Below are 114889 nucleotides of genomic sequence, written 5' to 3'. Positions count from 1 at the left end.
TAGCCGTCACCTTCCTGCGTGGCCGCCTGCAACTCGGTATCTTCGTTCACCGTGGCGCCCTCGAGCTGGGAACTGGCGTCCGAACTTTTCTGCATGTTGTCGTCGGGCCCCATCATCTGCTGCTCGACGATCACGAACTCCTCGCGATCCTCGGACTCGCACTGCTCGAGTGCGCGCTGTTTGGCGTTTTCGAGCGCTTCGTCCTGGTCGTCTCCGAGGCCGGTCACGACATAGTCGGTACTGTCCTTCTCCACCGAGCTGCTGTCACTGGCGCAGCCGGCCAGCGTGCCTAGCGTGATTACCCCGGCGAGGGCCATCCATAGGGCGGTTTGTGGACGCTTGTGGGTCATGTCACTGTCTCCTTGTGTCATTCTCTTGCAGGCAAGTCTCCGGGCTCGCCGACTTTTCGCACACCGCCTAGTCTAGAACACCGATCTGGACGCGCAAGTAATTGGATCGCAAGAAGAAGTTGTCGTTCGCCGATGGCGATTCGCTGGCAACACGCATCAACCCGTGGCCAACACCGGCGTCAGCCAGTTATCGCTGACCGAGATCAGGTGATCGGTCAGTGCGTCGAGCAGTTCCCCCCCGTGGCGCCAGTAGTGCCAATACAGCGACACGTCCAGCGGATATTGCGGATCCAGGTCGACCAACTGGCCTGCCTCCAGCGCCTGCAAACCCAGACTCTCGGGTATCAGCCCGTAGCCGATGCCAGCAAGCGCCATGTGCAGAACGCCCTCGGAAGAGGGGCAGACATGATGGGGGAAAGAGCCCTTGAAGCCGCGAATGGCGAAATAGCGCTGATGTAGACCTTCATTGGGACCGTAGAGAATGGCCGGGGCGTGGGCCAGCGCCTGCGCGGTTATCCCGTCCGTGAAATAGTGTTTAGTAAACGCCGGACTCGCCATCACGCGGTAACGCATGTTCCCCAACTGGCGGGCCCGGGCGCCTTGCACCGGACGTTCGGCGACGCAGATGCAGCCGGTGACTTCACCATCGCGCATGCGCTTCAGGGCACCTTCCCGCTCATCCACGACCATGTCGAGCAGCACGCCGTGGAGGTGACAGAAATCGCCGACGGTTGGCGCCCACCAAGAGGCAAGGCTGTCGGCATTGATCGCCAGCCGTAGTCGTTGTGTGCCTTCTCCGAGCGCCGGGATCTGGTCGAGCAAGTCGTGCTCGAGCAGTTGTACCTGCTGCGCATGGTTGAGCAGGCGCTGGCCCAATGGTGTGGGCATCAGGCGAGGCGTGCGGACCAGAACCGGCTGGCCCAGGCGGGCCTCCAGCAGCTTGATGCGCTGAGACACGGCGGACTGGGTCAGGTTGAGTTGCTGCGCGCCACGCTCGAAGCCGCCCTGATCGACGATCGCCGCTAGTGCTTCCAGAAGCTTGTAATCCAGCATCAACACCGCCTCTAATGCCTTATGAGATACATTAATTTTTGATTAACGATCATATCATCCTATCCGGCGAAGCCGCTTAAAGCGGGATAACATCTGAGGTTTTTTGTCGTTCAGGGTTCATGGGCTGGCGTGGGTCCGAACATCGCCGGCCGACTTGAGATAAAGGCCTAGCCGATCTGGATCTCGCCCTTGGCATAACGGACTCCACGGGCCCGGCGGGTGGCGAGGAAATACCCCACCGAGAGCGGTCCGACGCGACCGAGCAACATGGTCAGCCCGAGCAACAACTGGCCAGGTAGGGAAATATCCTCGGTGATGCCACGTGAAAGGCCGACGGTGCCGAAAGCGGAAACGGTTTCGAAGGCCAGATCGAGGAAGGACTGGTCACGATCGGTGATGGTCAGGCCGAACAGCGTCAGGAACACGAGCAGGACTCCGGCCAGTGCCACCGTAATCGCCTTGATCACCGTCTCCTGAGAGATCGAGCGACCGAAAACGGTAGGATGCTCGGTGTTGCGATAGAACGCCCGTGCGGTTAGCAGCAGCACGACGAAGGTACCGATCTTGATTCCGCTCGCCGTCGAGCTGGAGCCGGCACCGATGAACATCAGCAGCATGGTCAGCAGCGTCGAGGCATCGGTGAGCGAGGCCGTATCCAAGGTATTGAACCCCGCCGTTCGCGGCGTGACGGCCTGGAACCAGGCGGCCTGAAGGCGCGCAAAGAGATCGCTCATGCCGCCCAGCGTATGCGGGTTCGACCACTCGAGGCCCAGCAGCAGCGCGGTGGCGATCAAATTCAGCCAAAACGTCGCCAGCAGGACCACCTTGGTCTGCATGGCCAGACGTGACCAGCGGCGTTGCCGATAAATGTCGCTGACCACCACGAACCCCAGACCACCGACGATGAACAGCAGCGTGACGACGGCGTTGACCAGCGGATCGTTCACTTCCTGGGTCAGGCTGTCCGGCCAGGTCGAGAAGCCGGCGTTATTGAAGGCCGACACGGCATGGAAGACGCTGTGCCATAGGCCCATCGGCCAGCCGTACTCGGGGACCCAGCGCATGGCCAGCAACGCCGTGCCGAAGCTTTCGACGAGCAGGGCGAAGACAATCACCAGCTTGATCAATTTGCGAATGTCGCTGAAGGCGATCTCACCGAGTGCCGCACGCACCAGATTCTGTTGTTGGAGCGGCAAGCGTGCGCCGAGCAGCAGCACCGTGAGCGCGGCGAAGGTCATGAATCCCAGCCCGCCGACCTGGATCAGCAACATCACTATCAGTTGCCCGCCGAAGGTCAGATCGCTGCCGACATCGATCACCGAAAGCCCGGTCACCGTCACCGCCGAGGTTGCCGTGAACAACGCCTCCGGCCATGACAACGGACGTGTCGCGCTGCCCGGCAGCCACAGCATCAGCGCGCCGGCGGCGCATAGCAGGGCAAAACCCAGCAGCAGGACTTCCGGCGGGGAGAGACGAATGATGCTGCCGTGGGGCGCGCGACGGAAGGGGTGTCTGAGTCGTTGCCAGCGCCTCATGGGTACACTCCGCGCCAAGCCTGGGCGTGCGAACCGCCGGATCGTGAAGCCGGACACATCATAGGTGCTTGCCGATTTCGCGCAGGGCCTGCAGGTCGCCCATCAGTATCAGATGGTCGCCGGCATCGAGTGGTGTGTCGTCGGCGGGGTTACGGATCACTTGCTGGCCGCGCTTGATCGCGACCAGGAAGATCGCCTCGCGATCGATGGGCAGATCGGCGACACTGGTGTACTTCTCGACCAGCTGCCCGGTGGTTTCCACTTCGATGATGAACTGGTGTTCGCCGAGGCGGATGAAATCGACCATGGCGTGGTAGTTGAGGCTCTCGGCGACGCGGACGCCGACGTCATATTCGGGATAGACCACCCGATCGGCGCCGAGGCGCTCCAGTAGCTTGTAGTGCGAATCGCTGTGCGCCTTGGCCCAGATCTCCTTGGCCCCGAGCTCCTTGGCGTGGAGCATGCAGATCATGCTCGTTTCCAGGTTGTCGTCGACATCGATGACGACGGCGTCATAGGCCTCGAGGAAGAGCTCGGCGAGGGCCTTGTCGTCGGTGAGATCGGCGATCACCGCATGGTCGAGTACGTCCGCCACGGCCTCCACCCGGGCTTTATCGCGATCGACACCGAGGACCTGGTTCTGATGGCGCTTCAGTTCGCGGGCCACGGTAGTGCCGAAGTAGCCAAGGCCGAGAATGGCAAATTGTCGGGACATCGGAAACTCCTCGTATCGCTTGCCGCCGCGCGGGCCTTTTCCGCTCAAGCTTTGCATAGGCCAGCCCAACCCTCCAGCGGTGCCACTCCCCGCGGGTCGCATGCCGGGCAGGCCGAAGGTACAATCCCGCCGCATTCACGCTTGCCCGGGCGGTTCGGCACGACCGTCCCGACCGGGCTTGACTTCGCTTTTGTCGCCTGCCGTCAGGCGGCTTTCGTGTTCGAGGAATCATGACCGCAATTGCACGACCCAAGGCTCTTTGGCTCGGTCGCTGGGGCTTCGTCCTGGCCGCCACCGGCTCGTCGGTGGGCCTCGGCAATATCTGGAAATTCCCCTACATGACCGGCGAATACGGCGGTGGCGCCTTCGTCCTGGTCTATCTGCTGTGCATCGCCGCCATCGGCATTCCCGTGATGATGAGCGAAATCGCGCTCGGGCGCCGCGGACGCGGCAGTCCGGTCGACGCCATTCGTCGCGTCGCGCGGGAATCCGGCCGTAGCGGGCTGTGGGCGACGCTGGGCTGGATGGCGATGCTGTGCGGTTTCATGGTCCTGTCGTTTTACGTGGTGGTCGCCGGCTGGTCGGTTTCGTACCTGTGGAAGGCGCTCAGCGGCGGGCTCGCTGCCGATAGCGTCGAGGGCATGGCGGCGATCTTCACCGCCAACAATGCCAACCCCTGGAATCTGGGCTTCTGGAGCACCCTGGTGACCGTGGCGACGATGGCGATCGTCGGCAAGGGCGTGCAGGCCGGCATCGAGCGCAGCGTACGCTGGATGATGCCCGGGCTGGTCATCATGCTGGTGATCATGATCGTCTACGCGCTGTTCAGCGGCGGCTTCAAGGCGGGCTTCCTGTTCCTGTTCGCCTTCGATCCCGGCAAGCTGACCGGCGCAGCGGTACTGGCGGCGATGGGGCATGCCTTCTTCACGCTGTCGCTCGCCTCGGGTGCGATCCTGACCTATGGCGCCTATCTGCCGGCGGATCAATCGATCGGGCGTACCACGCTGACGGTGGCGATCTGCGACACCCTGGTGGCGCTGATGGCGGGACTGGCGATCTTTCCGGTGATCTTCGCCAATGGCATGGACCCGGCGTCCGGGCCCGGCCTGATCTTCATGAGCCTGCCGCTGGCGTTCCAGCAGATGCCGCTGGGCGGCGTGATCGAGGTCGTGTTCTTCCTGATGCTGGCGGTGGCGGCCCTGACCTCCGCCATCTCGATGATCGAGGCGACCGTCGCCTGGTTGAACGAGAGCCATGGCGTATCACGCCGCCGCGCGGCCTGGGGTGTCGGCATCGTGCTGTGGATCGTCAGCACGCTGGCGATGCTGTCGTTCAACGTCGGCGCGGACTGGAAACTGGCCGGTCGCCACTTCTTCGACTGGCTCGATTTCCTGACTTCGCGTCTGATGATGCCGCTGGGCGGCCTGGGCATGGCGATCCTGGCCGGATTCGTGATGCATCGCCAGGCGATCCGAGACGAGCTGGGCCTGCCGCCGTGGCTCCATGTGCTATGGCAGTTCGTCATTCGTTACGTCAGTCCGCTGGCGATCCTGGTGGTGTTCCTGGATGCCCTCGGCTGGCTGGGAGCCGGCTTCGACTGGCGCTGGATCGCCGCGATTCTCGCCCTGGCGCTGGTGGGAGAGGCTGTCATCAGTCGTCGATCTCCCACACCACGCTGACGCCGGCGTCGATGCTGATCTCGCCACTGCGATATTTCGGCGCGGCGTCGCTTTCCGACTTGGCCATGGCACGCATCATCTGCGGTTGGTAACGCGGCGCGGTGGTCTCCTCGATGCTGACGACGTCGCCGAGGTCGACGTTCAGCGTCTCGGCCATCATCTCGGCCTTTTGGCGGGCACGCTCGAGGGCCTTCTTCAACGCCTGGTCGTCGGCGGCGTTGCTGTCCTGCAGTCCATAGCTGACGCCGTCGAGAGAATCGACGCCGGCGGCGGTCAGGGCATCGAGCACGCGGGGCAACTGGTCGAGGTCGTTCAGGGTCAGCGAGACCGAGCGTTCGACCTGGGTACGAACCTGCGGCGGCGTGTCGTCGTCGCCATTGCGCGGCGCCTGGATGTAATCGGGACGCACGCTCAGCGAGCCGGCGCGAATGTCGCCGCTCTCCACGCCGGCGTTTTCCAGCGTGCGAATCAGCTCGCCGGTGCGCGATTCCAGGCGATCGCGCGCTTCCTTGATCGCATCGCTGTCGCCGCTGGATTCCTGGCCCTGAACCTGCGCGGGGGTACGCTCCCACAGGCGCGCGTCGAGTGTCGCCATGTCGGGGGCGACGTCCAGTGTCGCGTCGGCCTGAACGTGAATCTGGCGCGGGGTCTTGTCGGCAAGCGCCGGCGTGGCGAAGACCATGGCGGCGAGCAGGCCGGCGAGGCCCAGACCTTGGGCCAGTGACAAGGGGCGCGTTAGAGGGCGGTTGGCGAGAGACATGGCGTTTCCTCTGTCGATAAAGGACATACTGCATCGGGAACGAGCACTGCAGCGAGTATCGTTCGGTTCCCATGCTATGCTCGGCCGTTCGTTTTTCCCAAGTGACCACACGAAGATGCGCCGTCTTTCCCTACTGTCGCGACTCCTGAAGCCTGCCTTCCTTTCAATGGCGTCGGCGTTACTGATGGCGCCGGGTTGTTTTCCGGCTCGGCCGGCCTGGGCCGATATCCGTGTCGTCGACGATGCGGGCAAAGCGATCGTGCTGACGCAGCCGGCCGAACGGATCGTCGCCCTGGCGCCGCATCTGGTGGAGATGAGCTACGCGGTGGATGCCGGTCGGCAACTGGTCGGTGTGATCGATGGCAGCGATTACCCGCCCGCGGCGCGCCGGCTCGACCGCATCGGCAGCTATCGCGGCATTCCGCTGGAGCTGGTGCTGTCCAAACGGCCGGACCTGGTGCTGGCATGGGGCAGCGGCACGCCGGCGGCACTGGTCGAACAGCTCGAACGATTGGATATTCCCGTCTATCGCAGCGAGCCGCGCCGGCTCGGGCAAATCGCCGACGATCTGCGCGACATCGGGCGCCTCAGCGGTCATCCCGAGGCCGGCGAGCGGGCGGCCGTGCGCTTCGAGCACGGGTTGGCGACCACCGCCCAGACCTTGTCGCCGCCGCCTCGGGTTTTCTATCAACTGGGCCAGTCACCCTTGACCACCTTGGCCGGCGGCCAGATCGTGACCCAGGTGATCCGCCACTGCGGTGGCGAGCCGCTGTTCTCCGACGCGCCGGTATTGGTACCCCAGATCGGTTGGGAGTCGCTGATCGAGGCGCAGCCGCAGGTGATTCTGGCTGCCGGCAACGACGATCGCTGGCGGGATTTCTGGCGCGATCACGACGAACTGCCGGCGGTGCGCGAAGATGCGCTCTACACGCTCGACCCGGACGCCATCAGCCGCCCGGGACCGCGCATGCTCGATGCCGTGCGGCAGGTGTGCCGCGCCCTTGGGCGAAATCAGTAGTCGATGCCGCGGCGCGCCTGTATTCCCGCATCGAAGGCGTGTTTGACGTCGTTCATCTCGGTGACGGTATCCGCCATGTCGATCAAGGCGCGATGGGCGTTGCGGCCGGTGACGATGACGCTCTGCTCGGGTGGTCGCTCGGCGATGGCGCGTTGCACGCTGTCGATGTCGAGATAGCCGAACTTGAGCATGTAGGTGATCTCGTCGAGCACCACCAGGTAGACCTCGGGATCGGCGAGCAGGCGCTCGGCTTCCCGCCATACCTCGAGACAGGCGGCGGTGTCGCTCGCGCGATTCTGGGTCTCCCAGGTGAACCCGGTCGCCATCACATGCACTTCGAGATTGGGGTCCTCGATCAGCCGCTCGCGCTCGCCGCACTCCCACAATCCCTTGATGAACTGGATCACGCCGACCCGGTAGCCGTAGCCCAGCGCGCGGGTGACCGTGCCCCAGGCGGCGGTGGTCTTGCCCTTGCCGTTGCCGGTGAAGACCAGTATCAGCCCGCGCTGTTCGGTGGCGGCGGCCACCTTCTCGTCGACATGGGTTTTGAGCTTCTGCATGGCGCGTTGGTGGCGCTGCTGGCGATCACTCACGATAGACTCCGGTCAAGGCGGTGGCGGATAACCGAGGGTGCGGGCGAGCTCTTCGGCATGGCGGGCCACCCAGTCCGGCGCGATCGGGCCCCAGTCGCGGATCACATAGCGACCGATCCGATGGCGCTCGCCTGCGGCCTGCTCGAATTCGCAGCGGATATCGAGCTCGGCCAGCGCCGCCAGGGTGTCCTGCGCGGTGCGCCGGGGCATGCCGGTAGCCTCGACGATCGCCGGCACGCTGCTGGCACGGCCGCCATCGATCAAGTGGGCGACATAGAGTCGGCGATAGAAGCTGGTGCGGGTCTTGCTGATCGACATGAACGGACTCGTCGGGTGGCCGGTGACGTCATCCTACGCCATGCCGGCCATTCCGACGAGACTCGCGGCCGGTGCCCGGGTTCTCAAGCGGCCATCGCATCGAGCAGCAGACCGCGATAGTCCAGCAGCCAGGCGACGAAACGTTCGATGCCCCTTTCCAGCGGGACCCGCGGGGTGTAATCGATCGCCGAGCGCAGCTTGCCGGTATCGGCCCAGGTCCGCTCGATGTCGCCGGGCTGCATCTGCTTGAAGTGCCTGATGGCCGGGATGTCGAGGGCGCGCTCCAGGGTCTCCACGAAGTCGAGCAGGGCGACCGGTTCGCCGCGGCCCAGGTTGTAGATATCGTGCGGCGTGCCACCGCGCCCGTCCGGGGCAAGCGGCAGCAGGCGCACGATGCACTCCACCACGTCGTCGATATAGGTGAAATCGCGCGCCATGCGGCCGTGGTTGAACACATCGATCGGCTCGCCCCGCAGCAGGCTGGCGGCAAACAGACACGGTGCCATGTCGGGGCGCCCCCAAGGGCCGTAAACGGTGAAAAAGCGCATGCCGGTGGCCGGCAGCCGATGTAGATCGGCATAGCTATAGGCCATCAACTCGTTGGCGCGCTTGGTGGCGGCGTAAATCGAGGCGGGCCGGTCGCACGGGTCCGTCTCGCGGAAGGGCAGCGTCTCCTGGCGGCCATAGACGGAGCTCGACGAAGCGTAGAGCAGATGCTCGATCCGGTAACGTCGACAGAGGTCCAGCAGGTTGAGAAAGCCGGTGAGATTGCTGTGGCCGTACTGATGGGGATGTTCGACCGAATGGCGCACGCCGGCCTGGGCCGCGAGGTGCACGACGTGGCTGAAGCGCTCCCGGGCGAACAGCTTCTCCAGTGCCGGCAGATCGGCGATGTCGACGGCATGAAAGGGCACGCCGGATAACTGCTCGAGACGTGCCTGCTTCAGTGACACGGCGTAATAGTCGTTGAGATTGTCCAGCGCGACGATGTCGTGCCCATCCCGGGCGAGGCGGTCGGCAAGATGAAAGCCGATGAATCCGGCCGCGCCGGTAACGAGTATTTTCATGATATTTCCTGAATGGTGACCCAAGAGCGATGAGTTTCGTTTCCCTGTTAGCGGCGATCGGGACAGCCGGCCTCGTTCCCGCTCGGGAAAAGGGCGCGGATCGGCGCGATGTCGAGTTTCCCTCCGCGATATTCGAAAACGTGAACGGCGTTGTCGTTGACGATGAATGGGCGCATATCCCGGTCACGACCGACGATCCAGCCCGTGGGTGTCTGGCGACGGAACCCGCAGAGCGCGGTCGACGAGCCGTCCAGTGTCGCGAGCGGTCGCGTCAAGCGTCCGGCGAACTGGAACGTCGCTTGATAGCCGTTGCCGTCGAAGGCGACCGGCACGCCCTCGAGTTCGAGCTTGGCCAGCAGCGCACTTGGCCGGCCGACGTCGTAACGGCTCCACAGCGGGCCCAGCATCGCCTGGGTGACGATCAACACGGCGACACCCGTACCCAGGGCCAGACCGCGCGCCGCCACGCGCGGCGATGGCCAGCGCCGCCGATAGAGCAGCCAGCCCCAGGCGATCAGCGCCACCGCACCGAAGGGCGACAGCGTCGAGCGATCGAGCGCGCCGACACCGATGACCGCCAGGATCAGCCCGGCCACGCCGAGAGCGACGATGGCTAGCGCGGCAGCGCGTGCCCGGCCGGTATCTCTACCGTCCTCTTGCGCTCGACCGAGGCGATCCATGATCAGCAGGGCCAGCGCCGGCAGCAGCGGCATCAGATAGTGGACCTGCTTGCCGCTGATCAGCGAAAACGCGATCAACGGCACCACCAGCCAGATCCAGGCCAGGCGTTGATGTCGGTAGCGCGGCAGGCGGGGCCAGGCCGCCGGCCACAGCGACCAGGGGAAGGCTAACAGCGGCAGCCAGGGGAGATACCAGCCCAACGGTTGGGCATGGGCCATGGAATCGTGGAGCCGGTCGACGCTCTGACCCCAGAGCAGGTCGCGGGCATAGTCGCCGCCGCCCAGCCAGGCCGCCGGGAGCGCCCAGCACAACAGCACGACGATACCCAACAGCAGCGCCAGCCCCAGCCGCCAACGGCCATCGGCGCCCAGGCGGGTTGCGCGCCACCACGGCATGCCGAGCACAATCGGCGCCAGGGTGACGAATACCGCCGGCCCCTTGGCCAGCAGCGCCAGCCCCAGCCAGAGCCCGCTGACAACGCTTTTGCGGGTGGTCAGTTGGCCGGCGATCAACGGACTGATCGCTCCCAGCAGGCAGGCGCTGAGCAGAATGTCGAACATCAGCGCACCGCTGTAGAGGTTCCACATCAGCATCGCCATCAGCGCCATGGGCGCGAGGCGCGCACGGCTGCCGGCATAACCGAGACGACGGGCAATGCGGTAGAGATGCCCCATGGCGACCAGCGCGGCCAGCGGCGCGATCAGCCTGGGCCACCAGTCGTTGACGCCGAACAGCATCCAACCGGCATGGATCAGCCAGAACAGCAGCGGCGGCTTGTCGGCGTAGGCCTCGCCGTTCATCAGCGGCACCCAGCCGGCATGCGCCTGCCACATTTCCCAGGCGACCGAGACATAGCGGGTTTCGTCGATCGGCAACAACGGCCGTGCCAGCGCGCCGACGAGCGCCATCAACCACAGCAAGGCGATGATCAGCGTGTCGCGATGGCTCGCCTCCCAGCGCAGGGGATGCAGGTAACGCGCGGTTTTCAGAGCGGTGATCACGATAAGGCACCCAAGCTCGACTCGAGTCGTCACCCTGCGCGCCCAGCCTTAAGGAAATATTATCGACATCGGACGGCGGAACATGGCGAATGTCATCCCAGGATTGGGTGGCGATAAGAAAGCGTTAAGCTAGGTGTGCCTCAATACGCTGACCGGCTCTTTCGAGCCCGATGGCACGGTTGGAAAACGGACACGGCGATGCGCGTACTGTTGGTGGAAGACGATCCCCTGCTGGGAGACGGCATTCGGACGGCACTGATTCGGGAAGGCTATGTCGTCGACTGGTTGACCAAGGGTCGCGATGCGCTGGAAGCGGTGCGTGTCGAGCCATTCTCGCTGGTGATCCTGGATCTGGGCCTGCCGGATATCGATGGCCTCGCCGTGCTCAGGGAGATTCGGCGCCACTCTTCGCTGCCGGTGATCATTCTCACGGCCCGGGACGCCATCGAGCAGCGTGTCCAGGGACTCGATGCCGGCGCCGACGATTACGTGCTCAAACCTTTCGATCTGCATGAACTGCTCGCCCGCATGCGCGTGGTGACGCGGCGCGCGGAAGGGCGCTCGACGCAACTGCTGGCCATCGGCCGGCTGAGCATCGACGAAGCGCAGCGCGAGGTCTGTTGGGAGGGCAAGCCGATCACCCTCGGCCGGCGCGAGTTCGCGCTGTTGCTCGAGCTGGCACGGAATCGCGACAAGGTGATGTCGCGGCCCAAGCTCGAGAGCCTGCTCTATGGCTGGGGCGAAGAGGTGGGCTCCAACGCCCTCGAAGTTCACGTGCACCATTTGCGGCGCAAGCTCGACAAGCATCTGATCACCACCGTGCGTGGCATCGGCTACCGGCTGGACAGCCGCGTGGCATGACATCGATTCGTCGCTACCTCAATCTGACACTGGCTGGCGTGTTGCTGGTGGTGATGGCGCTGGCCGTGACGGCGGCCTACTACATCACGCACCATGAGATGGAAGAGATTTTCGACGCCCAACTGAGCCTGCAGGCGCGGGTCGTCTCGGCGCTGGTCGATGTCGACACCACGCCGGCGGAGTACGCGGCGATCGCCGAACGGCTCTCCCAGCCGCAGCATTTCGCGCGCTGGTATGGCCAGACCTCGACCCTCGTCGACAAAGTTGGTGACCCGAAACGTTACATCCATGAAGAGAGCATGCTGTCGCTGGGGTTCTGGGACGCCCAGCGTCAGCCGGTCCTGATGGGGCCGCGCTGGCATCGGGATGCCGAAGCCTTCCCGGCACCGGCCGAGGAGGGATATCGCTGGCAATCCTTCGACGGTCATCGCTGGCGCGTGTTCAGTATGCCGATCGAGGGCGGGCGCTGGCTGAGCGTGGGGTTGCGGGAAGCCTTCCAGGACGAACTTTCCGACAAGGTGGCGTTGGGCAACTTCATTCCGCTGCTATTTGCGTTACCGATACTGCTGTGGCTGATCGCGCGTTTGATCCGGCGCGGCCTGCGACCGATCGATCAATTGTCGCGGCAGGTCCAGACGCGCGGCGAAAGGGATCTGCGCCCGATCCGCGTAACCCTGCCGCGGGAATTGCAGGCGCTGCGCGCGGCGCTCAACGATTTCATCGGGCGCCTGGGCCAGACCCTCGAGCGCGAGCGGCGCTTCACCGTCGATGCCGCCCACGAGCTGCGTACGCCGCTGGCGGCGATGAAGATTCACCTCGACAACGCCCGCTACGGCGAACCGAGCGCGTTGGACAAGGCCTACAACGGTATCGAACGCTTGCAGCGGGTGGTCGAGCAATTGCTGTTGTTGGCGCGGCTGGATTTGCACGGCGAAGGGCCGGACTTCGAGTCGGTGGAACTCTCATCGCTGGTACTCGACCTGGCGGCCGATCTGTGGCCGCTGGCGGAAGCCCAGCGGCAGAATCTGAACGTGAAGGATGGCGAACCGATCACGGTGCGGGGCAATCCTACCGAGCTGGGGATCCTGATTCGCAACCTGCTCGACAACGCCCTGCGCTACACCCCCGAAGGGGGAGCGGTGACTGTCTCCATGGGGTGCGGGAACGCCCGGCCCTGGCTGAAGATTGTCGATACCGGCCCCGGCATTCCCGAGGCGCTGCTCGAAGCGGTCACCCAGCGTTTCCAGCGCGCCGCCGATCAACGCATCAGCGGCAGCGGGCTGGGCCTGGCGATCGCTGTGGAACTGGCCGAACGCCAGCGGGTGACGCTGACGCTGGCGAATCGGCCCGGCGGCGGCCTGGAAGTGCGCCTGGAATGGGATCAGGGAGCCGATCCTTGATACGCTCCGCGCCCTTTGTACCTGTAGCGTTTTCCTAAACCTTCGGCGCATCGCCGGATTCCTCCGGCAAGCTGGTCGGGGCGATGAACAGCGGCGCTGCCCGAGCGTCTCCCCGGCAGGCCTGCACGGCCGTCGCCGGAACCAGCCACCAGTGGTCGCCGTTCTGGATACCCAGGTCATGGATCTGGCCACGGTCGATACAGGGGTAATTCTCCGCCTGGCGTTTCATCGCCAACATCCACCGGTCGGGGTCGGCCTGAAGCCAGGCGAAGGCACGCCGGAACTGCGCTTTTGCCGGCGTCTTGTCGCCGAACTGGACGGAAGGCTGACGCGACTGCAGCAGGAACTCCTCGTCGAAGTCGGGTAGCGCCAGCCACGCCGTCGGCCCGGTAATGGCGGCGACTTCGGTCATCATGTCGCGAGGCGAGCGGGCGTGGTCCTGCAACGCATAACCCCAGGTCGACCAGCTGATCCAGAACACGACCAGCCAGCTACCCAGCGCATAGAGGCCCCGACGCGGCCGCGCCCATGCCAGCAGCCCGATGGCGATGGCACCGATGACGATCCACCAGCCCCAGGGCGAGACCGCGTGGCGCGCCGCCAGCTCGGCCAGCGCGGGCAACCCCGCCGCGCCGAGCACGCCGGCCACCAGCAGCACGCCGCCCAACAGGGCCAGCAGGCCGAAGCCGAGCCAGTGTAGCCGGCGTTTGGCCAGCAACCCCGGCAGCAGCGGCGCCAGCGCCATGACCAGCAACGGCAAGGTCGGCAGCATGTAGACGCCACGTTTTCCGGGCGATAGGGAGAAGAAGATCACGACCAGGACGACCGAACTGAGCGGGAGCCATGTTCGCGCGTCTAACCGTCGCAACCGGCGCCACCAGGCCGGAATCGCCCACGGAAACGCCAGAGTCAGCGGCATCCAGGCCCAGGGCAGCACCTTGACCAGATAGTAGTACCAGGGTTCGAGATGGGCCCAGGAATCGGCATAGCGCTGGCCGGTCTGCTTGAACAGGATATCGTCGCGATACGCCGCGAGGCCAGGATCGCCGCTGAAGGTCGCGATCAGAATCATCGGCACGCCCCAGACGGCGATGCACAGCAGCAATACGCCGACGCCCTGCAGCAGGTCCTTGAACGCGAGGCGCGAGACCTTGTCGCGATGGGCGAACCAGAGCCAGGCCGGCAGCAGCGTCAACGGCAATATGCCGACGCCCTTGGTGATGATGCCGATCCCCATCGCCGCCCAGCCGATCAGCCACCAGCGCCGGGCCGGGCCGAGCAGGGCATGGCGCAGCAGGCCGTAGCTGCCGAGGGTAGTGAAGAAGGTCAGCATCATGTCGATCTGCGCGGTCTTGGCCTGCAACACGAACTGGAATGCGCTCAGCAGGGCCACGCCCGCGAGCAGCGCGACCCGGCGACCATGCAGGCGACGACAGAGATCGACCACCAGCAGCAGCGTGCCCAGAGCGCCGAGCGCCGTCGGAATCAGAAAGCCCAACCGGACCGAGCCGGTCAGCCAAATGGCGATCGCCGAGGCCCACATGAACACCGGCGGCTTGTCGGGATAGAGCTCACCGCCGCGATGGGGAAACCAGAACTGGCCGGTCCTGAGCATCTCGAGCGCGTTGAGGGCAAAGCGGGGCTCGTCGGCGGGCCAGGGATCGCGCAGACCGATACCGATACCCAGAAGCACGATGGAGAACAGCACGAGCAGCAACCAGGCGCGCCGGTATTGCGTTTGGGTGGGATCGGTCCAGAGGCGTCGCATGAGAACCTGTCTACGATCTGCTGCGCGTCGGCCAAACATTGTTGAAAACACTTTCGGAATGCTCATTTAACCCCATGTAAACTCCGCTTTCTCAAGTGTTTTCGCCCCGACTTATCCAAAAATAGAGGCTTTAGCTCGCGAGATCGTAAACAAATTCTGAGCGAGGTTTCCGTCAGGAATGACTTTTATACGCCACGCTTGCTGGGCGCGCTGGCGTCATGGCGTTTTTCCCGTCGGATCAGCATCAGGTTGCGGACATAGATGATCAGCCCGGCTCCCTGGCCGGCGATGAACACCGGATCGCGCCGGTAGATCGCGTAGGCCAGCAGCGTGGCACCGCCGCCCAGGCTGAAGAACCAGAACGTGACCGGGACGATGCTGCGCCGGGCGCGTTCGCTCGCCAGCCACTGGATGACGAAACGGGCGGAAAACAGTGTCTGGCCGATGAAACCGATGACGATCCACAACCACTCCTGGCTCATCGCGTTGATTCTCCCTGAACGCTGGGCGTGCCCGGCTCAGTGTGAACGTCGGTCCGCGCCGGCGCGCCCTCGAACGTTGCCGGCAGCCGGCTCCGTCGGCGCAGCCACATCACGCCGAGCATGTCGACGAGACCGACCCACAGACGGTTGTTGAGTCCATAATGGGATTCGCCTGCACCACGCGGGCGGTGGTTGACCGGCAGCGATACGCAGGTGCCGCCCTGGGCCTGGATCAGCGCCGGCAGGAAGCGGTGCATGTGATCGAAGTAGGGCAGGGAGAGGAAGGCCTCGCGGCGCACCACCTTCAGCCCGCAGCCGGTGTCCGGCGTGGCGTCCTTGAGCAGCGCCGAGCGGACCCGGTTGGCGACTTTCGACGACAGCCGCTTGAGCCAGTCGTCACGGCGGTTGGTGCGATGGCCGGCGACCAGGGTCACGTCGCCGCGGCGGGCGCGCTCGAACAGGGCGGGGATATCGGCCGGGTCGTTCTGGCCATCGCCATCCAGCGTCGCCAGCCATTCTCCGTTGGCGGCCCATGCCGCTTGCCATAGCGAGGTGCTCTGCCCCGCGCTACACGCATGACGCAGGGGGCGCAGACGCCGATCCGCCGCCGCACGCCGTGTCAGCAGCGCCCAGGTATCGTCGGTCGAGGCATCGTCGACCACGATGACTTCGTGATCGACCCCCGCCAATGCATCAGCGATTTCGTCGAGCAGGGCGGGCAGGTTGCCGGCCTCGTCCTTGGCGGGGATGAGTATGGAAAGCAATGGCGAGTGCATCGAAGCTGGGTTCCTGACGATGGGCCTGGGAGCCGTCGCCGAAACGGCGGTGGCCTTGAGCCCTGCCATGGTGGCGAGACAACCTTAAAGCAATCTTAATGGGCCTCGATGCCGTTATGAAGTGTCGCTGACGGGCGTGAACCGCGCGGAATCGGCGAACTCAGACGAAAAGATCTCCCTGGGCGCGGGGAGGCCGGAAACGGCTGACGTCGAGGCCGCGATCCGGCCGGCGGTCGAGGCAGTGTTGGCGTGCCGCGCGACGAAAGCGCTGGCCGATCATGTCGACGAACAATCCCTCGCCACGCATGCGATGGCCGAAGCGGCTGTCGTTGTCATTGCCGCCTCGGGACTGCCGGATCAGGCTCATCACCTTGCCGGCCCGCTCGGGATAGTGCTCCTCGAGCCAGGCCTCGAACAGCGGTGCCACCTCCCGTGGCAACCGCAGCAGCACCCAGCCGGCGTTACCGGCGCCGGCCTCCGCGGCCCGAGCCAGAATCGTCTCGATCTCGCTGTCGTTGATCGCCGGGATGACCGGCGCGACCAGCACACCGACCGGAATGCCGCAGGCGCTCAGTTCGCGAATGACCTTCAAGCGAGCCGCCGGAGAGGCCGTGCGCGGTTCCAGCGAGCGTTTCAGTCCGTTGTCCAGCGTGGTCAGGCTGACGAACACCCGGACCAGCCGCTCGCGCGCCATCTCGGCGAGCAGCTCGCGGTCGCGCAGAATCAGCGCGCTCTTGGTCACCAGCGTGACCGGATGGCGGCACTCGAGCAGTAGCTCCAGCAGTGCGCGTGTCGTGCCGTACTCGGCCTCGATCGGCTGGTAGCAGTCGGTATTGCCGGAGAGGTTGATCGGACGGCATGCATAGTTCGGCTTGCAAAGCTCCTCGCGCAATCGCTCCACCATGCCGGTCTTGGCGATCAGCCGGGTCTCGAAATCGATACCCGGGGAGAGATCCCAGTAGGCATGGCTCGGGCGGGCGTAGCAATAGATGCAGCCATGCTCGCAGCCACGGTAGGGGTTGAGCGAACGGTCGAAGCCGACATCGGGTGACTGGTTCCACGACAGTGCCGAGCGCGGCGTTTCGAGCTGGACCTGTGTTGCCACGCGGGCGGGTAGTTCCTCCTGCCACCAGCCGTCGTCCTCGGCCACGCTGTGGGTCGGCTGGAAACGGTTGTCCGGATTGTAGGTCGCGCCGCGGCCTTTCAGGGCATGATGACGTTGCGGATCGTGTGGCATGGCGTTTCTCGGATGCTGTTTATATGTACAGTATCACTCCGCGCGGTCGGGGAGAAAGTGTTTAAGAGGGAAGAGGGAAGAGGGAAGAGGGAAGAGGGAAGAGGGAAGAGGGAAGAGGGAAGAGGGCGCCGGTTTTGGGGCTGTAAAATGCAGCTACGAGCTACGAGCGAAACCCCAAAACCGGCTGTTTTGCTGAATGGCGCGAATATCCCGACCTTCGCAGCTTAGAGGCTGAGTTTCACGCCGGCCTCGAAATAGCGGTCCTGGGTGTTGTAGCCGTCCGCCAGTTCGTAATCCTTGTCGAAAACGTTTTCCAGCTTGGCCGAGAGTTCGATCTTTGGCGTGACCTGCCAGGCCGTGCGCAGGTCGGTCACGCCGTAGCCGGCCACGCTGGTGTCTCCGTAGGGATAGGAGAACTGGGTGTCCCGACGGTCGCCGGCGGCACGCAGCGTGGCGCCGAAGGACCAGGCCGCCAGACTGTAGTCGGCGTCGAGGCGGCCGAAGGTCTTGGCACGCCGCTTGAGGCGCTCGCCGGTGTCGCGGTCCTCGGGGTCCTGGTGGGTCAGGCTGGCGCGCAGCGCGAAACCATCGCGTTGCCAGCCGCCGCTCAACTCGATGCCACGAATGCGGGACTTGTCCACGTTATACGGGATATAGGTCACCGAATCATAGCTGATCAGGTCGTCGATGCGGCTCTCGAAGGCCGTGATACGGGCATTCCAGGGCCCATGATCCAGCGCCCAGAAGGCTTCCAGGTTCTTCGAGGTTTCGGCATCGAGATCCGGGTTGGTCCCGTAGGGGCCATAGAGATCGACCAGGTTGGGTGCCTTGAACGCCGTACCGTAGCTGACGCCGATACGCTGTGCCTGGGTCAGATGATAAGCGTACCCCAGATTGCCGGTGGTTTCGTCGCCGAAGCGGGAATCGTCGTCGTAGCGCAGCGAGCCGGAGAACTCATGGGCACCGTACTGACGCTGGGCCATGGCATAGATGCCGTAGTTCTCGCGACTCTCCTTCTGGTATTGGGAACCGTAGGCATAGTCGTCGTAGTCGAGCCGTTCCTGACGATAATCGATCCCCAGTACGTCCACGCCATTGGTATGGCTGAAGCGGTGCTGTAGCCCGAGTTCGTTGCGGTGGGACTCGGTGCTGCTGTTACGGATATCGTCATAGCGCTCTTCGCGTTTTTCATCGAAATGCCCGGCGGTGATCACCATGTCCCAGTCGCTGTCGAGAGAGACATCGAGCTGGCCGCCGAAAGTCTGCAGATACCCCTTGGTCCGGCAATCCTGGGAAGCCGCGCCGGCCGGATAGCAGTCGTCGTACTCGGTGTCGACGTTTTGGCGCAGGGCGTTGAAACTCAGGCTGGTCCGATCATTGAAACGGTACGACAGGCCGATCTGGCCCCCGCTGCGCTCGAACCCGTCGCGTTCGCCACTGGTATCCGCCTGGGTGGCATTGAAGCCGTCACCGTCGCGATGGAACAGGCTGGCGTTCAAGCGGGTATCGGCATCGCCGGTGGAGACGAACAGGTTCTGTTTGCCGGTACTGTCTTCCCCGGCTCTCAGGTTAAGCGTGGCCTGGGTGCCTTCGCCGCCCCGGCGGGTGAATATCTGGATCACGCCGCCGATGGCATCGGCGCCATAAGCCGCGGCCCGGGGGCCACGCACGATCTCGATGCGCTGGATTGCCTCGACGGGCAGGAATTCGAGGCTGGCGCCGCCGCTGGTAGCCGAGTTGATGCGCACGCCATCGACCAGAATGACGCTGTGATCCGACTCGCTGCCACGCAGGAACAGGCTGGTAAGGCCGCCCGGCGCACCGGTCTGGGCGATCTCGACCCCGGCGCGCCCTTGCAGCAGCTCGATCACGCTATCGGCCTGGCTGCGCTCGATCTCGTCGCGGTCGATGATGGTGGTGCTGGCCAGCACGTCGGTCTGCGACTGCGGCAGGCGGTTGGCCGTGACCTGGACGTCATCGAGTCGATCGGCGGCCTGAACGGCCAGACTAGAGAAGGCGGTTGCCAGCGCCACACCCCGGGCGATGGAACGTTTATTGGAACGCATGTATTGGATCCCCAAGCGCGTATCGGCAACGCCGCCCACGGTGGATGGCGGCGAGCATTGCCGGTTATTCGAGTACGCGATGGGAGGACATGAGGTGACGAGGCCGCCGCCCAAGCTCGACCGAGGGGCGCAAGGCGCGTCGCCACTGGATGAGCCCTCCGCATCAGCCAGTGAGGAGAAACGCGCCGGTCTCCGGACTCTCGCGCGATGACCCTGGGTCATCCGACATTCACGCCTTCCCATGATGACGGACGTTCCCTTGAGCGTTGTCCGTCGGTCACAGTGGCTGGATGGCCTGGCGGCGCATCCCGGTGATGTCTGACGCGATTACCGTTGCGGGGGCAGTACGGGGTTCTCACCCGTTTCCCGAGGAAAACACTGCCTAAATGTCTGCGCAGTCAAATCGCTTCGCTATGACCGCCATCCCTGGCGGTCACCGAAGGCCGGCCTGCGGCCGTTCAAATTCGCTCCCGGCGAATTTGTGCGCGCTGCTGGAGCGCCAGCCCGGTCAAAATCCTCTCACCTATACCCCATAGGCTCCGGTTTCTGCGCTGCGTGCGCCTTGCGCTTTATACCGCTCGCCAATTTATTCAGCGTTTTCCGAGCACACGTCTCTCGACGCGCAGAATTGTCGCAGCTTCCCGCTTGCAAAGGAATCGCCGCGACCCCGGACAGCCACCATCCGCCTATCGGGCAGGCCCCGTGGTTTCCTGCAACACCAGTTCCACACGCCGGTTGCGTGCCCGCCCGTCGGGGGTATCGTTATTCGCCAGCGGCTCGGTGGAGGCATAGCCGATCGCGCGCAGGCGGTCGCCGTCGATGCCGGCCTGGCGCAACACGCGCACTACCGCCGAGGCGCGTGCGGCGGAGAGCTCCCAGTTCGAGGGGAAGCGGGCGGTCGAGATCGGCACGCTGTCGGTGTGGCCCTCGACGGAGATGGTGCTCTTGAACTCCTGCAGCATCGGAATCAGCTTTTCGACCAGCCGTCTTCCACTATCGCTGAGTCCGACGGCACTGCTGTCGAACAGCAGGTGATCCTGGATGCGCAGGTTGAAGCCGTGGGGAATCGCCGTGACCTCGACACCGTCGATCTGCGGCAGCGCCGCCGTCGGGGTATCCGGCAGGTCGAACAGCGGCACGTGGAACAGCATGGGGAGTGTCGCGCTGACGACGGCTTTCGGTGGCGGCGTGCTTGCGGGGGAATAGAATCCACTGTCCAGCGCTACTGGTGCCGGCTGCAACTGCCGGGGTGGCCGATAGAACTCGCCAATCGGTACGAAGGCGGGTTTGGGTGGGACGACCGTAGCGGGCGCCACCGCCGGTAGTGCGGTGATCGTTGGCGTCTCGGCGCGGTCGGGTTCCATCAACTGACCGCCGTAGAGCGCCAGCATCAGCACGAAAAAGGTGATCAGCAGCATGAGCATGTCGAGATAGCTCATCAGCCAGGAGTCGTTCTCGCTGCTGCGTCCGCTATCGTCGAACGGGCCGTCGCCGAGCAGCAGGTCGGCGAAAGGTCCGTCGGGGGCGAAGGAAGGCGATGCGCTCATGAGGCTTCGGTGGCGACCGGCTGGCGCATGTCACGCATCTCGTCGCGGTGCTCGATGCGATAGGTGTTGAGCGCCTCCTCGATGAAGGTCGGCAGGCGCCGCTTGCTGACCATCATGATGCCTTCGAGAATCAGGGTCATGGCCATCAGGCGGGCTTCGGTGCGGCGTTCCAGCTTCACCGCAATGGGCTTGAACACCAGATTGGCGAGCAGGATTCCGTAGAAGGTGGACATCAGCGCCACCGCCAGGCGCGGACCGATGACCGCGATGTCGCCGGCCTGGATCACTTCCAGCATGTTGATCAGTCCGACCAGCGTTCCCAGCATGCCGAACGCCGGCGCGTAGATCGCCATGGTGCGCAGAATATGCGCTTCGGTACGCTCCTGCGCCTTTACCCGTACCATGCGCCAACGCAGCATTTCGCGAATCTCTTCTTCCCGGCTATTGGCGATCACCATCTGCATGCCGGTGCGCAGAAAGGGATTGGTGGCGCTCTCCAGTGCGCCCTCGACGGCGCGAATATTGCCCCGGCTCCAGTGGCGCGACATCTCGATCAACTGCTCGAGATCGGCATCCAGCTCCGCGGCCTGCGCTTCGCGCCGGAACACCACGGCGATCTGGCGACACAGGCGTTGCATCTCCTGCAGCGGATAGCTGATGAAACTGGCTGCCAAGGTGCCGGTGAGCACGATCGCCAGCCCGGGCAGGTTGAAGAAGCTGCTCGGGGCCTGAGCGGTGAACAGCACCACGGTCGCCAGCAGCAGGGCGCTGGCGATCATGCCGATGAGCGTAGAGGGATTCATTGACGGCTCGCTACCTGGAAAACGGGCATGCTCGCTAGTTTACGTCCAGTGGCCCGCCGCCAAAGGTGTTATTTGGCATGACTGGCAGGCGCTTTTCGGCGCTACGCACTGGCGAAGAGACCTGCGCCTTTGCGCTGCGGCGGGACTCGCTCGAGCCGAAGGATTCAATGCCGCTTGGCGAGACGCTTGCGCCGCTTGTGGCGTGCACGGCATACCACCGCACCGAAAAGCACCGCGGCGCCCGCGGCAAGGCCGATCTCGCGGCGATGAGTGGTCATTTGCAGTTGCATGCTGCCGGCGTGCGCCTGGCGATTAAAACGCCCGCGCGCGCCTTGGTCCCCCTTGACCGGTTGCCATAGGTTGTCGGCGCGCTCGGGCATTTCGTCCTCGGATGTCTGCTGGCCGCCGACCGCGTTGCGGGCCAGGTAGCGGTCCAGCAGGCCCGGCGCAATCCTGTTGCCCCAGATCGTCAACAGCGACGAAATGCCTACATAGAGTTGACGGCGGCGATGATGCGCCGCCCAGTAGATCGCGCGGGCACCGACTTCGGGTTGATAAACCGGGGCGACGGGGCGAGCGCGCTTGGGCAGGTGATTCCTGCACCAGTCGAACTGCGGCGTGTTCAGCCCCGGCATTTCGACGATCGTCACATGCACTTGGCTGCCTTCGCTGAGCAGTTCGCAGCGCAGCCCTTCGGTATAGCCCTTGATCGCATGCTTGGCGCCGCAGTAGGCAGTCTGCAGCGGGATCGGCCGGTAAGCGAGCGCCGAGCCGACCTGAACGATGGTGCCCCGGTCACGCGGGCGCATGCGCTTGAGCGCCGCCCGCGTGCCGTTGACGTTGCCCAGATAGGTGACTTCGGTCACGCGCTGGAACTCCTCGGCGCTCATCTCGTGGAAAGGGGAGAACACCGTGGTCATGGCGTCGTTGACCCAGATATCGATCGGGCCGAGTTCGGCTTCGATGCGCTCGGCGGCCCGTTCGACCTGACCGGCATCGGCAACGTCGGCGCTGATCGCGACGGCACGGCCACCGAGGGCTTCCACCTCGCTCTTGACCGCCTCCAGCCGCGCCTGGCTGCGCGCGATCAGGCCGAGCTGCGCACCGTGCCGGGCGAACTCGCGGGCCGTGGCACGTCCGAGCCCGGCGCCGGCACCGGTGATGACGACGATTTCCTGACGCTGTTGGGATCGCATAGGGACTCCTTTCCGCTGTCGAAAACGCATGGTTGGCAGGCATTCAGCCCCGGCGGCCTCGATTCAGTTTCCATAGCAGCAGGCCGCCGGCCACCAGCGCGCCGGTCGCCAGCGCGGCCCGTTGATTGGCGCGTTTCTGCGCCGCCGCGCGGCGGTGTTCGATCTCTTGCTCCGGCGGGCCGGCGGTGACCGGTCCGTGATGCAGCGCCATGCGCAGCACTTCGGCGATGTGCAGGGCGCGCCGTGGCGTGGTCTGGGCGATCTGTTCGCGGCAACTGAAGCCGTTGGCGATGATCAATGTCTCATTGTCGGCATCGCGCACGCGGGGCAGCAGCACGCGTTCGCCGGCAGCGATCGAGACGCCGTATTTCTCGCGCTCGAAGCCGAACGAGCCGGACATGCCGCAACAGCCCGAGTCGAGCACTTCATAGTCGAGGCCCATCTTGTCGAACAGCTTCTTCTCGGCATCGAGATGCACGATCGCCTTGTGGTAGCAATGCCCGTGGATCAGTGCCTTGCGGTGAAATCGGGGCGGCTCGTAGCCTTCGGCATGGTGAATCAGAAACTCGCTGAGCATGAGGCTGTTTTCCCGGAGCCGCTGGGCGCGGTGGTCATCGGGAAACAGGTTGGTGAGTTCGTCGCGGAACACCGAGATGCACGAGGGCTCGAGGCCGATGATCGGCATGCCGCTATCGATCTGCTCGCGCAAGACGTTCATGACGTTGTGCAGGTAGGCCTTAGCGTTGTCGAGCATGCCGAAGTCGTAGAAGGGGCGACCGCAGCAGAGCCCTTCCGGTGGTGGCACCACGCGGTAGCCCGCTGCCTCGAGCACTTCGGTCGCCGCCTGGGCAGTGTCCGGGTAGAAATGGTTGTTGAAGGTATCCACCCATAGCATGACCGGCGTGCCTTGCGGGTTGACCACCGCACGCTTGGCGAACCAGGCCTTGAAGGTTTCCGGCGCGTAGATGGGGACCCGGCGTTGCTCGGGCATCGACACGGCACGCTTGGCGAGGCTGCGCAGCACGGGCGCCTGGGTGACGAAGTTGGTCAGTGCGGGTAGCTTCGAGGCCAGCCGCGACCAGCGGTCGATGAAGCCGAAGGCATAGTGGGGAATCGGCCGCAAGCGCCCCTCGTAGTAATGGGAAAGGAATTCCGCCTTGTAGGTCGCCATGTCGACGCTGACCGGGCAGTCGCCCTTGCAGCCCTTGCAGGCCAGGCATAGATCGAGGGATTCCTTGACCTCCTCCGAGCGCCAACCGTCCTTGATCACGCCACCGTCCATCATTTCGAACAGCAGCCGCGCGCGTCCTCGTGTGGTGTGCTTCTCCTCGCGGGTGACCATGTAGCTGGGGCACATGGTGCCGCCCTCGTCGCTGCGGCACCTGCCGACGCCGACGCAGCGGATCACCGCTTCCGAAAAACGCCGTGAATCGTCGGGAAAGGCAAACCCGGTCTGGGGCTCGATCGGGTGGTAATGAATCAGCCGCAGGTTGTCGTCGAGCCGGTAGGGATCGACCACCTTGCCGGGGTTCATCCGCCAGCGCGGATCCCAGATGCGCTTGAACTCACGGAAGGCATCCACCAATTGCTTGCCGTACATGCGATCGAGCAGTTCGGCGCGTGCCTGGCCATCGCCGTGCTCGCCGGACAACGAGCCGCCGTAGGAGACGACCAGCTCGGCGGCTTCCTGCATGAAGGCGCGGAATTTGGTGACGCCTTCCTCGGAGCGCAGATCGAAGTCGATGCGCGAGTGAATGCAGCCCTGCCCGAAGTGACCGTACAAGGCCCCGACATAGCCATACTTGTCGTAGAGCTTGTGCAGGTCGCGCACATAGTTGCCGACATCCTTGGGCGAGACCGCGGAATCCTCCCAGCCCGGCCAGTGCGGGTGCTTGTCCGGCGGCGGAAAGGCGGTCGCGCCGAGGCCCGCCTCGCGCACGGTCCACAGCTGGTCGGCGTGGGCCTTGTCGTCGATGATCTGATAACCGGTGGGCGCACTCCGGGTCCGCTTCATCTCCTCGATGAGATCCCTGGCCTTGTTGTCGGTTTCCTCGGCGTCGGCGCCACCGAACTCGACCAGCAGATAGGCACAGCCCTCGGGAAGATGACGCAGCACACCTTCGTGCATGTGCTGCTTGATCTCGTCGCTGAACAGCCGATGGTCGATGCCTTCCACCGCGATCGGCCGGGCCTTCATGATCTCCTCGGCATGATCGCCGGCGGCGGCGATGTCCTCGAAGCCGATCACCGCCAGGGTGCGATGCTTGACGTTCTCGGTCAGCTTGAGGGTGGCGTGCAGCACCGTCATGCAGGTGCCTTCGGTGCCGCACAAGGCGCTGGCCAGATTGAAACCGTTTTCGGGCAGCAGATCGTCGAGGTTGTAGCCCGACACGCGTCGCGGCATGTTTTCGATCCGGGGGTAATACTGGCGGATTTGCTCGGCGTACTCGTCGCGCAGTGCCTTGAGCCTGGCGAAGATCTCGCCCTGGCGCCCGCCGGCGCTGATGATCGCGTCGATCTCGTCTTCGCTGTAGCGATCCTTGAGCGTCATGCGCACGCCGTCATAGGTCAGGATGTCCAGCGAGTGGACGTTGTCGCTCGAACGTGGCCCGTGGCCGTAGAACTGGGCCTGCACCGAGTGGATGCCGCAGGAGTTGTTGCCGACATTGCCGCCCACGGTGCACCACTTGTGCGTGGATGGGTCGGGGGGGAAGACGAGTCCGTAGGGGCCGAGCGCCTGGTTGACCTTGTCGTTGATCACGCCGGGCTCGACCGTGACGAGGCGGTTTTCGGCGTCGATGTCGACGATCTTGTCGAGATACTTGGAATGGTCGATGACCACAGCGTGGTTGACCGTTTCCCCCGACAGGCTGGTGCCGGCGCCGCGCGACAGGATCGGTACGTCGTGGGCGCGGCAGATGCGATGGATGGCGATCACGTCGTCGATCGTCCTGGGGATGGTGACGCCGATCGGCGGCTGGCGGTAGTTCGAGGCGTCGTTGGCATAGAGCGCGCGACTGCCGGCATCGAAGCGGACTTCACCGTCGATCGCGGCGGCGAGTTCCCGGGCGAGATCATGTCGCTCGTCTGGCGGGGCTTTGGGACTGCCGTGTAAGGCCTCTTGAGGGGCGCTGGTCTGTAGGTCGGTCATCGCTGACTCCTTGGAAACACTGCCTAAATGTCTGCGCAGAAGAATCGCTGCGTTGCGCGGTGCTCGAAAGCTCGCCTAACCCCATGTTATGTCTCGCCTTCTGCGCTCCGTGCGCCTTGCGCTCCATCCTGCTCGTCAATTTATTCAGCGTTTCCCTTGCGATAACGTCACGCGAAAGCGAGGCCGGCGAGAAACAGGGTACGGCGAAGACCGGCGTGCTTGCGGTGGCGTGCGGTGATGTGGTGGATCATTGCCTGTAACGTTCGGCTTCCTCGCGCTTGAATGTCAGGCCCAGGCCGGGGCGTGCGAGGTTGGGCTGCAATTCGCCGTCCACCGGGCCGACGATGCCGTCGAACAGCATCGCCTCGATCCGTGCGTGGTCGTGAAAATATTCCAGGTGGCGTACTTGCTTGGCGCAGCAGCCGGGATGCATGTGCAACGCCGGTGCCGTGTGCGACGACAACGGTACGTTATAGGCATCGCACAGCGCGGCGACATCGAGAAAGCCGGTAATGCCGGCGCAGCGGGTGGCGTCCGCTTGCATCACGTCTACCGCCTCGGCTTCGAGCATGCGACGGAAGTAGGGCAGGTCGTAGCCATATTCACCGGCGGATATCTCGATGCCGCCGGGCACGCGATCGCGCAGCAGGCGAAGCCCCGCGAGGTCATCCGACGATACCGGCTCCTCGTACCAGCTCACGCCGTAGTCGCGAAAGGCGTCCGCCTTGGCCAGCGCTTGCTTGCGTGAATAGGCGCCGTTGGCGTCGACGTACAGTTCGGCCGCCGGGCCGATGGCCTCGCGTGCCGCACGGATACGCGCGAGGTCGTCCTGCGGGCGGCGGCCGATCTTCATCTTGACCCGTGGGATGCCGGCGGCGACCCAGCCGCCCAGCTGCTCGCGCAGTTGTTTCTCCGAATAGGAGGTGAAGCCGCCGCTGCCATAAACCGGCACCGAGGAACGAACGCCGCCGAGCAGCGTCACCAGGGGCAGTTCGAGCAGGCGTGCCTTGAGATCCCACAGCGCAACGTCGACGGCGGCGATGGCCATCGAGCCGATGCCGGGGCGACCGAGGTTGCGAATCGACTCGACCATCGCCAGCCAGCACTTCCGGGTCGCCATGGCGTTGCGCCCTGCGACCACGCCCGCCAGCTTGCCCTCGATCAGGGTGGCGCAGGCGGGGTGGCCGTAGGTGTAGCCGAGCCCGGTCTTGCCGCCGGCGCTGAGCTCGACCAGTACCATGCCGGTCGAGTCCCAGACGAGCGTGCCGTCGGACTCGGGCGCGTCGGTGGGAATCTCGTAGGCCGAGACCCGGACATCCTCGACCGGAACATGCGTCGTCTCCAGCATGGCGGTGCCTTCTTGAGCCTTATGAATCAGTGCTTGTGGAGCTTGGGCACGATGTCGCGGGAGAACTGCCGGAACGATGCCTTGATGATGCCCAATGCATCGGGATCGCCATGCAGCAGCGCCGACATGTAAGCCTTGGCCTGTTCACGCTTGATATGGGGCGGAATGGGCGGCACGTCGGGGTCGGTGACGACTTCCAGCACCACTGGCCGGTCGGCGTTCAGCGCACGGTCCCAGGCGCCGGCCAGTGCGTCCGGCTCGTCGACCTTGATGCCCTTCAGTCCGATGAGATTGGCGTATTCGGCGTACGGAAAATCCGGCAGATCCTGCGACCCGGCGTACTTGGGGTCGCCGACCTGGGCGCGCATTTCCCAGGTGACCTGATTGAGGTCCTGGTTGTTGAGCACCATGATCACCAGGCGCGGATCGCTCCAGCGCTGCCAGTACTTGGCGATGGTCACCAGCTCGGAATTGCCGTTCATCTGCATCGCGCCGTCGCCGACCAGGGCGAGTACCACGCGGTCGGGATGGGCGAACTTGGCAGCAATGGCGTAAGGCACGCCGTTGCCCATCGTCGCCAATCCGCCGGAAAGCGACGCCTGCATGCCCCGGCGCAACTTGAGATCGCGTGCGTACCAGTTGGCGGCCGAGCCGGAATCACTGGTGATGATGCAGTTGTCGGGCAGTTTGGGCGAGAGCTCCCAGAACACGCGTTGCGGATTGACCGGATCGGCATCGGCCAGGGCGCGCTGCTCGAGCATTTCCCACCACTGGCTGACGCTTTTCTCGATCTGTTCGCGCCATTTGCGCTCGGACTTGCGTTGCAGGTGCGGAATCAGGGCCTGCAGTGTCGCCGCGCTGTCGCCGACCAGGTTGACCTCCATCGGATAGCGCATGCTCAACATGCGGCCGTCGATGTCGATCTGCACGCCGCGCGCCTGTCCTTCCTCGGGCAAGAACTCCGAATAGGGGAACGCCGAACCGATCATCAAGAAGGTGTCGCAGTTCGCCATCAGTTCCCAGCTGGGGTTGGTGCCGAGCAGGCCGATCGAACCGGTGACGTAGGGCAGATCGTCCGGCAGCGCCGCGCGGCCGAGCAAGGCCTTGGCGACGCCGGCACCGAGAATATCGGCGACCTCCATCACTTCGTCGGTGGCCTGCAACGCGCCGGCGCCGACCAGAATCGCGACCCGCTCCCCGGCATTGAGCACCTCCGCGGCACGTTCGAGATCGTCCTCGTGCGGGATCGTGCGCGGCGCAGCGTAGCCGACACCCGAATGCACCGTGCCGTGGGCGTGCGGCGGTGTCTCGACGGCGGGCTGGGTTTGCAGGTCGTTGGGAATGACCAGCGCGGTGACCGTGCGCTCGGACAAGGCGATACGCACGCAGCGGTCGATCAGATGACGGACCTGGCCGGGCGTGGTTGCCATGTGCACGTATTCGTTGGCGACATCCTTGTACAGCGAGACCAGATCGACCTCCTGCTGATAATCACCGCCCAATGAACTGCGTGCTTGCTGGCCGACGATGGCCACCACCGGAGTGTGATCCTTCTTGGCATCGTAAAGGCCGTTGAGCAAATGGATGGCACCCGGACCGGATGTGGCGAGACAGACGCCCACTTCGCCGGTGAACTTGGCGTGGGCACAAGCCATGAACGCGGCCATTTCCTCGTGACGGACCTGAATGAAATCGAAGCGGTCGCCGGCGCGGTCGAGAGCTCCCATGATGTCGTTGATGCCATCGCCGGCGTAGCCGAAGACTCGCCGGATGTTCCACTGCGATAGACGCTTGAGAAGAAAATCGCTGACCGTTTCGCTGCTCATTCCTGGCCTCCACGCTTGAATCGGTTTGCTGAAAAGGGTGACGCCAATATCGAAAAGCATCTTTCAAGATGGTTCATCAACGCGGTTTGGGGCAAGACGAAAACTGCGTGAATCACGGCTATAATTAACAAGCGAATAAATGGAAATCGACTGACTGCGTTTGGATTGATTTGCGTTAAACGTGACGCGAATTCTTCCCATGAAGCAGAGAACGTTAACGTTGTCATGGGGAAACGACAGCCACCCAGAGGCGACGGAAAAGCGAATACGAGGAAGCGGGACATGGATGGACCGAAGAGAATCGAGGACTACGGCTTCATCGGTGATATGCGTACCGCCGCACTGATCGATCGGGAGGCCACGATCGAATGGTTATGCCTGCCGCGCTTCGATTCCGACGCCTGCTGTGCGGCGCTGTTGGGCAAGCCGGAAAACGGTTACTGGCAACTGTCGCCGGCGGCGAAGGTGATCTCCCGCTCGCGTCGTTATCGCGGTGAGACGCTGGTACTGGAAACCGTGTTCGAAACCGGGACCGGCAGCGTGGCGGTCATCGATTTCATGCCGTTGCAGCAAGACGACGAAACGACGGTCGATCTGGTGCGCATCGTGGAAGGGCGTGAAGGCGAAGTCGAGATGCGATGCGACGCGCTGTTCCGCTTCGGTTACGGGCAGGTGTCGCCCTGGGTACGCTATGACGAATCGGGGGCATTGGCGGTCTCGGGACCGGACGGCCTGCGCCTGCGGACGCCGGTGGCGCTGAGGGAGTGCGGCGGTCGCATCACGGGTAGATTCCGCGTCGCCAAGGGCGAACGCGTACCGTTCGTGCTGACCTGGTTCCGCTCTTTCTGCAAGGCACCCTCTCTCCGCGATGCCGAGCGTGAGCTCGACGAGACCGAACGTTGGTGGCAGGCATGGAGCGCCCGCTGCGATATCGACGAAGCGTTCCGCGAGCCCGTGGTGCGTTCGCTGATCACGCTGAAGGCTTTGACCGACAATCTGACTGGCGGCATGGTCGGCGCCGCCAGTTGTTCCCTGCCGGAGAGCGTCGGCGGCAGCGACAACTGGGATTACCGCTATACCTGGCTGCGCGACGCCACTTTCACGCTGTACGCGTTGCTGTCATCGGGCTACCAGGAGGAGGCATACGTCTGGCGCCAATGGCTGCTGCGCGTGGCGGCGGGCGACCCCGGCAAGCTTCAGCCTGTCTACGGCATCGCCGGCGAGCGTTGGCTGCACGAGTATGAGCTGGACTGGCTCGAAGGTTTCAATGGCTGTCGGCCAGTGCGTATCGGCAATAGCGCGTTCGAGCAGGTTCAGCTGGATATCTATGGCGAGATCATGGATGGGCTGCATTTCGGACGCGTTCACGATATGCAACCCGACGAGGATCTGTGGCGCATCCAGTGCGAGCTGGTGGAATATCTGGAAAGGCACTGGCAGGGGGTCGGCGCGAGTCTATGGGAGCTGCGCGGCGAGGGCCGGCGTTACACCTATTCCAAGGTCATGGCCTGGGTCGCCGTCGATCGAGCGATCAAGGGCGTCGAACGGTTCGGTCTGGAAGGCGATGTCGAACGTTGGCAAGCGCTGCGCCGGAAGATTCACGACGAGGTCTGCGAGAAGGGCTTCAGCCGTTCGCGCAATGCTTTCGTCCAGTACTATGGCTCCGATGCGCTCGACGCTTCGCTGCTGTTGCTGCCGCTGGTGGGTTTCCTGCCCGCCGACGACCCCCGTATCCAGGGGACCGTCGACGCGATCCAGCAGGATCTCGTTCATGACGGATTCGTCTACCGCTTCGTCACCGCCGACAAACGCAATGATCTGACCCAGGGCGAGGGCGCCTTTCTGGTCTGCTGCTTCTGGCTGGTCGATGTGCTCGTCCTGCTCGGTCGTCGGGACGAAGCTCGCACGCTGTTCGATCGACTGCTGGGCGTGAGCAACGATCTCGGGTTGCTCGCCGAGGAGTACGATCCCGTGCGCCAGCGCCTGATGGGCAATTTCCCTCAGGCCTTCTCGCACGTGGGGCTGGTCAATAGCGCGCACAACCTGCAGCGCGCCGAATCCGGGGAACGACGCAAGGGGCCGGCGGAATCGCGGCGCCGGCACTGACCGTACATCGCCTAGCGCGAAGCCGCTTCCTTGGCATGGGTCACGAAGCGGGTCGGGTCGTCGCTGATCACGCCGTCGACGCCCCAGTCCCACAGTTTCTCGAAGGTCACCGGATCGTTGGCGGTATAGCAGAATAGCTTGATCTCTTCGTCGGCGATCTCGCGGGCCCGCTTGACCTTGAGCTTGCGCCAGTCGAGATGAAGGCTATAGGCTTCGATGCGCTCGGTTTCCCGCCACCACTGCTTGGGCGCCTTGTCGTCGAGCACGCCGAGACGCAGGCGATCGGGGTCCGACTCCAGCGCCCGGGCCGCGGTCAGCGCGTGGCGGTCGAACGAGGAGACGATCAGTTTGTCCGCCGGCAGCGCCTCGAGGGTCGGCGGCAAGGCGGCCTGAACCAGCTCGATGGCGTTGCGTCCGCGACACACCTTGAGTTCCAGGTTGAGCCCGAGCCCCAGGTGCTTGATGAGTTCGAGCATCGCTTCCAGCGTGGCCATGCGTTCGCCGCGAAACTGGGCCCCGAACCAGCTGCCGGCATCCAGCTTGGCGGCGCTCCCGGCGTTGAGCTTGAGCAGTTTGCCACGACCGTTGGAGCAGCGCTTGACGCCGGCGTCGTGCCAGATCACCGGGGTGCCGTCGCCGAGTAGCTGGACATCCAGCTCGACCCACTCGCAGCCGGCATCATGGGCAGCCTGAACCGCCGCCAGGGTGTTCTCGGGGGCGCGCGCCGACAGGCCGCGATGGGCAATGTAGCGGGGCGTGTTGTCGTGGCGAGAAACGTCGCCGTGGGAGGCGTCGGAGGGGCGTTCAACGGTGCTCTGGGTCATACGATGGAGGTCTCCGGCGAGTGCCACGGCAGGCGTTCGCCACTGTCCAGGTCGAAGAGGTGCAGGCGCGAGAGAGGCAGTTTCACCGCCAGGGTCTGACCTTCGGCTAACGCGGCCCCGCCGTCAAGACGAATCACCAAGGGCAGCGACAGCCCCGACACGCGGCAGTAGGCCAGCGTATCCGCGCCCAGCGGTTCGAGCATCTCGACCCGTGCGGTCAGATCGGCTTCGCCCGCGTCGACGACGCGCAGATGTTCGGGGCGGATGCCGACCGCGATGCTGCCTTGAATATCGGCGGCGGGCGCCAGAACTGAACCGTCCCCCACGATGATCTCGCCGTCTTTCACGCGGGCCTCGAGGAAGTTCATCGCCGGCGAGCCGATGAATCCGGCAACGAAGCGCGTGCGCGGTCGGGCGTAGAGCTCCAGCGGCGTTCCGACCTGTTCGATACGGCCGCCGTTCATGATCACCAGCCGGTCGGCCAGGGTCATCGCCTCGACCTGATCGTGGGTGACGTAGACCGAGGTGATGCCGAGTCGCTTCTGCAGCCGACGGATCTCCAGCCGCATCTGCACGCGCAGCGCGGCATCGAGGTTGGAGAGCGGTTCGTCGAACAGGAACACCCGCGGCTCGCGCACGATCGCCCGGCCCATCGCCACCCGCTGACGCTGGCCGCCGGAGAGCTGTCCCGGCTTGCGCTCGAGCAGCGCCTCGAGGCCCAGCAAGCTGGCGGTCTCGGCCACGCGGCGCCGGCGTTCGGGCTTGGGCACGCCGCGATTCTTCAGCGCATAGCCCATGTTGTCGGCCACGCTCATGTGCGGGTAGAGGGCGTAGTTCTGGAACACCATGGCGATATCCCGTGCTGCCGGTTCCAACTCGTTGACGCGCTGGCCGGCGATTGCCAGCTCGCCGCTGCTGATGGTCTCCAGCCCGGCGAGGCAACGCAGCAGGGTGGACTTGCCGCAACCGGAAGGACCGACGACCACGACCATTTCGCCGTCGTCGATCTCCAGGTCGATGCCGTGCAGGGCGCGGTGACCATTGGGGTAGGTCTTTTCCAGCGCTGTCAGTTTCAGCGTCGCCATGGCGTGCTCCTGATTCCCTTCGTATTCATTTCTCGCTGTCCACCAGGCCTTTGACGAAAAAGCGTTGCAGTACCACGATCACCGCCACCGGTGGCAGCATCGCCAGCAGGGTGGTCGCCATCACCTCCTGCCATGGGATCAACTCGTCGGAGGCGGCCGAGATGCGTTTCAGGCTCACCACGGTGGTCAGGTAGTGGTCGTCGGTGGTGATCAACAGCGGCCACAGGTACTGATTCCAGCCGTAGAGGAACATGATCACGAACAGCGCCGCGATGTTGGTCTTCGACAGCGGCAACAGGATATCGCGCAAGAAGCGCCAGGGGCCGGCGCCATCGACCCGCGCGGCTTCGAGCAGTTCGTTGGGCACGGTGAGGTAGAACTGGCGAAACAGGAACGTCGCGGTGGCACTGGCGATCAACGGCAGGATCAGCCCGATATAGGAGTTGAGCAGGTTCAGATCGGCGGCGACCTTGTAGGTCGGCATGATGCGCACTTCGATAGGCAGCATCAGGGTGATGAAGATCAGCCAGAAACAGGTGCGCCGCAGCGGGAAGCGGAAGAACACGATGGCGTAGGCGGCCAGGATCGAGATCGCGATCTTGCCCACGGCGATGCCGAGCGCCATGACCGTCGAATTCCACAGCAGGCGCGCGGCGCTGGCGCCGAGGCGATCCATCGGCGCGGTCAACACGCCGATGAAGTTGCTCAAACCCTCGCCGCCGAACCACAACGGCGCGGTGCCGGTATAAAGCGCGGTCTGGGTATGGGTGGACGCGGTCAGCGCCATCCACACCGGCAGACAGAAGGCGACCACGCACAGCAGCAACAGGCCGTGACTGAGCCAGTCGAGTGCGGGGCGGCGATAGCGCATGAATGAAAACTCCTATGGCCCGTGGCCGGTGATCTATGAAAAGCGCGATCAGTACTGCACGCGCCGCTCGACGTAGCGGAACTGGATCAGCGTCAACAGGCCGACCAGCAGCATCAGAATGACCGACTGCGCGGCGCTCGAACCCAGGTCGTAACCGATCACGCCATCCTCGTAGACCTTGTAGACCAGCGTGCGCGTGGCACCGCCGGGGCCGCCGGCGGTGGTGGCATCGATGGTGCCGAAGGTCTCGAAGAAGGCGTAGACGCTGTTCATCACCAGCAGGAAGAACGTGGTCGGCGACAACAACGGAAAGGTGATGCTCCAGAAGCGGCGCCACGGGCCGGCGGCGTCGATCGCCGCGGCCTCCAGCAAGCTGCGGGGAATGGCCTGCAAGCCGGCGAGAAAGAACACGAAGTTGTAGCTCATCTGCTTCCAGATCGAGGCGATGATCACCAGTGCCAGCGCCTGGTCGCCGTGCAGATGGTGATCCCAGCGCACGCCGACGCCAGCCAGCAGATGGCTCACGATCCCGAGCCCCGGATCGAACAGGAACATCCATAGCACCCCGGCCACCGCCGGAGCGACCGCGTAGGGCCAGATCAGCAGGCTGCGGTAGACCCGCGCGCCGCGGATGACGCGATCGGCGAGTACCGCCAACAGCAGCGCCAGCGCCATGGCACCGACCGCCACGCCGACGCCGACCGCCACGGTAACGCCCAGGGCACGGTGATACTCGGGCGAGGCCAGCACCCGAGTGAAGTTATCGAACCAGACGAAGCTGCGCCCGAGGCCGAAGGGGTCCTCGACATAGAAGGCCTGTTGCAGCGCCTGGAATGCCGGCCAGAAGAAGAACACCGCAACCACCAGCAATTGCGGTGCGAGCAGTATCCAGGGGGTGACGCGGTGATTATCGAAAGTGGTCATGAACGATCATCATGGAGGAGCATGCCGTCGCCGCGCCTTCCGTACGAAGGCACGGCGTTCGCCCTGGCCTATTGTCGTGTCAGCGCTGGTTGGCCTGCTGGAAACGCGCCAGCAGTTCGTTGCCGCGCTCGACGGCACGATCGAGCGCCTGCTGCACGCTCTGTTGGCCGTTGAAGACGTTTTCCATCTCTTCGTAAATGATATTGCGGATCTGCGACATGTTGCCGAGTCGCAGCCCTTTCGAATTGGACGTCGGCTGGCTGGCGGTCAACTGCTTGATCGCGACCTCGCTTTCGGGATGCTCGTCGTAGTAACCCTGTTGCTTGGTCAGCTCATGAGCCGCTTCGGTGATCGGCAGATAGCCGCTGAATTGGTGCCAGTCGGCCTGGACTTCCGGCGAGGAGAGATACTGGAAGAACTTGGCGATGCCGTCGTAGACCTCGTCGCTCTTGCCGTTCATCACCCACAGCGAGGCACCACCGATGATGCTGTTGTGGGGCTTGTCGACCAGCTCGGCGTCGTAGGGCATCGGCGCGACCGCGAAGTCGAAATCCTTGGCGTTGCTGCGGATACCGGCAAGCGATGCCGAGGAGGCGAAGACCATGGCGCACTCGCCGCTGTAGAACAGCGGCAGGGCGTCGGAGAAGCGGCCGCCGTAGCGGAAGCGTCCATCCTTTTGCCACTCTGCCAGACGCTTCAGGTGATCGACGACGGCGGTGTGGTTGAACTGCAGGCGCGTATCGAGCCCGGCAAAGCCGTTCTCCTCGCTGGCGAAGGGAATGTCGTGCAGCGCCGAGAAGTTCTCCATCTGCGTCCAGGAGAGCCAGGTGGCGGTCATGCCGCACTGGGTGGCGCCGGAGTCGACGAGCTTGGTCAGGGCCGTGTCCATCTCCTGCCAGGTACGCGGAATCTCGTCCACGCCGGCGGCATCGAGTTCGTCGCGATTGACGTAGAGAACCGGCGTGGACGAGTTGAACGGCAGCGACAGCATGTTGCCTTCGGTATCGGTGTAATAACCGGTCACGGCGGGCAGGTAGACGCTGGGATCGAAGTCGGTGCCGTGCTCTTGCATCAACTGGTAGACCGGCACGATCGCGCCCTTGGCGCTCATCATCGTCGCCGTGCCGACCTCGAAGATCTGCACGATGTCCGGCGCCTTGCCGGCACGGTAGGCGGCGATGGCGGCGGTCATGGTGTCGCTGTAGTTACCGCGGTACTCCGGCTTGATCACGTACTCGTCTTGAGAGGCGTTGAAGTCCGCGGCGATCTCGTCGACCTTGCGTCCGAGATCCTGGTTCATTGCGTGCCACCAGGTGATTTCGGTGGCGGCCTGGACGGGCAGGACCGCGCCGGACAGGGCCAGGGTCAGGACGGTGGTGGACAGGCGGGGCATTGCGGCTCTCCGGATTGTTTTTACGGACAATGACATGTGTGTTTGGCGAGCAATCACAGGGCATCGAAGCGAGCCACAGGCTAGGGATGAATGATGGCAAATTGATGACACCGGCGAGGTACGCCGGTGGTGGAATATGCTAGGCTGCGCGCTTTTGACCGGGCGGCGTCGATCGTCGTCGCGGCAGTCATTATTAGCGTGGAAAGTCACTCTAGAAAGTCACCCTGGAGAGCCCGATGAAGGTCGTACACGTCAAGAACCCCGAGAGCCGCGAAGCCTGCCTGGCGCAGTTGTGCGCCAATGTCTACGGCCAGCAGGCCGGTCTGACGCCGTTGATTACCTTTGCCGGTACGTTGGGCGTGCTGTTCGAGCAGGAGGCGGCGCGGCTTTTCGCGTTGACCGACGATGAACGCAACGTGCTCAGTCTGGCGCTGGTGTCCACCGACGTGGACGGCAGGACCATGGAAGTGGCGATGCTGTCGACGCCGGAGGCCACGGGCGAGACCCGGCACAGCCGGGAGCTGGTCAAGACACTGGCGGGGAAAGCGCCGCTACGGGTGACCGCCAACGACGAAGCGGGCGAGACCTTTTTCCGCAGTTGCGGCATCGAGCGCTGGATCGATGCCGAAAACGGCCTGCGTGTCGGCCTGGGGCCGCTGCATCCGGCACCCAGCGATGGAAGGCTACCCAGCATGGTGCGCTTCGATGGCGAGGGAATCGTACGCACGTTCAAGCAGGAGCCCGAGACCTTCGAATCTTACAAGACCCGGTTCGTCAAAGCCCTCGAGCGTTATCCGAACGTCATATTGTGAACTCGGCACCGTTGACGACGGCATTCTTCCGACTTGACCCGCCTACGGATTGGCGCTTGGATGTCAGGCCGAGAGTCATCAGCCAATAAAGGAAACGTCATGGCCAAGCGCATTCAGATCGCCCGCCCCGGCGGGCCGGAAGTGCTCGAGTACGTCGATTTCGAACCCGCCGCGCCCAAGGCGGGTGAAGTTCGGGTCAAGAATCACGCTGTCGGGTTGAACTTCATCGATATCTATTTCCGCACCGGGCTCTATCCCGTGCCGTCGATGCCCTCGGGCCTCGGCACGGAGGGCGCCGGCGTGATCGAAGCGGTGGGAGAGGGCGTCACCCACGTCAAGGAAGGCGATCGCGTTGCCTATGCCCAGGGGCCGCTGGGTTCCTATTCGGAACTCCACGTGCTGCCGGCGGCCAAGGTGATCAAGCTGCCGGAAGACATCGCTTTCGAGACGGCGGCGGCCGGCATGCTCAAGGGGCTTACCGTCCAGTACCTGCTGCGCCAGACTTTCCCGCTCAAAGGCGGTGAAACCATCCTGTTCCATGCCGCGGCCGGCGGCGTCGGTTCGATCGCCTGCCAGTGGGCCAAGGCACTCGGAGTCAAGGTCATCGGCACGGTGGGGTCTGCCGAGAAAGCCGAACTGGCGAAGAAAAACGGTGCCTGGGCGACGATCAATTATCGCGAGGAAGACGTCGTCGAGCGGGTCAGGGAATTGACCGACGGCGCCATGGTGCCCGTGGTTTACGACTCCGTGGGCAAGGATACCTGGCTCACCTCGCTCGACTGCCTCGCACCGCGTGGCCTGATGGTCAGCTTCGGCAACTCCTCCGGCGCGGTCGAGGGCGTCAATGTCGGTATTCTCAACCAGAAAGGCTCGCTGTTCCTGACCCGGCCCAGTCTCAACGGCTATGCGGATACCCGCGAGCGCTTCGAGGAGATGTGTCTCGATCTGTTCGACATGCTCGAGAGCGGCAAGGTCAAGATCGACATCGCCCAACGCTTCAAGCTGGAAGAAGCCGCCAAGGCCCAGGAATCGCTCGCCTCGCGCCAGACCACGGGATCGACGATTCTGATTCCCTGAGCGGCTCGGTACGCACATCGCCTACGCTCTGTCTGAAAGTCGGCGGACGATTCAGACAGAGCCCGGATTTCAGTCAGAGCTTGGAATGAAGAAACCGGCGGCGCGGAGCACGGGGCCGGCTTTTCCGATGCCTGCACGGCAACGAAGCGACGAGCCGATATTGCGGATTGCCGCGGGAATCGTTTCCCCGCATGGTGGTGGCGATTCCTCTGATTTTTCTCATTTGGCCGCCATGGCGAGCCGACTATCGCTTATCATGTCGTCATCTTTGGTCATGGCGTTGTGCATGCTGGGTTAGCGAGATGAATTCCAACGTTTCCGACGATACGGGTCCTTCGCCCGGGCGCTGCGGTCTGGGCTTGCGAGCACTGTTGGCCGGCGTCGCCGCTGCCGTCCTGCTGGTGGGTTGCGCCTCGACGGACAACTCCCCGGGTCGGGATCGAACGGCGCCGGCACAGCCCACCGCCACGGCACCGGCCAAACCCGGCGTGAAGTCGAGTACCAGGCGCAAGGCTCCCGGGCCGGTCACCGGTCAGGACGAATCCGCCGCGCGCGAACCGTCCGCGCAGGCCGCCGAAGCGCCGCGGCAGCGGATAGGGGAGGCAACCTACTACGCTCCGTATTTCGAAGGTCGTTTAACCGCCAGCGGCGAGCCCTACGACAGCCAGGCGATGACCGCTGCCCACAGAACCTTGCCGTTCGGCACCAAGGTCAAGGTCACGCACCTGGATACCGGCGAGACGGCGGTGGTACGGATCAACGATCGCGGCCCGTTCGTCGACGGCCGGATCATCGATGTCTCGGAGAAGGCCGCCGAACAGTTGGGGCTGCTGCACGACGGTGCGGCCGAGGTCCAGTTGCAGGTGCTCGGACCCTAGCTCTCTACCCGTCATCGGGACCGTATCGGATCGTAAAAGCAGAGGCTCCTGCTTGATGAAAAACCTTTTTGCCAAGGCAACATATTTTGGCAAGGTAAGCTTACAACTGTCGAAACCTTACCTCTCTATCGCTCGTGATGACGAGGGGGCTTAACGCTCGCCCCCTCGTCGCTCCCCCTCTTTATAGCGTCACAAGACCGTGAAACCCTGGCCGATCAATCGCTTGCGCCTTGGGTCGGCATGCAAGGACATCCCTGTCCCGGCATGCCTCTTGCGACATCCCTGTCCCGGCATGCCTCTTGCGACATCCTTGTCGCAAGACCCTGCTTAGCGATTGTCGTCCAGCACGGTCTTGGAAGACGCTTGGGGTGGCTCTGGCAGCGCTCGGAGGCTTTGTCCGCATTCTCAGGCCCCGCTCGATGAGCGGGGCCTCTGTCGTCTGGCGGATTCAGGCTGCGGTTTCGTCAGCCTGGCGGCTGACGTTTTCGCTCGCCTGCCGCATCGCGAAGGCGTCGAAGGCGAAGTCGTCGACGGTCAGCATCTCCAGCACTTCCGCTTCGTAGGAACGCATGAACGCGGCGTCTTCTGCACTCAAGAGCCCGATCTCCAGGCCGGCGTCGATCCACTGTTCGGGATGCAACGCGGTTTCGGGGAGGGCTTTCCGGGCCCGGGCCTTGTTGAGCGTGCGATAGATCGTCTCGGCGCGCTCGGCATTGGCCAGCAGCGCGTTGTAGCGCGCCAGGGCGTTATCTTTCTGGCCTTCCTCCCACGTATCCCAGGTATTGCGCGTCAGCTTGTGGCGCAGCGCACTGTCGGTGGAGATCGCCCTGGCGATTTTGCGGGTCAGGCTGTCCTGCGGCTTGCGCCAGCGGCGGCCCAGCGGCATGGTCACGCAGGAGAGCGTGTTGGCCAGCGCGCGGCTGGGCAGGTTGTCGAACAGGTCGATCAGCGCCTGCTCGGCGCGATGCAGCAACAGGCGGCAGCTGTAGTGGAACACGGCGGCCTCGTTGTCGACGCGGTCGGTCTCGTGCCACTGCTTGAGCACCATCGACAGCAGGTAGAGATTCGACAGCACGTCGCCGAGGCGCGCCGAGAGCATCTCGCGCTGCTTGAGCCTGGAGCCCAGGCTCGCCATGGCGGCATCGGCGCACAGGCTGAACGCCGCAGAGAGACGCGCCGCGTCCTGGGCATAGGGGCGGGCGATGGCGTCGAACGGTACCGCCGGCCTGCCGATGCCCAGCGCCTGGGTGAAGGCGCGCGCGGCATTGCCGAAAATCAGACCGACATGGCGGAAGAACAGACGCTCGAAGGCATCGAAATCATCGGCATCCTTGGCGGCCAGTTCCTCGAGTACATAGGGGTGACAGCGGATCGCGCCCTGGCCGAAGACCATCAGATTGCGAGTCATGATGTTGGCGCCCTCGACGGTGATCGAGACCGGATTGGCGCTGTAGCCGATGCCGAGATAGTTGCGCGGGCCGAGGGTCACAGTGCGGCCGCCGTGGACGTCCATGGCGTCGGCGAGCATGTCGCGCTGGAATTCGGTGAGCTGGCTTTTGAGAATCGCCGACGGCACCGCCGGCTTGACGCCGTGATCGATGGTGTTGGCGGTCTGCATGACCGCGGCCTGGGAGATGTAGGCCTTGGCGGCGATGCGCGCCAACGGCTCCTGCACGCCTTCCATGTCGGCCACGGCGATATTGAACTGACGGCGAATGCGGGCGAAGCCGCCGGTCCAGCCCACCGCGTAACGACCGATCCCGGCGCCGCTGGAGGGCAGGGTAATGCAGCGCCCGACCGACAGGCACTCGACCAGCATGCGCCAGCCCTGGCCGGCCATGTCGAGGCCGCCGATCAGGTAATCGAGCGGAATGAACACGTCCTTGCCGCGGATCGGGCCGTTCATGAACGGGCTGCCGATCGGATGGTGGCGGCGGCCGATCTGCATGCCCTCGGTCTCGCGGGGAATCAGCGCGCAGCTGATGCCGATGTCGCTTTCGCCGCGGCCGAGCAGGTTGTCCGGGTCGAACATGCGGAAGGCCAGCCCGATCACGGTGGCGACCGGTGCCAGCGTGATCCAGCGCTTCTCGAAGGTGAGTTTCAGGCCGAGCACTTCCTTGCCGTCGTGCAGGCCGCGACAGACGATGCCGACATCCGGAATCGAGGTGGCGTCGCTGCCGGCACGCGGGCCGGTGAGCGCGAAGCAGGGAATCTCGCGACCGTCGGCCAGGCGCGGCAGGTAGTGGTTCTTCTGCGCTTCGGTACCGTACTTAAGCAGCAATTCCCCCGGACCCAGGGAGTTGGGCACGCCGACGGTACTCATCAGCGTCTCGTTGACGGCGAGCTTCTGCAGCACCACCGACTGCGCCTTGGCGGAGAATTCCAGGCCGCCGTACGCCTTCGGGATGATCATGCCGAAGAAGCGCTCCTTCTTCAGGTAATCCCATAACTCCTCGGGCATGTCGGCCCGTTCGCGGGCGATTTCCCAGGCGTTGCACATCCCGGCGGCGACCGAGCACTGATGATCGACGAATGCCTGCTCCTCCTCGCTCAGCCCTGCATTGTCGAAAGCGAGCAGGCGCTGCCAGTTGGGGCGGCCGCCGAACAGCTCGCCGTCCCAGGCCACGCTGCCGGCATCCAGGGCGACGCGCTCGGTTTCGGAAACGCGCGGTGCGATCTTCTTGAACAGCGCGAACAGGCGCGGCGACAGCCACAGCCGGCGGAGCGGCTTGAGCCCGCAGATGGCCACGCCGACGGCGGCGAGCAACAGCAGCACGCCGATGATTTCGGCATCCAGCACCAGGCCCAGAATGCCGAGCACGGCGAGAACCACGAGCGTCGCCGCGGCGCCGGCTTCACGGCGCATGACGACCAGACAGCCGATGACGGCGGCAACGAGAAGCAGCAGTGTGATCATGTCGGACTCCGAGGGAGAAAACCAAATTCAGACGAGCGTTTGAATTTTGGTTTTCAGCCTAGCGGATCGGGCGACGGCTGGCTAGAGCCGCCGATCTTATCCTTTGGGCTACGGATTCCTTAAGGCGATAAGCGCCGCTACGCGGCTAGAAGAGAGAAGAACGGCGCTATGCGCCTGAAGAAGGAAGAAAACTTCTTCCCTCTTCCCTCTTCCCTCTTAGTTCTTCCTTCTCGGGCTTACTCAGCCTTCCACCGGCGTCGGCAGGCGACGGGGGCGCAGGCGCCGGTGCAGCCGGTCGAGATAGAGATAGACCACCGGAGTGGTGTAGAGCGTCAGTATCTGGCTGACGACCAGCCCGCCGATGATGGTGATTCCCAGCGGCTCGCGCAGGGCGGCGTTCTCGTCGGTGCCGAGCAGCAGCGGCACGGCGCCGAGCAGCGCCGCCAGGGTGGTCATCATGATCGGGCGGAAGCGCACCAGTGCGGCGTGGCGTATGGCTTCCAGCGGGGTCATGTTCTGCTCGCGTTCGCACACCACGGCGAAGTCCACCAGCATGATGGCGTTTTTCTTGACCACGCCGATCAGCAGGATGACCCCGATCAGCGCGATCAGCGTGAACGGCGTGTCGAGCGCCATCAGCGCGAGCAGGGCGCCGATACCGGCCGAGGGCAGCGTCGACAGGATCGTCAGCGGATGGATGTAGCTCTCGTAGAGGATCCCCAGGACCAGATAGACCGCGACCAGCGCGGCCAGAATCAGCCAGGGCATCGCCTCGACGCCGCTCTGGAAGGTGCCGGCGCTGCCCTCGAAGTCGACCTGAACCGCGGTGGGCAGGTGCAGCTCGTCGACCGCCTGGCGAATGCGCTCGGTGGCCTCGCCCAGCGAGACGCCGTCCTCCAGGTTGAACGAGATCGTCGACGCGGCGAACTGGCCCTGATGATTGACGCTGACCGGCGTGGTGCTGCGCTCGACATGACTGAAGGCGGAGATCGGTACCATCTCGCCATCCGTTCCACTGACGTGGAGATCGCCGATCGCCTCGGGCGCCTGGCGGTAGGGCGCGGTGACTTCCATCACCACGTAGCGCTGCTCGTCGGCATCGTAGAGGCTGACCACCTTGCTCTGGGCGAAGGCGTTGCCCAGCGCGGTGTCGATGGTGCTCATGTCGACGCCGAGGCGCGAGGCGGTGTCGCGGTCGACCACCAGCTTGGCGGCCAGCCCCTCGCCACGATTGTCGCTGTCGACTCCGGTGATGCCGTCGACGTTTTCCATCGCCACCTGCACCTGCTTCGACCAGTCATCGAGCAACTCGAGGTCGTCGCTCTTGAGCGTGATCTCGTATTGGGAAGCGCTGCTCTGGCGGCCGCCGACGCGAATGTCCTGCATCGCGAACATGAAGGTGCTGACCCCGGTTAGCCCTTGCAGACTGGCGGTAAGACGGTTGCCGATCGCCTGGGTCGACTGCTGTCGGTCCTCGTTCAAGGTGATGAACAGCGTCGCCGACGAGCCGCCACGCCCCGGCCCCCGGCTGCCCATGAAGCCGAGCACGCCGGCGACGTCCGGGTCGGCGGTGAGGCGTTCGCGCACCTGGCGCAGCTTGTCGGATGAGGCTTCGAACGACAGCGCCTGGTCGACCCGCATGGTGCCGATCAGGCGGCCGGTGTCCTGATCGGGAACGAAGCCTTTCTCGACCGTGGCATAGAGATAGCCATTGAGGCCGATGACCGCGATCAACGACAGCAGCGTCAGACGGCGGTGCTTGAGCGCAACGTCCAGCGTTACCGCATAGGTCTCGACGAACCAGTTGCCGATGGCTGTGAGCCCGCGATCCCAGGCCGACTGGCGCTCGCGACGGACGTGCGGCTTGAGCCAGCGCGCGCAAAGCATCGGCGTCAGGGTCAGCGAGACGATCAGCGACACCAGAATGGCCAGCGACAGGGTCACGGCGAACTCATGGAACAGCCGCCCGATGAAGCCGCCGAGCAGCAATAGCGGGATGAACACCGCCACCAGCGACACGCTCATTGCGGTCACCGTGAAGCCGACCTCCCTGGCGCCCAGCAGCGCCGCCTGGAATGGCCGCTGGCCCTGCTCGATATGCCGGGCGATGTTCTCGACCACGACGATCGCATCGTCGACCAGGAAGCCGATCGACACGATCAGCGCCATCAGCGACAGCGTATCCAGCGAGAAGCCGAACACCCACATCATCGCGAAGGTGCCGACCAGCGATACCGGAATGGCCACGCTGGGGATGATGGTGGCACGGGCGTTGCGCAGGAACAGGAACACCACCAGCACGACGAGTACGATCGCCAGCAGCAGCGTCAGCTGGGTTTCGTGCAGCGAGGCCTGAATGCCGGGCGCACGATCGAGCTGGACGCGCAAATTGACGCTGCCGGGCAGCAGGCTGCGGATCTCGTCGAGGCGCTCGCGCACGCCGGCGATGGTGTCGATGATATTGGCGCCACTGGTGGTGTGAATCACCAGCAGCACCGCCGGCAGATCGTTCTCGAAGCCGACGTTGTAGCGATCCTCGACGCCATCCTGGATCTCGGCGACGTCGCCCAGGCGCATCTGCGAGCCATCGTCGCCGCGCCCGATCACGATCTGCCGATAGTCGCTGGCTTCGAGTAGCTGCGAATCGGTGTCGACTTCCCAGCGGTGTTCGACGCTCTGGACGAAGCCGGTGGGGGATTGCGTCGTCGCCGCGCGCAGGGCACCGGCCACGGCGTCCAGGGTGATCCCGGCGTGATTGAGGCGTCTTGGATCGAGCGAGATCCGTACCGCCGGCGAGGAACTGCCGCCGACGCTGACGTCGCCGACGCCGGTGACCTGGGCGATCGGGGGGGCGATCTGACTGTCGGCCAGGCGATAGAGCTCGCTGGTCGGCAAGGTATCGGAGGTGACCGAGAGGATCAGCACCGGCGCCGCCGCCGGATTCAGCTTGCGGTAGCTGGGACGGCTGGTCATCGCGCTCGGCAGCAGCGGCTGGGCGGCGTTGATCGCGGCCTGCACCTCTTGCGCGGCGACGTTGATGTCCTTGTCCAGATCGAACTGCACCACGATGCTGGTGGCGCCGTCGCTGCTCGACGAGGTCATCTCGGTAATCCCCGGAATCCGACCCAGCGAGCGCTCCAGCGGCGTGGCCACGGTGGAGGCCATGGTTTCCGGATTGGCTCCGCTCAGGCTGGCGGTGACCATGATGGTCGGGTACGAGACGTTGGGCAGCGGTGCCACCGGCAGGCGTTCGTAGGCGAGCGAGCCGAGCAGCACCACCGCCAGCGCCAACAGGATCGTCGCCACCGGCCGCCGCACGAAGGGCGACGACAGGCTCACGGCTCGACCTCTCGGGTATCGGTGCCGGATTCATGGCGCCAGCGCGCCGCGAGACGATCAAAGAACAGATAGACCACCGGCGTGGTGAACAGCGTCAGCAACTGGCTCAACAGCAGGCCGCCGACCATGGTCATGCCGAGCGGCTGGCGCAGCTCGGCGCCGTAGCCGCTGGCGAACATCAGCGGCAGCGCACCGAGCAGGGCGGCGAAGGTGGTCATCATGATCGGCCGGAAGCGCAGCAACGCGGCGGTATGAATCGCCTTGTCCGCCGACATGCCGCGCTCGCGCTGCGCCTCCAGTGCGAAGTCGATCATCATGATCGCGTTCTTCTTGACGATGCCGATCAGCAGGATGATGCCGATGATCGCCACCAGGCCCAGCGAATTGCCGCTCAGCTGTAACGCCAGCAGCGCGCCGATCGCCGCCGACGGCAGTGTCGACAGGATGGTGAGCGGATGAATGTAGCTCTCGTAGAGAATGCCCAGCACGATATACATGGTGATCAGCGCCGCCGCGATCAGCCATAGCGTATCGCTGGTGGAATCGGTGTAGGCGAGCGCCGCCCCGCGATAGTCGAGCTGGGTCTGGTCGCTCAAGCTCTCTTGCGCGGCGGCATCCACGGCGGCGAAGGCATCCGAGAGCGAATAACCATCGGCCACCGCGAACGACATCAGCGCCGAGGGAAACTGATTCTGACGCTGCAGCGACAGCGGGGTGGTGCGCTCGGTCAGCGTGACCAGGGTCGAGAGCGGCACCAGTTCGTCGTCGTCATTGGTCACGTAGAGACGCGACAGCGCTTCGGGGCCGTCGCTGTCGGTGGCATTGGCGGCGAGTACCACGCGGTACTGACTGGCCTGGGTGAAGATGGTCGAGACCAGACGCTGGCCGAAGGCGTCGTAGAGCGCGTCGTCGATGTCGGCGACGCTGATGCCGAGTTGCCCGGCGCGGGCGCGGTCGATGGTCACTTCGAGCTTGCGCCCGGCGTTCTGCACGTCGCTGCTGACGTTGGCGATCGCCGGCTCCTGGCGCAGCCTTTCGAGCATCTTGGCCGCATCGGCGTTCAGCATGTCGCGATCGCCCTGGGTCAGCGCGAACTGATAGGGGTAGCGACTGATGGTGTCTTCCAGGGTCAGGTCCTGCACCGGCTGCAGCGCCAGCGACAGGCCGGGAATGTCGGCGTCCGCCTGGCGCAGGCGGGCGAGAACGGTATCGAGATCGTCGCGCTCGTCCAGCGGCTTGAGGTTGATCGATAGCCGGCCACTGTTGAGCGTGGTGTTGGTGCCGTCGATACCGATGCTCGAGGAGAGACTTTCGACGGCGGGATCCTGCAACAGACGGTCGACCAGTTGCTGCTGGCGCGCCGACATCGCCGCGAAGGAAGTCGACTGGGTCGCCGTGGTGATACCGCGGATGACGCCGGTATCCTGCACCGGGAACAGCCCCTTGGGCGTGGTCACGAACAGCAGCGCGGTCACCGCCAGCGTGCCGAGCGCGACCATGAGCGTCAGCGTCTGGTGGCCGAGCACCCAGTCGAGGGCGTGTTCGTAGCCGCGCGTGACCCGCCCGAACAACCCCTGGCGGCCGCGTACCAGGGCTTCGTCGTCGGTTTCCCCGGCGGCCTCGGGGTGATGTTTGAGCCAGCGCGCGCAGAGCATCGGCGTCAGCGTCAGCGAGACGAAGGCCGAGATCAGAATCGAGATCGCCAGCGTCAGCGCGAATTCGCGGAACAGCACGCCGACGACGCCGCTCATGAACACCAGCGGGATCAGCACCGCCAGCAGCGAGACGGTCAGCGAGAGGATGGTGAAGCCGATCTGGCGCGAACCCTTGAGTGCCGCGTCCAGCGGTTTCTCGCCCTTCTCGATGTAGCGGGTGATGTTCTCCAGCACCACGATGGCGTCGTCGATGACGAAGCCGGTGGCGATGGTCAGCGCCATCAGCGTCAGGTTGTTGAGGCTGAAGCCGAACACATACATCGCACCGAAGGTACCGATGAGCGACAGCGGCACCGCCAGGCTCGGGATCAGCGTTGCCGGCAGGTTGCGCAGGAACAGGAAGGTGACCATCACCACCAGCGCGATCGCCAGCATCAATTCGAATTGCACGTCCTCGACGGCGGCGCGGATGGTGGTGGTGCGGTCGGTCAGCACGCGGACATCGACGGCGCCGGGCAGGGTGTTCTCCAGCCCCGGCAGGCTCTGCTTGATGGCGTCGGCCACCGCGACGACATTGGCGCCGGGCTGGCGCAACACGTCGATCAGAATCGCGCCCTCGCGATTGGCCCAGGCCGAAAGATAGGCGTTCTCGGCGCCATCCTCGACCGTGGCGACGTCGGAGAGCCGCAGTACGCTGCCGTTGTCCGCCTTCAGGATCAGATCGCGATAGCCATCCGCGGAGAGCAACTGGTCGTTGGCATCGATGGTGTAGGCGCGATAGGGGCCGTAGAGCGTGCCCTTGGCCCGGTTGACGTTGGCGGCATCGATGGCACTGCGTACCGCCGCGAGATCGAGCCCGTAGGCGGCCAACTGACGCGAATCGACGGTGACGCGCACGGCGGGCTGATGGCCGCCGGCCAGCTTGACCTGGCCGACGCCACTGATCTGGGCGATCTTCTGTGCCATGCGGGTATCGACCAGATCGTAGACATCGGTCAGCGGCAGGGTCTTGGAACTGACCGCCAGGGTCATGATCGGCGTATCCGCCGGATTGACCTTGCTGTAGCTGGGCGGACGCGGCAGGTCGTCCGGCAGCAGGGTTTCGGCCTGGCTCAGCGCCGCCTGCACCTCCTGCTCGGCGACGCCCAGGTCGGAGTCCAGCGAGAAGCGCAGGGTAATCAGCGATGCGCCGCCGGTGCTGGTCGAACTCATGTCTTCCAGCCCGGCGATCTCGCCCAGTTCGTCCTCCAGCGGCGAGGTGACGTGGGAGAGCATCACGTCCGGCCCGGCGCCCGGATAGAGCGTGGTGACCTGGATCGTGGGGAAGTCGACTTCCGGCAGCGACGAGATGGTCAGCAGACGATAGGCCAGGGCGCCGGCGATCAGGATCGCCAGCATCACCAGCGAGGTGGCGACCGGGCGCAGGATGAACAGGCGGGAGGGATTCATGAGGCGCTGCCGTCCTCGCCTCCGGTTTCATCCACTTCGTCGCTCGATTCGCCCGGCAGCGCATCGCTGACCACGCGAACCTTGGCGCCTTCGCGCAGGCTGTCGACGCCGTCGACGACCACGCGCTCGCCGGGATCGACGCCGCTGGCGATGGCGCTCTGGGTGCCCTGGGTGGTGGTCAGGGTGACGTCGCGGCGGCTGACGGTGTCGTCGTCGTTGACCACGTAGACATAGTTGCCGTCCTGGCCCGTCTGGACCGCGGGTTCGGGAACGATGACCCGGTCCTCGAGAATCTGCGATACCAGGCTGACATCGACGTAGGCGTTGGGATAGAGACCGCCCTCGGGATTGTCGAGCGTGGCCCGCAGGCGAATGGTGCCGGTGGCACTATTGATGTTGCTGTCGATGCTGGTGAGTTCGCCGCTGAAGGTCTCGCCGTCGGTGCCGGTCACGCTCACCGAGGGTTTGTCGCCGGTGGCCAGACGGGCGCGCACGGTATCCACGTAGCGACTGGGCAGCGAGAAGATCACCGAGATCGGGTCGAGCTGGGTGATGGTGACGATGGGGTCGTCGTCACCCAGTTGCACGATGTTGCCGGGATCGATGTTGCGAATGCCGACGACGCCGGTGATCGGCGCGGTGATCCGGGTATAGTCGAGCTGAACCTGAGCGCTCTGCACGCTGGCCTGGTCGCTGGCCACGGTGCCTTCGTACTGGCGTACCAGCTGGCGCTGCTGCTCCAGTTCCTGGCGCGAGACGTAGTTGGTCTGGATCAGCTTCTCGTAGCGCGCCAGGTCTTCCCGCGCCGAGGCCAGCTGGGCCTGGTCCTGGGCCAGCTGGCCCTTGGCCTGGTCGAGCTGCGCCTGATAGTCGCGTGGGTCGATTTGCGCCAGCACCTGGCCCTGCTGGACCATTTCTCCTTCCTCGAAGTTCACCTCGATCAATTCGCCCTCGACGCGCGGGCGGATCGCGATGCTCGCCAGCGGTCGCACCGTACCCAGCGCGCTCAGCCTGATCGGCAGGTCGCCCTGGCTGGCGGCAATCGCCGACACCGCCGTTGCCGGGGCGCCACCCATGCCGTTCTGATTCGCCGGCGTGTTCTTGTCGCCCGAGAAGAAGCGATAAGCGACGGCCGCGGCAATGACGACGAGGACGAAAATCACTACCCAGCGCAGGGTATGGCGGGAACGAGGAGAGGACGAAGACGGCATGGATGGCATCAATCCTGTGACGGCAAGCGTTGGCAACGGCGCGATGGAAGCCCGGGCATGAGCCAGGCAAGGCCAAGGTTCTCTCGGCCGGACGCGTGCCCCATGCTAGACAGATTCGCAGTCTAACGGAACAGTGTTCGAGAAATGCGCAAGTAGTGCGTAAAAAACAGCTGGAAGTTGGAAGAGCGGCACTTCGTGCCTGAAAGCTGGAAGATCGGCGCTGTACGCCTGAAGAGAAAGCCAGATCAAAAGCAAAAAGCAGCGACGAGACACGAGCAGCGAGCTTCGAGCAAAACCAAGGGCAAAAGCGAAGACCCGATGGGCTGCGGGCTACGAGCTGCGAGCCATGAACGACAAACCCGACTCGGGGCCGGGTTTGTGTGTCGTGATGAATCGCTAAGCTAAGGGCGTGTACGAAAAGTCGGCGAGCGCAGACAGTTTTCGTACATGACCTAAGATGCCCTGGCCGGGGCCTGGCGCGCCGGCGCGCCATTGGCCACGTAGTAGGGCACCTCGGCCGCCGGCAATGGCGCGCGCCCGCGCACCCGATCGGCCAGCTTCTCGGCAATCATGATGGTCGTGGCGTTGAGGTTGCCGGTCACGATCTGCGGCATGATCGAGGCGTCGATGACGCGCAGCCCCTGCAAGCCGTGCACGCGGCCCTCGGTGTCGACCACCGCATCCTCGCCGGTACCCATGCGACAGGTGCCGCAGGGATGATAGGCGGTCTCGGCGTGCTGGCGCACGAAGGCGTCGAGTTCTGCGTCGGACTGCACGTCCGGCCCCGGCGAGATCTCGCGGCCACGGTAGGCGTCCATTGCCGGCTGGTTGATGATCTCGCGAGTCAGCCGGATCGCGGCCCGGAACTCTTCCCAGTCACGCTGGGTGGACATGTAGTTGAACAGAATGCTCGGCGCGCTCCTGGGGTTGCCGTCGCGCAGTCGGACCCGGCCGCGGCTTGCCGAGCGCATCGAGCCGACATGGGCCTGGAAGCCGTGGGCCTGGACCGCGCTCTTGCCGTTATAGCTGATCGCGATCGGCAGGAAGTGGTACTGAAGATTGGGCCAGGCTTCGGCTTCGTCGGTGCGAATGAAGGCACCGGCTTCGAAGTGGTTGCTGGCGCCCAGGCCACGGCCCAGGAGCATCCACTCCGCGCCGATCTTCGGCTGGTTGTACCACTTCAGCGCCGGATAGAGCGAAATCGGCTGCTTGCATTCGTACTGGATGTACATCTCCAGATGATCCTGGAGATTCTCGCCGACGCCCTTGAGGTCGTGAACGACGGGAATGCCATGCTGCTTCAGTAGCTCCGGGTCGCCGATCCCGGAACGCTGCAGGATCTGCGGCGAGGCGATGGCGCCGGCGCACAGCAGCACCTCGCGCCGGGCCAGGGCCTGACGCGGTTGGCTGTTGTTGAGATGATCGTGCAGGTAATTGACGCCGATGGCACGCTGATCCTCGAACAGAATACGGTCGGTGGTGGCGTGGGTGACGATGGTCAGATTGCCACGCTGCTTGGCGATGTCGAGATAACCCCGCGCGGTGGACGAACGGCGGCCGTTCGGCGTGGTGGTACGGTCCATCGGACCGAAACCTTCCTGCTGGTAGCCGTTGAGGTCGTCAGTACGCGGATAGCCCGCCTGAACGCCGGCCTCGATAAAGGCCTGGTAGAGCGGGTTGTTGCCATCCTTGGGCGTGGTCACGCTCAGCGGGCCGTCGCCGCCATGGTAGTCGTTGGGGCCGATATCCCGGGCCTCCGCCTTCTTGTAGTAGGGCAGACAGTCGAGATAGCGCCAATCCTCCAGCCCCGGCTGCTTGGCCCAGTTATCCAGATCCAGCGCATTGCCGCGGACATAGCACATGCCGTTGATCAATGACGAACCGCCCAGGCCCTTGCCGCGACCGCACTCCATGCGACGGTTGTCCATGTGTGGTTCGGGATCGGTCTCGAAGGCCCAGTTGTAGCGCTTGCCCTGTAGCGGATAGGCCAGTGCCGCCGGCATTTGCGTGCGGAAATCGGCGCGATAGTCCGGTCCGCCCGCTTCCAGCAGCAGCACGCTGACATCGGGATCCTCGGTCAGGCGCGTTGCCAGCACGTTACCCGCCGAGCCGGCACCAATGATGATGTAGTCGAATTCGCGAGCCTGTTGCATGGACGCGCTCCTGAGAAAAGAAAGTTAAGAGACAAGAGGGAAGAAGGAAGAGGGAAGAAATAAGAAGACGTACAGAGAAGTAAACTATATGTTTTCTTCCTCCTTCAGGCGCGCAGCGCCGTACTTCTCTCTTCTAGCCGCGCAGCGGCGCTTCACTTCGTACTTCTCTCTTCTAGCCGCGCAGCGGCGCTTCACTTCGTACTTCCTTCTTCTAGCCGCGCAGCGGCGCTTCACTCTTCCTCGTCAAAACACCGAAACGAACGGCCCCATCTCGACCTGGACGGATTTGGTCTGGGTGTAGTGCGCCAGCGTCTCGACGCCGTTCTCGCGGCCGATACCGGACTGCTTGTAGCCGCCGACCGGCATTTCGGCCGGGGAGTCGCCCCAGGTGTTGATCCAGCAGATGCCGGCTTCGATACGCTGGATCACGCGGTGGGCGCGGTTGAGTCCTTCGGTGAACAGGCCGGCGGCCAGGCCGTACTCGGTGTCGTTGGCGCGCCGAATGACCTCTTCTTCGTCATCGAAGGCCAGGATCGCCATGATCGGCCCGAAGACCTCCTCGCGGACGATGCGCATGTCGTCGCTGCAGTCGGTGTAGACCGTCGGGGCGACCCAGGCGCCGTTGGCGAACTCGCCATCGGTCATGCGCTTGCCGCCGGCGAGCAGGCGCGCGCCGTCCTGCCGGGCGATCTCCAGATAGCTCGAGACTTTTTCCAGATGCTCGAAGCTGACCAGCGGACCGAAGTTGGTCTCCGGATCGAGCGGGTCACCGGCCTTCACCCGATTGACGCGTTCGACGATCCTGGCTTCGAACGCCTGCTTGACCGAGCGGTGCACGAACACCCGGGTGCCGTTGGTGCAGACCTGGCCGCTGGAGTAGAAGTTGGCCATCATCGCGGCGTCGGCGGCGCGGTCGAGATCGGCGTCGTCGAACACGATCAACGGCGATTTGCCACCCAGTTCCATGGTGACGTCCTTGAGCGTGGAGCCCGCGGCGGCGGACATCACCTTCTTGCCGGTGCCGACCTCGCCGGTGAAGCTGATCTTGGCGATGTCGGCGTGCTCGGTGAGCATCGCGCCGACGCGGCCGTCGCCGTGAACGACGTTGAAAACGCCATCGGGAAGACCGGCTTCGGTAAAGATCGCGGCCAGTTTCATCGCCGTGAGCGGGGTGACCTCGCTCGGCTTGAATACCACCGCGTTACCGGCGGCCAGGGCCGGCGCGGCCTTCCAGCAAGCGATCTGGATCGGGTAGTTCCACGCGCCGATGGCGCCGACCACGCCCAGCGGCTCGCGCCGGGTATAGACGAACGAATCTTCCCGCAACGGAATCTGCGTGCCTTCGATGGCCGGCGCCAGCCCGGCGAAGTACTCGAGAGCGTCCGCGCCGGTGACGATATCGACACTGGCGGTCTCGCTGATCGGTTTGCCGGTGTTGAGCGTCTCCAGTTCGGCCAGTTCGTCGTTGCGCTGGCGTAGCAGGGCAACCGCCTTCAACAGAATGCGCGAGCGCTCCATGCCGGTCATTGCAGCCCATCGCCGCTGGCCGCGCCGGGCGCTGGCGACGGCCTTGTCGACGTCGGCGGCGGTGGCCTGCTGAACACTGGCGATCACCTCGCCATTGGCCGGATTGATGGCATCGAAGGTTTCATCGCCGCCGGCCGGCGTGCGACGGCCGTCGATATACAGTGTTTGCGTCTCGAGTCGTGTCATGGTGGCTCTCCTTCGTATGGAGTAAGGGAAACGCTGCATAAATGCCTGCGCAGGCGAATCGCTGCGTTACGCGGTGCTCGAAGACTCGCCTAACCCCATGTTATGTCTCGCCTTCTGCGCTCCGTGCGCCTTGCGCTTCATCCTGCTCGCCGATTTATTCAGCATCTCCTAAATCTGTCGCTGACGTGCTGATGCGGTTACGGGCCGTCAGGCGTATTCGTTGGCGCGCGTCTGATAGCGTCGCGTGTCTTCGAGCTGTTCGCGCACGTAGTCGTAGGCGAGTTGTCGCGCGCGGTCGACATTCAAGCCCTCCGGTGCCAGGGCGCCGCGCAACCACAAACCGTCGATCAGCGCGGCAAGGCCGCGGGCGGCGTCCCGGGCCTGGCGCTTGGGCAGCACGCGCCGGAACTGACAGCTCAGGTTGGAGTAAAGCCGGCGATCGTTGACGCGCTGAAGACGCTGCAGCGGAGGGCGATGCATGCTGCTGGCCCAGAACGCCAGCCACGTCTTCATCACCGAGCGGCTGGTCTGGCTGCGATCGAAGTTGCCGTCGATGATCGCGTGGAGATGGGCCTGCGGCGGCGCATCCCCCAGTGCATCCCGACGTTGACGCACGGCCTTGCCCAGATCGGAAAGAATGTGCCGCATGGTGGCTTCCAGCAGGCCATCCTTGCCGGTGAAGTAGTGGCTGATGATCCCCGTCGATACACCGGCACGCTTGGCGATACGCGCGATGGTGGCATCGGCGAGGCCGACTTCGTCGATCGCTTCCTGCGTCGCCTGAATCAGTTGACTGCGCCGGATGGGCTGCATTCCGAGTTTTGGCACGACACGCTCCTGTTCTTTTATCTCTTTCGATACTGCCAAACTTTCAGTTCGGATCGATTCTGCCAGGCCTTCGGACGTGGCGCCCCATCGCGGGTCAACCTCCTCTGGCATCGGCCTCGACTCGTGAATTTCGGCGCGCAGCTTCTGATCGGATGCGCCCCTGGAAGCAACAACGAGCAACACCAGGCGAGCAAATCAAGGAGCCGTTCGTATCACGGAGCTGTTCGTTAAGGACCGCGTCCTTCGATGCCGGTGCGTTCAACGCTCAAAGCGAGGCAAGGTATCCATTCCAGGCGGGAACAATTATGAGATTTTTTTATTGAACGGTCAATCAATAAAAAATAGAGTATGTTTGTCTGGAATGGAACGCTGGCGTTTCAATAATGGGCGGTTATCCATTCCTGGCGGCAGTCGGCTGCAAAAGGGTCAAGACGAACAACGACTGATAATCAACAACGGGAGTTCAAGCGAGATGAAACGTCATTATCTGATTCTGGGAACGATCGCCGGCGCCGGGCTGGCCGCTTCGAGTCTGGCGCAGGCGCAAGAGGTGCCGGAAAGCTGCCGGAGCGTGCACTTCGCCGAGGTCGGCTGGACCGATATTCAGGCGACCACCGCCATGGCGAGCGTGGTGCTCGATGGCCTGGGGTACGAGGCGAGTTCCGACACGGTCTCGGTGCCGGTCGCCTACGCAGGCATGACACAGGGCGATTTCGATGTCTTCCTGGGCAACTGGATGCCGTCGATGAAGTCGATCAGCGATCCCTACATCGATAAAGGGCAGGTCGATCGGCCGCGCGCCAATCTCGAGGGCGCCAAGTACACGCTGGCGGTGCCGCAGTACGTGATCGACGCCGGCGTCACTTCGGTAGCGGATCTCGACGCCCACGCCGACCAGTTCGGCCACAAACTGTTCGGCATCGAAGCGGGCAACGACGGCAACATGATCATTCAACAGATGATCGACGACGATGCCTTCGGCCTGGGCGACTGGGATCTGGTCGACTCCAGCGAAGCCGGGATGCTCGCCGAAGTGAAGGCACGTACCCAGAGCGACGAATGGATGGTCTTCCTGGGATGGGCGCCGCATCCGATGAACACGAACTTCGACATCGGCTATCTATCGGGCGCCGATGACTACTTCGGACCGGATTACGGCGGGGCGACCGTCTATACCAATACTCGTGCCGGCTACATGGAAGAGTGCGGTAACGTCGGCCAGCTGCTGCAGAACCTGAGCTTCACTCTCGATATGGAGAACGAAGTCATGGGTGCCATCATGGACGACGGCGAAGACGCCCAGGATGCCGCGCGTGACTGGCTGAAAGCGCACCCGGACACGCTGGATGCCTGGCTCGAAGGCGTGAATACCGCCGATGGCGAACCGGGTCTGCCGGCGGTGAAGCAGTCTCTCGGTCTTTAATCCATCAAACCATGTCTGCAGGCTTGTGATCGAGCGAGTCCGCAGGCATAATTCGCCCCCGTTGCGCTGGCGAGATTTCCGCCAGCGCCACCTTCCTTTCGGATGGCTACGTAGCTCAGCTGGTTAGAGCACATCACTCATAATGATGGGGTCCCCTGTTCGAATCAGGGCGTAGCCACCAACCGAATTCCTTACCCAATAGCTCGAAGAGCGGTGCTGCGCACCTGGAAGGGCGGCACTTCGCACTCTTCACTCTTCGTTTGCCGCCCGTTCCCCTAGTTTGCGCATAAACCGTGCGCCTTGTTCCAGCTGTTCCTGGCTGATGAATTCGTCCGGCTGGTGGGCCTGGCCGATGCTGCCCGGCCCGCAGATGATCGCTTCGATTCCCGCTTGCTGGAACTGACCGGCTTCGGTGGCGTAGGCCACGGCCTCGGGTTGCTGGGGGCCAAGCAGACGCTCGCACAGCGCGATCGCTTCCGCGTTGCCGCTTCCTGCCAGGCCCGGCACCGTCGGTGTCAACCGGATGGTTTCGATACCGAAGCGTGAATCGCGGGCCTGCAGTTCGGCCTCGAGCCGGTTGCTGAAAGCCGTGAATCGATCGAACACCGCCTCGAAGCCATCTTCCGGCAGGTGGCGGATTTCCCACTCGAAAGTGCACTCTCGCGCCATGATATTGATCGCGGTACCGCCATGGATGCGGCCGACGTGAAGACTGGAGTGCTCGACATTGAACGCCGGGTTGCAGCAACCGGCCTGGACCAGTTCGCTCATGATCTCCTCGATCTTGCTCACCAGGCGGGCGGCCACGTGGATCGCCGAGATGCCCTGGTTGACCTGGCTCGAATGCGACTCCACGCCATGTACCACGGTCTTCAGCGAGGTGATGCCTTTTTGTTGCGTCACCGCTCGCATCATCGTCGGTTCGCCGACGATCACCGCCGCCGGGCGGGGGCAGTCCGCCACCATCCGTTCGATCATCCGCGGCGCGCCCAGGCAGCCGATCTCCTCGTCATAGGAGAAGGCCAGCCAGATCGGCCGCGAGAGCTCCCGCCCGACCCAGTCGGGGACTTCGGCCAGGGCGCAGGCGATGAACCCCTTCATGTCGCAACTGCCTCGGCCGTAGAGCTTGCCGTCACGGGCGGTAAGGGTGAACGGGTCGGTGGTCCAGGGCTGGCCGTCGACGGGCACCACGTCGGTATGGCCGGACAGCACCACGCCGCCCTCGACGTTCGGCCCGATCCTCGCCAGCAGGTTGGCCTTGCTGCCGTCGTCGTTCGCGATGCGCTGACTCTCGATGCCATATTCGGCCAGGTACTCTTCGACGAACTCGATCAGCTTCAGGTTGGAATGGCGCGACACGGTATCGAAGCCGACCAGTTTGGCCAGCATCTCGGAGGCGGTCGGCAGTTTCATGGGCATTGGGATTCCTCGCTGTCATGGGTGGCGGAGCGTGCGGCAGCGCGGCTCGTGGCCAGGGCGGTCACCTCGGCCATGTAACGCTCGCCGGCCTCCATGTGTTCGTACATCAATCGTCCGGCGCGCTCGGCATTGCGCTCCCGGAACGCCTCGATCAGTTCCAGGTGGTAGTCGTGGCCATGGTAGTTGAGGTCGACCCCGGCCAGGGCTGGGTCGAGATGTTGGGCGGCCACGACCTTGAGCAACAGCCCGTTCAGGAACTCGACCAGGAAGCGCAGCAACGGGTTGGGGGAAACGGCAGCCAGCAGGTTGTGGAAATTGAGCTCATCCTCGCGTTCCGAGACGCCGCGCCCTTCGTGACGGTAGCTGCAGCAGCGATCCGCGGTGGCGGCCAGTTGGGCCAGGGTCCGCTCGTCCAGCAATGGCGTGACCTGACGGGCCAGGGCCGGCTCCAGCAGCTTGCGCAGCGCGTAGATGTCCGGCACCGACAGATCGCGGCTGAAGCAGAAGTTCCATAACAGTTCGTTGGCCGTTGCGGCACTCACTTCGGTGATGCTGGCCCCGCCTCCGGGGCCACTTCTGACCCGCACCAACCCTTGGGTCTCAAGAGATTTCAGTGCCTCCCTCAACGTCCATCTGCTGGTTTCCAGGCGAGCGGTCAGCGTCGCCTCGTTTTCCAGCCGGGCGCCGGGGGGAAGCTCGCCCGAAAGGATGCGCTGGCGCAGCCCCTCGGCGATCTGGTCGGAACGCTTGCGGCTCATGCCGGCCCCCAGCCGATCGCGACCGCAAACGCCAGCACTCCCCAACTGAGCAGGAAGGCCTTGAGCAACAAGGGAAAGAAAAAGCGTACCCAGCAGTCGTAAGGAACGCGGGCGATGGCCAGCATTGCCAGCGTGCCGCCCGAGGTCGGTACCACCAGGTTAGTCAGGCCATCGCCGACCTGGAAGGCCAGGATCGCGGTCTGCCGGGTCATGCCGATCAGATCCGACAGCGGAATCATGATCGGCATGGTGGCCATCGCCTGTCCGCTGCCGGAGGGAATGAAGATATTGATGATCGAATGCACCAGCGTCATCGCCAGGGTCGAGATCAGTACCGGCAGGCCGGCCAGTGGTTCGGCCAGGCCATGCACGATGGTATCGCCGATGGCGCCCTGTTCGGCAGTACCTGCAGCGCCCGGGCCAGACCCACCAGCAGCGCGCCGGTGGCCACCGAGGCCGCGCCTTCGAAGAAATACTGATTGATCTTCGCCGGCGAGAGTTTCGCCACCAGGCCGATGGCGATCGACATGGCCACGAATACGCCGGAAATCTCGTTGATGTACCAGCCATGGGCGAAAACGCCATACAGCATGATGCCGAGGCCGACGACGAAAGTGCCGATGACGCGCAGATCCGAGCCCGACAGGTGGTAGTCATGTAGCGGCTTGTTCAGGGCGGCATCCTGTTCGTCCGGTTCGAGCAGCGACGCCTTGGCGTCCGCGCGCAGGCGCTTCATGTAGCGGCTGGTGTGATGGGCCAGCAGTGCCAAGGCACCGAGGCACAACACGCTTCTCAGCCCGGCGCCGGAAAACATCGGCAACTGCGCGATCTGATCCGATACGCCCACGGTATAGACGTTGATCGGCGAGGTCGCGAAGCCGATGCCGACGCCACCCAGGGCGATCGCCGTGCCGACCAGCCGGTCGCCGCCCATGGCGAGCCCGAGGAGAACCGCGATCGGTATCAGGGCGATATTGTTCTCGTAGCCGACCGCAATGCCCAGCACGCCGAACACGAAAGTCATCAACCAGATCAGTAGTGCCGGTCGCTCGTGCCCCAGCTTCTTGACCAGAGTGCCGACCAGGTTCTCCAGTGCGCCGGTCGCCTCCATCACCCGGAACAGGCCGCCGCCAATGAAGACGATGAAGATGATGCTGGCGGCACCGATCATGCCGAGCGGAATGGCATGGAATATCTCCAATACTGACGGTGCAGCTTGATCGATGAAGTGGAAAGTACTGGGTATTACCGCGCTGCGGCCATTGACCTCGTGACGTTCGTAACTGCCGGCGGGGATAATCAGCGTCAGCGCCCATACCACGCAGAGCAGGCAGAAGATCAGGATGGCGGGGTGGGGAATACGTTGGTACCACGGTTTACGAGTAGCCGTGGTAGTGGCATGCGCTGTCATGCGCACCTCCTTGTCGATGACGTTGTTGTTGTTCACGGCCGAGGGGACCGCTGGCCCGGGTCGTCCTCGGGCGCCAAGTCGCTGCAAATTGTTATAATAAATTTCACGCTAAGGCGACCGGCTGGCCGTGTCAATGCCGTTCTGCCTACGTGGAGGACAGGGTCGCCAGGGCATGCTATGGCGCGTTCTGTCGAGGTGCCGGGAGCCGTTATGCAGCGTATTGATTGTGCAGGGGAAATGCATTCGGCGGTTTTGCGGATCCGACGGGGATTCGCTCTTGACGCAAACAGTCCAGCGCGTATACTACGCCGCGTGCTGAAGGATGGTCCCCGATAGCTCAGTTGGTAGAGCAAATGACTGTTAATCATTGGGTCGCAGGTTCGAGTCCTGCTCGGGGAGCCAACATTCATCAGCCGACGGTGAAACCGATCCCCGATAGCTCAGTTGGTAGAGCAAATGACTGTTAATCATTGGGTCGCAGGTTCGAGTCCTGCTCGGGGAGCCATCACCGCCTTCCATTGCCGTTGTCATATCGTTCCCCGATAGCTCAGTTGGTAGAGCAAATGACTGTTAATCATTGGGTCGCAGGTTCGAGTCCTGCTCGGGGAGCCATCGGCGTATGCCGAAAAATTTGTGTTTCATAAGTTGCAGTCTCTACATTCATTCAATTCACGATTGGATGAAATGCAGTTACGCGTATTTCTGCAACGGTGGCGGATATAGTTTCTGAGAGCAATACCGTCAATGCGTCGATGACGGAGCCTCATGGTACTTCGCCATCAGTTCGCTCATCATCTCAATGGGACACTTGAAGTCGAAGTGCTTTCGCGGCCGCATGTTCAGCTTAAAGCGCTATTTCATCGAGTTCCTTTTGGCTGTAGACCGATAGGTCCGTTCCCTTGGCAAGTACTGCCGTATGAGCCCATTGATATTTTCGTTGGCGCCTCTCTGCCATGGGCTGTGCGGATCACAAAAGTAGCTGGCGACACCGGTATTCTGGTTAATCTTGGCGTGTTGCGCCATCTCGCGCCCTTGGTCATATGTCCATGCTCTTCCGTGCGGCCAACGGCATGCGGTTCAACGCTGCGCTAAAGCCTTCCACGGCAGAGATGGTGGTTGCTGCGCCTTGGCCGGCAAACTGTCCGGCGGTCATGGCGACGCTATTGAGCGTGTGGCACGCGGTATCGGCCATCGGGCGATCGATTGCGGCGTATCTCTCGACTCATCGTCGGCGGAGACCGCTCGAGCAGAGCCGCCACCGTCCTGAGGCTCAAGCTTTGCTCGAGGCTGATCTGGATCGTCGCACGTTCTCCGATGCAGAGTTCAGAATATGACGTGGATACAATAACTTACCGATGATTTGGTCAGGTGTTGCACTCAGAATTGGCGGCCAAGCAGTCTTGGTAGCGCAACCGATCAATGACTAGCCGAAGGCCAGAACTGACTTGGCGCCGGCCGGAAAAAAACAGATGATAGCCATCGAACTTCGGGCACCAATCCGCAAGAATTCGACGCAAGCTGCCGTCTTGAAGATCCATGATGACTTCTGGCTCCGTGACAAATGCAATACCATGCCCCGCTTTACAGGCTTCGAGACAAATATCGCTTTCACTGAAAATAAAAGAGCCGGAAACTTTTTTCACGATCTGCTCCCCATTCTTCTCGAATTCCCAATCGTAAGGCGCGGCATGGGGGCTGAAACGAAGCGCAAGACAATCATGGGCGTTGAGGTCGACGGGGTGTTCGGGAACGCCATGCTTTTTAAAGTATTCCGGTGTCGCGACGGCTGCAATGCGTAACGGTGGCCCTACCTTGACCGCGATCATGTCAGGTCCGACGAATTCTCCCAAACGTACGCCAGCATCGAAGCGATCCTCGGCCAGGTCCGAGAGGCGCCCATCGAGGTTCAACTCGATTCGTACTTCGGGATAGTCCTTGACGATTTGGGACAGTACCGGCATGAAGCTCGTTCGAGCAGCCGGCTTGCTAGCCGTCAGCCTCACGAGACCTTGAGGAGCGTCGCCGAGTAAACGCAACTCCTCGATTCGTGCTTGTATCTGGCCAAATCCGGGACGCAACGCCGCGAGCAGCTTTTCCCCCGCATCGGTGACCGTTACCCGCCGTGACGTGCGGTTCAGCAGTCGTAGGCCAACGGACACTTCCAGTCGCCGAATGATGTGACTGACTGCTGATTGTGAGATACCCAGCCGGACTGTCGCACGTGAAGTTCTTTTCCTCCGCCACCGCCACGAAGGCGGCCAAGTCTCCTAGCTCTTCCCGTTGCATCGATTATCTCCGATAGATCCATTACTGAGTTTACGCTGATACACCGGCTTTGGAATCACTTATCCATGCACTGTATTCATTAATACAATGATTCCAGACGGGTTGTTGTCTTTGACGACCGGCCTATTATTCAATCTCACCGATTGATCGATATCTGCTGGCGGAATTCAACCAGCAATCCGAATCGTCAAGAGACCACTACGACCCCAGTAAACACGATAACGGCGGGCCATATGCAGGCCAGTGCGTGGGGTGCCGTCGCGGCGATGGCGCTTCTGGGCTCTGGCCACTGCCGTCATCATGCGTCTGGTTTCTGAGGAGCGCTTAGTGCGTGCGTTGGCACTCATGTATACCGGACAAGCTACGGCCGCCGCTTTCGCTGCGTCCATCGGAAGCTGTTTGGGTGGGTCACCGGTTGACGGGGCGTATCACACAGGACGCGTCCGAGGGCATGACGCCGGTAGCCGTGCTGGATGATCACCCATTGCGGGTAGTGTGCTGGCCGTCTGGTTCGCGCAAACCCCAGCGTAGACCAGACCCCACGGGTCGCCGCATCCCAGTGGGTTAGCGCGATATCTCCCATTTAGCTATAGAATAAGAGCATTCTATGACCATTGTATCCGGTAACGTGGCGGTCGACAGGTGCCGCCAGTGGCATCGGATTAGCCGCAGCCAAGCGGCTGGCCGGTATGGGGATGCGGGTCTGCCTGCTTGACAAGGCGCCGAATGTGATCGATCTCGCTCGGCAACTGGGCGAAGGCTGCGAAGGCTTCATCATGGACATGAGTAATCCGTGGACATGAGTAATCATGCGGGCGTCGATGCGTTGGCGGAAACTATCCGTTCACGCATCGGTCCGATCTTCGTATTGATGAACAACGCCGGAATTATCGGTGGGTGCGATGCGCTGCCGAATCCTACACTCTGGGATGATGTCATCGGGGTGCGCTCTCGCGTTGGTATGCCGATTTCGCGCCAGCATTCGATGCTTTCATGCAAGGCGAAGTTCGGTGATTCGGAAATGGGGTATGTCGAAGACATGCATGAACAAAGTTCATGACTACCATTATCTCAGCCATGGTTCTCATCTTTACAGATGATATTAGTCTGTAATGACAGCGATAAGGATCACCGTGCTACCCATAAAAATTCAACGACATCGCGTACGACAGGATCTAGCTTATGAGCCCTCCCATTCGATTCGAGATGCGTCGACGAACCTTCCTGGTGGGAACCGCCAGTGCCGTCGTTGCCGCCAATATTCCCTGGCGCGCCAGCGCCCAGCCGACCTCGCTCGCGGGGCCGGACCGCTCCACCTTCACGCTCGTCGTCAACGGCGAGACGCGCGAGCTGGCGGTGGACAACCGCACCACGCTGCTCGACGCGCTGCGCGAACACCTTGAGCTGACCGGCACCAAGAAGGGCTGCGACCATGGCCAGTGTGGCGCCTGCACGGTCCACGTCAACGGCGAGCGCATCAATTCCTGCCTGAGTCTCGCGGTGATGCATCAGGGCGACGAGGTGACCACCATCGAAGGTCTCGGAACGCCCCAGCAGCTCGACCCGATGCAGCAGGCGTTCTTCGATCACGACGGCTTCCAGTGCGGCTACTGCACCCCCGGGCAGATCTGTTCGGCCAAGGCCGTGCTGCAGGAGATCCGCGACAACGTGCCAAGCCATGTGACGAAGGATTTGACGGCGCGGATCGAGGCTACCGACGAGGAGATTCGCGAGCGCATGTCGGGCAACATCTGCCGCTGCGGCGCCTATGCCAACATCCTCGAAGCGATCCACCAGGCGGCGGGGGAACAGGCATGAGAGCGTTTTCCTACGAACGGGCCAGCGAGCCGGCGCAGGCCGCCTCGCGCGCGGCCGAGATTCCCGGCGCCAAGTTCATCGCCGGTGGGACCAATCTGCTCGACCTGATGAAACTCGAGATCGAGACGCCGATGCACCTGATCGATGTCAGTGGCACGGGGCTCGACGGCATCACCGCAACCGAAGACGGGGGCCTGCGCATCGGCGCGCTGGTCAGCAATACCGATCTGGCGGCCAACGAGCGGGTACGGCGCGACTACGGCGTGCTGACGCGGGCGCTAATGTCCGGCGCCTCCGGGCAATTGCGCAACAAGGCGACCACTGCTGGCAACCTGCTGCAGCGCACCCGCTGCCCGTATTTCTACGACACCGCGATGCCGTGCAACAAGCGCTCTCCGGGGGCCGGCTGTGCAGCCTTGGGGCAGGGCGCGTTCTCGCGTCAGCTCGGCATCATCGGCACGTCGGACGCCTGCATCGCCACGCATCCTTCCGACATGGCGGTGGCGCTACGCGTGCTGGATGCCGAGGTGGAAACGATCACGCCCTCCGGTGCCTCGCGCACGATTCCGCTGGACGAGTTCTATCGGCTGCCGGGCGATACGCCGGATGTCGAGACGGTTCTGATGCCCGGCGAGTTCATTACCGCGGTGACGTTGCCGCCGCCGGTCGGCGGGCGGCAGGCGTACCACAAGGTGCGCGATCGCGCCTCCTACGCCTTCGCCCTGGTTTCGGTGGCGCTGGTGCGCCAGGCCGATGGCAGCGGGCGTGTCGCCCTGGGGGGCGTGGCACCACAGCCGTGGCGTCGGGCTGCCGCCGATGCCGCGCTGCCCGATGGGGCCAACGCGGTGATGTCGCGCCTTCTGGATGGTGCCAGCCCGACCGAAGAGAACGCTTTCAAGATCCGTCTGGCCGAGCGCACGCTCGCCGGCATGCTGGCCGAGGGGTGATCCATGGACTTCAATCAACCGGCAGACCAGAACCTTTTCGACCGTGCCACGGTCGTCGGCAAGCCGCATGCGCGGATCGACGGCCTGCTCAAGGTAACCGGCACGGCGCCCTATGCCTATGAACGGCACGATGTGATCGCGGGCCAGCTCTACGGCTATCCCGTCGGCTCGGCCATTGCGAAGGGGCGTATCGTGGCCATCGATACCGAAGCCGCACGTGGCGCGCCCGGCGTGCGTAGTGTCGTCACCACGCTGGACATAGAGCCGCTCGGCATCTGGGACTACAACGTCGCCCGGCTGTTCGGCGGCGATGTGGTCGAGCACTACCAGCAGGCGATCGCCGTGGTTGTTGCCGAGACCTTCGAACAGGCGCGCGCCGCCGCGGCGCTGATCGAGACCACCTACGAGCGCGATGACATTGATGTCGACCTCGAGGCCGGCTGGCAGCGCCTGCAAGGCACTGGTGAGCCCTCGACCCAGGTCGGCGACGTCGACGCGGCGTTCGAGAGCGCCGCTGTCACGCTCGACGAGATGTACCATACGCCATCGCAGAGTCACGCCATGATGGAGCCCCACGCCTCGATCGTCGACTGGGCCGACGGCGGTCAGATGACCGTCTGGACCTCGAACCAGATGATCGAGTGGAATCGCCAGTCGCTGGCGACCACCTTCGGCATCGAGCCCGACCGCATCCGCGTAGAAAGTCCATACATCGGCGGGGGCTTCGGCGGCAAGCTGTGGCTGCGCGCCGATGCGGTGCTCGCCGCGATCGGCTCGCGGGCCGTCGGGGCGCCGGTCAAGCTGGCGCTGCCGCGACCGTTCATGATCAACAACACCACGCACCGCTCCGCCACGATCCAGCGCATCCGGCTGGCGGCGGGTGCCGACGGCAAGCTGACGGCGATCGATCACGAGGCCGCGTCTCATACGTTGCCGGGCGGACGCGGGGAGAACGCCACCGCACAGACGCCTTACTTCTACGCCGCGCCCAACCGCCGCGTGATTCACCACCTGGTCGAGATGCATCTGCCGGAAGCCTCGGACATGCGCGCGCCAGGCGAGGCGTCGGGGCTGATGGCACTGGAGATTGCCATGGACGAGATGGCGGAGAAGCTCGAGATGGATCCGGTCGAGTTCCGTGTTCTCAATGACACCCAGGTCAATCCGAGCGATCCGTCGATCCCGTTCTCCGAACGCCACTTCGTCGAGTGTCTGCGAGAGGGGGCGGAGCGCTTTGGCTGGGCCGACCGCAACCCGACGCCGGGCGGGCGCCGCGAGGGCATGTGGCTGATCGGTCACGGCATGGCGGGCGCCTATCGCGGCCACTTGAACCTGAAGTCCGGCGCGCGAGCCACGCTCTCCAACGGTCGGGTGGTGATCGAGACCGACATGACCGACATCGGCACCGGCTCCTACACCATCCTTGCGCAGACGGCGGCGGAGACGATGGGGCTACCGTTGGGCCGAGTCGAGGTGCGCCTGGGCAACAGCGCCTGGCCGGTCTCTTCCGGCTCCGGTGGGCAGTTCGGCGCCGCCAGCTCGACCGCCGGCGTCTACGCGGCCTGCGTGGCGCTGCGCCAGCAGATCGCCGAGCGTCTGGGTGTCGAGGATCCCGAGTTCCGTGACGGCAACGTCATCGCCGGCGATGACGTCACGCCGCTCGCCGCGATCAGCGAAGAGTTGAGTGCCGAGGACTCGATCAACTTCGGTGGCTTCCAGACCGAGGAGTACCTGATGGCGACCTTCGGCGCACACTTCGTCGAGGTCGGCGTACACGTCGCCACCGGCGAGACGCGTGTGCGGCGGATGCTGGCGGTGTGCGATTCCGGGCGCATCCTCAACCCGATCACCGCGCGCAGCCAGGTGATCGGCGGCATGGTGATGGGGACCGGTGCGGCGCTGTCGGAGGAGCTGGCAGTCGATCTCGAGCACGGCTTCTTCGTCAATCACGACCTGGCCGGCTATGAGGTCGCGGTGCACGCCGATATCCCGCGCCAGGAAGTCGTCTTCCTCGATACCGTCGACGGCGTGGCGACGCCGCTCAAGGCCAAGGGCGTCGGCGAACTGGGGCTCTGCGGCGTGGCGGCGGCGATCGCCAACGCGGCCTACAACGCTACCGGCATCCGCGTGCGCGATTATCCGATCACGCTGGATCGTATGATCGATCGGCTGCCGCCAGTCTGATCCCGTCTGTCGGCAGAGCCGGCAGACACGGTAACGCGCAGGCGGGGTGAATCGCCACTGGATCCGATGGACCTCGGTAGCACAGGGGACATGTCGGAAGACATGTCCCCTGGTCGACGTTGTCGCGCGTTATCGATATCACGGACTCAAGATTCAGAGCTCGGTGCCTTGGCATCGTAACGAGCCTGTGCCGCTTCGATCTGCGCCAGGTGACGGAAGGCCCATAGACCGAGCGTCTGAATCGGTTCTGCGAGCGAATGCCCCAATTCGGTCAGTGCGTAGTCGACCCGGGGCGGGATCGACGGCGTGACCGTTCGTGTGACGAGTCCATCCCGCTCTAGGTTGCGCAGCGTGCGCGTCAGCATCCGCTGCGAAATGCCGTCGACGCCGTGCTTCAACTCGCTGAAACGCCGTGGCTGTTCCCGCAGCAGCATGACGACGAGTACGCTCCACTTCCCGGCGATGCTCGAGAGCACTCGCGAGACGCGCATGCAGTCATCCATCCGGTGAACAACGGGCTCTGTTTCTTCCATGTGACCTCGGTATCAAGATTGTGCCGTCTTGCGGCGCCTGGTGAAGGATCCATACTGTACCGAGTTACCAAGAGGAACCAAGTGCCGATGCGGAACATCGACTTGGTGCGAGCGGTCCTTGGAGTGTCGAACTTGCCTCCCGGCCAACAAGACCATGGCTTCGTTGGCCACCGGTCGCCGGCGATCTGCGCCGCCTCCAGTGAATGTCACCAAGATGAGGTCGAACATGAGCGAAATGAGCAAGGTTGCCGTGTTGGCGGGTGCGACGGGGAATCTGGGATCCTTGATCGCGCAGGCGCTGCTGGACAAGCCCGGGGTGCAACTGCGACTCCTCGTGCGCCCCCAAAGTGTTACCAAGGTCGCGGCACTGCGTGAGCGCGGCGTGGAGGTCGTGGAAATCGATCTGGATCGCCAGGATCAGGATGAACTCCTGAACGAGGCGATGCACGGTGCTTTCGTCGTAATTTCGGCGCTACAGGGCGGTCCCGACGTCATGATCGACGCGCAGCGCCGTCTTCTCGAGGCTGCTCGTCGGGCCGGCGTGCGGCGCTTCATCCCCTCTTATTTTTCCTACAACATCTTCGGTCTGGGGGAGGGCGAGAACCTCAACTCGGATATCCTGCGCACCTTCGCGCGTGTCGCCGACGAGGCCCGGGGCGACGTGGAGGTCGTCCAGATCCAGATCGGTGCCTTCCTCGATCGCAGGATCCTGTTCGGTTTTCTCGGCGCCTTCGATCTCGACGCCAGGCAGGCCTTCCTGTGGGGTGACGGCACGGCCGAGATGGATTTCACCACTTATGCTGATACCGCCCGCTTCACGGCCGAGGCGGCCGTCGACGAGGAGGCCCTGCCGAGCGTCTTGGCATTCGCCGGCGATACCCTGGACTTTCATCAACTCGTGAAGGCCTATGAGGGCGCTTCGGGGCACTCCGTGACCGTCAGCAGGATGGGCACGCTGGCCGACCTCGACGACGAGATCCAGCGACGCCGGCAGACCGAACCCGACAACCTGTTCGACTGGCTGCCGCTCATGTACTGGCGCGCGATGCTCTCGGGGAAGGCCAAGCTCCATGCGATTGCCAACGACCGGTATCCACACATCGAGCCGGTCACGGTTGCCGACTATGTTCGAAACGAGGGACTGTGACATGAGCGAGACCATTAACCTTGACAAGGCACGCTATCCGGATCTCGGCGATCGCCGCGTCGTCATCGCGGGCGGTACGGGCGATGTGGGCGAGGGCGTCGTCCGCGCCTGGCTGAAGACCGGCGCGCATGTGATCGTGCCGTCACGTACCGAAGACAAGATCGAGCGATTCCGCCAGGTGCTGTCCGACATCGGCAAACCCGAGAATCTGAGTTTCGTGACCGGCCGTTACACCGGTTTCGAAGCGGCTCGAGCCACGGCCGAGCAAATCATCGCCGAATACGGCGCGGTCACGGATGTCGTGGCCTCGATCGGTGGCTGGTGGCAAGGCGAGTCGCTGTGGGAGATCACGGAAGACGATTGGCAACGCTATTTCGTCGATATGAGTACCGCCCATGTCTCCACGGCCCGGGCCTGGGTGCCGCATCTGCCGCCACACGGCAGTTACCAGTTGATCCTTGGCGGCAGTGCGGTCGAGCCCGTGCCCGGTGCGTCGATCATCAACATGCAGCAAGCGGCGCTGCTGATGATGCGCCACGTTCTGTCGGCCGAGCTCGGCGACCGGACCCGCGTCGCCGCCCAGGTGCTGGGGCCGGTCGTTACTCGGGCACGCCGACGCTACGAGCCCGACTGGGTGTCCAATCGGGAAGTGGGGCTGGTTACGACCGGCATCGCCGCCGACCCCGCCGCGACGGACAAGGATTACGTCTCCTACGATAAGACGCAGATGCTCGAGACCTTGCAAAAGCTGGGGGTATATCCGAATTGAGCACGATGTTGAGCCAAGGGCAGACAAATCCGACGGGCCATAGGCAGTAGCCCCTGCGGTTATCAGGTGGTGGCGGACCGAATCTTCAAGGCATCCGAGCGCACGGCATCGAGGGCCGTGCAATCCGGCTATGCATTCGCCGAACATCGACAGATGTCGGAACTCATGCCGATGCTCGACAGGGTGATAATGTGGCCGCTGCGCTGGTCGCGTAGAAATGGCAGCGCCGCCTGGATGACGGAGAGCGTCCCGAAGACGTTGGTATCGAAGTTCGCCTGGGCCTCGACGAGGTCGATCTCCTCGACCGCGCTCATGTAGCCGTAGCCGGCGTTGTATAGGATCGCGTCGAGGCGGCCGAAGTGCTGGTAGACGCAAGAATCCATCGCCATCGATCGGTTGATGCACTCGACCGAGGCGCTGCGTGCGCGCAAGAGCGCCCTCTACGTCGAGATGGAGCGGATTCTGGGGGAGGCGATGGACGAGCTATGGCCGGCGCCGCAGCGATCTCGAGGCGTCATCCGTCCAACTGCCCAAGCTTGAATGGCGGGCCGATACCCGACCGTATCCGAGGACTGATCCGCGGGTAGGGTGCAGTCTCCCGACGTACCGCCAGCAACCGTCGTTACGACGGTTGCTGCGCACTCATGCGTCCGCGGCCGGATCGGTGCGGGCATCCCACCCCAGCATCGCGACCCGGGCCACATCTTCCAGCTCGGCGCGATCCGCCCCATCGCGCGCCAGGATGGACATGCCGTTCTGCACGGTCTGCACGAAGCGGGCAAGCGCATGGATATCGACCGAAGTCGGGATCTCTCCATTCGTCATGGCCTGACGCAGTCGGATCTCCAAGTGGTCCAATGTGGCGGCACGCGCTGATCGCACCTGCTCGCCCAATTCCGAATGCCCCTCGCTGCCGACTGAGGAGAGCGTCACCATGCAACCGAGAGGCATGTCGCCGAGACACCCCGTCAAGGCGGCGGCGGAGTCCATCAGCAGGGATCTGACGGCCTCGCGGGCCGTGTCCGCAGCAAAGAACTTGTCCCAGACAAGCGCCTCGTAATGCTTGCGGTAATGGTGCAACGCCTCCGCGTAGAGCGCGTCCTTGGAGCCGAAGGCCGCGTACAGACTGGGTGGACCGATCCCCATTGCCTCCGTGAGGTCGGCGATGGAGGTCGCCTCATAGCCTTTGGACCAGAACAGCTGGGTCGCCCGCGCCAGAGCCGCTTCGCGGTCAAAGGCGCGGGGACGGCCGCGGCCGCGCGCCGATGTCTTCTTGTCGACTTTTATCGGTTGCTTTGATTTCTGCATCGTTCGCTACAAAAATTATTGATCCATCTCGGAAGCATGTTAAGCTATTTATGTATCGATCGCTAATTAATAATACGATTCTGAGTGAGTGGCTCATTGGCGGTCACGCGATGTCCCCGAACATCGAACCACTGAAGGAAAAGAAATGGCAAAGACGTCGAACCGTCAGATCCTGTTGGCGGCCCGCCCCAACGGCATGGCCAAACTGAGTGATTTCGAACTGGTGGAAAAGCGAATCCCCTCGCCCAAAGACGGTGAGGTCCTGTTTCGCAACACGCTGGTCTCGGTTGATCCTTATCAGCGCAACCTGATGGGCAACGGCTCATCCGAGCTGCCGCCGATCGACGTCGGCACGCCGATGTCAGGGCCGACCGTGGCCATTGTCGAGGAGAGTCGGAATCCTGCGTTCGCGGTGGGCGACCATGTTCAGACTTGGTCGGGCTGGCAGGAGCACGCAGTGTCCGATGGGTCGGATCTGAGAAAGCTCGATCCAAATGTGGCACCGATATCGACAGCCTTGAGTGTGCTGGGACACACAGGGCTTACCGCCTGGGTCGGCATGACCAAGTTCATGAACCCGAAACCTGGCGGTACGCTGGTCGTTACCGCGGCGGCGGGGGCGGTCGGCTCGCTCGCGGCGCAGATCGGCAAGCAGCGCGGGCTGCGCGTCGTCGGGATTGCCGGCGGGCCCGACAAGGCCGCCTATCTCAAGGTCGAGCTCGGCCTCGACGCGACCGTCGACTATAAGGCCGACGATTTCGAAGAGCAGCTCAGTCGCGCTCTGCCCAACGGCATCGACGCATTCTACGACAATGTTGGTGATTACATGTTCGAGGCGGTCATGAACGCTTTCAACGAGAGGGCGCAGATCGTCATCGGCGGGACGATCGCGGGCTATAGCGACACGACCATGCCAAAACGGTCGGACCATCTGCCGCGTCTGCTCAATCTGTTCCTCTATCGGTTCCTGCAGGTCCAGGGATTTTCGGTCACCAACCATCTGGACTGCTATCCCGACTTCCTCGCCGAGGTGGCGCCGTGGGTTGCCGACGGTAAAGTCAAATACAGTGAAGAATTTGTGGACGGGTTCGAGAAGATTCCTTCGACTTTCTTCAGGCTGTTCGACGGCAGCCATCGCGGCAAGCTGATCGTCAGGCTCGGGGACGCCCACGACCAATGAGAGGCGGCTCCAGTTCTCGATACCGGGCGGCTACCGTTTGAACGCGTCCACTTCAAGGGCTGCAAGCATAGGCCAGCAGCCCTTCCAGGAACGGGGCGCCTATCCATTGGGAAGAGAGGACGCGACATGCGGATGCGAAGGCTCGGCGAGAGCGGATTGTTTGTATCGGAACTGTGCTTCGGCGCGATGACCTTCGGCGGGTCCGAGGGCATATGGGGCCAGGTCGGAAAACTCGGGCAGGACGAGGCCGATGCACTGGTGAAGGCCGCGCTCGATGCGGGCATCAACTTCATCGACACGGCGAACATCTATGCCGCCGGTCGGAGCGAGGAAATTCTCGGCCAATCGCTCAGGAATCTGGGCGTTGCGCGAGACGATGTCGTGATCGCTACCAAGGTCGCGGCACCCATGGGCGAGGATCAGAACAGGCGTGGTGCCTCGCGGCGGCATATTCTCAGTCAGTGCCGCGCCAGCATGGCGCGGCTCGGCCTGGGCTATATCGATCTCTATCAGATCCACGAATTCGATCCCGCGACGCCGATCGAGGAAACGCTGGAAGCGCTCGACACGCTCGTTCGGGCAGGCGACGTTCGCTATGTCGGCCTTTCGAACTGGGCCGCCTGGCAGATCATGAAGGCGCTTGGCATCGGGCGCGCGCGAAACCTGGCGCCGATCATCTCGCTGCAAGCCTATTACACGCTCGTGGGTCGCGATATCGAACGCGAGATCATGCCGATGCTTGCCTCCGAATGCGTCGGCCTCATGGTGTGGAGCCCGCTGGCGGGCGGCTATCTGACCGGCAAATATGCGGATGACGGCGACAGCGTTGGCGGCCGGCGGACGGAGCTGGATTTTCCGCCGATCGACCGGTCGCGCGGTTCGGTGCTGATCCCGGTCCTGAGAGACGTCGCGCAAAAGCATGGTTGCAGTCCGGCGCAGGTTTCCATCGCCTGGCTGCTGAAGCAATCGGCCGTGTCGAGCGTCATCATCGGCGCGAAGCGTGTCGAGCAGTTGGCTGAAAACGTTCGAGCGACCGAGGTGCAACTGGATGACAGTGACATGACCGAGCTCGACGCCGTCAGCCAACTGCCTATCGAATATCCGGGGTGGCTTTTGAACCGACCCAGTGATCGGAATCCTTAGGTCTTTCTTGTGTGCCCATGCAGCATCCGACATTGAAAGAGGACGCCAGATGAGCATTCAGGACAACAAGCGCATGGTCGAAACGTTCTGCGGCCACTTCGAACGATCCGCCATCGACCAGGTGCTTGCCATGATGAGCGAGGATGCCACCTGGTGGGTCAATGGCAAGCCGCACCTGTTCGCCGATGCGGGAACCCGGACCAAAACGGAAATGGCCCAGGCTTGGCATTGACCTTTACGCCTCGCTGCAAGGCGGGCTGAAGATGGAGGTCGTCGGCATGATCGCGGAAGACGATCGCGTGGCGGCTGAAATTCGCTCTTATGCCACTACCAAAACTGGAAAGATTTACGAGAACGACTATCACATGATTTTCAGGATTCGAGCTGGAAAAATCGCCGAAGTGAAGGAGTATACCGACCTCATGCATGCAACTGAAATTTTCGGTTGACTGTGTGTCCGGTACAACCAGCGGTTCTCCTCGATATTTCACAACTCATGCTGAAAATCGTGTTCAGTTACGGCCCATTGAAGAGAACAGTGGGAGGGGATGAAGCGATTGTACAGGTCTCATGATATAAGCCACTCAAGTCAAGCTTTTCAGAAACTCGACAAGTGCCGTATTGCATGATTTTGGCGCTTCTAGCTGCGGCCAATGGCCCACGCCGTCGAGTTCAGCGAAGCCGCGTAGTCCGGGTACGCTATGGCGAAGCGATTCCTCCGTCGGCTGAAGGAGAAGGTTGAGGCCGTCGGCCTTGCCCGTGAGAAAGAAGCTGGGCTGATGGATCATGGCGCCGGAAAATGCCCGGTTCGCAATCACGAAATAATCATCGATTGAGCGGTAATAGTTTAGTGGCGCGTGGAAACCAGTCTTACCGAACACGCGGATCATCTCTTCGATATAGTCGGGCGCAATACTTTCCGGCGGATTGGCGACTGGACGAAGCATGTTCTTTTCTGGATCGAATGGATCCCAGCGTTCATCCGCTGGGGCCTCGCCTGACAACCAATAGAGAGAGGCGGGAATGGTTCTTTCGGCATCGGCCCATTCGGCATCGGCTTCGGCGCGCATTTGCCCGAACATGTAGAAATCGGACTTTCCGGCGGCTCTGATCTGATCGAGAAAGCTGGCTTCCCCCAGTACGCGAAAACTGACGCTGATGGCGAAAACGGCCCCAACGCGATCCGGCCTCATCATGGCGGCGTTCCAGGCGATGCTCGCGCCGAAATCGTGTCCAACCAGGATGGTGGACTCTATGCCAAAGTAGTCGAGAACCGCGACGAGATCGCCGACGGTGTGAAAGGCCGTGTAGAGATGCGCCGCCTCGGGGGCATCGCTGTCACCATATCCGCGCATGTCGAGCGCAATCGCGCGAAATCCCGACGCAGCCGTTGCCTCCATTGCCGAGCGCCAGCTATACCAAGTCGTTGGAAAGCCGTGGCAGAACAGCACGGCAGGGCCGCTGCCCTGTTCGACGACGTGCAGGCTGATCCCTCGTGCGTCGACCTGGTGATGAGTGACTGGAGGCATCATGTGGTTATCTCGCAAAAGGGCAATACGACTGTAATTAGCGTAGATTGACATATGCGTCAATGCAGTCGTATTAAGCGTGATGCATGATTTTGATCACACAGTGCGCGTATCTCATCGAAACCGCCACGCGCGAGATCGCCTCGCCACCGTAGACTTCGATCGGTAGAGGGCCACATCACAATCTCATAGGACTTCCACCGCTCGTGTCCGGATAAACCGACTCATTCAAGCGGTCCAACAAGAGGCCTACGCTCTGTCTGAAAAATAGATCCGCAGACAGCGCTCGATGCACGCCAGCGTCACCATGGCGCGGTAACTTTTCGCCAGCTTGTCGTAGCGAGTACAGAGTCGCCGCTTTTCCTTCATCCAGCCAAACAGACGCTCTATCACATTGCGACGCCGATAACGCGGTCGTTCGAACAGGCGTGGTAGTCCTGGCTTGGGGCGGCGGTGCATCTGTCGGTGTCGGATCGTCGGTCGTATTCCGTACCGGTCGCAGTATCGACGCAATCGATCACTATCGTAACCTCGGTCGGCCAGCATATGACGGCAGCGCTTTCGTGGACGTCCCGTATGACCTGGCAAGCGGATCCCGCTCCATGACAGGAACGAGATAGCGTGAATCGGCCTGCTGACCAGGCGATAGCAGGAAGCTCAGGGGCACGCCATGGGTATCGCAAACCAGATGGATCTTGGTCTAACGGTTCCTGAGAGCCCCCTTTTTACCGCCACCAGCGGCAGAGCGAGTCGCTCGAATCGAGGTGGAATCGGCCATCCAGGTATCGAGATCCATATAGCCATCTTCCCGCAGCCTCAGGTGAAGGCGTGACAGGACACGTTCGCGGGCATATCAGGCGAAACGATATCTTCAATCAATGCCCAACCCTGATCGGAAATCTCGTAACGTCCTGCCATGACTACACCTTCAAGCCTGATGGAGGAAAGGCTAGCAAGGCATCATTTTTCAGACAAAGCGTAGCGTTAGCGGACAAGGGCGCGGATGTGGCCATCAGTTATGAGCATTCGGTCGATCGCGCAGCCGAGGTTGTCCGGGGGGATCGAGGAAAAAGGTCAGTGCGGGTTCGCCATTCAGGCCGACAGTGCCGATCCGGCGGTCATGAAGCGTTTGGCCGAGGAGGCCGCCAAAAAGCTGGGCGGCCTCGATATCCTCGTCAACAATGCTGGGATTGCTCACCATGGCGCGTTTGAGGACATGAGCCTCGCCGATATCGACGCGCTCCTGAATGTCAATGTGCGTGCGGCCATACTCGTCGCGCAGGCAGCCATCCCGTATCTCGAGCAAGGGGGGGCGTATCATCTTCATCGGTTCGTCTCTCGCCGATCGCATCGTCTCTCCGGGCGTGACGAGGTATGCAATGACCAAATCCGCGCAAGTATCCTTGACGCGAGGTCTCGCCCGCGAGCTTGGGCCTCGTGAGATCACCGTGAATCTGGTTCAGCCGGGAGCGACCGATACCGACATGAATCCCGCCAATAGCGATCACGCCAACGAACTGCGCGGCATGACGCCTCTTGGCCGCTACGGCATGCCGGAAGACGTGGCGGCCGCCGTGGCTTTTCTGGCGAGCCCAGCAGCAAGACAGATTACCGGGATCTCCGTCACGGTGGCTGGCGGCTTGAATATTTGAAGGGGACCGTCACCCCATGCGTGAAGGGAAATACTGTACAGGGACTGACGACCGGCCCTTCTGTTGCGCATAAATATGCTCTGTACCTTCGGTCGAATCCAACGAATTACGTATCGGGACGACAGCCTTGCGCGGCGATGGAAATGTTGGCCCGTGCGCTCCAGACACCGAGTCGTTCTTCAGCGCCTCTTGACCATGAGAAGTAGGTACGAATTGAGGCGCGGGCGCAGCGGCGCGAGACGCACAAGCGGATCGTGGCAGTGGGCCTGGAACTGTTCATGAGAAACGGCTTCCAAGCCACGACGCTGGATATGGTCGCGGCGTCAGTGGGAATCGCGCGCCGGGCTTTTTCTACTTCAAGTCGAAGGGCGATGTGCTGCTAGTGAGAGAGGGCGGCGGTTTTCCGCGAGTTCTTCGGCCACGATGCCGAAGGAGTCCCCGGATAAGACTCCGCTCGCCGAAGCCCAGGCGGGAACGATAAACTCGGAGTCCGCTGGTGTGTTCAAATGTTCTGTCAGCGTAGGCCGCATGGTCTCGAGACATTGCCCCCGCCGAGAAGCAACAATCTGACCGAGCGAATCAGAAAATGGCTGCCCGACGGCGTATGACTCAGCGGTTCTCCAGGGCGGACTGTCTCTTCATCGATCCAGCACCGCCAGGCACATGGGGTGCTCGTCGAGATAGGCATCGTCCCAATCGAGCGGTATGCGTTGCCAGGTCTCCTCGCGCCCGCGTTGACAAAACACCCCGTGATTATTGAGGGCATAGAACGTCCCCGGTTGCTGCGGGTCGGCGGCCAGAACCGCGATAAAGCTGTCCTCGATGGGCAAGCCGTCGCTATCTCGCTGCCAACCCTGTTCGACGTTGCAATACACGCTTGCGGACCCGAGGCGACCGTGTGCCGTGCGCGGACTGGAGGCGGCGGCCACGCGGATATCGTCGGGGTCGGCCGGATTGACGGCCAGCCCGTAGAGGTAAGGCTCCTCCTCCAGGCCCGCGCTCGTGTAATGCCAGCTATCGCCGCCATCCCGGCTGTCGCCGAACGAATAACCCTGCTCCATGTAGCCGTCTCCGCAGGCTGCGTATAGCCGCCCGGGCGCGCGCGGATGAGAGAGCAGGACATGGGCGTCCTTCGGGCTATCGGCTGTGCGATCGTGCCAGGTCGAGCCATGATCAACGCTGCGGAGCAGCGCCCCAAATTCGATCGAGACGTACAGGCAGGCGCTATCCTCCGGGCTGGAGTTTATCCAGCGCACATGGTGGGTATAAGGCCGCGGCGGAAACTGCCATTGCGCCTTGGATGGCATCGACTGGATCCCGGTCAACTCTTGCCAGTGATCGCCCCCATCGTCCGAGTGGAACAGGCGGCTGGGTTCGGTCCCCACATAGAGATCATGCCACTGCTTGCTGTTGGGTGACGGCGCAATGGCCACGCTCGTCATCTCGAGCAAAGGAATTTCCGGTCCGTTGTGCGGCTCGTGGTAGGGCAGCGGCCCGCCGATCGGACGCCAATGGTCGCCGTGGTCTTCGCTGCGCCACAACCCACGATTGTACGTCGCGCAATACAGGCGACCGGGCTTGCCGGGGTCGACCGCGATAGCTGTCGGTTGCATGCCTTCCAAGCGGCGGCTGCTAAGCCAACCCGTTTCGCTTTCGTCGGCGACGATCAGACCGCTCTGCATGCCCAGGAGAAACCGTTTCATCTGACCTCCGTTTAGTTTGACTTCGTACGTCGACCATGGCTTCAACTATGGCAGAGCCTTGCGAAACCTCAAATTCAGAGAGCCGAAGTCTTGCTCGGCACTGATCGATAGGGCGTCCTATGGTGATGTGAAGGAGAGAGCCCGACATCTGCTATGCCAACGACAAGGCGTAGCGCGGCTATTGTTGCCCAAATCTTCGAGTTGTCCCGTAACGGCGATCCGAGTCGACGGCAATGTTTGTCGAGGGTCGCCCTATTGGCGTGGGCGGATGCGAATCGTCGCGGCCCGGGTCCGCTCGCCGATCATTGCTGGCAGATAGGCGCTGTCTGCGTACTTTTGCCGGTAGGCTGCATCGATGCGATCGTTGAGACCGGCATCGTCGATCGGCTCGAACGTGACATCGTAACGATCCCCCGCCGCGACGATCTGGCCGGCACCCTGGTCACGGGCGGATCGATACCAGCGCGAGCGGGTGCCGTTGTAAGCGCGCACGTAGAGCGCACCGTCGACTTCGATCGCCCAGATCCAGGTCGGGGTGCCGGGCGTCTGACCGTCTCCACGGAAAGGCGCGACGTGAAGGTCATCGGCTTCGACGATACGTGACAGCGTATTGCGATCCCAATCGCTCATGCCGTTACTCCTCGTGCTGGATGCGAACCGACACCGGCCCGGAGCGGTCGATGGGGCCGAAGTCCGAGGTGAACCGGCCCAGCTTGATCAGTCCATTGGCATGGCTGAAGCCCTTGCGGAAGATCGCCAGATTGCCCCAAGGTGAGTAATAGGTGATGTCGCCGGCCACCGGCTTCATGCCGCTCGGGGCATCGTTCGTTGGAAGGCTAGCGGGGAGGTCGGCGATTTTCTCGACGCCGCCACCGAAGTCGCTGAGTTCGAGATCGAGCGGTAGCATCTCCGCGAAAGCACGGGCGACGGGGGTATCGTCCAGGATGGCGGTAACCCGCTGATCCTCGACTTCGAAAACGATATTCATGGATGGTGCTCCTGGAGCATGAGAAGGCTCGGCCGCCTGCGCAGCGCTGCCGAACCACAGGGCGATCAGGCCCAGCCGGACGAGGCCACGAAGGATGCCGTTCATTCGCGACGCTATCCCGGCAGATCCGTGGGTTTGTAGCCGGGCTTCCTGTAGAGATTCGGCAGCGCGGGCTCGATCTCGGGTTCATATACGCTGCGGCGCCAGTCGCCGATATCGACATCCTCGATGGCCACCGAGACCTGTGCCTCATTCGCGCCGGCTAGATCGACCAGCGCACGGGTGAAAGGCCAACTGCTGCTTGACTTGTTCGGAACGGCCCGAGGCCAGCTTCAATGTGACATGGGGCATGAGACATTCTCCTGTTTGGACGGCGTGCACATGCATGCCCGCCGGACGTGCTCGTTCAGAGCGGTTGCGCTGTCGGGCGATAGAGGATTTCGTTGATATCGATGTCATCGGGCTGCGAGATGGCGAAAAAGACCGCGCGCGCGAAAGAGTCCGCGGGAACGGCCGCCGCCTTGTAGAAACTGCCGATCGCTTGCGAGGATTCCGGATCGGTGATGTGGCTGGGCAGTTCCGTATCCACGGCGCCGGGAGAGATGATCGTCGATCTCAGATTATAGTCCTTGACCTCCTGGCGAAATCCTTCACTGATCGCGCGCACGGCATGCTTGGTCGCGCTGTAGACGGTGCCGGCCGGTGTGACCTTATGACCCGCGACCGACGAGACGTTGATCACGTGCCCGAATTTCTGCGACTTCATGTGCGGCAGCGCCGCGGCAATGCCGTAGAGCGTGCCCTTGACGTTGATGTCGATCATGCTGTCCCACTCTTCGACCTTCAACTTCTCGAGCGCTGACTGCTGCATGAGACCGGCATTGTTCAACAGCACATCGATCTTGCCATAGGTCGAGACGGCGGTATCCACCAGTGCCTGGACTTGTTCCCGATGCGTGACGTCGGTCTTGATCGCCAGTGCGGTACCGTCAGCGGTATTGATCTCATCGACGATGGCCTGCAGACGATCCAGACGACGTGCGCCGAGCACGACGATGGCACCGTGGGCGGCGAGGTGGCGCGCGGTGGCTTCGCCCAGCCCGCTGCTGCCCCCGGTGATGACGATGACCTTGCCTGCGATACTGTTGCTCATGACTGACTCCTGTGGCATGACGGGATTCGGTGAATTCTCGGCGGCGCGCGGCCTACGCTTCGAGAGCGTACGTCGAGGGTTGCCCTAGTGGGCGGTGAAGCCGCCGTCGACCGGTAGCGAATGGCCGATGACGAAGGTGGAACCCGGGCCACACAGCCAGACCACGGCGGAGGCGATCTCCTCGGGTTTGCCCAGACGGCCGATCGGCTGTTCGCGCAGAATGTCCTCCAGCGGCAGGTCGCCGCTCTCGACCATCTTCGCGACCATCGGCGTATCGATGGTGCCGGGACACACCGCGTTGACCCGGATGCCACGCGAGGCATACTCCAGCGCCGTGCTCTTGGTCATGCCAACCACGCCATGCTTGGTGCCGTGATAGATCGAGCGGCCGGGCAACCCGACCAGTCCGCCGAGCGAAGAACAATTGACGATGGCGCCGCTGCCTTGCTTGCGCATCTGGGCGAGCTCGTACTTCATGCAGCACCACACGCCGAACAGGTTGATCGAGTTGACGCGGGCGAACTCCTCGCTGGTGGCATCGGCGGTCTCGGCGGCGTCGCTCTGCACGCCGGCATTGTTGAAGGCTGCGTCCAGGCGGCCGTAGGTGGCGACGGTCCGTTCGACGAGATTGGCGACCTGTTCTTCCTTGGCTACGTCGCAGAGAATGCCGGTCACGTCGTGACCTTCGTTCTTGAGCGTCCGCACCGCCTCGTCGAGTGCCTTCTGGCTGATGTCGGAGAGCACGACCTTGGCACCTTCCTCGGCGAACGCCCTGGCTGTGGCGAAGCCCATGCCCATGGCCGCGCCAGTGACCAGGGCGACCTTGTCGAAAAAGTAGGTTTCCATGTTCATTGCCTCCTTTGGATGAACCGACAAGGCTAGACCTGAGGTATTGTTTTGATAAGGCCGCCAAGGCAATAGGACTTAGTAGTTGGCTTCATGAATGATAATCCGCTCTCATAGACGGGAGAATGAACATGTTTATCCGTCGATAACCCATATGAAATGCCGGTGCGATGTCTCACTCATATCCCCTTGCGAATGATCGATAATGACCACCGCTCGAAGATCAAGCAGCCATTTCAATAATGGGATTCTCGATCGATATGAGGCTTTCGAACGACGCCTCTCAGCTTTCCAAGCCCCGGGACTCGAAGACCGATTTGAATACTGGCAGCGCGGAGAAGACCTTCGGCCATCCTGCATAGAACGCCAATTGCGTGAGGGTTTCTGACGCCTCTTCCTTGGTCAGACCGTTGTCCATGGCACGATTGAGGTGGAAAGTCACCTGTTCGGGTTGGCCGGCGGCAACGAGCGCGCTGACGGTGACCAGACTGCGATCCCGTGGCGCCAGACCGGGACGCAGCCAGAGATCGCGGAACAGCGCATCGGTGGTGTACTGGACCACGCCGGGGGAGACATCGCCGAAGCGCTCGTCGACCAGCGCTTTGCGTGTCGCCTCGGCTTCCTCGTTCAGGGGGAGGCGCTGCGTCGGCTCGGAAGGCAACGACGAATTGTCGATGCCGCGCTCCTCGAAGACATCGTTCAGGATTGCAACGGCCGTCGTCCCATTGCCCCAACCCGTGTAGAAGGCCAGGTGAGTGATGATTTCCGACAGCTCGTTGGGGGTGACGCCGTTATCGAGTGCCAGGTTGAAGTGATAGGGCAACTCGGCGACCTGCTGTTGCGTAATGAGCGCCGACAGCGTGACGATGCTGCGGTCCCTCGGGCTCAACCCGGCGCGATGCCAGAGATCGCCGATGACCATGTCGTCGCTGTAGTGAGCGAAAGCCGGCGAGACGCGCTTCATCTCCGTGGCATCCGGCGCGGGTGTGTAATCTCTCACCGATTGGGACTCGGGAAGCTGGCTGCAGGCCGTTAGCAGACCCATAAGCGGGAATACATAGAGACTTTTCGAGCGCATGACGTCGATCCTCTGGGGAAACCGTGGCTGGGGAGAACGACGGAGAACGATCACGACATCCGGCCCATCGTTCGTGGGTCGGATGTCGGAGGGAGCGGTATTTCCGATCAGTCTTGGTACTGATCGTCGCTGACCGGCTCCATCCACTCCACATTGTTGCCATCGACTTCTTCCTGGATGGCGATGTGGGTCATGGAGTTGTCAGCCGATGCCCCATGCCAGTGCTTGACGCCGGGCGGTATCCAGATCACGTCTCCCGACTTGATCTCACGTTTCTCGCCACCCTCATCCTGAATCCAGCCGGAGCCGGAGGTCACGATCAAGGTCTGACCCGCGGGATGGGTGTGCCAGTTGGAGCGCGCGCCGGGAGAGAAGGTGACTTCTCCAGCCGTTGCCCGTGTATGTTCGGTACTTCCGAACAGCGGATTGATCAGAGCATGCCCGACGAACAGATCGGAACATCCCACGACGGTCTGACGCTCCTCGTTATGCGTGATCTCCATGTTTTGAGCGTGTGCCATGCCTGCCATTATCGTCAGGCCTAATGCCGCTATCAGCTTGCTGGTTTTCATGAGGTTAACCTCCACCTGTCAGTGACTCATTGAAGTTTCAAATGTTGAAGAAGTTGAAGATCTTAAGAAAAACTTAAATAAAATAATCATCTAAAAGAACCCTGGAGAACCTTCGCATAGCTCTCCAGGGGCGGCCACATTGAATTCATGAAAACACTCATGAGGAGATTTCATGAATTCAGGCAGTTCCAGTGCACTGAAAAGTCGATGACCTCGATCGCTCGTTGACGGGAGGCGGAAGGTTATGACGGGAAGACGTCGTCTCCGAATGCAAGGTTCAATCCACGCATAGTGCCTTGATCAGTATCGAGAAGGCGGGAGAAGACTGTCTTCGATGAGGATAGTAGAGAAAATAGCCGGTGAATGGAGGAGACCACTCCTCGAGTACGGCTTCGAGTTCCCCTCGGGCAATGGAATCCGCCGCCAGGCCATCGGGCACGTAGCCGATCCCATAGCCGTCGACGGCCGCTCGCAGAACGGGGTCGATCGTGTTGAACGTGAGTTGTCCTTGAACCTTGACCTTGATCTCCCGACCGTCTTTTTCGAACTCCCACGCGTATAAACCGCCATGCGTGGGCAATCTTAGATTGATGCAGTTGTGTTTTGTGAGTTCCTGTGGCGTCTGGGGTTTGCCACGCTCCTGAAAGTAGCTGGGCGCGCCTACGGCACGCATGGCGAAATCGGGTCCGATGCGCACCGCGATCATCCCTTCGCTGACTTGTTCTCCAAGGCGAATGCCTGCGTCGAACTGTGATTCGACGATATCCGTGAGTTGGTAATCCGTGATCACCTCGACACTGATATCCGGATACTGCTTCAACACGGGGCGAAGTTTCGGCCAGATGAGCGTATCGGCCGCGTAGTCGGTCGTCGTGATGCGGAAATGACCCATCGGTTTTTCCCGCGTATCGATCACCGACCAGAGCTCATCCTCGAGTTCGTCGAGCATCGGCACCACGCGTTCCAGCAGCCGTTGGCCCTCGACGGTAGGGGCGACCTTGCGCGTGGTCCGGGCCAGGACACGAACGCCCAATCTCTCTTCGAGATCGCGAACGGTATGGCTGAGCGCCGATTGGGAAACGCCCAACTGCGCCGCCGCCTTGGTAAACGTGCCCGCCCTGGCAACCGTGGCGAATGCCACCAATCCCGTCATGTTCTCTCTGAGCATTTATGAGCTCCTTTCATAGGTGCTGCCGAGGTTCGTCCATTATCACTCGAGAACGGGCTGCTAAGATGGACGATGCTATCACTATGAATCGACACTTCATCCACTGTGTTCAGGAGGAGATTATGAAAATCAACCGAGTAGGGACACAACCCTCCGTGCCGGGGCCGGAAGACTATTTTACCGGTACGGTGCGCATCGATCCGCTATTCAGTGCCGAGGAGCCTGGCCGGACCGGCGGTGCGGCGGTGACGTTCGAGCCTGGCGCGCGTACTGCCTGGCACACTCATCCCGCCGGGCAGACATTGATCGTGACGGCTGGTTTCGGCAGGGTGCAGCGCGAGGGCGGCCCTATCGAAGAGATCCGCCCCGGCGACGTGGTGTGGTTCCCGGCCGGCGAGAAACACTGGCATGGCGCCGCGCCGGATGTCGCGATGACTCATATCGCCATTCAGGAGTCCATCGACGGGAGCCCGGTCACTTGGCTGGAAAAGGTCAAGGACGACGAGTACGAAGGCAAAGCGTAAGAACCCGCGCCGCGTCGATTTGACGCATAGAGAGCGTGTTGGAGGAGATGGTGGGTTCGGCCCAAGGGCATCTCTCACACGATCATGTCGCTGGGTGGCTGGCTGCTTGGAAGGAGGCGCCTGGTCCATGGGGCGGTACATGATCGATTTCATCTGTCTCTACAAGGGATGCAAGAGGACGCCTGATGTCATCTCCTTCACACACCCCGCACTGGCTGGGTTTCTGGGCGGCGTCGTTATCGCTCATTGTGGTTTTCGCCGCCTCGGCGACGCCCATTCCATTGTATGCGATCTATCGCGCTGCCGAGGGGTTGTCCTATTTCGACCTCTCGTTGACCGCCGTCTTCTATTTCGCAAGCGCGATCACGGCACTCTTGATTTTCGGCCGCTTGTCGAACTATATCGGCCGGCGTCCGGTCGTGTTGCTCTCTGTCGTTCTGGGCACGCTGGCATGCGTGGTGTTCTTGAACGTCTCCAGCGTGACGCCGTTGATCGTCGGCCGGGTTCTACAAGGATTATCCTGCGGCCTGGCGTCCAGTGCCGCTGCGGCCTTCGTCACCGATAACGCCCCGCATAAGCCGGCCTGGCTCGCGCCCGCCGTGACCGGCACCGGCACCATGATCGGCCTGACGATCGGTGCCATCATCTCCGGCGCGCTGTTCGAATATGCGCCGCTGAGAACGGTCGTGCCTTATCTGACGATCATGGCCGGCCTGGCGATCTGCGCCGTCTTGGTGCTGCTGAGTCGTGAGACATCGCCTCGCCATGCGGGTGCGTTCGCCTCCCTGCGGCCCCGATTCGCGCTGCCGCACGCGAGTTGGAAGCTGTTTCCCGTCGCCAGTTGCATCTTCGTCGCTACCTGGGCGCTGGGCGGATTCTTCCAGGCGTTCGGTCCATCGTTGGCGACGGACCAACTCGGCACGTCGAGCGCTCTGATCGCCGCCATCGTCTTCTCCTCCTACATGGCACCCAGCGCGTTGGGCGGTCCCTTGAGCAGCAGGCTATCTCCCGCCGGGGCGCAACGCATCGGGACCGTGGCCTTTGCCGTCTGCGTGGGCGGGCTGCTGGCATCGTTGATGTCGAGCCTGGTCGTCCCGTTCCTCGTCGCCAGCGCCTGTGCCGGCGTGGCGCAGGGAGCGGTGCTGTCGGGGAGCATCCGGGGCTTGCTCGCCAACGCCGAGCCCCACGAACGCGCGGGCGTCTTCTCGGTGATTTTCACCACCTGCTACTGCGGCGCGGCGATTCCCTCGCTGGTGGCGGGGCAGTTCGCGCGCTTCTTGAGCCTGCCGCAGGTGCTGAGCGGCTACTGGGCGCTGGCGATCATCGCCTGCGTCGTCACGCTGATCGCGGCCAGGAACCCGGCCTCCGAGTATCGTGAGGTGCCACGGCAAGCTGCATGAACGAGAGATGTGCTGGGCACACGCCTTGAGATGAGACCACAAGTCCACTCGTTGGATAAGGAGGAGATGTCTTGAAGATTGGCATTCTGGGATGCGGTCGAATGGGCGGGAAACTGGGTGTACTGTTCGCCCACGCGGGACACGAGGTCATTTTCAGCTATTCCCGCCGCCAAGCGAAACTGGATGATCTGACCCATCAGGCAGGGGCGAGGGCAAGTACCGGTACGCCGGCGGAAGCGGCGAACGGGGCCGATGCGATATTGCTCGCGGTATACTGGTCCCAACTGGAAGATGTATTGCGTCAAGCTGGGGATCTGTCCGGCAAGGTCGTCCTGACCTGCTGCGTGCCGTTGGACCCCTCCGACACGCAACTCGTCATAGCGCACATGCAGTCGGGCGCGGAGGCACTGGCGCGGCGCATTCCTCAGGCGAAGGTAGTGGCCGCGTTTCAGACCGTTCCCAGCGAGGCATTCTTCGACGTCTTCGCGGCTCGGGGTCGGCCCGAGCGTCCGAATGTCGTCTATTGTAGTAATGATGCCGAGGCGAGAGCCGTGGCTGCGAGCCTGATCGGCGATGTAGGATTCGATCCCGTGGATGCCGGACCGCTCCATGTGGCCCGTTACATCGAGCCATTCGCCATGCTCACCGCCCAGCTAGCCTATGCCCCCGGCGTCAATCCGAAACTGACTTATCGCTTCGAGCGCTATGGATAGGCTTGATCATTTCGGCCCGGGGGCGAATCGCGAGCGCGGCCTGCCGCAGCTCTGCGCTGCTACGTCGCAGAATGAAGCATTCCGGGCCCGGAAAAGTATCGTTCCCGAGTCCTGCAGAAGGAGACGTCACCATGACTGATCACCCCATCCGCGTTGGCTTCATTGGTCTCAATCCGGACAGCCATTGGGCGGCGACCGCGCATATTCCCGCGCTCAGGGCGCTGTCCGACACCTTCACCGTGGTCGGCGTCGCCAACAGCACGCCGGAGAGCGGTCGCCATACCGCCGAGGCGCTTGGCCTGCCGCATGCCTTTGCCAGTGCCAAGGATCTGGTCGCCTCACCGGAGGTCGATCTCGTCGTCGTGACCGTCAAGGTCCCTCATCATCTGGAACTGGTGACGGCTGCGCTGGAAGCCGGTAAGCACGTCTACTGTGAATGGCCGCTCGGCAATGGACTGGTCGAGGCTCGAAAGCTTGCCCAGCTCGCGCAGGAAAGGGGCGTGGTCGCGGTCGCCGGCACCCAGGCGCGTACGGCGCTCGAGGTCGAGCATGTGCGTAAGCTGATCGCCGATGGCTACGTGGGAGAGGTTCTGTCGACGACGTTGGTCGGATCGGGGGGCAACTGGGCCGGCGAGACCACTGCCGACTATTACTACCTGTTCGACAAGAAAAACGGCGCGACCATGCAATCGATTCCGCTGGCGCATACGTTGGCGGCCATGCGTGACGTGCTGGGTGATTTCGGGGCGCTCTCCGCCCGCTTCGCCAGCCGTTTCGATACCGTCCGGGTCACCGACACCGGCGAGACGCGCCCCAAAACCGCACCCGACCAGATCATGGCGCATGGCACCCTGGCGAGCGGCGCCGCGGTTTCCATCCACTATCGCGGCGGTGTCTGCCGCGGCACCAACCTGCTCTGGGAAATCAACGGCACCGAGGGCGACATCCAGGTGACGGCGGGGCTGGGTCATGCGCAAATGGTGCCATTGACCGTGCGTGGCGCGCGCGGCGAGGACAAGACACTGGCGCCGCTGATGCCGCCCGAGTCGGCCTATGCGAACTGGCCGAAGCAAGCCGCGGCGCGCAACGTGGCGCGCATTTATGCGCGCCTGGCCGACGACATCCGCCACGGTACGCGCACGGCGCCGACCTTCCAGGATGCGGTTGCCCTGCACGAGTGGGTGGACGCGATCGAGCAGTCCGCCGAAGTACCGGGCTGATCCTGCCGGTCGCTTCATCTGTCCAAATGGTTTTATTCATCCGAATGGTTTCGATCTCAGCCACTGGGCCGTTTCCATGACGATCTTTTCGGCGGCGATGAGTTTTTCATCCGCCATCTGATGCTCGGCATCGGAGATCGCCGTGGCTTCGGTCTTGATGTCCAGCGCTACCGGCGAGTGGGTCGAAGAACAGAGCATCACGCTCTTGATATTGGCCCGTGCGTCATGGTGATCCAATTCGTTTGAACGAGAATCACGAAGTGATTCACCGTTTCAGCATAGCTGCCTGTCTCAATATCTCACAGAAGTGGCGTGCCGGTTCGTTGAGCGTTTCGTTCTTACGCGTCAGCAGGCCGAAAGGCGCCAGTGTCTGGCCGATCGAGACCGACAGCGGCGTCAGAATATCGAAAGCCAGATAGTCGCGAAGCACGGACTCCGACATGACCAGGATGGCGTCGCTGCGCTGGACGAGTTGCAGCGCGGCGAAGATCGACCCGCATTCGACGACATCGCGGGGGGAGACCAGGCCGTGGAGCTCGAGCTCCTTTTCCAGCAGTTGACGCGCCGGTGTCGCCAGGGGCTGCAGAATCCAGGGCCAGGCTTCGAGCAGTGGTTCGAGTGAAAGATCGCGATCACCCGCCAGCGGATGTTCACGCCGCACGACCGCCATCATCGTCTCGTTACCCAGTGGCTCGAAGTCGAACAGGTTGTGCTCCATTGCCGTGGCGAAACGCGCGATGGCGAGGTCGATACGATTGTGTGCCAGTAGCGATACCAACTGATCGCTGGTCTCGCCCATCAGGCGTAGACGCAGACGCGGCCTGTCGCGCTTCATCGCGATGACGGCATCCGCCACCAGATCCGGTGCGGCACCCATGATGGCACCGACGACGAGCTGTCCGTGATCGCCGCTACGGTGGCGATGCAACTCCTCCGCGAAGCGATCCAGCCGGGTGAGGGCATTGTCGGCGAAGCCGATGAGGACTTCGCCCAGCGGCGTCGGCGTCAAACCGCGAGGAGTGCGCTCGAACAGTTGGCATTCGAAGGTGGTCTCGATCTCGCGCAGCATGCGCGTGGCCGCCGGTTGGGACATGTTCAGTGCGCCTGCCGCCTGATGCAGGTTCCGATGACGATCCAGCAGCGAGATCATCGACAGATGCTTGTAGCGCAGCCGGTTGATCAGCGCTGCGTAGTGATCCATGTCCTCCATGGCCTGCCTCGTGACGCGAAGGTATGGCGATAACCTAAAGACATTACTGCTACTGCCCATCAGACATTGGTCGAATACGCCATAGACCACGCTCAGCCTGTCCAAACCGCCAAACGCCACGGCGCCTGACATGGCGTAGTCCTGATACCTTTTAGGTATCAGAACGTCCGCACTCCGTATTAGTTATCGCTTCTTGCTGGTGATACATCTCCCTACACGCCAGTCGGTGGTGGTTACGCCGCCAGCCCGAGCGAGCCTAATTCACGCTCTCGACAGGAGAATCACGTCTAATGAAGACCACCATCAAGCAGGTCCGCGCCTATACCGTCCGCGGTGGCGGTGCCGACTATCACGACCAGGGCGACGGTCACTGGATCGATACCCAGATTTCGACGCCGATGAGCAAGTACCCCGAGTACCGTGCCACCCGCAAGAGCTTCGGGCTCGATGTGCTGGGCACGCTGGTCGTCGAGATCGAGGCCAGTGATGGCACGGTGGGGTTCGCGGTAACCACCGCCGGTGACATCGGTGCCTTCATCGTCGAAAGGCACCTGGCGCGCTTCCTCGAAGGGCAGCGGGTCACCGACCTCGAGAAAATCTGGGACCAGATGTACAACGCCACCCTGTTCTATGGCCGCAAGGGCGTGGTGCTCAACACCCTCTCCGGTGTCGACCTGGCGCTTTGGGATCTGCTTGGCAAGCTCCGCGACGAACCCGTTCACGCCATGCTCGGTGGCCCGGTACGCGACGAGCTTACGTTCTATGCCACCGGTGCGCGGCCCGATCTAGCAAAAAACATGGGCTTCATCGGTGGCAAGATGCCGCTGAAGCACAGCCCCAGCGAGGGCGAGGAAGGGCTCAAACGGAATCTGGCGCGCTTGGCCGACATGCGAGAGAAAGTCGGTGACGACTTCTGGCTGATGTACGACTGCTGGATGAGCCTCGACATCAACTATGCGACGCGTCTCGCCCACGCCGCTCGGGAGTTCGGCCTCAAATGGATCGAGGAAGCACTGCCGCCCGATGATTACTGGGGCTATGCGGAACTCAAACGGAATGTACCAGCCGGCATGTTGGTCAACACCGGCGAACACGAAGCCACGCGCTGGGGATTCCGGTTGTTGATGGAGATGGATTGCTGCGACGTGATCCAGCCGGACGTCAACTGGTGCGGCGGGATGACCGAATTGATCAAGATCTCGGCGCTGGCCGACGCCCACCACAAGCTGGTGGTGCCGCACGGCTCTTCCGTCTACAGCTATCACTTCGTGATCACGCGTCACAACAGCCCTTTCGCGGAATTCCTGATGATGGCGCCACAGGCCGACGAAGTGGTGCCGATGTTCACGCCACTGTTGCTCGACGAGCCGGTACCCGAAAGCGGTCGACTGCGCGCCTCCGCCCTCGATGCTCCCGGCTTCGGCGTGCGCCTGAATCCGGAAAGCGATCTGGCCCGGCCTTACACGCACTGAATTCGGGGCGCAACTCTACTAGGGCGGGCGTCAGAGCGTCCGCCTCTGCACAGGAGCCGAGACCATGCCTATACGTGCGTTTCGCATGAATCTGCATCCCGGTCAGGCCGAGGAGTATCGGCGCCGGCATGATGCCATCTGGCCGGAACTGACCGATGCCCTGCACGCAGCGGGTATCGAGGAGTATCGGATCTTTCTCGATCCCGATAGCCACCATCTGTTCGCGATCATGACGCTCGCCGACGACCACCGCGTCGAGGAACTGCCGGCGTTACCGATCATGCGGCGCTGGTGGCATCACATGGCCGGGATCATGGAGACCCGCGACGACGATGCCCCGGTCGAAGTCGCGCTGGAAGAAATGTTCGCGCTCGGCGGGGAGACAAAGACATGCAGGTAATCGATGCCCACGTTCACTTCTGGGAAATCGCCCAGAACAACCAGCCGTGGCTCGCACACCCCGAACCCAATCTACTTGGCGACTACTCGCCGATGGCGAAAGATTTCGGCCCGCGAGAGCTGCTGGCCGGCTGCGGCGATATCGATATCCTCGGTGCCGTGCATATCGAGGCCGATGCCGTCGATCCGCTCAAGGAGACACGCTGGTTGTCGCAAGTCGTCGGCCATACCGATTTACCGTTAGCGCTCGTCATCGGCGCCGATCTTTCACGGCCGGACGCTGCCGAGACGTTGGAACGCCAGCTCGCCTTGAGCGACCGGGTGCGCGGTGTGCGCCAGATCCTCAATGTCCACGCCGATCCGCTCTACGACTATGTCGGGCGCCACTTCATGCAGGAATCGCGCTGGCGCCAGAACTTCGGCCTGCTGGCGCAGCACGGACTCTCTTTCGATCTGCAGCTTTATCCCTCGCAGATGGCGCAAGCGGCCCGGCTGGCAGCCGAACATGCCGAGACGCTGTTTCTGCTCAACCATGCCGGCATGTATGTCGATCGCCACGGCGTCGAGGGCTGGCGCGAATGGCGGGATGGTCTGCGCTTACTGGCAGCACGCGACAACGTCTGCCTGAAACTCAGCGGTTTCGGCATGCTCGATCACTGCTGGACCGAGGACAGCCTGCGCCCGTTGATTCTCGAGGGTATCGATGCCTTCGGCGTGGCGCGCTGTCTGTTCGCCTCCAACTTCCCCGTGGATGGTCTGTATACCGATTATGGCCGCTTGTGGCGAACCTACGCCTCAATCGTCGGCGACGCTTCGGTCGATGAACGCCGGGCGCTGTTCGTTGACAACGCCAGACGGCTCTATCGACTGTAGCGAGGACTCGCGAAAACCCATAACCAAAACGATCGAGAACGCCACTGATGGAAATCATATTGCTCGGAGTCTTCCTGCACTTCATTGGCGGCTTCGCCTCGGGAAGCTTTTATATTCCATTCAAGAAGGTCCGCGACTGGTCCTGGGAAAGCTACTGGATCGTCGGTGGGTTGTTTTCCTGGCTGTTCGTGCCCTGGATCGCCGCCTGGCTGACCGTGCCCGGCTTTCTCGACATTCTCGGCGAGGCCAGCGTCTCAACGCTGGGCTGGACCTATCTCTTCGGCGTGCTGTGGGGCATCGGCGGGCTGACCTTCGGGCTTACCATGCGTTATCTCGGGCTGTCGCTGGGGATGTCGGTGATCATGGGCTTGACCTCGGCCTTCGGCTCGCTGATCCCGCCGATCTATCGCGACCTGTTTACCAATGCCACCGAGGGCACGCTGAGCGAGATGCTGGGCAGTGCCGGGGGGCATTGGGTGTTGATCGGGGTTGCCGTCTCGCTCGTCGGCATCGCCATCTGCGGCCGTGCCGGGATGATGAAAGAGCGCGAGGTGCCCGACGAGACCAAGTACCAGAGCGTGGCCGAGTTCTCGCTGTCGAAGGGGATTACCGTCGCATTGATCTCCGGCGTGCTGAGCGCCTGCTTCAGCTATGGTATCGCTGCCGGCCGCCCGCTCGCCGATGCCGCCGTGGCCGCCGGGGCCAACGACCTGTTCCAGAACAACGTCACGTTCATGGTGATCATGTGGGGCGGGCTTACCACCAACGCGATCTGGTGCTTCCTGCTCAACGCCAAGAATCGCAGTTTCGCCAACTATATCGACCGCGCCACACCGCTGGCCCGCAACTATCTGCTCTCGGCCAGTGCCGGCACCATCTGGTTTCTGCAGTTCTTCTTCTATGGCATGGGCGAGAGTCGCCTTGGCAACGACGCCAGCTCCTGGGTGCTGCACATGTCGTTCATCATCATCGTTTCCAACCTGTGGGGGCTGTTCTTCCGCGAATGGCAGGGAACCGGCCGACGCAATCGGCAAGTTTTGGTCGCCGGCATCGCCACCATTCTGATCTCGGTCTGCATGGTCGGCTACGGTAACTATTTACAGTAGCCATCTACGGTCGCCACCTACAGTGAGTAGCGTCCCTGCAGTGAATGCTTTTGTTCTTTTCGCCCATTTTATCTTCCATCCATGAGGAGTCCGTCATGTTGCTCGAGAACAAGTCCGTCATCATCACCGGTGCCTCACGCGGTATCGGTGCCGCCGCCGCGCTCGAATGTGCCCGCCAGGGGGCCAATGTCGTCATCGGTTACAGTGGCAGCGAGTCCAGCCGGCCGCTGGTCAAGGATCTGATCGCCGAGATCGAGTCACTTGGCCGAAAAGCGGTCGAGGTCGGCGCGCCGGCCGGTGATCCGGATACCGGCGACAAGCTGGTCAAAGCCGCCGTCGATGCCTTCGGCGGTGTCGATGTGTTCGTCAATAACGCCGGTATCTGCCCGTTCCACAGCTTCCTAGACATGCCGCGCGAGACCTATCTTGAGACGGTCAACACCAACTTGAATGGCGCCTACTTTGCCGTTCAGGCAGCCGCCAACCGCATGAAGGATCAAGGTCGCGGAGGTGCCATCATCGCGGTGAGTTCCATCAGTGCGCTGGTCGGCGGCGGTATGCAGACCCACTATACGCCGACCAAGGCAGGGCTACTGTCGTTGATGCAGTCATGCGCCATCGCGCTGGGTCCGTATGGCATTCGCTGTAACGCCGTGCTGCCGGGAACGATCGAGACCGACATCAACAAGGAGGATCTGGCCGACCAGGAGAAGCGCGATTACATGATCGGCCGCACCCCGCTCGGGCGCCTGGGGCGACCGGAAGACATGGGCGGCCCGATCGTGTTTCTGGCGTCGGACATGGCGCAGTACGTGACCGGTGCCTCGTTGCTGGTGGACGGAGGCATGTTCGTCAACCTTCAATAAAGTTGTATCGACGACAATCCAGTCATAGGAATCGCCAGTCATGCAATTACCCCGCAACTCCTTCAAGGCCTTGTTGACCGGAGAGCCCCGTTACGGCTGTTGGACCGGTTTCGGCACCGGCTACGCCGCCGAGATTCTCGCCAGCACCGGCTTCGACTGGTTATTGATCGACGGTGAACACGCGCCCAACACCGTGCCCTCGATCCTGGCCCAGTTGCAGGCCGTGGCGCCGTATCCCAGCGCGCCAGTGGTGCGTGCCGTCAACCACGACCCAGCGCTGATCAAACGCCTGCTCGACATCGGCGCGCAGACATTGATGATTCCGATGGTCGACAGTGCCGAGCAGGCGGCCAAACTGGTCGCCGCCACGCGCTATCCGCCGCACGGTTTTCGCGGTGTTGGCGGCGGTCTGACCCGTGCCACGCGCTGGGATGGCGTCGCGGACTACATGGCACGCGCTCACGAGGAGCTGTGCCTGATCGTGCAGGTGGAATCCCGCGCCGGGGTCGACAATGCCGCAGCGATTGCCGCCACGCCGGGAGTGGATGCGATCTTCGTCGGTCCGGTCGATCTCTCGACCGGCGTTGGCCATGTCGGTAATCCCAATCACCCCGACGTGCAAGCCATGATTCGGCATACGCTCGACGCCACCCGAGCGGCGGGCAAGGCGGCCGGCATTCTGGCGCCGGCCGAAGCGGATGCCCGACGATACGCAGAATGGGGGTTCGATTTCATCGCCGTGGGTATCGATATCAGCCTGTTGCGTCAGGCGGCGGTCGATACCGTCGCCCGCTACAAGGGCGAAAAGCCGGTGTCGGGTTCATCCAGCGGCTATTGAGCCGACTAGGGCCCGTCCCTTCGGGTTGCGCGTCAAATACGCCCAGGCTTCGTTGCGTGACTGGATAAGGAAGCCACCCTTAATCGGCGTCCCGCGCCTTGCCTGAACGCATTTGACGCAGCAACGCGGCTCGCGGCGCATAGTGTGAACAGGCCCTAGCGCCATCGACTGTCATCAACAGGAGTAAAATGCGATGACCAGTAACGTGAAAATCTACCAGAACTATATTGGCGGTCGCTTCGAAGCCGCTTCGCAGATGCTCGACGTACGCAATCCCGCCAACGGCGAGGTGCTGTCGAGGGTGCCGGAGTCGTCGCCCGACGATGTCCAGCGCGCACTTCAAGCGGCCCACGGGGCGCAGAAGGATTGGGCGCGTAAGCCGGCGGTCGAGCGTGCGGCATACTTGCATACGCTGGCCGACAAGATCCGTGGCGAGGCCAAGGCCTTGGCTCGTGTCATCACGCTGGAGCAGGGCAAGATCGGTGGCCTGGCCGAAACCGAGGTCAACTTCACCGCCGACTATCTCGATTACATGGCCGAGTGGGCGCGGCGCATCGAGGGCGAGATCATCGAGAGCGACCGGCCCCGGGAATCGATCTTTCTGTTTCGCAAGCCGCTCGGGGTCGTCGCCGGTATCCTGCCGTGGAACTTTCCGTTCTTCCTGATCGCGCGCAAGATGGCGCCAGCGCTGGTGACCGGCAATACCGTAGTGATCAAGCCCAGCGAGGAAACGCCCAACAACTGCTTCGAATATACTCGTCTGCTCGACCAGATCGGTCTACCGGCCGGGGTCTTCAACGTGGTCAGCGGCGGCGGCGCCAGCACCGGCAGCGCACTGACAGCGAGCCCGCTGGTCGACATGATCAGTTTTACCGGCAGCGTCGCCACCGGTTCGCACATCATGCGCAACGCCGCCGACAACATCACCAAGGTCAATCTGGAACTGGGTGGGAAGGCCCCGGCCATCGTGCTCGATGACGCCGACATCGATCTGGCGGTAAAAGCCATTCGCGCCTCGCGTATCATCAACAGTGGCCAGGTCTGCAACTGCGCCGAACGGGTCTATGTCGAGCGCAAGGTTGCCGATGAATTCAGCGACAAGATCGCCAAGGCGATGGCGGCGACGACCTATGGCGATCCCACGGCCCAGCCTGACGTGGAGATGGGGCCGCTGATCAACCGCGAGGGACTCGACAAGGTCTCCCAAATGGTCACGCGGGCGATCCGGGACGGGGCCGAATTGATGACCGGAGGCCAGGTCGCCGATCTCGGTGCCGGTTTTCACTATCAGCCGACGGTGCTTGGGAATTGTCGTGCCGACATGCGGATCATGCGTGACGAGATATTCGGCCCGGTGTTGCCGATCCAGGTCGTCGACGATCTCGACGAGGCGATTGCGCTGGCCAACGACTCCGAGTATGGCCTCACTTCCTCGGTCTATACACGCAGCCTGAACCGCGCCATGCACGCGATTCGCGAGATCGACTACGGCGAGACCTATGTCAACCGGGAAAACTTCGAAGCCATGCAAGGCTTCCACGCCGGTACGCGCAAATCCGGCATCGGTGGCGCCGATGGCAAGCATGGGCTCTATGAATACACGCGCACGCAGGTCGCCTACATCGAAACCGAGTGACGCACGTTTGCATAGGCACGTTTGCATAGGCACGTTTGATAGGCACGTTCCGCCCGTTCTCGCCTCGAGCGCTACCGCTCGGGGCAAGAATGGGTGATTGTCCGCGTGTTTGTCGGGGCTCCAGGTGCAACTCACGTTGGAAAACCACCGCACGGTCCCACCCGCTCAAAGCTTCGCGCGGCGCAGACGCAGCGCGTTGGCAATGACCGAGACCGAAGAGAGACTCATCGCCGCCGCCGCGATCATCGGTGAGAGCAGGGTGCCGGTCAGCGGATACAGCACGCCGGCCGCGATGGGGATTCCCGCCGAGTTGTAGGCGAAGGCGAAGAACAGGTTCTGCTTGATGTTGCGCAGCGTGGCCTCGGCCAGGCGGCGGGCACGCACGACCCCGTTCAGGTCGCCGCCCAACAGGGTCAGACCGGCGCTCTCCATGGCCACGTCGGCGCCGGTGCCCATGGCGATGCCGATGTCCGCCGCGGCCAGCGCGGGCGCATCGTTCACGCCGTCACCGGCCATCGCGACCACGGATTTCCGTGCCTTCAGTTCCTCGACGAGTGCCTTCTTGTCCTCGGGCAGCACGCCCGCCCGGACGTCGTCGATATTCAACGTCGCGGCGACCGCCTCGGCGGTGCGCTGGCTGTCCCCCGTCGCCATGATGATGCGAAGGCCGAGCGCGTGCAGGGCGGAGATCGCCTCGGCGGTAGTCTCCTTGACCGGGTCGGCCACCGCGACGATACCCGCCACCTTGCCGTCGAGGGCGATGAACATCGCCGTCTTGCCCTCGGCGCGCAGCGACTCGGCGGCCGATTCGGCTTCCGCTCCGACGTCGTTCAGCATCGTGGCATTGCCGAGTGCGACGTCCTGCCCTTGAATCCGGCCCTTGACCCCTTTGCCGGTGACGGCCTCGAACGTCTCGGCCGAGCGGCGTGGTGCACCGCGCTCGCGCGCGCCGTCGATGATCGCTTCGGCCAGGGGATGCTCGGAGCCGGTCTCCAGGGCGGCGGCGAAGGATAAAAGCTCGCTTTCCGATACGTCCGCGAGTGCCCTGACATCGGTCAGCTTCGGTTTGCCCTCGGTCAAGGTGCCGGTCTTGTCGACGACCAGGACATCGACCACCGCCATTCGTTCCAGGGCCTCTGCATCGCGGATCAGAACGCCGGCCTGCGCGCCGCGCCCGGCGGCGGTGGTGATCGAGATCGGCGTCGCCAGCCCCAGCGCACAAGGGCAGGCGATGATCAGCACCGAGACGGCGGCGGCGATGGCCGAGATCAGCGAGGGTTGAGGCCCCCAGACCAGCCAGCCGATAAAGGCCAGGAGGGCGACACCTACCACCGTGGGAACGAAGATCGCCGAAGCGCGATCCGCGAGCCCCTGGATCGGCGCGCGCGAACGCCGCGCCGAGGCGACCATCGCCACGATCTGCGACAGGACTGTGTCGGCCCCCACGCGACGCGCGGCGATCACCAGCGAACCGTTGGCATTGAGCGTACCGCCGGTGACGCTGTCACCGGGGCCCTTGCCGACCGGAACAGCCTCGCCGGTGATCATGCTTTCGTCGATCGAGGAGCGGCCTTCGATGACCTCGCCATCGACCGGCACGGCATCGCCGGGACGGACGCGCAGCCGATCCCCCTCCACGATGTTCTCAAGTGGTGCGTCGTATTCACTGCCATCCTCCAGCACCCGGCGGGCGGTCTTCGGTGCGAGATCCAGCAATGCGCGGATCGCATCGCCGGTGCGTTCGCGTGCTCGCAGCTCCAGTACCTGGCCGACGAAGACCAGGGCAACGATGACCGCCGAGGCCTCGAAATAGGTGCCGACCGCGCCGTTCGTCCGGTAATGCTCGGGGAATAGGCCCGGTAGCAGTGTGGCGAGGATCGAGTAGAGATAGGCCGATCCCACGCCCAGCGAGATCAGTGTCCACATGTTGGGCGAGCGATTGACGATCGATTCCCAACCCCGCCGAAAGAACGGCAACGCGGCCCACAGGACGACGGGGCTGGCCAGGACGAATTCGACCCAGTTGGCTGGGCCATGTCCGATCCAGTCGCGAAAGGGCAGACCAATCATGCCGCCCATTGTCAGGATCAGCAGCGGTACCGAGCAGGCGACGCTGACCCATAGACGGCGAGTGAAATCGGCGAGTTCGGGATTTTCCCCTTCGGTGGGAATCACCGGCTCCAGCGCCATGCCGCAGATCGGGCATGAACCGGGGGCTTCGCGCACGATCTGAGGATGCATCGGGCAGGTCCACTGCGTGCCCTCGGGCGTCGCTGCCTCATGATCTTGCGCATGTCCCGAGGCATAGAAGTAAGGGTCGCTATCGAAACGCTGCCGACATTTGTCCGAGCAGAAATGAAAGGTCCGTCCCTGGAATTCGGCATGCCGGGTATCGGGGCCGACCGTGACGTTCATCCCGCACACGGGGTCCGTTGCGGTCGAGGTGCCTTCGGCGGTCTCGTGCATGTGAGGGTCGTGGTGTGTCATCTGGCATTCCTGTAACAGCTAATGTGGGATGCATGAATGCGCCTTGCGCCGATCGTGAACGGGTTCCTAGGCGGAAGTGACCTCGAATTCCGTCATCATTCCCGTCTCGAGATGTGGCATATGGTGACAGTGAAGCATCCATCTGGCCGCCTCGCCGGCATCGAGCGCGATCTTGACCGTCGCCATGGGCGGCACATGTACGGTATCGCGACGCGCGCCGGCGATGCGTCGGCCATTCAACTCGACCACCTGGAAGGTATGTCCATGCAGATGCATTGGATGGCCCATCATCGAGGCATTACGAAAACTCAGCTCCACGCGCTCCCCGGAACGGGCCGGGACGGGCACATGGTGACTCCAGATCGCATTGTCGATCGTCCAGCGATAGGGTTGCATACCGCCCCCCAGCACCAGTGTCTGATGACGCTGAACCGCGCGCTCCGGCAGCGGGTCCTGCGCGACGAGCCGCGCTTCCTGCGCCAGATCGGTATCGAAGGGTGGCGCGTTGTCGTTGCCCAGGGAATCGACCTTCGTTATCGCGGCACCGGATGTGGCCAATATCAAGCCCGTACGTTCGCGCGCGCCTTCACGCAAGGCCAGAATTGGCCAGGCGCCCTCTCCATTGGGCAGGTCGATCTCCAGATCGAGACGCTGGGCCATTGCCACCCCGAAACGGCGACCGGTCAGCGGCTGCACGGCGTGGCCGTCCACCGCCACCAAGCGTGCCGGCACCTCTCCGGTGTCGATCCAGAATACCGTGGCCGCCGAGGCATTGACGATCCGCAGCCGGATGCGTCCGCCACGCTCCACCCGGACGATGTCGGGGTCGGACAGAGTCCGGTCGTTGGCCAGGTAGGCATCCCAATCGTAGTCGTTCAGATCCATCGCCATGCCGTTCATGCCGGCCTGGTCGTTCATGGCCATATTGCCGTGGCGCATGTTCGAGATCATCGAGTGATCCATATCCGACATCATGGAGTGATCCATGCCCGACATGCCGCCGGCATGCATCTCACCATGAGTGTCATTCCCCCCTTGTACATGTCCCGCCATGATCTCCATCATCACTTCCTCGGGAGACTTGAACGAGAAGTCGTGCAGGAACATCGCCACATCCTGGCGATCGGCGGCGAGATCCTCATGGCTGCGAACGATCAGCGGGGCCGCCAGGAGATGCATCTCTTGTAGGGGCACATGAGAGTGCATCCAGTAAGTTCCGGGGTTTGGCGCATAGTCATAGCCGCGGGTCTCGCCTGGTTTCAGCATCGGCATGGGCAGATCGGGAACGCCATCCTGCACGTTCGGGGGAATCTGCCCATGCCAGTGAATGATCGTCGATTCATCGAGGTCGTTGGTCAGAGCCACCCGAAAGTGTTCGCCCGGGTTCAGCCATAACCCTTGGCCGGACGGACCTTGCAACCCGTAAACGGTAGCCGCCCGTCCATCGATATCGAGCACCCGGGAGGTGGCCTTGAGCGGGATTGCCGGTGAGTCGGCGAAGAGCACGCGCGGTAGCGCGGTGACTGCAAGCGCAGCGGAACTGGCGGCGAGAAAAGCGCGCCGGGAAATCGGGGTCATGTCCGTCTCCAGAAGAAGGGCCCATTTGGGCTCGGTTAGGCTCCGGTAGAATGCCGGGCGTAAGCTTCAGAGGAGACGCAATTTGGGAGGTCGATCGATTCCTTGAGGGATGGGATCTTCGGGCACCAGTGCGGTGGAAGGAACGGGTGAGGAGCGTTCTATCATGATGGCCATGACGCCCTGCGCCGGCAGTGAGAATCCGACCATGCCTGCGCAGGCTCTGGCGCAATTGGCTGCCGCATGCGAGTTGCAGGCGATCGTCGAATGACACTGATCGGTGTCGGCAGCATGCTGCGATTCGTGGTCGCAGGAAACGGACATGTGCGACATCGCCCGCACCCCGGCTGATGTCATGCCCAGCGCATGGGCCGAACTCACGAAGGGCGCAGCATTCAACACCAGTATCGTCAACAGCAACACGATCGATCGCATCATGGCATGACGATACTCTCGTTGACCCGATAAATCCAAGCTTGTCATGCTCTCCTTGGTGCAGGGGGGGAATGGCCCACTCCGAGAGCTGGGGACGATTGAGCGGGTTGAGGTGCAATGCATCGCTGCTGACTTTGTATCGGCTACTCGCTTTGTCGAAGCTTGGACAATGCCGCCTGTGACGCATTCTGCACATGGATACGACTCATCTCCTCCGCGTGTGCAGCTTCCCGTTTCTTTAAACAGGCAACCAACTTTGATAATTCGTCCAAGGAGTCCGCCGGACGCATTCCGACGATCAAGGCTAACTACCTCATGTTGAAGAACATCGAGGTCAGCGGCGTACAGGTGAGCGACTACCGCAAACGTTGTCCCCAGATCATGCAGCGTGCTTTCCGGGAGATTCTTAACCTGGCTACCAAGGGGGAGATCGTGCCGGGGCCGTGCAAGCGCTATGCGCTGGAAGACTTCGCCATCGCGCTCAATGATTTGCTCGAGCGGCGGGTGAAAGGGCGCGTGCTGCTGATACCGAATGGCCAATCAGGACAATGAATACGGTGGAAACTCCTAACCAGGGCAGTATCGGCCAGCGCTTCTGGATATTCTCGGCGGTATCGGTCTAGTGGTAGGCCAGCTGGGATCGCTGTGGGCGAAGATGACTTGCACTTTCGAGATCGCGAACACCAGCCGTTGCGACATGGATACGGACTTCATCGCCATGCCATTTGCCATAGATATGACGGATTATTGCCCATGGTATCGCGCGAGACTCGACCATGGTGACCTGCCCTCCAGCTTTCTAATCCATCGCGATCTTGGTTCGCTTGAAGTCTTGTTGCGCGCCGATCATTGGTCAGCGCGCGATCCTCGTCATTTCGGCTCATCTCGAACCTCTCCAGACTGATGCAATACGGATGCGGGATTCGCGCCATATTGTTTTGCCGATCCTAATTGTATACGCTTGCACTCAATAGTATTCGGGTTGGCGAGAGACTATGGATCGAAAGGATTACAAGACGGGAGACGCGCTGTTTTCCGATGTGCTGGTGATCGGAGGCGGCAACGCGGCGTTGTGTGCGGCGATTTCCGCGGCGGATGCCGGGTGCAACGTGCTCATGGTCGAGCATGCTCCGAAATCGCTTCGTGGCGGCAACAGCCAGCACACGCGTAACTTCCGCTGCATGCACGAAGGGCCGAAAGGCATCCTCGCTGGCGACTATACGGAAGAGGAGTATTTCGAGGACCTGATGCGAGTCACCGCCGGCAAGACCGATCCGGAGCTGGCGCGGATGACGATTCGGAGGTCCTACGACGCCTACGACTGGATGACAGCCAACGGTGTCCGGTTTCAGCCGTCCCTGGGCGGGACGCTCAGTCTGTCCCGCACCAACGCCTTCTTTCTTGGCGGCGGCAAGGCGCTGGTCAATGCCTATTACAACACCGCCGAGCGCAAGGGCGTACGGATCGTCTATGACGCCCAGGCGATCGAGCTCGATATTGAAGCGGGGGAGTTCAAGTCCGCCGTGGTGCTCTGCAAGGGGATACGTCACGAGGTCCACGCCAAGCGGCTGGTCGTGGCCTCGGGCGGGTTCGAGTCGAACCTGGAGTGGTTGGAGGAAGCCTGGGGGCCGAGCGCGCGCAATTTCCTCATCCGGGGCACGCAATTCAACCAGGGCCTGATGATCAAGGAGTTCATGCGTCATCGCGCCAGCATCATCGGGGAACCCGACCAGTGCCATGCCGTCGCCATCGACGGACGAGCGCCGAAGTATGACGGCGGTATCGTCACGCGTCTGGACTGCGTCTCCTTCGGCATCGTGGTCGACAAGTATTGCCGCCGATTCTACGACGAAGGAGAGGATTTCTGGCCGAAACGGTACGCGATCTGGGGGCGGCTCATCGCCCAGCAGCCCGATCAGGTGGGTTACGTGATCATCGACTCCAAGGCGATCAATGACTTCATGCCGTCGGTCTTCCCGCCGCTGGAGGCAGATTCCGTGGAAGAGCTGGCGACAAAGCTCAAGCTGGACCCCTCGGCACTGAAACAAACGATCACGACATTCAATGCCGCTATCGGTGACACCCCGTTCGACAAGGACGTACTGGATGGTTGCGGAACCACGGGGCTGGACGTCGACAAGACGAACTGGGCGCGCAGGATCGATACACCACCTTATTACGGCTACACGTTGGCGCCCGGTATCACCTTTACCTACATGGGCGTGAAGGTCACCGACAAGGCACAGGTCATCTTCGAAGAGACGGGACCCTCGAATACGATATTTGCCGCGGGAGAGATCATGGCAGGAAATATCCTGGGCCAGGGCTATCTGGCTGGATTCGGAATGGCGATAGGAACCGTGTTCGGTATCACCGCAGGGCAGGAGGCGGCAAATGGAATCCATTAGTATTCTGGACGTAACGCAGGACGCGCGCCGCAATATCGAGATATGCAACTCGTGTCGCTACTGTGAAGGTTTCTGTGCCGTGTTCCCGGCGATCGAAAGCCGGCGCAGTTTCGACCGGGAAACCATCCAGTACCTCTCCAATCTCTGCCATAACTGCACGGGCTGCTATCACGCCTGCCAGTACACGACACCTCATGTCTTCGACATGAACGTGCCGCAAGCGCTGACCAAGGTCAGGCAGGAAAGCTACGAGGAGTATGTCTGGCCGAAGGCGCTCGGAAAGGTATTTCGCAAGAACGGCACCGTGATCTCGATGATCACCGCGCTGGCGTTCTCGCTGGTCATGCTTTGCGGGCTGCTCTATGCCGACGCCGGCAGCCTGTTCAGCGTTCAGCAAGGGCCAGGGGCGTTCTACCGTATCATTCCCCACGGAATCATGGCTGGCATCGCCGGTATCATCTTCCTGTTCGATATTCTCGCCATCGGCCTGGGGGTGCGGAACTTCTGGAGAGCCATCGGCGGGCGGGTTTCCTATCTTACCAATCGTGACGCGATGCGCAGCGCGCTGCACGACGCCATGACACTCAAGCACCTGGGAAGCGATGGCAGCGGTTGCAACGATGAAGACAGCACCTTCAGCAACCGTCGACGCCGCTATCATCATCTGATGATGTACGGTTTCCTGCTCTGCTTTGCCGCCACTTCGGTCGCGACGATCTACGACTACGTGTTCGGCTGGGTCGCCCCCTATGCGCTGACCAGCCTGCCCGTCATTCTAGGGACGGCCGGCGGCGTGGGTATCATCATCGGTACGGCGGGGCTGAGCTGGGTCAAGCTACGCATGCACGATGGCCCGAGCTGGAAGGCCGTACTGGGCATGGATTACGCCTTCCTGAGCTTGCTTTTCTGGGTCAGTCTGACGGGGTTGGTCCTGCTCGGGCTGCGTGATACGTCGGCGATGGGCGTGCTGTTGATCGTACATCTCGGCGTGGTCGCGGCGCTATTCGCCGTGCTGCCATTCAGCAAGTTCATTCATATCTTCTTCAGGTTGGGCGCATTGCTCAAATACCACAACGAGAAATGACGAACGGGGCTGGAAAGGGCACGCAGAGAGGGAATAAAGCGTGGTCCTTTTCGGCCTGGCTATTATCGATCGTTCATGGTCGAGCAGTCATTGCTGATAGTCGTCCAGCTCATCGCCCATGAGCTGGATCCTTGCTTTCTGCGCCTCACGAATATGCAGCGCTGCCATCTCCTGCGCCTTCTCGACATCCCGATTGGCGATGGATTCATGGATGGCCCGGTGCTCTTTCACCACGGCATCGGCGCGGCCGGGAACCTCGTAAGTCGTCTTGCCCAGCAGTGCCATGGAGTCGCGCAGGGAATTGAGCGATTTCAACAAGTAGCGGTTGTGGGCGGCATGATAGATGCCGTTATGGAAGAGGCGATTATGACGCGCCTGTTCGGCGGGAGAGCTGGCGGCCTCGTATTTGCCCATGATCTCGTTCAGCGAATAGATCTCCGCATCACTGGCGTGTCGGGCAGCCAGGCCGGCAGCGGAACTCTCCAGCACCTCACGCATGTAGTAGAGCTCCATGACTTCCTGATAGCCCAGCTTGGCTATCTGCATGCCGCTATAAGGCGCAACGACCAGCAGCCCGGAGGCTTCGAGCCGTTTCAAGGCTTCTCTCACCGGCGTACGACTGAAACTCAGCCAGTCCGCAATATCGGATTCCTTGATTCGGCTTCCCGGTTTCAAGGTGCCTTCCCGGATGCCTTCCAGAATCTTTTGGTAAGCCTGCTCGCTGCGCGAGAAATTTTCCGCCATGTCTTCCCCCCCGATGGTGCGCTATGCCTCCCGCTTCTTAGCCCAAAGTCTAGAGAGACAAAGCGGTTCAGTAAATCTAATTCCCTGATTTTAAGGAACTTGTACGAATGAGTGAATGTTTGATGTATTCACATGTATACGCTAGCATTCTTTCAGATCGATCCCATGATTATTCAATTGTTCATAAGAAAAACAGGAGCGAGCATGCTTTCCAGAACGAGAAAGTCAGCGTATGCCATCGCCGCATTGACCGTGATGCTGTCGGGAGCCGCGACGGCCCAGGATGCCGACATCACCGGGACCGTGGATTGCATAGCGCCAGCAGGGCCAGGCGGCGGTTGGGATTTCACCTGCCGTAGCCTGGGGCAGATCATCGGTGGGGCAACCGACCATCAGGTAAACGTGCAGACGAAGAACATGCCGGGCGCGGGAGGCGGCGTCGGCTACGCGCACATCATTACCAAGCGAGGTAACGATCCCAAGGTCATCGCCGCTGCCAGCACGGCCACCACTGCGCGGCTCGCCCAAGGGCAGTTCCCCGGCATGACGGCTGACATGGTGCGCTGGGTGGGCGCCATCGGGGCCGATCCGGGGATCATCGCCGTCAAGAAGGATTCTCCCTATACATCGCTGGATCAGTTGCTTGCGGCACTGAAGGAAGATCCCGCGTCGGTTACCTTCGCCGGTGCCAGTGCGGTGGGGGGATGGGATCACCTCAAGATCCTGATGACGGCGCACGAGGCCGGCGTCAAGAATCTGAACAAGATCAAGTATCTCTCTTACAACAACGGCGGTTCGGCGGTGACGCAGGTCATCGGTGGGCATATCGATGCGCTGGTCGGCGTGGTGTCGTCCTCTCAAGGCTTCATCGAATCCGGCGATCTACGGCCGTTGGCCGTGCTGAATGATAAGCGGCTAGCACCGCCACTGGACGAGATTCCGACCTCAACCGAGCTGGGGCTGGATGTCGAAGCATCCAACTGGCGCGGTTTCTATATGCCCAAGGGCGTCAGCGATGCCGAGTACGAGTGGTGGGTGTCTACCCTGCGCCAGGCCAGCGAGACGGAAGAGTGGCGCCAGATCATGAAGCAGAATGGCCTGGTGCCGTTCGAACGCTTTGGCAAGGACTTCGATACCTTCGTGAACGATCAGGTCGCGAAACTCAACCAGGTTTCCCGCGAAGTCGGGCTGATCCAGGAGTAACGACGCCGCTAGCCGCCAATGAGACGTTGTACTTGACGCGGGGCGCTGTTCGACCCCGCGCTTCAAGACGCACTTACGGCTATAGGCCGACGTGGTTCCCGATGTCACCCGACATTCCTCAAGCATCGACTCCCGAATGAGATCGAGCGCCATAAAATACCCAAAGCGTGTCTTAAGGAAACATTAAGATACCGTTCCCCGTTGAACCTTTCTTCTATTCCTTGGCTCTAAAAACCGGTTGCGACGTCGGCCCCGGATTATTGAATTCGTTGGGCTTTGGCTATTGTGTATCCACTGGGATAGAGACAAGAGACATGGACCCGTCAAAGACTTCCGGGCGTCCGCCGATGCTGCGTGATGCCGAAACGTTTACGGACAAGCTGTTCAAGGCGTTGTCGATCATTGCGCTGCTGGTGATCGTTTTCATCGTTGGCGCTTTCTCGGTGGTCAGCGAAATCTTCCCCGGCCCGCAGATCCAGCACGCCTACCAGGCCGGGCAGGCGCTCTACCATCAGATGACCGACTACAACGACGTCTACAAGGGCGATATCTGGCGCACGCAGCGTACCGATGCCAAGGGGGTGACCCAGTACGATCCGCAGCTCGCCCGCAATGGCCTGACGCTCTACACCACCGGGACCGAGCCCGCCGCCTACCTGATCGACATGAACGGCAACAAGGTTCACGAGTGGCGCAAACCCTACAGCGAAGTGTGGCCCGACGGTGACGGCGTGCCCAACCCGCGCCCCGATGAATTCATCCACTTCCGCAATGCCCAGGTCCAGCCCAACGGCGACCTGATCGCGCTCTACGAGGGCAATGGCGATACGCCCTACGGCTACGGGCTGGTCAAGCTGGACAAGGATTCCAACGTGATCTGGCGCTACGCCGGGCGTGCGCATCACCAATTCGCCGTCGCCCCGGACGGCAAGATCTACGCCCTGATCCACGGCATCTTCGACGATGAGATCCAAGGCTTCGACTATCTCAAGCCGCCTCGCCTGGAGGACTCGCTGGTGGTGCTGTCGCCGGATGGCAAGGAGCTGCAGCGTACACGGCTGCTGCCGGTGATCCACGACTCCAAGTACAGCGAGCTGCTGGACAACGTACCCGGCATCATGGTCGGCGACCCGATCCATGCCAACGCGGTCGACTACATCGATGCCGACAAGGCGCGCAATTTCGCGTTCGGCAAGGAAGGCGACCTGCTATTGTCGTTCCGCGAGACCAGTTCCATCGCCGTGTTCGACCCGCGCACCCAGAAGCTGACCTGGGCGACGCGCGGTCCCTGGATACGCCAGCACGACCCCAATGTGCTGCCCAACGGCGACATCACGCTGTTCGACAATCGTGGCCATTATCACGAGCCGGAAGGCGAGACCCGCATTCTCGAATTCAACCCGCGCACCATGCAGATCGTATGGCAATACGCCGGTACCCCCGAACATCCGCTGGAAAGCGAAATCCGCGGCGATCAACACCGGCTGGACAACGGCAACACGCTGATCAGCGAGTCCGATGGTGGCCGGCTGGTCGAAGTGACCCGCGACGGACGTATCGCCTGGGAATACATCGTCCCGGAACGCGGCGGCCCCGATAATGACATGATCCCGATCATCGGCTGGTCACAGCGGCTGGATCCGAGCCGGTTCGATGACACCCTGATTCAGCAATGGCGGCAGCACACCGAGACCGAGACGCAGGGGGCGACGGAAAAAGACATCTCTACTGAATGAGTGGCTATTGCAATAACGCAATATTGCATAGCTGCCCTGAATGCGCGTAAATACAATGTGTTTACGCGGAGGGCAAATGGACACTCGGATCGATCGCCATGGCACTGTCTTTGTCTGGAACAAGGAAAAAGCCGAGCGACACGCAAAGAGGAGGCGATCTATGCACAGTGATATTTTGAAGAAACGTTTGGCCAAGGACCGCCCCATGACCACGGTCACCCTGCGGGTGCCTGTCGATGTCGTGGAATCGCTCAAGAAGATCGCACCGTTAAAGGGCTTCCAGGGGTATCAGACATTACTCAAGGCCTATGTTAGCGAGGGATTGCGTAGGGATGAGGCACAATATCTCGATGACAGCGTCGTGCGCCTGGTGGAATCTCTGAAAGCTCAAGGCGTGTCTCCCGAAGTCATCGAGCGGGCCGTAAACGATATGGACTTGGCTCATTGAGCCAGTTCGATCTCCGACACTATCGCCGGGAGCCGCTGCAACAGGCCAAGGCATGACATTTTTACCGGCATAGTGGTCTTCTTCGAGATCGCGGGGGACACGCCACTCAGCGTGGCGCAGATCAGCGTCTTCAGCGGATTGTTGCTGATCGGGCACTCGCTGCCGGTGGAAGGGGCCGTGGCACGCAGGGCCGGAGTACCCTGGTGGGCGACGCTTGTCCTACGCATGGGAGGCGCGCTGCTGTTTGCGGCACTGCTCGCCGGTTGCTATCGCCTGCTGGGTGATACTCGACAGGTCGAGTTGGTGTGGCGGCCGGAGCCCGTGGCATCGGGGCTGGGGGGTTGGCTGGTGAGCCAACTGGAGACGTTGGCCATGGCCTTTTTGATCATCCTTGCCCTGATGACATTGCTTGTCGCGCTCAGATGGCTGGGTATCGAGCGCGTGATCCACATGGCACTGACACCGTTGCTGAGAATGCTCGGCATTGGGCGAGCGGCGGCCAATGTCACGGTCATTGGCGCGACTCTCGGGCTGACCTATGGCGCGGGACTGCTGATCCGTGACGTGGACAGCGGTGCCATGGGCAGGCGGGACAGCGTGCTGGCACTGTGCTTTCTGGGGCTTTGTCACAGCGTGATCGAGGACACCTTGCTGATTCTGTTGCTGGGGGCGGATCTGTGGGCCGTACTCTGGGTGCGATTGGCGTTCGCGGTGGTCGTCATCGCCATCATGGCGCGCTGGCCGCGCCACTGGTTACCGGCGCGTTGGGACAACTCCTCCGCCGGGGCAGAGGCTCGGCGCCGGTCGTTGCGCTGAACGCCGAACCGGCGCCGGGTTTCACTGGGCAGGGAAAATGTGTCCGTCATGAGCGGGCCGTTTACGATTCTTTTCATCAACTGTAATGAGCCGAAAATTGGTTCCTGCCTGGCGCGCGGTGACGCTGTAGCATTCCTCTAGAGCTTCGTCGTCACTCGGAGGCAACATGCCTGGCTTCGTCGATCGCATCAATGGCTCGGGCCTCTCGGGCTGGTATGCCGCCAGAGGCACAAAGGCGAGAAACCGGCCTCGAGCCGTAGTCATATCCGTCAACGACATCGACCGCTTCTGCGCTTTTTGCCAGGATTCGCGGCCGGATGTGGTGCAGGCGGGAGCTTCCCGGGACCCCAACGTCGGTTTTCAGGCGCCGCTGACGTTCGAGACCGGCGATCTGGTCCGTGCGCGCTCGCTCGCCGATGGCATGGTTCTCAACAAGGGGGTGGCGGTCATCGGCGAGAGCCGTGTTCGCGCCCGCTCGGACGTCGATGGCTTCCTCCCCATCGATGTCTACGGTGAACTGCCGGCTTTCCGCAGGGCTCTCGAGACGCTCCGACCCAGGTTCGAAATCGTCGCGTTTCGCCCGCTGTTCGGCCAGACGGGAGCGCTCTCGGCGGTTGCGATCCAGACTCCCGAGCGGCGCCTGGTGATCTCCCTCGCGTTTCCCATGCATCGCGCACGCCGGCTGGAAAGCCTCTACAAACGGGTTCTCGAACCCAGCCGTGTACCTTGTCCCGGCATCGAAATGCTTGCCGACCCCACGGGCGGCGTCACGCTGGGTGTCGACTACGTTGCCGGCGAGACGCTGGACAAACTGGGGATCGACGCCGAACCGGCGATACGCCGGACCATCGAGTGCGCCAAGCGTCTCAATGCCTTGAAGCCGCCCTCGGAGCTGGAGCCCGGACTTCGGGAACGCTCTTCCGCCGACCGGATCGTTGGCCGGAACTGGCGTCAACTGCTGGCCGGCCAGCGCCGTCGGGATTGCTGGCTGCTCGCCGGCATGCTGTGGGTGGCGGGGCGCCTGCCACGGGTCTTTTCCCACGGCGACCTGCATCGCGACAACGTCATCATCGAAGCGGGCAGCGGCAGGCCGATGCTGATCGACTGGGATCGGGCCGGCATTCTGCCGGTCGGTTTCGATCTTTCCCGCTTGTTGCTCGGTGTCCCGCCACGCCAGGCGGAAGCGTGGATTGGCGGTTCGCGAGAGCTGCGGCTGGGATGGGCGATCTTCACCTATCTGGCTCTCGCGCTACGCCAGCCTGACTTCATCGGCAGTGACGAAGCGCGCTATCTCGGTCAACGATTCGTGAACCTATCGAGGCCCCGTCTCTCGGCGCGCCGGCCGGTGCCTCGATAGGCCAGGGCAAAAGGCCATGGCCAGAGGAGCGGAAGTGAATGTAGATTTCTGTATCTACTTGGTGATCTTTCCGCACGGGGATTAACACAGTTCAATGCCCGGCGGAGCCCCGAATATCGGAATCGTCATGATAGCGACCTTTATGGTCAAAGACTTAAGTCGTAGTCGTCGGCGATCGGAGACGGGCAATGTCGCGCAAAATCGTCACCCGCCGGGATTACCGATGGCAACGAAAGCGCACGGAATTCCTCATGGCACCGGCTTCTCCCTTTGGCAAGCTTGGTCGATACGGTGGGTATCTTTCGAGAGACGAGAACGGAGCGATACGATGCTGGGCTAGGGGCTGTTGACGTTTCATGCGCGGCCGCGCCGAAGCCAGTTTTTGTGCGGGGTAAGGCATGAGGAGAGTAGTTTGGTCATTTCAAATGAACGACGAATAACGCAGCACCGTGCGAAAACTGGCCAGGCCCTCTGGGTTGCGCGGCAAATGGCGCCATGCGGCGTTGCGGGACTTGACAAGGGAATCACCATTCTCTGCATCCCGCGCCTGGCCTGGCACCATTTGACGCAGCAACGCGGTTCGCGCTGAAACGTCAACAGCCCCTAGGGTTTGTACGGAACCGCCATGGATAGGCGAGGTGACGCATGGTCGATTTCAGCAGGGAGCTTTAAAACCCCGCGTAGACATTCATGCCATTGTGTCTCAGAGGGTGTTTACAAAATAGGCGAGCGAAGGCAAGACAAGGCGAAATCGAACGAATAAAGCGGAGTTTACACGGGGTAAATGAGCATTTTGAGGACGATTTCAACGCGGTATTGCCGAGCGCAGCCCTTTTGTAAATACCCTCTCGGGGAATGCTTCTGGAACTGGGTATGGGGGCACCATTAGAATGCGCTTCGTGGCACTCGGCCGAATGTCGCTTGGGCTTTGGCTAAGCGATGTGCCGAGATGGGAAGCGCCACGCGAGCCAATCAGGGCATGAATTTAGGTCTGTCTGGATTTTCGACAGAACGTCAGAGGTAGAAATGGATATTGATGCCTGGTTGAGCGTCGCTGCCGTCGTTGCTGTCTTGGGCACGCTGGTTTTCACGCGGATTGCGCCGGATGCCATTCTGGTCGGCGCAATGGCGTTCTTGATCTTCACCGATGTGCTCACGCCGCAGGAAGCCCTGGCGGGCTTCGCCAATACCGGCGTGATGACCATCGCCGCGCTCTACGTAGTCGCCGCCGCGCTCAAGGAGACCGGCGCGATCAAATGGATCGCCGGCCAACTGCTGGGGCAGCCCTCGACACTCCGCCGCGCCCAGTGGCGGGTCATGCTGCCGGCTTCCGTGCTCAGCGCCTTCATGAACAACACCACCGTGGTGGCGATGTTCATCCCGGCGATTCAGGACTGGTCCAGCCGCCTGCGTCTGCCGCCTTCCAAGCTGCTGCTCCCGCTCAGTTACATCTCCATCCTCGGCGGCACCTGCACGTTGATCGGCACCAGTACCAACCTGGTCATCGATGGCCTGCTGCAGAGCCAGCAAGGTATCTCGCTGGGCATGTTCGAGCTCACCTGGATCGGCCTGCCGATACTGATCATCGGCGGTGGTTTCATCCTGCTCTTCGCCAGTTGGCTGTTGCCGCAACGCGATGGCACCGGGGCGCAGCTGGATCAGGTCCGCGAATACTGCGTGGAGGTCATGGTCGAATCCAGCGGCCCGCTGGTGGGCAAGAGCATCGCCGATGCTGGCCTGCGTAACCTGCAGTTCGGCTATCTCGCCGATATCGAGCGCGACGGGCACCTGATGACCGCCGTACCGCCGGATACCAAACTGCTGGGCGGCGACACGCTGGTCTTCATCGGTGCGCCGGAATGCGCGCGCGAACTGCGCGAGATTCGTGGCCTGGTGCCGGCCAACGGCAACGTGCAGAAACTCAAGGTCGCCCATCATCGCCGCTGCCTGGTCGAGGCCGTCATCGGTCCCGACTTCACCGGCATCGGCCGTTCGGTACGCGAATCCCGTTTCCGCTCCCGTTTCCAGGCGGTGATCCTGTCGATTTCGCGCCACGGCCGCCGGCTGGATGGCAAGGTCGGCGACATCGAGCTGCAGGTGGGCGACACCCTGCTGCTGGAGACGGGGCAGGAGTTCGTCGAGCAGTATCGCTACCGCAAGGACTTCCTGCTGGTCAGCCAGCTCAACGATTCGACGCCGCCCAACTTCCAGAAAGCGCCGCTCTCCCTCGGCATTCTCGGGTTGATGGTGCTGCTCAGCGCGACCAATCTGATGTCGATCCTCGAGGCTGCGTTTCTCGCGGCTGGCGCGCTGTTGATGACCGGTTGCCTGACCATGGGCAAGGCGCGTCGGTATATCGACCTTTCGGTATTGATCGTGATCGCCGCCTCGTTCTCGCTGGGTACCGCCATGACCCAGTCCGGCGCGGCCCAGACCATCGCCGAGCAGGTCGTCGGGCACATCGACTCGCCCTGGCTGGCGCTGGCGTTCGTTTATCTGATGACGGTGCTGTTCACCGAGATGATCACCAACAACGCCGCCGCCGTGCTGATGTTTCCCATCGGGGTGGCGGTTTCGCAGCAGTTGGGCGTGGATTTCATGCCGTTCGTCATCGCCATCACCATCGCTGCTTCGGCCAGCTTCATGACCGCGCTGGGCTACCAGACCAACCTGATGGTGATGGGGCCTGGCGGATACCGCATGCACGACTATCTCAAGCTCGGCGTACCGCTCAGCCTGATCGTCGGCATGGTCAGTATTCTGCTCATACCGTTGATCTGGCCTTTCTAGCGGTGAGCCGGATATTGTCGAATGACGGTTTCATGTAACGCGATCTTCGCATAACCTGTTTCATGAAACGATTCAGGAGAGATGGCATGACGACTACGAATGTGAACTCGAGGGTGCGGAAGCATCGTGAGGCCTTGAGGGCAGCCGGGCTGCGTCCGATTCAGATTTGGGTGCCCGATACCCGCCGCCCGGGCTTCGCCGAAGAGGTCCGCCGTCAGTGCCAGGTGGTGGCCGAGGCTGACGCCGAGGATCACGACTTGCAGGGCTTCATGGATGCGGCGCTTTTGGATGTGGGTGGCGAGCTGGATGTGGACGACGAGAGGAAGAGATGAGGCGTGGCGATTTGGTGACCATTGCCTTGCCGGGTGATTTCGGCAAGCCGCGCCCGGCACTCGTGGTTCAATCCGATCAATTCCCAGACACGGCCACCGTGACGGTGTTGCTATTGTCGGGAACGCTGGTCGATGCGCCGTTGATTCGCCTGGATGTGGACCCCAGCCCAGGGAATCGCCTGCGTAAGCGGTCGCAGATCATGGTGGACAAGGCCATGACGGTGAAACGGGACAGGTTGGGGGAGCCGTTTGGCCGTCTCGACGACACCGCCATGATTGCCGTTAACCGGGCCCTGGCCCTATTCCTGGGCTTTGCGTGAGCCGAACTAATGAGGGGTATACGATGACTATCGACGAAGCGCTGCGGCGCGAACTACTCGAAGGCGTTTCCGAGGCCGGCGAACAGGTCCTTGGCATTTACGCCCAGGACTTCAGTGTCGAGACCAAGGCCGACGACAGCCCGCTGACCCAGGCGGACATGACCTCGCACCGGGCGCTCACGGCCATGCTGGAGCGCCTGACGCCCGATATTCCGATCCTTTCCGAAGAGAGCGAAGCGATTGCCTTCGACACGCGCCGGCAGTGGCAGCGCTACTGGCTGATCGACCCGCTCGACGGCACCAAGGAATTCATCAAGAAGAACGGCGAATTCACGCTCAACGTCGCCCTGGTCGAGAACGGCATCCCCGTCTTCGGCATCGTTCATGCGCCGGTACTCGCAACGACCTGGTGGGGCGACGCCCAGGCCGGCGCCTTCAAGATCACCGCCGATGGCGAGAGCCGGATCCAGGCGCGCGAGCTGCCGGCGGCGGACGAACGGCCCTGGCTGGTGGTCGGCAGCCGTTCGCATGGCTCGGAAGCCTTCGAAGCCTTCTGCGCCCAACTGCCCACGCACGAGCGCGTCTCCATGGGCAGCTCGCTCAAGCTCTGCCTGGTCGCCGAAGGCGCCGCCGACCTCTACCCGCGCCTGGCGCCGACCTGCGAATGGGACACCGCCGCCGCCCAGGCCGTGGTCACCGCCGCCGGTGGCGAAGTGCTCGATGCCGAAACCCTCGAACCGCTGCGCTGCAACCAGAAAGAGAGCTACCTCAACCCGTTCTTCATCGTCTGCGGGCAGCGGGATTTTCGCTGGGAAGGGGCGCTACGCGCCAGTTGGAAGAATTAAGACGGAAGAGGGAAGAGGGAAGAAGGAAGAGGTAAAAATGTGCATTAAGAGATGAGAGCAGAGAATTTTTCTTCCTTCTTCTAGCCGCGTAGCGGCGCTTATCTCTTCCTTCTTGATACTTGATCGACACTGCTTTTATGGAAATCACATGACAGAGCTTACCCCCGAACGCCAAACCCACCTCAAGCAACTCGAGGCGGAGTCGATCCACATCATCCGCGAGGTCGCCGCCGAGTTCCGCAACCCGGTGATGCTCTACTCGATCGGCAAGGACTCCTCGGTGATGCTGCACCTGGCGCGCAAGGCGTTCTATCCCGGGCCGCCGCCGTTCCCGCTGATGCACGTCAACACCACCTGGAAGTTCCGCGAAATGATCGAGTTCCGTGATCGCATGGCGGCCCAGGTCGGCATGGAACTGATCGAGCACATCAACGAGGAAGGACGCGCCGCCGGCGTCAACCCCTTCGATCACGGCAGCGCCAAGTACACCGACATCATGAAGACCCAGTCGCTCAAGATGGCGCTGGACAAGTACGGCTTCGACGCCGCCTTCGGCGGCGCCCGCCGCGAC

Annotated in this window: 100 protein-coding genes, 4 tRNA genes, 4 pseudogenes and 1 riboswitch (1 of these 109 cut by a window edge); of the genes and pseudogenes, 51 read left to right on the top strand and 57 right to left on the bottom strand. The window is 62.7% G+C overall.

What is annotated here, in order from left to right; all coding sequences use genetic code 11:
• The 4 genes from DOM57_RS00655 to DOM57_RS00640 form a co-directional block, all read right to left on the bottom strand.
• Window positions 1-350, bottom strand: the 5' portion of a protein-coding gene (locus DOM57_RS00655; RefSeq protein ID WP_110647312.1) for a hypothetical protein. The gene continues 31 nt to the left of window position 1, outside the view; only the first 350 of its 381 coding nucleotides appear in the window; it begins with the start codon at window positions 348-350; its stop codon lies off the left edge, out of view.
• A 156-nt stretch (window positions 351-506) separates the two neighbouring features.
• A complete protein-coding gene (locus tag DOM57_RS00650) occupies window positions 507-1403 on the bottom strand; it encodes a LysR family transcriptional regulator ArgP (RefSeq protein ID WP_110647311.1) in 897 nt (298 codons plus the stop codon).
• Window positions 1404-1570: 167 nt separating this feature from the next.
• Window positions 1571-2938 (bottom strand): TrkH family potassium uptake protein, encoded by a 1368-nt coding sequence (locus DOM57_RS00645; protein WP_110647310.1) that lies wholly within the window; start codon window positions 2936-2938, stop codon window positions 1571-1573.
• A 58-nt stretch (window positions 2939-2996) separates the two neighbouring features.
• The gene (locus DOM57_RS00640) at window positions 2997-3653 is read right to left on the bottom strand and encodes a potassium channel family protein (RefSeq protein ID WP_162619401.1); all 657 of its coding nucleotides are present in this window, start codon (window positions 3651-3653) and stop codon (window positions 2997-2999) included.
• Between the two features lie 230 nt (window positions 3654-3883).
• Between DOM57_RS00640 and DOM57_RS00635 the strand changes: the two genes are divergently transcribed.
• The gene (locus tag DOM57_RS00635; RefSeq protein WP_110647308.1) at window positions 3884-5332 is read left to right on the top strand and encodes a sodium-dependent transporter; all 1449 of its coding nucleotides are present in this window, start codon (window positions 3884-3886) and stop codon (window positions 5330-5332) included.
• Here DOM57_RS00635 and DOM57_RS00630 read toward each other — a convergent pair.
• Window positions 5304-6092, bottom strand: a complete 789-nt coding sequence (locus tag DOM57_RS00630) for an SIMPL domain-containing protein (protein WP_204352815.1) — start codon at window positions 6090-6092, stop codon at window positions 5304-5306. The two genes, DOM57_RS00635 and DOM57_RS00630, sit on opposite strands and share 29 nt — an antisense overlap.
• Window positions 6093-6276: 184 nt before the next feature.
• Between DOM57_RS00630 and DOM57_RS00625 the strand changes: the two genes are divergently transcribed.
• Window positions 6277-7110 (top strand): cobalamin-binding protein, encoded by an 834-nt coding sequence (locus DOM57_RS00625; RefSeq protein WP_162619400.1) that lies wholly within the window; start codon window positions 6277-6279, stop codon window positions 7108-7110.
• On the opposite strand, the gene cobO is transcribed toward DOM57_RS00625, so the two are convergent.
• The 4 genes from cobO to DOM57_RS00605 all read right to left on the bottom strand — a co-directional run bounded on the left by cobO (window position 7104) and on the right by DOM57_RS00605 (window position 10770).
• A complete protein-coding gene (gene cobO, locus DOM57_RS00620; protein ID WP_110647305.1) occupies window positions 7104-7703 on the bottom strand; it encodes a cob(I)yrinic acid a,c-diamide adenosyltransferase in 600 nt (199 codons plus the stop codon). The two genes, DOM57_RS00625 and cobO, sit on opposite strands and share 7 nt — an antisense overlap.
• 12 nt (window positions 7704-7715) lie before the next feature.
• A complete protein-coding gene (locus tag DOM57_RS00615; RefSeq protein ID WP_110647304.1) occupies window positions 7716-8021 on the bottom strand; it encodes a winged helix-turn-helix domain-containing protein in 306 nt (101 codons plus the stop codon).
• Window positions 8022-8104: 83 nt separating this feature from the next.
• Complete coding sequence (locus DOM57_RS00610) at window positions 8105-9088, bottom strand: SDR family NAD(P)-dependent oxidoreductase (protein WP_110647303.1); 984 nt, start codon at window positions 9086-9088, stop codon at window positions 8105-8107.
• Between the two features lie 47 nt (window positions 9089-9135).
• Entirely contained in the window at window positions 9136-10770 is a 1635-nt protein-coding gene (locus DOM57_RS00605) for an ArnT family glycosyltransferase (protein WP_110647302.1), read from the bottom strand.
• Between the two features lie 198 nt (window positions 10771-10968).
• Here DOM57_RS00605 and DOM57_RS00600 point away from each other — a divergent pair, with 198 nt between their 5' ends.
• Both DOM57_RS00600 and DOM57_RS00595 read left to right on the top strand, forming a co-directional pair.
• Window positions 10969-11631, top strand: coding sequence for a response regulator (locus tag DOM57_RS00600; RefSeq protein ID WP_110647301.1), 663 nt, complete (start codon window positions 10969-10971; stop codon window positions 11629-11631).
• Window positions 11628-13031 carry an ATP-binding protein gene (locus DOM57_RS00595; RefSeq protein ID WP_110647300.1) on the top strand — a complete coding sequence of 468 codons (1404 nt, stop codon included), beginning with the start codon at window positions 11628-11630 and terminating at the stop codon, window positions 13029-13031. The genes DOM57_RS00600 and DOM57_RS00595 overlap by 4 nt, the downstream gene beginning before the upstream one ends.
• A gap of 34 nt (window positions 13032-13065) precedes the next feature.
• Here the strand turns inward: DOM57_RS00595 and DOM57_RS00590 are convergent, their stop codons facing one another.
• The 11 genes from DOM57_RS00590 to DOM57_RS00540 form a co-directional block, all read right to left on the bottom strand.
• On the bottom strand, window positions 13066-14799 hold the full coding sequence (locus DOM57_RS00590; RefSeq protein ID WP_110647299.1) for an ArnT family glycosyltransferase: 1734 nt from the start codon (window positions 14797-14799) through the stop codon (window positions 13066-13068).
• A 185-nt stretch (window positions 14800-14984) separates the two neighbouring features.
• Window positions 14985-15281: a lipid-A-disaccharide synthase N-terminal domain-containing protein gene (locus DOM57_RS00585; protein WP_110647298.1), complete on the bottom strand. Its 297-nt coding sequence runs from the start codon at window positions 15279-15281 to the stop codon at window positions 14985-14987.
• A complete protein-coding gene (locus DOM57_RS00580) occupies window positions 15278-16057 on the bottom strand; it encodes a glycosyltransferase family 2 protein (protein ID WP_110647297.1) in 780 nt (259 codons plus the stop codon). The genes DOM57_RS00585 and DOM57_RS00580 overlap by 4 nt, the downstream gene beginning before the upstream one ends.
• A gap of 160 nt (window positions 16058-16217) precedes the next feature.
• Window positions 16218-17294 (bottom strand): PA0069 family radical SAM protein, encoded by a 1077-nt coding sequence (locus DOM57_RS00575; RefSeq protein ID WP_110647296.1) that lies wholly within the window; start codon window positions 17292-17294, stop codon window positions 16218-16220.
• Window positions 17295-17518: 224 nt separating this feature from the next.
• Window positions 17519-19360 carry a TonB-dependent receptor domain-containing protein gene (locus DOM57_RS00570; RefSeq protein WP_110647295.1) on the bottom strand — a complete coding sequence of 614 codons (1842 nt, stop codon included), beginning with the start codon at window positions 19358-19360 and terminating at the stop codon, window positions 17519-17521.
• Window positions 19361-19526: 166 nt separating this feature from the next.
• Window positions 19527-19773: riboswitch (cobalamin riboswitch) on the bottom strand.
• Between the two features lie 273 nt (window positions 19774-20046).
• A complete protein-coding gene (locus DOM57_RS00565; RefSeq protein WP_110647294.1) occupies window positions 20047-20907 on the bottom strand; it encodes an OmpA family protein in 861 nt (286 codons plus the stop codon).
• A complete protein-coding gene (locus tag DOM57_RS00560; RefSeq protein WP_110647293.1) occupies window positions 20904-21710 on the bottom strand; it encodes a motility protein A in 807 nt (268 codons plus the stop codon). The genes DOM57_RS00565 and DOM57_RS00560 overlap by 4 nt, the downstream gene beginning before the upstream one ends.
• A gap of 164 nt (window positions 21711-21874) precedes the next feature.
• Window positions 21875-22906: an SDR family oxidoreductase gene (locus tag DOM57_RS00555; RefSeq protein ID WP_110647292.1), complete on the bottom strand. Its 1032-nt coding sequence runs from the start codon at window positions 22904-22906 to the stop codon at window positions 21875-21877.
• Window positions 22907-22949: 43 nt separating this feature from the next.
• Window positions 22950-26057: an FAD-binding and (Fe-S)-binding domain-containing protein gene (locus DOM57_RS00550; RefSeq protein WP_110647291.1), complete on the bottom strand. Its 3108-nt coding sequence runs from the start codon at window positions 26055-26057 to the stop codon at window positions 22950-22952.
• 247 nt (window positions 26058-26304) lie between these two features.
• On the bottom strand, window positions 26305-27405 hold the full coding sequence (locus DOM57_RS00545; protein ID WP_110647290.1) for an enolase C-terminal domain-like protein: 1101 nt from the start codon (window positions 27403-27405) through the stop codon (window positions 26305-26307).
• A gap of 26 nt (window positions 27406-27431) precedes the next feature.
• Window positions 27432-29231: a thiamine pyrophosphate-requiring protein gene (locus tag DOM57_RS00540; RefSeq protein WP_110647289.1), complete on the bottom strand. Its 1800-nt coding sequence runs from the start codon at window positions 29229-29231 to the stop codon at window positions 27432-27434.
• Between the two features lie 282 nt (window positions 29232-29513).
• Here DOM57_RS00540 and DOM57_RS00535 point away from each other — a divergent pair, with 282 nt between their 5' ends.
• A complete protein-coding gene (locus DOM57_RS00535; RefSeq protein WP_110647288.1) occupies window positions 29514-31337 on the top strand; it encodes a glycoside hydrolase family 15 protein in 1824 nt (607 codons plus the stop codon).
• An 11-nt stretch (window positions 31338-31348) separates the two neighbouring features.
• On the opposite strand, the gene DOM57_RS00530 is transcribed toward DOM57_RS00535, so the two are convergent.
• The 5 genes from DOM57_RS00530 to ugpB form a co-directional block, all read right to left on the bottom strand.
• Complete coding sequence (locus DOM57_RS00530; RefSeq protein ID WP_110647287.1) at window positions 31349-32161, bottom strand: glycerophosphoryl diester phosphodiesterase; 813 nt, start codon at window positions 32159-32161, stop codon at window positions 31349-31351.
• The gene (locus DOM57_RS00525) at window positions 32158-33246 is read right to left on the bottom strand and encodes an ABC transporter ATP-binding protein (RefSeq protein WP_110647286.1); all 1089 of its coding nucleotides are present in this window, start codon (window positions 33244-33246) and stop codon (window positions 32158-32160) included. The genes DOM57_RS00530 and DOM57_RS00525 overlap by 4 nt, the downstream gene beginning before the upstream one ends.
• Before the next feature lie 25 nt (window positions 33247-33271).
• Complete coding sequence (gene ugpE, locus DOM57_RS00520) at window positions 33272-34117, bottom strand: sn-glycerol-3-phosphate ABC transporter permease UgpE (protein WP_110647285.1); 846 nt, start codon at window positions 34115-34117, stop codon at window positions 33272-33274.
• Between the two features lie 48 nt (window positions 34118-34165).
• Window positions 34166-35041 (bottom strand): sn-glycerol-3-phosphate ABC transporter permease UgpA, encoded by an 876-nt coding sequence (gene ugpA / locus DOM57_RS00515; protein ID WP_110647284.1) that lies wholly within the window; start codon window positions 35039-35041, stop codon window positions 34166-34168.
• A gap of 79 nt (window positions 35042-35120) precedes the next feature.
• Window positions 35121-36434 (bottom strand): sn-glycerol-3-phosphate ABC transporter substrate-binding protein UgpB, encoded by a 1314-nt coding sequence (gene ugpB / locus DOM57_RS00510; protein WP_110647283.1) that lies wholly within the window; start codon window positions 36432-36434, stop codon window positions 35121-35123.
• A 236-nt stretch (window positions 36435-36670) separates the two neighbouring features.
• On the opposite strand from ugpB, the gene DOM57_RS00505 reads away from it, so the two are divergent.
• From DOM57_RS00505 to DOM57_RS00495, 3 genes are all read left to right on the top strand, one after another.
• Window positions 36671-37246, top strand: coding sequence for a hypothetical protein (locus tag DOM57_RS00505; protein WP_110647282.1), 576 nt, complete (start codon window positions 36671-36673; stop codon window positions 37244-37246).
• Window positions 37247-37345: 99 nt separating this feature from the next.
• Complete coding sequence (locus tag DOM57_RS00500; RefSeq protein WP_110647281.1) at window positions 37346-38323, top strand: NADPH:quinone reductase; 978 nt, start codon at window positions 37346-37348, stop codon at window positions 38321-38323.
• Window positions 38324-38625: 302 nt separating this feature from the next.
• Window positions 38626-39201: a septal ring lytic transglycosylase RlpA family protein gene (locus DOM57_RS00495; RefSeq protein ID WP_110647280.1), complete on the top strand. Its 576-nt coding sequence runs from the start codon at window positions 38626-38628 to the stop codon at window positions 39199-39201.
• A gap of 448 nt (window positions 39202-39649) precedes the next feature.
• Here DOM57_RS00495 and DOM57_RS00490 read toward each other — a convergent pair whose 3' ends face one another.
• The 7 genes from DOM57_RS00490 to betI all read right to left on the bottom strand — a co-directional run bounded on the left by DOM57_RS00490 (window position 39650) and on the right by betI (window position 54466).
• Window positions 39650-42118, bottom strand: a complete 2469-nt coding sequence (locus tag DOM57_RS00490) for an acyl-CoA dehydrogenase (protein WP_110647279.1) — start codon at window positions 42116-42118, stop codon at window positions 39650-39652.
• A gap of 240 nt (window positions 42119-42358) precedes the next feature.
• Window positions 42359-45457: an efflux RND transporter permease subunit gene (locus DOM57_RS00485; RefSeq protein ID WP_110647278.1), complete on the bottom strand. Its 3099-nt coding sequence runs from the start codon at window positions 45455-45457 to the stop codon at window positions 42359-42361.
• On the bottom strand, window positions 45454-48561 hold the full coding sequence (locus DOM57_RS00480) for a multidrug efflux RND transporter permease subunit (protein WP_110647277.1): 3108 nt from the start codon (window positions 48559-48561) through the stop codon (window positions 45454-45456). Before DOM57_RS00480 ends, DOM57_RS00485 begins: the two co-directional genes overlap by 4 nt.
• A complete protein-coding gene (locus tag DOM57_RS00475; protein ID WP_162619399.1) occupies window positions 48558-49772 on the bottom strand; it encodes an efflux RND transporter periplasmic adaptor subunit in 1215 nt (404 codons plus the stop codon). The genes DOM57_RS00480 and DOM57_RS00475 overlap by 4 nt, the downstream gene beginning before the upstream one ends.
• A 452-nt stretch (window positions 49773-50224) precedes the next feature.
• Window positions 50225-51925, bottom strand: a complete 1701-nt coding sequence (betA, locus tag DOM57_RS00470) for a choline dehydrogenase (RefSeq protein ID WP_110647275.1) — start codon at window positions 51923-51925, stop codon at window positions 50225-50227.
• A gap of 243 nt (window positions 51926-52168) precedes the next feature.
• Window positions 52169-53638, bottom strand: coding sequence for a betaine-aldehyde dehydrogenase (gene betB / locus DOM57_RS00465; RefSeq protein WP_110647274.1), 1470 nt, complete (start codon window positions 53636-53638; stop codon window positions 52169-52171).
• Between the two features lie 207 nt (window positions 53639-53845).
• Window positions 53846-54466, bottom strand: coding sequence for a transcriptional regulator BetI (betI, locus tag DOM57_RS00460; RefSeq protein WP_110647273.1), 621 nt, complete (start codon window positions 54464-54466; stop codon window positions 53846-53848).
• 472 nt (window positions 54467-54938) lie between these two features.
• Here betI and DOM57_RS00455 point away from each other — a divergent pair, with 472 nt between their 5' ends.
• Both DOM57_RS00455 and DOM57_RS00450 read left to right on the top strand, forming a co-directional pair.
• Window positions 54939-55889, top strand: coding sequence for a choline ABC transporter substrate-binding protein (locus DOM57_RS00455; RefSeq protein WP_110647272.1), 951 nt, complete (start codon window positions 54939-54941; stop codon window positions 55887-55889).
• A gap of 104 nt (window positions 55890-55993) precedes the next feature.
• Window positions 55994-56070: transfer RNA gene (locus tag DOM57_RS00450), tRNA-Met, on the top strand.
• A 68-nt stretch (window positions 56071-56138) separates the two neighbouring features.
• On the opposite strand, the gene argE is transcribed toward DOM57_RS00450, so the two are convergent.
• The 3 genes and pseudogenes from argE to DOM57_RS00435 form a co-directional block, all read right to left on the bottom strand.
• The gene (gene argE, locus DOM57_RS00445) at window positions 56139-57308 is read right to left on the bottom strand and encodes an acetylornithine deacetylase (RefSeq protein ID WP_110647271.1); all 1170 of its coding nucleotides are present in this window, start codon (window positions 57306-57308) and stop codon (window positions 56139-56141) included.
• Window positions 57299-58066 carry a FadR/GntR family transcriptional regulator gene (locus DOM57_RS00440; protein ID WP_110647270.1) on the bottom strand — a complete coding sequence of 256 codons (768 nt, stop codon included), beginning with the start codon at window positions 58064-58066 and terminating at the stop codon, window positions 57299-57301. The genes argE and DOM57_RS00440 overlap by 10 nt, the downstream gene beginning before the upstream one ends.
• Window positions 58063-59477: pseudogene (locus DOM57_RS00435) on the bottom strand (YfcC family protein). Before DOM57_RS00435 ends, DOM57_RS00440 begins: the two are co-directional and overlap by 4 nt.
• A 326-nt stretch (window positions 59478-59803) precedes the next feature.
• Here DOM57_RS00435 and DOM57_RS00430 point away from each other — a divergent pair.
• The 3 genes from DOM57_RS00430 (at window position 59804) to DOM57_RS00420 (ending at window position 60089) form a co-directional block, all read left to right on the top strand.
• Window positions 59804-59879, top strand: a tRNA-Asn gene (locus tag DOM57_RS00430).
• Between the two features lie 27 nt (window positions 59880-59906).
• Window positions 59907-59982: transfer RNA gene (locus tag DOM57_RS00425), tRNA-Asn, on the top strand.
• 31 nt (window positions 59983-60013) lie between these two features.
• A tRNA-Asn gene (locus tag DOM57_RS00420) sits at window positions 60014-60089 on the top strand.
• 129 nt (window positions 60090-60218) lie between these two features.
• On the opposite strand, the pseudogene DOM57_RS22655 reads toward DOM57_RS00420, so the two are convergent.
• The 3 genes and pseudogenes from DOM57_RS22655 to DOM57_RS00410 all read right to left on the bottom strand — a co-directional run.
• Window positions 60219-60597 (bottom strand): annotated as a pseudogene (locus DOM57_RS22655) (IS30 family transposase); the annotation flags it as partial.
• Between the two features lie 40 nt (window positions 60598-60637).
• Window positions 60638-60751 carry a helix-turn-helix domain-containing protein gene (locus tag DOM57_RS22650; RefSeq protein WP_420820203.1) on the bottom strand — a complete coding sequence of 38 codons (114 nt, stop codon included), beginning with the start codon at window positions 60749-60751 and terminating at the stop codon, window positions 60638-60640.
• Between the two features lie 90 nt (window positions 60752-60841).
• Window positions 60842-61651 (bottom strand): LysR family transcriptional regulator, encoded by an 810-nt coding sequence (locus DOM57_RS00410; protein ID WP_239496060.1) that lies wholly within the window; start codon window positions 61649-61651, stop codon window positions 60842-60844.
• 726 nt (window positions 61652-62377) lie between these two features.
• On the opposite strand from DOM57_RS00410, the gene DOM57_RS22645 reads away from it, so the two are divergent.
• The 5 genes from DOM57_RS22645 to paoC all read left to right on the top strand — a co-directional run bounded on the left by DOM57_RS22645 (window position 62378) and on the right by paoC (window position 66712).
• The gene (locus DOM57_RS22645) at window positions 62378-62566 is read left to right on the top strand and encodes an SDR family NAD(P)-dependent oxidoreductase (protein WP_110647269.1); all 189 of its coding nucleotides are present in this window, start codon (window positions 62378-62380) and stop codon (window positions 62564-62566) included.
• Entirely contained in the window at window positions 62563-62823 is a 261-nt protein-coding gene (locus DOM57_RS00395; protein ID WP_110647268.1) for a Rossmann-fold NAD(P)-binding domain-containing protein, read from the top strand. The genes DOM57_RS22645 and DOM57_RS00395 overlap by 4 nt, the downstream gene beginning before the upstream one ends.
• A gap of 122 nt (window positions 62824-62945) precedes the next feature.
• Window positions 62946-63581 carry an aldehyde dehydrogenase iron-sulfur subunit PaoA gene (gene paoA, locus DOM57_RS00390; RefSeq protein WP_110647267.1) on the top strand — a complete coding sequence of 212 codons (636 nt, stop codon included), beginning with the start codon at window positions 62946-62948 and terminating at the stop codon, window positions 63579-63581.
• The gene (locus DOM57_RS00385; protein ID WP_110647266.1) at window positions 63578-64528 is read left to right on the top strand and encodes an FAD binding domain-containing protein; all 951 of its coding nucleotides are present in this window, start codon (window positions 63578-63580) and stop codon (window positions 64526-64528) included. The genes paoA and DOM57_RS00385 overlap by 4 nt, the downstream gene beginning before the upstream one ends.
• Before the next feature lie 3 nt (window positions 64529-64531).
• The gene (gene paoC, locus DOM57_RS00380; protein ID WP_110647265.1) at window positions 64532-66712 is read left to right on the top strand and encodes an aldehyde oxidoreductase molybdenum-binding subunit PaoC; all 2181 of its coding nucleotides are present in this window, start codon (window positions 64532-64534) and stop codon (window positions 66710-66712) included.
• A gap of 146 nt (window positions 66713-66858) precedes the next feature.
• On the opposite strand, the gene DOM57_RS00375 is transcribed toward paoC, so the two are convergent.
• Complete coding sequence (locus tag DOM57_RS00375) at window positions 66859-67203, bottom strand: winged helix-turn-helix transcriptional regulator (RefSeq protein ID WP_204352814.1); 345 nt, start codon at window positions 67201-67203, stop codon at window positions 66859-66861.
• Between the two features lie 268 nt (window positions 67204-67471).
• Here DOM57_RS00375 and DOM57_RS00370 point away from each other — a divergent pair, with 268 nt between their 5' ends.
• A complete protein-coding gene (locus DOM57_RS00370; RefSeq protein ID WP_162619398.1) occupies window positions 67472-68392 on the top strand; it encodes an NmrA family NAD(P)-binding protein in 921 nt (306 codons plus the stop codon).
• Window position 68393: 1 nt separating this feature from the next.
• Window positions 68394-69161 carry an SDR family NAD(P)-dependent oxidoreductase gene (locus DOM57_RS00365; RefSeq protein ID WP_162619397.1) on the top strand — a complete coding sequence of 256 codons (768 nt, stop codon included), beginning with the start codon at window positions 68394-68396 and terminating at the stop codon, window positions 69159-69161.
• A 128-nt stretch (window positions 69162-69289) separates the two neighbouring features.
• Here the strand turns inward: DOM57_RS00365 and DOM57_RS00360 are convergent, their stop codons facing one another.
• A complete protein-coding gene (locus tag DOM57_RS00360) occupies window positions 69290-69550 on the bottom strand; it encodes an SDR family NAD(P)-dependent oxidoreductase (protein WP_110647261.1) in 261 nt (86 codons plus the stop codon).
• Window positions 69551-69560: 10 nt separating this feature from the next.
• Between DOM57_RS00360 and DOM57_RS21670 the strand changes: the two genes are divergently transcribed.
• Complete coding sequence (locus DOM57_RS21670) at window positions 69561-69701, top strand: hypothetical protein (protein WP_162619396.1); 141 nt, start codon at window positions 69561-69563, stop codon at window positions 69699-69701.
• A 102-nt stretch (window positions 69702-69803) separates the two neighbouring features.
• Here the strand turns inward: DOM57_RS21670 and DOM57_RS00355 are convergent, their stop codons facing one another.
• Window positions 69804-70469 carry a TetR/AcrR family transcriptional regulator gene (locus DOM57_RS00355; protein WP_110647260.1) on the bottom strand — a complete coding sequence of 222 codons (666 nt, stop codon included), beginning with the start codon at window positions 70467-70469 and terminating at the stop codon, window positions 69804-69806.
• 145 nt (window positions 70470-70614) lie between these two features.
• On the opposite strand from DOM57_RS00355, the gene DOM57_RS00350 reads away from it, so the two are divergent.
• The 4 genes from DOM57_RS00350 to DOM57_RS22500 all read left to right on the top strand — a co-directional run bounded on the left by DOM57_RS00350 (window position 70615) and on the right by DOM57_RS22500 (window position 73241).
• Window positions 70615-71649 (top strand): NADP-dependent oxidoreductase, encoded by a 1035-nt coding sequence (locus DOM57_RS00350; protein WP_110647259.1) that lies wholly within the window; start codon window positions 70615-70617, stop codon window positions 71647-71649.
• 126 nt (window positions 71650-71775) lie between these two features.
• Window positions 71776-72792 carry an aldo/keto reductase gene (locus DOM57_RS00345; RefSeq protein WP_110647258.1) on the top strand — a complete coding sequence of 339 codons (1017 nt, stop codon included), beginning with the start codon at window positions 71776-71778 and terminating at the stop codon, window positions 72790-72792.
• Between the two features lie 49 nt (window positions 72793-72841).
• Complete coding sequence (locus tag DOM57_RS21955) at window positions 72842-73024, top strand: nuclear transport factor 2-like protein (RefSeq protein ID WP_204352813.1); 183 nt, start codon at window positions 72842-72844, stop codon at window positions 73022-73024.
• Entirely contained in the window at window positions 72936-73241 is a 306-nt protein-coding gene (locus DOM57_RS22500) for a nuclear transport factor 2 family protein (RefSeq protein WP_338056444.1), read from the top strand. The genes DOM57_RS21955 and DOM57_RS22500 overlap by 89 nt, the downstream gene beginning before the upstream one ends.
• Before the next feature lie 135 nt (window positions 73242-73376).
• Here DOM57_RS22500 and DOM57_RS00335 read toward each other — a convergent pair whose 3' ends face one another.
• Both DOM57_RS00335 and DOM57_RS00330 read right to left on the bottom strand, forming a co-directional pair.
• Window positions 73377-74324 (bottom strand): alpha/beta fold hydrolase, encoded by a 948-nt coding sequence (locus DOM57_RS00335; protein WP_204352811.1) that lies wholly within the window; start codon window positions 74322-74324, stop codon window positions 73377-73379.
• A gap of 246 nt (window positions 74325-74570) precedes the next feature.
• A pseudogene (locus DOM57_RS00330) lies at window positions 74571-75239 on the bottom strand (IS5 family transposase).
• An 85-nt stretch (window positions 75240-75324) separates the two neighbouring features.
• On the opposite strand from DOM57_RS00330, the pseudogene DOM57_RS22640 reads away from it, so the two are divergent.
• Both DOM57_RS22640 and DOM57_RS22635 read left to right on the top strand, forming a co-directional pair.
• Window positions 75325-75973, top strand: a pseudogene (locus DOM57_RS22640) (SDR family NAD(P)-dependent oxidoreductase).
• 254 nt (window positions 75974-76227) lie between these two features.
• Window positions 76228-76356: a TetR family transcriptional regulator gene (locus DOM57_RS22635; protein WP_420820202.1), complete on the top strand. Its 129-nt coding sequence runs from the start codon at window positions 76228-76230 to the stop codon at window positions 76354-76356.
• A 255-nt stretch (window positions 76357-76611) separates the two neighbouring features.
• Here the strand turns inward: DOM57_RS22635 and DOM57_RS00315 are convergent, their stop codons facing one another.
• From DOM57_RS00315 to DOM57_RS00275, 8 genes are all read right to left on the bottom strand, one after another.
• Window positions 76612-77676, bottom strand: a complete 1065-nt coding sequence (locus DOM57_RS00315) for a WD40/YVTN/BNR-like repeat-containing protein (protein ID WP_110647257.1) — start codon at window positions 77674-77676, stop codon at window positions 76612-76614.
• Between the two features lie 252 nt (window positions 77677-77928).
• Entirely contained in the window at window positions 77929-78306 is a 378-nt protein-coding gene (locus DOM57_RS00310) for a DUF2255 family protein (protein WP_110647256.1), read from the bottom strand.
• Between the two features lie 4 nt (window positions 78307-78310).
• The gene (locus DOM57_RS00305; protein ID WP_110647327.1) at window positions 78311-78664 is read right to left on the bottom strand and encodes a cyclophilin-like fold protein; all 354 of its coding nucleotides are present in this window, start codon (window positions 78662-78664) and stop codon (window positions 78311-78313) included.
• 406 nt (window positions 78665-79070) lie between these two features.
• Complete coding sequence (locus tag DOM57_RS00295) at window positions 79071-79817, bottom strand: SDR family oxidoreductase (RefSeq protein ID WP_110647255.1); 747 nt, start codon at window positions 79815-79817, stop codon at window positions 79071-79073.
• An 84-nt stretch (window positions 79818-79901) separates the two neighbouring features.
• Window positions 79902-80663 (bottom strand): SDR family oxidoreductase, encoded by a 762-nt coding sequence (locus DOM57_RS00290; RefSeq protein WP_110647254.1) that lies wholly within the window; start codon window positions 80661-80663, stop codon window positions 79902-79904.
• 283 nt (window positions 80664-80946) lie between these two features.
• Window positions 80947-81741 (bottom strand): carboxymuconolactone decarboxylase family protein, encoded by a 795-nt coding sequence (locus tag DOM57_RS00285; RefSeq protein WP_110647253.1) that lies wholly within the window; start codon window positions 81739-81741, stop codon window positions 80947-80949.
• Window positions 81742-81848: 107 nt separating this feature from the next.
• A complete protein-coding gene (locus tag DOM57_RS00280) occupies window positions 81849-82262 on the bottom strand; it encodes a (R)-mandelonitrile lyase (RefSeq protein WP_239496058.1) in 414 nt (137 codons plus the stop codon).
• A 328-nt stretch (window positions 82263-82590) separates the two neighbouring features.
• Window positions 82591-83481, bottom strand: coding sequence for a LysR family transcriptional regulator (locus DOM57_RS00275; protein WP_110647251.1), 891 nt, complete (start codon window positions 83479-83481; stop codon window positions 82591-82593).
• A gap of 122 nt (window positions 83482-83603) precedes the next feature.
• On the opposite strand from DOM57_RS00275, the gene DOM57_RS00270 reads away from it, so the two are divergent.
• The 4 genes from DOM57_RS00270 to DOM57_RS00255 all read left to right on the top strand — a co-directional run bounded on the left by DOM57_RS00270 (window position 83604) and on the right by DOM57_RS00255 (window position 87338).
• Window positions 83604-84005: a (R)-mandelonitrile lyase gene (locus tag DOM57_RS00270; RefSeq protein WP_110647250.1), complete on the top strand. Its 402-nt coding sequence runs from the start codon at window positions 83604-83606 to the stop codon at window positions 84003-84005.
• Between the two features lie 185 nt (window positions 84006-84190).
• On the top strand, window positions 84191-85405 hold the full coding sequence (locus DOM57_RS00265) for an MFS transporter (protein ID WP_110647249.1): 1215 nt from the start codon (window positions 84191-84193) through the stop codon (window positions 85403-85405).
• A 71-nt stretch (window positions 85406-85476) separates the two neighbouring features.
• Entirely contained in the window at window positions 85477-86118 is a 642-nt protein-coding gene (locus DOM57_RS00260) for an NADPH-dependent F420 reductase (RefSeq protein WP_110647248.1), read from the top strand.
• Between the two features lie 131 nt (window positions 86119-86249).
• Complete coding sequence (locus DOM57_RS00255) at window positions 86250-87338, top strand: Gfo/Idh/MocA family protein (RefSeq protein WP_110647247.1); 1089 nt, start codon at window positions 86250-86252, stop codon at window positions 87336-87338.
• Between the two features lie 36 nt (window positions 87339-87374).
• Here DOM57_RS00255 and DOM57_RS00250 read toward each other — a convergent pair whose 3' ends face one another.
• Window positions 87375-87536, bottom strand: coding sequence for a hypothetical protein (locus tag DOM57_RS00250; protein ID WP_162619395.1), 162 nt, complete (start codon window positions 87534-87536; stop codon window positions 87375-87377).
• Window positions 87537-87603: 67 nt separating this feature from the next.
• A complete protein-coding gene (locus tag DOM57_RS00245) occupies window positions 87604-88548 on the bottom strand; it encodes a LysR family transcriptional regulator (RefSeq protein WP_110647245.1) in 945 nt (314 codons plus the stop codon).
• A 290-nt stretch (window positions 88549-88838) separates the two neighbouring features.
• On the opposite strand from DOM57_RS00245, the gene rhmD reads away from it, so the two are divergent.
• The 7 genes from rhmD (at window position 88839) to aldA (ending at window position 95738) form a co-directional block, all read left to right on the top strand.
• Complete coding sequence (gene rhmD / locus DOM57_RS00240) at window positions 88839-90020, top strand: L-rhamnonate dehydratase (RefSeq protein WP_110647244.1); 1182 nt, start codon at window positions 88839-88841, stop codon at window positions 90018-90020.
• Between the two features lie 64 nt (window positions 90021-90084).
• The gene (locus DOM57_RS00235; protein WP_110647243.1) at window positions 90085-90420 is read left to right on the top strand and encodes an L-rhamnose mutarotase; all 336 of its coding nucleotides are present in this window, start codon (window positions 90085-90087) and stop codon (window positions 90418-90420) included.
• Window positions 90411-91292, top strand: a complete 882-nt coding sequence (locus tag DOM57_RS00230; protein ID WP_110647242.1) for an amidohydrolase family protein — start codon at window positions 90411-90413, stop codon at window positions 91290-91292. The genes DOM57_RS00235 and DOM57_RS00230 overlap by 10 nt, the downstream gene beginning before the upstream one ends.
• 47 nt (window positions 91293-91339) lie before the next feature.
• The gene (gene rhaT, locus DOM57_RS00225; protein WP_110647241.1) at window positions 91340-92398 is read left to right on the top strand and encodes an L-rhamnose/proton symporter RhaT; all 1059 of its coding nucleotides are present in this window, start codon (window positions 91340-91342) and stop codon (window positions 92396-92398) included.
• Window positions 92399-92493: 95 nt separating this feature from the next.
• Window positions 92494-93264, top strand: coding sequence for an L-rhamnose 1-dehydrogenase Lra1 (locus DOM57_RS00220; RefSeq protein WP_110647240.1), 771 nt, complete (start codon window positions 92494-92496; stop codon window positions 93262-93264).
• A gap of 40 nt (window positions 93265-93304) precedes the next feature.
• The gene (locus DOM57_RS00215) at window positions 93305-94102 is read left to right on the top strand and encodes an HpcH/HpaI aldolase family protein (RefSeq protein ID WP_110647239.1); all 798 of its coding nucleotides are present in this window, start codon (window positions 93305-93307) and stop codon (window positions 94100-94102) included.
• Window positions 94103-94295: 193 nt separating this feature from the next.
• Window positions 94296-95738, top strand: coding sequence for an aldehyde dehydrogenase (gene aldA, locus DOM57_RS00210; RefSeq protein WP_110647238.1), 1443 nt, complete (start codon window positions 94296-94298; stop codon window positions 95736-95738).
• Between the two features lie 165 nt (window positions 95739-95903).
• On the opposite strand, the gene DOM57_RS00205 is transcribed toward aldA, so the two are convergent.
• From DOM57_RS00205 to DOM57_RS21665, 3 genes are all read right to left on the bottom strand, one after another.
• Window positions 95904-98225, bottom strand: coding sequence for a heavy metal translocating P-type ATPase (locus DOM57_RS00205; RefSeq protein ID WP_110647237.1), 2322 nt, complete (start codon window positions 98223-98225; stop codon window positions 95904-95906).
• A 66-nt stretch (window positions 98226-98291) separates the two neighbouring features.
• Window positions 98292-99803 (bottom strand): multicopper oxidase family protein, encoded by a 1512-nt coding sequence (locus DOM57_RS00200; RefSeq protein WP_110647236.1) that lies wholly within the window; start codon window positions 99801-99803, stop codon window positions 98292-98294.
• Window positions 99804-99869: 66 nt separating this feature from the next.
• On the bottom strand, window positions 99870-100283 hold the full coding sequence (locus DOM57_RS21665) for a hypothetical protein (protein ID WP_162619394.1): 414 nt from the start codon (window positions 100281-100283) through the stop codon (window positions 99870-99872).
• A gap of 267 nt (window positions 100284-100550) precedes the next feature.
• Here DOM57_RS21665 and DOM57_RS00195 point away from each other — a divergent pair, with 267 nt between their 5' ends.
• The 3 genes from DOM57_RS00195 to tcuB all read left to right on the top strand — a co-directional run bounded on the left by DOM57_RS00195 (window position 100551) and on the right by tcuB (window position 103727).
• Window positions 100551-100787 (top strand): MDR/zinc-dependent alcohol dehydrogenase-like family protein, encoded by a 237-nt coding sequence (locus tag DOM57_RS00195; protein WP_110647235.1) that lies wholly within the window; start codon window positions 100551-100553, stop codon window positions 100785-100787.
• Window positions 100788-101230: 443 nt separating this feature from the next.
• Window positions 101231-102643, top strand: coding sequence for an FAD-dependent tricarballylate dehydrogenase TcuA (gene tcuA / locus DOM57_RS00190; RefSeq protein WP_110647234.1), 1413 nt, complete (start codon window positions 101231-101233; stop codon window positions 102641-102643).
• A complete protein-coding gene (gene tcuB, locus DOM57_RS00185; protein ID WP_110647233.1) occupies window positions 102630-103727 on the top strand; it encodes a tricarballylate utilization 4Fe-4S protein TcuB in 1098 nt (365 codons plus the stop codon). The genes tcuA and tcuB overlap by 14 nt, the downstream gene beginning before the upstream one ends.
• 87 nt (window positions 103728-103814) lie before the next feature.
• On the opposite strand, the gene DOM57_RS00180 is transcribed toward tcuB, so the two are convergent.
• Entirely contained in the window at window positions 103815-104471 is a 657-nt protein-coding gene (locus DOM57_RS00180; RefSeq protein ID WP_110647232.1) for a GntR family transcriptional regulator, read from the bottom strand.
• A 204-nt stretch (window positions 104472-104675) separates the two neighbouring features.
• On the opposite strand from DOM57_RS00180, the gene DOM57_RS00175 reads away from it, so the two are divergent.
• The 10 genes from DOM57_RS00175 to cysD all read left to right on the top strand — a co-directional run.
• Window positions 104676-105674, top strand: a complete 999-nt coding sequence (locus DOM57_RS00175) for a Bug family tripartite tricarboxylate transporter substrate binding protein (RefSeq protein ID WP_110647231.1) — start codon at window positions 104676-104678, stop codon at window positions 105672-105674.
• A 314-nt stretch (window positions 105675-105988) separates the two neighbouring features.
• Window positions 105989-107410 (top strand): arylsulfotransferase family protein, encoded by a 1422-nt coding sequence (locus DOM57_RS00170; RefSeq protein WP_110647230.1) that lies wholly within the window; start codon window positions 105989-105991, stop codon window positions 107408-107410.
• Window positions 107411-107570: 160 nt separating this feature from the next.
• The gene (locus tag DOM57_RS00165; RefSeq protein ID WP_110647229.1) at window positions 107571-107858 is read left to right on the top strand and encodes a hypothetical protein; all 288 of its coding nucleotides are present in this window, start codon (window positions 107571-107573) and stop codon (window positions 107856-107858) included.
• Between the two features lie 111 nt (window positions 107859-107969).
• Window positions 107970-108674 (top strand): hypothetical protein, encoded by a 705-nt coding sequence (locus tag DOM57_RS00160; protein WP_162619393.1) that lies wholly within the window; start codon window positions 107970-107972, stop codon window positions 108672-108674.
• 166 nt (window positions 108675-108840) lie between these two features.
• The gene (locus tag DOM57_RS00155) at window positions 108841-110031 is read left to right on the top strand and encodes an aminoglycoside phosphotransferase family protein (RefSeq protein ID WP_110647227.1); all 1191 of its coding nucleotides are present in this window, start codon (window positions 108841-108843) and stop codon (window positions 110029-110031) included.
• A gap of 1026 nt (window positions 110032-111057) precedes the next feature.
• On the top strand, window positions 111058-112821 hold the full coding sequence (locus DOM57_RS00150; protein ID WP_110647226.1) for an SLC13 family permease: 1764 nt from the start codon (window positions 111058-111060) through the stop codon (window positions 112819-112821).
• An 86-nt stretch (window positions 112822-112907) separates the two neighbouring features.
• A complete protein-coding gene (locus tag DOM57_RS00145; RefSeq protein ID WP_110647225.1) occupies window positions 112908-113153 on the top strand; it encodes an antitoxin MazE family protein in 246 nt (81 codons plus the stop codon).
• Window positions 113150-113473, top strand: a complete 324-nt coding sequence (locus DOM57_RS00140; RefSeq protein WP_110647224.1) for a type II toxin-antitoxin system PemK/MazF family toxin — start codon at window positions 113150-113152, stop codon at window positions 113471-113473. Before DOM57_RS00145 ends, DOM57_RS00140 begins: the two co-directional genes overlap by 4 nt.
• 23 nt (window positions 113474-113496) lie before the next feature.
• On the top strand, window positions 113497-114318 hold the full coding sequence (cysQ, locus tag DOM57_RS00135; protein ID WP_110647223.1) for a 3'(2'),5'-bisphosphate nucleotidase CysQ: 822 nt from the start codon (window positions 113497-113499) through the stop codon (window positions 114316-114318).
• A 148-nt stretch (window positions 114319-114466) separates the two neighbouring features.
• Window positions 114467-114889: sulfate adenylyltransferase subunit CysD (cysD, locus tag DOM57_RS00130; RefSeq protein ID WP_162619392.1), on the top strand; the 423-nt coding region annotated here is incomplete at its 3' end.

The sequence above is a fragment of the Salinicola peritrichatus genome (assembly GCF_003206715.1).
Taxonomy (GTDB): domain Bacteria; phylum Pseudomonadota; class Gammaproteobacteria; order Pseudomonadales; family Halomonadaceae; genus Salinicola; species Salinicola peritrichatus.
Note: the sequence above shows the minus strand (reverse complement) of the source record. Positions and strands in the feature narration are given on the sequence as shown.

Coding starts and splice junctions, on each gene's coding strand:
- DOM57_RS00650 (WP_110647311.1), bottom strand. CDS start 1,403: ATGCTGGATTACAAGCTTCTGGAAGCACTAGCGGCGATCGTCGATCAG.
- DOM57_RS00645 (WP_110647310.1), bottom strand. CDS start 2,938: ATGAGGCGCTGGCAACGACTCAGACACCCCTTCCGTCGCGCGCCCCAC.
- DOM57_RS00640 (WP_162619401.1), bottom strand. CDS start 3,653: ATGTCCCGACAATTTGCCATTCTCGGCCTTGGCTACTTCGGCACTACC.
- DOM57_RS00635 (WP_110647308.1), top strand. CDS start 3,884: ATGACCGCAATTGCACGACCCAAGGCTCTTTGGCTCGGTCGCTGGGGC.
- DOM57_RS00630 (WP_204352815.1), bottom strand. CDS start 6,092: ATGTCTCTCGCCAACCGCCCTCTAACGCGCCCCTTGTCACTGGCCCAA.
- DOM57_RS00625 (WP_162619400.1), top strand. CDS start 6,277: ATGGCGCCGGGTTGTTTTCCGGCTCGGCCGGCCTGGGCCGATATCCGT.
- DOM57_RS00615 (WP_110647304.1), bottom strand. CDS start 8,021: ATGTCGATCAGCAAGACCCGCACCAGCTTCTATCGCCGACTCTATGTC.
- DOM57_RS00610 (WP_110647303.1), bottom strand. CDS start 9,088: ATGAAAATACTCGTTACCGGCGCGGCCGGATTCATCGGCTTTCATCTT.
- DOM57_RS00600 (WP_110647301.1), top strand. CDS start 10,969: ATGCGCGTACTGTTGGTGGAAGACGATCCCCTGCTGGGAGACGGCATT.
- DOM57_RS00595 (WP_110647300.1), top strand. CDS start 11,628: ATGACATCGATTCGTCGCTACCTCAATCTGACACTGGCTGGCGTGTTG.
- DOM57_RS00590 (WP_110647299.1), bottom strand. CDS start 14,799: ATGCGACGCCTCTGGACCGATCCCACCCAAACGCAATACCGGCGCGCC.
- DOM57_RS00585 (WP_110647298.1), bottom strand. CDS start 15,281: ATGAGCCAGGAGTGGTTGTGGATCGTCATCGGTTTCATCGGCCAGACA.
- DOM57_RS00580 (WP_110647297.1), bottom strand. CDS start 16,057: ATGCACTCGCCATTGCTTTCCATACTCATCCCCGCCAAGGACGAGGCC.
- DOM57_RS00575 (WP_110647296.1), bottom strand. CDS start 17,294: ATGCCACACGATCCGCAACGTCATCATGCCCTGAAAGGCCGCGGCGCG.
- DOM57_RS00570 (WP_110647295.1), bottom strand. CDS start 19,360: ATGCGTTCCAATAAACGTTCCATCGCCCGGGGTGTGGCGCTGGCAACC.
- DOM57_RS00565 (WP_110647294.1), bottom strand. CDS start 20,907: ATGAGCGCATCGCCTTCCTTCGCCCCCGACGGACCTTTCGCCGACCTG.
- DOM57_RS00560 (WP_110647293.1), bottom strand. CDS start 21,710: ATGAATCCCTCTACGCTCATCGGCATGATCGCCAGCGCCCTGCTGCTG.
- DOM57_RS00555 (WP_110647292.1), bottom strand. CDS start 22,906: ATGCGATCCCAACAGCGTCAGGAAATCGTCGTCATCACCGGTGCCGGC.
- DOM57_RS00550 (WP_110647291.1), bottom strand. CDS start 26,057: ATGACCGACCTACAGACCAGCGCCCCTCAAGAGGCCTTACACGGCAGT.
- DOM57_RS00545 (WP_110647290.1), bottom strand. CDS start 27,405: ATGCTGGAGACGACGCATGTTCCGGTCGAGGATGTCCGGGTCTCGGCC.
- DOM57_RS00540 (WP_110647289.1), bottom strand. CDS start 29,231: ATGAGCAGCGAAACGGTCAGCGATTTTCTTCTCAAGCGTCTATCGCAG.
- DOM57_RS00535 (WP_110647288.1), top strand. CDS start 29,514: ATGGATGGACCGAAGAGAATCGAGGACTACGGCTTCATCGGTGATATG.
- DOM57_RS00530 (WP_110647287.1), bottom strand. CDS start 32,161: ATGACCCAGAGCACCGTTGAACGCCCCTCCGACGCCTCCCACGGCGAC.
- DOM57_RS00525 (WP_110647286.1), bottom strand. CDS start 33,246: ATGGCGACGCTGAAACTGACAGCGCTGGAAAAGACCTACCCCAATGGT.
- ugpE (WP_110647285.1), bottom strand. CDS start 34,117: ATGCGCTATCGCCGCCCCGCACTCGACTGGCTCAGTCACGGCCTGTTG.
- ugpA (WP_110647284.1), bottom strand. CDS start 35,041: ATGACCACTTTCGATAATCACCGCGTCACCCCCTGGATACTGCTCGCA.
- ugpB (WP_110647283.1), bottom strand. CDS start 36,434: ATGCCCCGCCTGTCCACCACCGTCCTGACCCTGGCCCTGTCCGGCGCG.
- DOM57_RS00505 (WP_110647282.1), top strand. CDS start 36,671: ATGAAGGTCGTACACGTCAAGAACCCCGAGAGCCGCGAAGCCTGCCTG.
- DOM57_RS00500 (WP_110647281.1), top strand. CDS start 37,346: ATGGCCAAGCGCATTCAGATCGCCCGCCCCGGCGGGCCGGAAGTGCTC.
- DOM57_RS00495 (WP_110647280.1), top strand. CDS start 38,626: ATGAATTCCAACGTTTCCGACGATACGGGTCCTTCGCCCGGGCGCTGC.
- DOM57_RS00490 (WP_110647279.1), bottom strand. CDS start 42,118: ATGATCACACTGCTGCTTCTCGTTGCCGCCGTCATCGGCTGTCTGGTC.
- DOM57_RS00480 (WP_110647277.1), bottom strand. CDS start 48,561: ATGAATCCCTCCCGCCTGTTCATCCTGCGCCCGGTCGCCACCTCGCTG.
- DOM57_RS00475 (WP_162619399.1), bottom strand. CDS start 49,772: ATGCCGTCTTCGTCCTCTCCTCGTTCCCGCCATACCCTGCGCTGGGTA.
- betA (WP_110647275.1), bottom strand. CDS start 51,925: ATGCAACAGGCTCGCGAATTCGACTACATCATCATTGGTGCCGGCTCG.
- betB (WP_110647274.1), bottom strand. CDS start 53,638: ATGACACGACTCGAGACGCAAACACTGTATATCGACGGCCGTCGCACG.
- DOM57_RS00455 (WP_110647272.1), top strand. CDS start 54,939: ATGAAACGTCATTATCTGATTCTGGGAACGATCGCCGGCGCCGGGCTG.
- argE (WP_110647271.1), bottom strand. CDS start 57,308: ATGCCCATGAAACTGCCGACCGCCTCCGAGATGCTGGCCAAACTGGTC.
- DOM57_RS00440 (WP_110647270.1), bottom strand. CDS start 58,066: ATGAGCCGCAAGCGTTCCGACCAGATCGCCGAGGGGCTGCGCCAGCGC.
- DOM57_RS00395 (WP_110647268.1), top strand. CDS start 62,563: ATGAGTAATCATGCGGGCGTCGATGCGTTGGCGGAAACTATCCGTTCA.
- paoA (WP_110647267.1), top strand. CDS start 62,946: ATGAGCCCTCCCATTCGATTCGAGATGCGTCGACGAACCTTCCTGGTG.
- DOM57_RS00385 (WP_110647266.1), top strand. CDS start 63,578: ATGAGAGCGTTTTCCTACGAACGGGCCAGCGAGCCGGCGCAGGCCGCC.
- paoC (WP_110647265.1), top strand. CDS start 64,532: ATGGACTTCAATCAACCGGCAGACCAGAACCTTTTCGACCGTGCCACG.
- DOM57_RS00375 (WP_204352814.1), bottom strand. CDS start 67,203: ATGCGCGTCTCGCGAGTGCTCTCGAGCATCGCCGGGAAGTGGAGCGTA.
- DOM57_RS00370 (WP_162619398.1), top strand. CDS start 67,472: ATGAGCGAAATGAGCAAGGTTGCCGTGTTGGCGGGTGCGACGGGGAAT.
- DOM57_RS00365 (WP_162619397.1), top strand. CDS start 68,394: ATGAGCGAGACCATTAACCTTGACAAGGCACGCTATCCGGATCTCGGC.
- DOM57_RS00360 (WP_110647261.1), bottom strand. CDS start 69,550: ATGGCGATGGATTCTTGCGTCTACCAGCACTTCGGCCGCCTCGACGCG.
- DOM57_RS21670 (WP_162619396.1), top strand. CDS start 69,561: ATGCACTCGACCGAGGCGCTGCGTGCGCGCAAGAGCGCCCTCTACGTC.
- DOM57_RS00355 (WP_110647260.1), bottom strand. CDS start 70,469: ATGCAGAAATCAAAGCAACCGATAAAAGTCGACAAGAAGACATCGGCG.
- DOM57_RS00350 (WP_110647259.1), top strand. CDS start 70,615: ATGGCAAAGACGTCGAACCGTCAGATCCTGTTGGCGGCCCGCCCCAAC.
- DOM57_RS00345 (WP_110647258.1), top strand. CDS start 71,776: ATGCGGATGCGAAGGCTCGGCGAGAGCGGATTGTTTGTATCGGAACTG.
- DOM57_RS21955 (WP_204352813.1), top strand. CDS start 72,842: ATGAGCATTCAGGACAACAAGCGCATGGTCGAAACGTTCTGCGGCCAC.
- DOM57_RS22500 (WP_338056444.1), top strand. CDS start 72,936: ATGCCACCTGGTGGGTCAATGGCAAGCCGCACCTGTTCGCCGATGCGG.
- DOM57_RS00335 (WP_204352811.1), bottom strand. CDS start 74,324: ATGATGCCTCCAGTCACTCATCACCAGGTCGACGCACGAGGGATCAGC.
- DOM57_RS00315 (WP_110647257.1), bottom strand. CDS start 77,676: ATGAAACGGTTTCTCCTGGGCATGCAGAGCGGTCTGATCGTCGCCGAC.
- DOM57_RS00310 (WP_110647256.1), bottom strand. CDS start 78,306: ATGAGCGATTGGGATCGCAATACGCTGTCACGTATCGTCGAAGCCGAT.
- DOM57_RS00305 (WP_110647327.1), bottom strand. CDS start 78,664: ATGAATATCGTTTTCGAAGTCGAGGATCAGCGGGTTACCGCCATCCTG.
- DOM57_RS00295 (WP_110647255.1), bottom strand. CDS start 79,817: ATGAGCAACAGTATCGCAGGCAAGGTCATCGTCATCACCGGGGGCAGC.
- DOM57_RS00290 (WP_110647254.1), bottom strand. CDS start 80,663: ATGGAAACCTACTTTTTCGACAAGGTCGCCCTGGTCACTGGCGCGGCC.
- DOM57_RS00285 (WP_110647253.1), bottom strand. CDS start 81,741: ATGCGCTCGAAAAGTCTCTATGTATTCCCGCTTATGGGTCTGCTAACG.
- DOM57_RS00280 (WP_239496058.1), bottom strand. CDS start 82,262: ATGGCACACGCTCAAAACATGGAGATCACGCATAACGAGGAGCGTCAG.
- DOM57_RS00275 (WP_110647251.1), bottom strand. CDS start 83,481: ATGCTCAGAGAGAACATGACGGGATTGGTGGCATTCGCCACGGTTGCC.
- DOM57_RS00270 (WP_110647250.1), top strand. CDS start 83,604: ATGAAAATCAACCGAGTAGGGACACAACCCTCCGTGCCGGGGCCGGAA.
- DOM57_RS00265 (WP_110647249.1), top strand. CDS start 84,191: ATGTCATCTCCTTCACACACCCCGCACTGGCTGGGTTTCTGGGCGGCG.
- DOM57_RS00255 (WP_110647247.1), top strand. CDS start 86,250: ATGACTGATCACCCCATCCGCGTTGGCTTCATTGGTCTCAATCCGGAC.
- DOM57_RS00250 (WP_162619395.1), bottom strand. CDS start 87,536: ATGCTCTGTTCTTCGACCCACTCGCCGGTAGCGCTGGACATCAAGACC.
- DOM57_RS00245 (WP_110647245.1), bottom strand. CDS start 88,548: ATGGAGGACATGGATCACTACGCAGCGCTGATCAACCGGCTGCGCTAC.
- rhmD (WP_110647244.1), top strand. CDS start 88,839: ATGAAGACCACCATCAAGCAGGTCCGCGCCTATACCGTCCGCGGTGGC.
- DOM57_RS00235 (WP_110647243.1), top strand. CDS start 90,085: ATGCCTATACGTGCGTTTCGCATGAATCTGCATCCCGGTCAGGCCGAG.
- DOM57_RS00230 (WP_110647242.1), top strand. CDS start 90,411: ATGCAGGTAATCGATGCCCACGTTCACTTCTGGGAAATCGCCCAGAAC.
- rhaT (WP_110647241.1), top strand. CDS start 91,340: ATGGAAATCATATTGCTCGGAGTCTTCCTGCACTTCATTGGCGGCTTC.
- DOM57_RS00220 (WP_110647240.1), top strand. CDS start 92,494: ATGTTGCTCGAGAACAAGTCCGTCATCATCACCGGTGCCTCACGCGGT.
- DOM57_RS00215 (WP_110647239.1), top strand. CDS start 93,305: ATGCAATTACCCCGCAACTCCTTCAAGGCCTTGTTGACCGGAGAGCCC.
- aldA (WP_110647238.1), top strand. CDS start 94,296: ATGACCAGTAACGTGAAAATCTACCAGAACTATATTGGCGGTCGCTTC.
- DOM57_RS00205 (WP_110647237.1), bottom strand. CDS start 98,225: ATGACACACCACGACCCTCACATGCACGAGACCGCCGAAGGCACCTCG.
- DOM57_RS00200 (WP_110647236.1), bottom strand. CDS start 99,803: ATGACCCCGATTTCCCGGCGCGCTTTTCTCGCCGCCAGTTCCGCTGCG.
- DOM57_RS21665 (WP_162619394.1), bottom strand. CDS start 100,283: ATGACAAGCTTGGATTTATCGGGTCAACGAGAGTATCGTCATGCCATG.
- DOM57_RS00195 (WP_110647235.1), top strand. CDS start 100,551: ATGTTGAAGAACATCGAGGTCAGCGGCGTACAGGTGAGCGACTACCGC.
- tcuA (WP_110647234.1), top strand. CDS start 101,231: ATGGATCGAAAGGATTACAAGACGGGAGACGCGCTGTTTTCCGATGTG.
- tcuB (WP_110647233.1), top strand. CDS start 102,630: ATGGAATCCATTAGTATTCTGGACGTAACGCAGGACGCGCGCCGCAAT.
- DOM57_RS00180 (WP_110647232.1), bottom strand. CDS start 104,471: ATGGCGGAAAATTTCTCGCGCAGCGAGCAGGCTTACCAAAAGATTCTG.
- DOM57_RS00175 (WP_110647231.1), top strand. CDS start 104,676: ATGCTTTCCAGAACGAGAAAGTCAGCGTATGCCATCGCCGCATTGACC.
- DOM57_RS00170 (WP_110647230.1), top strand. CDS start 105,989: ATGGACCCGTCAAAGACTTCCGGGCGTCCGCCGATGCTGCGTGATGCC.
- DOM57_RS00165 (WP_110647229.1), top strand. CDS start 107,571: ATGCACAGTGATATTTTGAAGAAACGTTTGGCCAAGGACCGCCCCATG.
- DOM57_RS00155 (WP_110647227.1), top strand. CDS start 108,841: ATGCCTGGCTTCGTCGATCGCATCAATGGCTCGGGCCTCTCGGGCTGG.
- DOM57_RS00150 (WP_110647226.1), top strand. CDS start 111,058: ATGGATATTGATGCCTGGTTGAGCGTCGCTGCCGTCGTTGCTGTCTTG.
- DOM57_RS00145 (WP_110647225.1), top strand. CDS start 112,908: ATGACGACTACGAATGTGAACTCGAGGGTGCGGAAGCATCGTGAGGCC.
- DOM57_RS00140 (WP_110647224.1), top strand. CDS start 113,150: ATGAGGCGTGGCGATTTGGTGACCATTGCCTTGCCGGGTGATTTCGGC.
- cysQ (WP_110647223.1), top strand. CDS start 113,497: ATGACTATCGACGAAGCGCTGCGGCGCGAACTACTCGAAGGCGTTTCC.